The organism is Pedobacter sp. ISL-64 (assembly GCF_018613605.1).
GTDB lineage: Bacteria > Bacteroidota > Bacteroidia > Sphingobacteriales > Sphingobacteriaceae > Pedobacter.
On record NZ_JAGGPU010000006.1, the window covers coordinates 634,385 to 749,727 of the forward strand.

The 115,343-nt window shown below is 39.5% G+C and carries 86 protein-coding genes, 3 tRNA genes, 1 pseudogene and 1 riboswitch (2 of these 91 running past the window's edge); of the genes and pseudogenes, 44 read left to right on the forward strand and 46 right to left on the reverse strand.

The genetic code is table 11. The features are described 5' to 3' along the window. The 4 genes from J7E57_RS10680 to J7E57_RS10695 all read left to right on the forward strand — a co-directional run. Positions 1 to 1,141, forward strand: the 3' portion of a protein-coding gene (locus J7E57_RS10680) for a GH92 family glycosyl hydrolase (protein ID WP_215127825.1). 1,151 nt of this gene lie to the left of the window's left edge; 1,141 of the gene's 2,292 nt are visible here — the last part of the coding sequence; its start codon lies beyond the left edge, outside the window; the stop codon is at positions 1,139 to 1,141. Positions 1,142 to 1,708: 567 nt separating this feature from the next. Next, the gene (locus J7E57_RS10685; RefSeq protein WP_199564372.1) at positions 1,709 to 1,978 is read left to right on the forward strand and encodes a hypothetical protein; all 270 of its coding nucleotides are present in this window, start codon (positions 1,709 to 1,711) and stop codon (positions 1,976 to 1,978) included. A 227-nt stretch (positions 1,979 to 2,205) separates the two neighbouring features. Continuing rightward, entirely contained in the window at positions 2,206 to 2,826 is a 621-nt protein-coding gene (locus J7E57_RS10690) for a Crp/Fnr family transcriptional regulator (protein WP_215127827.1), read from the forward strand. A gap of 238 nt (positions 2,827 to 3,064) precedes the next feature. Further along, positions 3,065 to 3,424: a DUF1801 domain-containing protein gene (locus J7E57_RS10695; RefSeq protein WP_215127829.1), complete on the forward strand. Its 360-nt coding sequence runs from the start codon at positions 3,065 to 3,067 to the stop codon at positions 3,422 to 3,424. 237 nt (positions 3,425 to 3,661) lie between these two features. Here the strand turns inward: J7E57_RS10695 and J7E57_RS10700 are convergent, their stop codons facing one another. Next, complete coding sequence (locus J7E57_RS10700; protein WP_215127831.1) at positions 3,662 to 4,012, reverse strand: nuclear transport factor 2 family protein; 351 nt, start codon at positions 4,010 to 4,012, stop codon at positions 3,662 to 3,664. 102 nt (positions 4,013 to 4,114) lie between these two features. Then, the gene (locus J7E57_RS10705; RefSeq protein WP_215127833.1) at positions 4,115 to 7,654 is read right to left on the reverse strand and encodes a family 43 glycosylhydrolase; all 3,540 of its coding nucleotides are present in this window, start codon (positions 7,652 to 7,654) and stop codon (positions 4,115 to 4,117) included. A gap of 758 nt (positions 7,655 to 8,412) precedes the next feature. On the opposite strand from J7E57_RS10705, the gene J7E57_RS10710 reads away from it, so the two are divergent. From J7E57_RS10710 to J7E57_RS10720, 3 genes are all read left to right on the forward strand, one after another. Continuing rightward, the gene (locus tag J7E57_RS10710; protein ID WP_215127835.1) at positions 8,413 to 11,478 is read left to right on the forward strand and encodes a beta-L-arabinofuranosidase domain-containing protein; all 3,066 of its coding nucleotides are present in this window, start codon (positions 8,413 to 8,415) and stop codon (positions 11,476 to 11,478) included. Positions 11,479 to 11,665: 187 nt separating this feature from the next. Continuing rightward, on the forward strand, positions 11,666 to 12,463 hold the full coding sequence (locus tag J7E57_RS10715) for an alpha/beta fold hydrolase (protein WP_215127837.1): 798 nt from the start codon (positions 11,666 to 11,668) through the stop codon (positions 12,461 to 12,463). Further along, positions 12,453 to 13,601, forward strand: coding sequence for a PAS domain-containing sensor histidine kinase (locus J7E57_RS10720; protein ID WP_215127839.1), 1,149 nt, complete (start codon positions 12,453 to 12,455; stop codon positions 13,599 to 13,601). The genes J7E57_RS10715 and J7E57_RS10720 overlap by 11 nt, the downstream gene beginning before the upstream one ends. A gap of 298 nt (positions 13,602 to 13,899) precedes the next feature. On the opposite strand, the gene J7E57_RS10725 is transcribed toward J7E57_RS10720, so the two are convergent. From J7E57_RS10725 to J7E57_RS10740, 4 genes are read right to left on the reverse strand one after another with little or no spacing between them, the layout of a single operon-like run. Then, on the reverse strand, positions 13,900 to 14,454 hold the full coding sequence (locus J7E57_RS10725; RefSeq protein ID WP_215127841.1) for a peroxiredoxin family protein: 555 nt from the start codon (positions 14,452 to 14,454) through the stop codon (positions 13,900 to 13,902). A gap of 34 nt (positions 14,455 to 14,488) precedes the next feature. Continuing rightward, positions 14,489 to 16,021, reverse strand: coding sequence for a hypothetical protein (locus J7E57_RS10730; RefSeq protein WP_215127842.1), 1,533 nt, complete (start codon positions 16,019 to 16,021; stop codon positions 14,489 to 14,491). A gap of 10 nt (positions 16,022 to 16,031) precedes the next feature. Then, positions 16,032 to 19,043, reverse strand: coding sequence for a SusC/RagA family TonB-linked outer membrane protein (locus tag J7E57_RS10735; protein ID WP_215127844.1), 3,012 nt, complete (start codon positions 19,041 to 19,043; stop codon positions 16,032 to 16,034). A gap of 9 nt (positions 19,044 to 19,052) precedes the next feature. After that, the gene (locus J7E57_RS10740; RefSeq protein WP_215127846.1) at positions 19,053 to 21,281 is read right to left on the reverse strand and encodes a transferrin receptor-like dimerization domain-containing protein; all 2,229 of its coding nucleotides are present in this window, start codon (positions 21,279 to 21,281) and stop codon (positions 19,053 to 19,055) included. 79 nt (positions 21,282 to 21,360) lie between these two features. Then, a riboswitch (SAM riboswitch) is annotated at positions 21,361 to 21,465 on the reverse strand. 303 nt (positions 21,466 to 21,768) lie between these two features. On the opposite strand from J7E57_RS10740, the gene J7E57_RS10745 reads away from it, so the two are divergent. Next, positions 21,769 to 22,044 (forward strand): ArsR/SmtB family transcription factor, encoded by a 276-nt coding sequence (locus J7E57_RS10745; RefSeq protein ID WP_215127848.1) that lies wholly within the window; start codon positions 21,769 to 21,771, stop codon positions 22,042 to 22,044. A gap of 59 nt (positions 22,045 to 22,103) precedes the next feature. Then, positions 22,104 to 23,243 (forward strand): MFS transporter, encoded by a 1,140-nt coding sequence (locus J7E57_RS10750; protein WP_215127850.1) that lies wholly within the window; start codon positions 22,104 to 22,106, stop codon positions 23,241 to 23,243. Between the two features lie 917 nt (positions 23,244 to 24,160). Here J7E57_RS10750 and J7E57_RS10755 read toward each other — a convergent pair. The 3 genes from J7E57_RS10755 to J7E57_RS10765 form a co-directional block, all read right to left on the reverse strand. Next, positions 24,161 to 24,340 carry a hypothetical protein gene (locus J7E57_RS10755; RefSeq protein ID WP_215127853.1) on the reverse strand — a complete coding sequence of 60 codons (180 nt, stop codon included), beginning with the start codon at positions 24,338 to 24,340 and terminating at the stop codon, positions 24,161 to 24,163. A 52-nt stretch (positions 24,341 to 24,392) separates the two neighbouring features. Further along, positions 24,393 to 24,938 (reverse strand): putative glycolipid-binding domain-containing protein, encoded by a 546-nt coding sequence (locus J7E57_RS10760; protein ID WP_215127855.1) that lies wholly within the window; start codon positions 24,936 to 24,938, stop codon positions 24,393 to 24,395. A gap of 200 nt (positions 24,939 to 25,138) precedes the next feature. Then, positions 25,139 to 25,852, reverse strand: a complete 714-nt coding sequence (locus tag J7E57_RS10765) for a DUF92 domain-containing protein (RefSeq protein ID WP_215127858.1) — start codon at positions 25,850 to 25,852, stop codon at positions 25,139 to 25,141. 85 nt (positions 25,853 to 25,937) lie between these two features. On the opposite strand from J7E57_RS10765, the gene J7E57_RS10770 reads away from it, so the two are divergent. Further along, complete coding sequence (locus J7E57_RS10770) at positions 25,938 to 26,333, forward strand: hypothetical protein (RefSeq protein ID WP_215164973.1); 396 nt, start codon at positions 25,938 to 25,940, stop codon at positions 26,331 to 26,333. A 96-nt stretch (positions 26,334 to 26,429) separates the two neighbouring features. Here the strand turns inward: J7E57_RS10770 and J7E57_RS10775 are convergent, their stop codons facing one another. The 4 genes from J7E57_RS10775 to J7E57_RS10790 all read right to left on the reverse strand — a co-directional run bounded on the left by J7E57_RS10775 (position 26,430) and on the right by J7E57_RS10790 (position 31,693). Next, positions 26,430 to 27,509 (reverse strand): sensor histidine kinase, encoded by a 1,080-nt coding sequence (locus J7E57_RS10775; RefSeq protein ID WP_215127862.1) that lies wholly within the window; start codon positions 27,507 to 27,509, stop codon positions 26,430 to 26,432. 273 nt (positions 27,510 to 27,782) lie between these two features. Further along, positions 27,783 to 28,304, reverse strand: coding sequence for a ferritin-like domain-containing protein (locus J7E57_RS10780; protein WP_215127864.1), 522 nt, complete (start codon positions 28,302 to 28,304; stop codon positions 27,783 to 27,785). A 651-nt stretch (positions 28,305 to 28,955) separates the two neighbouring features. Continuing rightward, the gene (locus J7E57_RS10785; protein ID WP_215127867.1) at positions 28,956 to 30,734 is read right to left on the reverse strand and encodes a tetratricopeptide repeat protein; all 1,779 of its coding nucleotides are present in this window, start codon (positions 30,732 to 30,734) and stop codon (positions 28,956 to 28,958) included. A gap of 885 nt (positions 30,735 to 31,619) precedes the next feature. Then, positions 31,620 to 31,693, reverse strand: a tRNA-Pro gene (locus tag J7E57_RS10790). A gap of 317 nt (positions 31,694 to 32,010) precedes the next feature. On the opposite strand from J7E57_RS10790, the gene J7E57_RS10795 reads away from it, so the two are divergent. The 12 genes from J7E57_RS10795 to J7E57_RS10850 all read left to right on the forward strand — a co-directional run bounded on the left by J7E57_RS10795 (position 32,011) and on the right by J7E57_RS10850 (position 47,450). After that, positions 32,011 to 32,961 carry a toprim domain-containing protein gene (locus tag J7E57_RS10795; RefSeq protein WP_215127869.1) on the forward strand — a complete coding sequence of 317 codons (951 nt, stop codon included), beginning with the start codon at positions 32,011 to 32,013 and terminating at the stop codon, positions 32,959 to 32,961. Positions 32,962 to 33,083: 122 nt separating this feature from the next. Then, positions 33,084 to 33,464, forward strand: coding sequence for a plasmid mobilization protein (locus J7E57_RS10800; protein WP_215128134.1), 381 nt, complete (start codon positions 33,084 to 33,086; stop codon positions 33,462 to 33,464). Then, positions 33,461 to 34,465 (forward strand): relaxase/mobilization nuclease domain-containing protein, encoded by a 1,005-nt coding sequence (locus J7E57_RS10805; protein ID WP_215127872.1) that lies wholly within the window; start codon positions 33,461 to 33,463, stop codon positions 34,463 to 34,465. Before J7E57_RS10800 ends, J7E57_RS10805 begins: the two co-directional genes overlap by 4 nt. A 17-nt stretch (positions 34,466 to 34,482) precedes the next feature. After that, positions 34,483 to 35,037, forward strand: coding sequence for a hypothetical protein (locus J7E57_RS10810; RefSeq protein WP_215127875.1), 555 nt, complete (start codon positions 34,483 to 34,485; stop codon positions 35,035 to 35,037). 303 nt (positions 35,038 to 35,340) lie between these two features. Beyond that, a complete protein-coding gene (locus tag J7E57_RS10815; protein ID WP_215127877.1) occupies positions 35,341 to 38,817 on the forward strand; it encodes an RHS repeat domain-containing protein in 3,477 nt (1,158 codons plus the stop codon). Positions 38,818 to 38,865: 48 nt separating this feature from the next. After that, complete coding sequence (locus J7E57_RS10820; protein ID WP_215127879.1) at positions 38,866 to 43,326, forward strand: DUF6443 domain-containing protein; 4,461 nt, start codon at positions 38,866 to 38,868, stop codon at positions 43,324 to 43,326. Between the two features lies 1 nt (position 43,327). Beyond that, positions 43,328 to 43,894, forward strand: a complete 567-nt coding sequence (locus tag J7E57_RS10825) for a hypothetical protein (protein ID WP_215127881.1) — start codon at positions 43,328 to 43,330, stop codon at positions 43,892 to 43,894. Positions 43,895 to 44,259: 365 nt separating this feature from the next. Beyond that, complete coding sequence (locus tag J7E57_RS10830) at positions 44,260 to 44,700, forward strand: hypothetical protein (protein WP_215127883.1); 441 nt, start codon at positions 44,260 to 44,262, stop codon at positions 44,698 to 44,700. Between the two features lie 115 nt (positions 44,701 to 44,815). After that, positions 44,816 to 45,259, forward strand: coding sequence for a hypothetical protein (locus tag J7E57_RS10835; RefSeq protein ID WP_215127885.1), 444 nt, complete (start codon positions 44,816 to 44,818; stop codon positions 45,257 to 45,259). Positions 45,260 to 45,863: 604 nt separating this feature from the next. Further along, positions 45,864 to 46,388: a hypothetical protein gene (locus J7E57_RS10840; protein ID WP_215127887.1), complete on the forward strand. Its 525-nt coding sequence runs from the start codon at positions 45,864 to 45,866 to the stop codon at positions 46,386 to 46,388. A 256-nt stretch (positions 46,389 to 46,644) separates the two neighbouring features. After that, positions 46,645 to 47,118 (forward strand): MauE/DoxX family redox-associated membrane protein, encoded by a 474-nt coding sequence (locus tag J7E57_RS10845; RefSeq protein WP_215127889.1) that lies wholly within the window; start codon positions 46,645 to 46,647, stop codon positions 47,116 to 47,118. Then, positions 47,115 to 47,450: a hypothetical protein gene (locus tag J7E57_RS10850; protein WP_215127891.1), complete on the forward strand. Its 336-nt coding sequence runs from the start codon at positions 47,115 to 47,117 to the stop codon at positions 47,448 to 47,450. The genes J7E57_RS10845 and J7E57_RS10850 overlap by 4 nt, the downstream gene beginning before the upstream one ends. 85 nt (positions 47,451 to 47,535) lie before the next feature. Here J7E57_RS10850 and J7E57_RS10855 read toward each other — a convergent pair whose 3' ends face one another. The 7 genes from J7E57_RS10855 to J7E57_RS10885 all read right to left on the reverse strand — a co-directional run bounded on the left by J7E57_RS10855 (position 47,536) and on the right by J7E57_RS10885 (position 57,344). Further along, positions 47,536 to 49,107, reverse strand: a complete 1,572-nt coding sequence (locus J7E57_RS10855) for a TlpA family protein disulfide reductase (RefSeq protein ID WP_215127893.1) — start codon at positions 49,105 to 49,107, stop codon at positions 47,536 to 47,538. Further along, positions 49,091 to 49,639 (reverse strand): hypothetical protein, encoded by a 549-nt coding sequence (locus tag J7E57_RS10860; protein WP_215127895.1) that lies wholly within the window; start codon positions 49,637 to 49,639, stop codon positions 49,091 to 49,093. Before J7E57_RS10860 ends, J7E57_RS10855 begins: the two co-directional genes overlap by 17 nt. A gap of 21 nt (positions 49,640 to 49,660) precedes the next feature. Beyond that, a complete protein-coding gene (locus J7E57_RS10865) occupies positions 49,661 to 51,064 on the reverse strand; it encodes a RagB/SusD family nutrient uptake outer membrane protein (protein ID WP_215127897.1) in 1,404 nt (467 codons plus the stop codon). 10 nt (positions 51,065 to 51,074) lie between these two features. Then, positions 51,075 to 54,569, reverse strand: coding sequence for a SusC/RagA family TonB-linked outer membrane protein (locus tag J7E57_RS10870; protein WP_215127899.1), 3,495 nt, complete (start codon positions 54,567 to 54,569; stop codon positions 51,075 to 51,077). A gap of 167 nt (positions 54,570 to 54,736) precedes the next feature. Then, positions 54,737 to 55,873, reverse strand: a complete 1,137-nt coding sequence (locus J7E57_RS10875) for a FecR family protein (RefSeq protein WP_215127901.1) — start codon at positions 55,871 to 55,873, stop codon at positions 54,737 to 54,739. A 116-nt stretch (positions 55,874 to 55,989) separates the two neighbouring features. Then, on the reverse strand, positions 55,990 to 56,568 hold the full coding sequence (locus J7E57_RS10880; RefSeq protein ID WP_215128136.1) for an RNA polymerase sigma factor: 579 nt from the start codon (positions 56,566 to 56,568) through the stop codon (positions 55,990 to 55,992). A 65-nt stretch (positions 56,569 to 56,633) separates the two neighbouring features. Beyond that, positions 56,634 to 57,344, reverse strand: a complete 711-nt coding sequence (locus J7E57_RS10885; protein WP_215127903.1) for a hypothetical protein — start codon at positions 57,342 to 57,344, stop codon at positions 56,634 to 56,636. A gap of 248 nt (positions 57,345 to 57,592) precedes the next feature. Between J7E57_RS10885 and J7E57_RS10890 the strand changes: the two genes are divergently transcribed. The 3 genes and pseudogenes from J7E57_RS10890 to J7E57_RS27140 all read left to right on the forward strand — a co-directional run. Beyond that, positions 57,593 to 57,736, forward strand: a complete 144-nt coding sequence (locus tag J7E57_RS10890) for a hypothetical protein (RefSeq protein WP_215127905.1) — start codon at positions 57,593 to 57,595, stop codon at positions 57,734 to 57,736. A 61-nt stretch (positions 57,737 to 57,797) separates the two neighbouring features. Then, positions 57,798 to 58,184: a recombinase family protein gene (locus J7E57_RS10895; protein ID WP_215127908.1), complete on the forward strand. Its 387-nt coding sequence runs from the start codon at positions 57,798 to 57,800 to the stop codon at positions 58,182 to 58,184. 24 nt (positions 58,185 to 58,208) lie between these two features. Further along, positions 58,209 to 58,988, forward strand: a pseudogene (locus J7E57_RS27140) (recombinase family protein); the annotation flags it as partial. A 733-nt stretch (positions 58,989 to 59,721) separates the two neighbouring features. On the opposite strand, the gene J7E57_RS10905 reads toward J7E57_RS27140, so the two are convergent. From J7E57_RS10905 to J7E57_RS10915, 3 genes are all read right to left on the reverse strand, one after another. Continuing rightward, positions 59,722 to 59,795 (reverse strand) — tRNA-Pro (locus J7E57_RS10905). 100 nt (positions 59,796 to 59,895) lie between these two features. Further along, positions 59,896 to 59,982, reverse strand: a tRNA-Ser gene (locus J7E57_RS10910). Positions 59,983 to 60,064: 82 nt separating this feature from the next. Continuing rightward, a complete protein-coding gene (locus J7E57_RS10915; RefSeq protein ID WP_157280269.1) occupies positions 60,065 to 62,071 on the reverse strand; it encodes an HD family phosphohydrolase in 2,007 nt (668 codons plus the stop codon). 190 nt (positions 62,072 to 62,261) lie between these two features. On the opposite strand from J7E57_RS10915, the gene J7E57_RS10920 reads away from it, so the two are divergent. The 9 genes from J7E57_RS10920 to J7E57_RS10960 all read left to right on the forward strand — a co-directional run bounded on the left by J7E57_RS10920 (position 62,262) and on the right by J7E57_RS10960 (position 72,020). Next, positions 62,262 to 63,119, forward strand: a complete 858-nt coding sequence (locus J7E57_RS10920; protein ID WP_215127909.1) for an SPFH domain-containing protein — start codon at positions 62,262 to 62,264, stop codon at positions 63,117 to 63,119. A 5-nt stretch (positions 63,120 to 63,124) separates the two neighbouring features. After that, positions 63,125 to 63,646: a hypothetical protein gene (locus J7E57_RS10925; RefSeq protein ID WP_215127910.1), complete on the forward strand. Its 522-nt coding sequence runs from the start codon at positions 63,125 to 63,127 to the stop codon at positions 63,644 to 63,646. Between the two features lie 2 nt (positions 63,647 to 63,648). Beyond that, positions 63,649 to 63,816, forward strand: a complete 168-nt coding sequence (locus J7E57_RS10930; protein ID WP_167293965.1) for an Arc family DNA binding domain-containing protein — start codon at positions 63,649 to 63,651, stop codon at positions 63,814 to 63,816. Between the two features lie 405 nt (positions 63,817 to 64,221). After that, complete coding sequence (locus J7E57_RS10935) at positions 64,222 to 64,341, forward strand: Arc family DNA binding domain-containing protein (RefSeq protein ID WP_251029880.1); 120 nt, start codon at positions 64,222 to 64,224, stop codon at positions 64,339 to 64,341. A 688-nt stretch (positions 64,342 to 65,029) separates the two neighbouring features. Continuing rightward, entirely contained in the window at positions 65,030 to 66,205 is a 1,176-nt protein-coding gene (locus tag J7E57_RS10940) for an acetyl-CoA C-acyltransferase (RefSeq protein ID WP_215127913.1), read from the forward strand. A gap of 37 nt (positions 66,206 to 66,242) precedes the next feature. Next, positions 66,243 to 67,139 carry a hypothetical protein gene (locus tag J7E57_RS10945; protein WP_215127915.1) on the forward strand — a complete coding sequence of 299 codons (897 nt, stop codon included), beginning with the start codon at positions 66,243 to 66,245 and terminating at the stop codon, positions 67,137 to 67,139. Positions 67,140 to 67,286: 147 nt separating this feature from the next. Next, on the forward strand, positions 67,287 to 68,876 hold the full coding sequence (locus tag J7E57_RS10950; RefSeq protein WP_215127917.1) for a peptide MFS transporter: 1,590 nt from the start codon (positions 67,287 to 67,289) through the stop codon (positions 68,874 to 68,876). Between the two features lie 62 nt (positions 68,877 to 68,938). Next, positions 68,939 to 70,420, forward strand: a complete 1,482-nt coding sequence (locus J7E57_RS10955; RefSeq protein ID WP_215127919.1) for a peptide MFS transporter — start codon at positions 68,939 to 68,941, stop codon at positions 70,418 to 70,420. Between the two features lie 844 nt (positions 70,421 to 71,264). Next, positions 71,265 to 72,020, forward strand: a complete 756-nt coding sequence (locus J7E57_RS10960; RefSeq protein ID WP_215127921.1) for a polyprenol monophosphomannose synthase — start codon at positions 71,265 to 71,267, stop codon at positions 72,018 to 72,020. A gap of 365 nt (positions 72,021 to 72,385) precedes the next feature. Here J7E57_RS10960 and J7E57_RS10965 read toward each other — a convergent pair whose 3' ends face one another. The 4 genes from J7E57_RS10965 to dinB all read right to left on the reverse strand — a co-directional run bounded on the left by J7E57_RS10965 (position 72,386) and on the right by dinB (position 78,510). After that, on the reverse strand, positions 72,386 to 72,889 hold the full coding sequence (locus tag J7E57_RS10965) for a YdeI/OmpD-associated family protein (protein WP_215127924.1): 504 nt from the start codon (positions 72,887 to 72,889) through the stop codon (positions 72,386 to 72,388). A gap of 703 nt (positions 72,890 to 73,592) precedes the next feature. Further along, positions 73,593 to 74,168, reverse strand: a complete 576-nt coding sequence (locus J7E57_RS10970; RefSeq protein ID WP_215127926.1) for a 2'-5' RNA ligase family protein — start codon at positions 74,166 to 74,168, stop codon at positions 73,593 to 73,595. Between the two features lie 11 nt (positions 74,169 to 74,179). Further along, entirely contained in the window at positions 74,180 to 77,194 is a 3,015-nt protein-coding gene (locus J7E57_RS10975; RefSeq protein ID WP_215127929.1) for a DNA polymerase III subunit alpha, read from the reverse strand. A gap of 2 nt (positions 77,195 to 77,196) precedes the next feature. After that, entirely contained in the window at positions 77,197 to 78,510 is a 1,314-nt protein-coding gene (gene dinB, locus J7E57_RS10980) for a DNA polymerase IV (RefSeq protein ID WP_215127931.1), read from the reverse strand. Between the two features lie 529 nt (positions 78,511 to 79,039). Between dinB and J7E57_RS10985 the strand changes: the two genes are divergently transcribed. After that, complete coding sequence (locus tag J7E57_RS10985; RefSeq protein ID WP_215127933.1) at positions 79,040 to 79,225, forward strand: hypothetical protein; 186 nt, start codon at positions 79,040 to 79,042, stop codon at positions 79,223 to 79,225. Between the two features lie 28 nt (positions 79,226 to 79,253). Here the strand turns inward: J7E57_RS10985 and J7E57_RS10990 are convergent, their stop codons facing one another. The 5 genes from J7E57_RS10990 to proS form a co-directional block, all read right to left on the reverse strand. Beyond that, positions 79,254 to 79,901, reverse strand: coding sequence for a response regulator transcription factor (locus J7E57_RS10990; protein WP_057934807.1), 648 nt, complete (start codon positions 79,899 to 79,901; stop codon positions 79,254 to 79,256). A gap of 610 nt (positions 79,902 to 80,511) precedes the next feature. Then, entirely contained in the window at positions 80,512 to 81,126 is a 615-nt protein-coding gene (locus J7E57_RS10995; RefSeq protein ID WP_215127935.1) for a Crp/Fnr family transcriptional regulator, read from the reverse strand. A 120-nt stretch (positions 81,127 to 81,246) separates the two neighbouring features. Further along, a complete protein-coding gene (locus J7E57_RS11000) occupies positions 81,247 to 82,098 on the reverse strand; it encodes a TIGR02757 family protein (protein ID WP_215127938.1) in 852 nt (283 codons plus the stop codon). Positions 82,099 to 82,302: 204 nt separating this feature from the next. Then, positions 82,303 to 83,442 (reverse strand): cystathionine gamma-synthase, encoded by a 1,140-nt coding sequence (locus J7E57_RS11005; protein ID WP_215127940.1) that lies wholly within the window; start codon positions 83,440 to 83,442, stop codon positions 82,303 to 82,305. 191 nt (positions 83,443 to 83,633) lie between these two features. Further along, positions 83,634 to 85,106 (reverse strand): proline--tRNA ligase, encoded by a 1,473-nt coding sequence (gene proS, locus J7E57_RS11010; protein WP_215127943.1) that lies wholly within the window; start codon positions 85,104 to 85,106, stop codon positions 83,634 to 83,636. Positions 85,107 to 85,304: 198 nt separating this feature from the next. On the opposite strand from proS, the gene J7E57_RS11015 reads away from it, so the two are divergent. From J7E57_RS11015 to J7E57_RS11025, 3 genes are all read left to right on the forward strand, one after another. Then, the gene (locus J7E57_RS11015; RefSeq protein WP_215127945.1) at positions 85,305 to 86,324 is read left to right on the forward strand and encodes a hypothetical protein; all 1,020 of its coding nucleotides are present in this window, start codon (positions 85,305 to 85,307) and stop codon (positions 86,322 to 86,324) included. Between the two features lie 20 nt (positions 86,325 to 86,344). Next, positions 86,345 to 87,871: an OmpP1/FadL family transporter gene (locus J7E57_RS11020; RefSeq protein WP_215127947.1), complete on the forward strand. Its 1,527-nt coding sequence runs from the start codon at positions 86,345 to 86,347 to the stop codon at positions 87,869 to 87,871. Between the two features lie 219 nt (positions 87,872 to 88,090). Beyond that, positions 88,091 to 89,716 (forward strand): hypothetical protein, encoded by a 1,626-nt coding sequence (locus J7E57_RS11025; RefSeq protein WP_215127949.1) that lies wholly within the window; start codon positions 88,091 to 88,093, stop codon positions 89,714 to 89,716. A 916-nt stretch (positions 89,717 to 90,632) separates the two neighbouring features. Here J7E57_RS11025 and J7E57_RS11030 read toward each other — a convergent pair. The 6 genes from J7E57_RS11030 to J7E57_RS11055 all read right to left on the reverse strand — a co-directional run bounded on the left by J7E57_RS11030 (position 90,633) and on the right by J7E57_RS11055 (position 100,268). After that, on the reverse strand, positions 90,633 to 92,030 hold the full coding sequence (locus tag J7E57_RS11030) for a SusD/RagB family nutrient-binding outer membrane lipoprotein (protein ID WP_215127952.1): 1,398 nt from the start codon (positions 92,028 to 92,030) through the stop codon (positions 90,633 to 90,635). Between the two features lie 25 nt (positions 92,031 to 92,055). Beyond that, a complete protein-coding gene (locus J7E57_RS11035; protein WP_215127954.1) occupies positions 92,056 to 95,064 on the reverse strand; it encodes a SusC/RagA family TonB-linked outer membrane protein in 3,009 nt (1,002 codons plus the stop codon). Between the two features lie 313 nt (positions 95,065 to 95,377). After that, on the reverse strand, positions 95,378 to 97,291 hold the full coding sequence (locus J7E57_RS11040) for a hypothetical protein (protein ID WP_215127957.1): 1,914 nt from the start codon (positions 97,289 to 97,291) through the stop codon (positions 95,378 to 95,380). A 51-nt stretch (positions 97,292 to 97,342) separates the two neighbouring features. Beyond that, positions 97,343 to 97,804 (reverse strand): hypothetical protein, encoded by a 462-nt coding sequence (locus J7E57_RS11045; RefSeq protein WP_215127959.1) that lies wholly within the window; start codon positions 97,802 to 97,804, stop codon positions 97,343 to 97,345. Between the two features lie 41 nt (positions 97,805 to 97,845). Continuing rightward, positions 97,846 to 99,684 carry a UbiD family decarboxylase gene (locus J7E57_RS11050; RefSeq protein ID WP_215127961.1) on the reverse strand — a complete coding sequence of 613 codons (1,839 nt, stop codon included), beginning with the start codon at positions 99,682 to 99,684 and terminating at the stop codon, positions 97,846 to 97,848. Between the two features lie 104 nt (positions 99,685 to 99,788). After that, on the reverse strand, positions 99,789 to 100,268 hold the full coding sequence (locus tag J7E57_RS11055; protein WP_057934298.1) for a Dps family protein: 480 nt from the start codon (positions 100,266 to 100,268) through the stop codon (positions 99,789 to 99,791). A gap of 285 nt (positions 100,269 to 100,553) precedes the next feature. Between J7E57_RS11055 and J7E57_RS11060 the strand changes: the two genes are divergently transcribed. Then, on the forward strand, positions 100,554 to 102,098 hold the full coding sequence (locus tag J7E57_RS11060) for a LysM peptidoglycan-binding domain-containing protein (protein WP_215127963.1): 1,545 nt from the start codon (positions 100,554 to 100,556) through the stop codon (positions 102,096 to 102,098). After that, positions 102,095 to 102,745 (forward strand): uridine kinase, encoded by a 651-nt coding sequence (locus J7E57_RS11065; protein WP_215127965.1) that lies wholly within the window; start codon positions 102,095 to 102,097, stop codon positions 102,743 to 102,745. The genes J7E57_RS11060 and J7E57_RS11065 overlap by 4 nt, the downstream gene beginning before the upstream one ends. Before the next feature lie 205 nt (positions 102,746 to 102,950). On the opposite strand, the gene J7E57_RS11070 is transcribed toward J7E57_RS11065, so the two are convergent. The 5 genes from J7E57_RS11070 to J7E57_RS11090 form a co-directional block, all read right to left on the reverse strand. Further along, positions 102,951 to 103,610: a CoA transferase subunit B gene (locus tag J7E57_RS11070; protein ID WP_057934284.1), complete on the reverse strand. Its 660-nt coding sequence runs from the start codon at positions 103,608 to 103,610 to the stop codon at positions 102,951 to 102,953. Between the two features lie 58 nt (positions 103,611 to 103,668). Continuing rightward, a complete protein-coding gene (locus tag J7E57_RS11075; RefSeq protein ID WP_215127968.1) occupies positions 103,669 to 104,370 on the reverse strand; it encodes a CoA transferase subunit A in 702 nt (233 codons plus the stop codon). A 297-nt stretch (positions 104,371 to 104,667) separates the two neighbouring features. Continuing rightward, positions 104,668 to 105,756, reverse strand: coding sequence for a PQQ-dependent sugar dehydrogenase (locus tag J7E57_RS11080; RefSeq protein ID WP_215127970.1), 1,089 nt, complete (start codon positions 105,754 to 105,756; stop codon positions 104,668 to 104,670). A gap of 370 nt (positions 105,757 to 106,126) precedes the next feature. After that, a complete protein-coding gene (locus J7E57_RS11085; protein WP_215127972.1) occupies positions 106,127 to 108,505 on the reverse strand; it encodes an endonuclease MutS2 in 2,379 nt (792 codons plus the stop codon). Position 108,506: 1 nt separating this feature from the next. After that, positions 108,507 to 109,064 carry a DUF4296 domain-containing protein gene (locus J7E57_RS11090; protein ID WP_215164975.1) on the reverse strand — a complete coding sequence of 186 codons (558 nt, stop codon included), beginning with the start codon at positions 109,062 to 109,064 and terminating at the stop codon, positions 108,507 to 108,509. Positions 109,065 to 109,133: 69 nt separating this feature from the next. Between J7E57_RS11090 and J7E57_RS11095 the strand changes: the two genes are divergently transcribed. From J7E57_RS11095 to J7E57_RS11110, 4 genes are all read left to right on the forward strand, one after another. Continuing rightward, complete coding sequence (locus J7E57_RS11095; protein WP_215127976.1) at positions 109,134 to 109,835, forward strand: YggS family pyridoxal phosphate-dependent enzyme; 702 nt, start codon at positions 109,134 to 109,136, stop codon at positions 109,833 to 109,835. A gap of 1 nt (position 109,836) precedes the next feature. Next, complete coding sequence (locus J7E57_RS11100; protein WP_215127978.1) at positions 109,837 to 110,304, forward strand: GNAT family N-acetyltransferase; 468 nt, start codon at positions 109,837 to 109,839, stop codon at positions 110,302 to 110,304. A gap of 1 nt (position 110,305) precedes the next feature. After that, entirely contained in the window at positions 110,306 to 111,571 is a 1,266-nt protein-coding gene (locus J7E57_RS11105; RefSeq protein WP_215127981.1) for an aspartate kinase, read from the forward strand. Between the two features lie 149 nt (positions 111,572 to 111,720). Continuing rightward, positions 111,721 to 112,908 carry a class I SAM-dependent methyltransferase gene (locus tag J7E57_RS11110; protein WP_215127983.1) on the forward strand — a complete coding sequence of 396 codons (1,188 nt, stop codon included), beginning with the start codon at positions 111,721 to 111,723 and terminating at the stop codon, positions 112,906 to 112,908. 284 nt (positions 112,909 to 113,192) lie between these two features. On the opposite strand, the gene J7E57_RS11115 is transcribed toward J7E57_RS11110, so the two are convergent. The 3 genes from J7E57_RS11115 to J7E57_RS11125 form a co-directional block, all read right to left on the reverse strand. Beyond that, entirely contained in the window at positions 113,193 to 113,390 is a 198-nt protein-coding gene (locus J7E57_RS11115; protein ID WP_029276380.1) for a cold-shock protein, read from the reverse strand. 208 nt (positions 113,391 to 113,598) lie between these two features. Beyond that, complete coding sequence (locus tag J7E57_RS11120) at positions 113,599 to 114,234, reverse strand: peroxiredoxin (protein WP_215127985.1); 636 nt, start codon at positions 114,232 to 114,234, stop codon at positions 113,599 to 113,601. A 161-nt stretch (positions 114,235 to 114,395) separates the two neighbouring features. After that, a protein-coding gene (locus tag J7E57_RS11125; RefSeq protein ID WP_215127987.1) for a S1C family serine protease crosses the window boundary here: on the reverse strand, positions 114,396 to 115,343 show its 3' portion. The gene runs 147 nt beyond the window's last position; 948 of the gene's 1,095 nt are visible here — the last part of the coding sequence; its start codon lies beyond the right edge, outside the window; the stop codon is at positions 114,396 to 114,398.

Sequence of the window (115,343 nt, forward strand, 5' to 3'; positions counted from 1 at the left end):
GTGGGATATTTACCGTGCGCAATTACCTTTAGTTGAGCTATTGAATCCCAACTTAGCTAATAGCCTTGTTAATTCGATGATATTAAAAGGTCAGCAAGGTGGTTGGATGCCTATTTTTCCTTGCTGGAACAGTTATACTGCCGCCATGATCGGCGATCATGCTACTGCTTTCATCGCTTCGGCATATAATAAGGGGATCCGCAATTATGATATTAATGAAGCTTACCGATTGATGAGGCAAAATGCCTTTCAAATGCCCGATTCTGTCGATTATCTGAATGGAAAAGGCCGGCGTGGAATTAACAGTTATTTAAAATATGGCTATATTCCGTTAGAAGACAGTATCCCAAACGCTTTTCATAAAAAGGAACAGGTAAGTAGAACCTTAGAATATGCATACGATGATTATGCCCTCGCAAGTATCGCGAAAGATTTGGGTAAAGAAGCCGATTACCGGGAGCTTTCAAAACGATCGCTTAATTACCAACATATTTTTGATCCCAATGTTGGAATGGTTAGGGGCCGTTTTGCCAATGGCAATTGGTACAAGCCTTTTTATCCCGATCACCGCGAACCTTATATTACAGAAGGAACCCCAAGACAATATACTTTTTATGTTCCGCATGATATGCCCGGACTGATCAAGTTGATGGGTGGGCGTAAAAACCTCGAAAACGAACTGGATTCGCTCTTTAATAAAAAAGAATATTGGCATGGGAATGAACCTGGGCACCAGATTCCATTTTTATACAACTACACTTCTTCTCCATGGAAAACCCAGATGCAAGTATCACGCATTTTGGCTGAAGAGTATGGGGAAGGCGCTGGTGGTTTAAGTGGCAACGACGACGCGGGGCAAATGTCGGCATGGTATGTATTTGCAGCACTTGGCTTTTATCCGGTAGATCCTGTTTCAGGAAACTATCAACTCACCAGCCCTTTGTTTAAACAGGCTACAATAGCTTTTAAAAATGGCAAAAAATTAGTTATAACAGCCATTAAAAAGAACAAAAATTCTGTTTACATTTCAAAAATCATTTTAAATGGAAAGCCTTTTACTCAAAACCAAATTAAACACCAATTGCTGGTGCAAGGCGGAAAATTAATCTTTTATCTGCAAGATCAACCAGCCATGCTTTAAATGCCGAAAAACCAATCTACATATAAATAAAATTTAGATTAATAACCGTACTCAAAATGGCGTTGGCTAACAGAAAAACATTTCAACCCCAGTTAATCTTTAAATAAAACCAAGATCATTAGTATTGCACTTAACACAAGGATAAAAAGTATCATTCTTTTGGGAAAGACATTTTCACGCGCCTCATTACCGGTTTTATCTGATGTTTTTAAAGTTTTGTTTTCAACCTTCATAGTTAGATTGGTATAGATTGGATTTGACTGTTTTTGAGGCAAAAAGATTAAGAGGGAAAAAATATCTTTATTCATTGACCGTATCGCTCAAAACATCGATATTAAAACACCGCCCTACCCATCCCAAAAAATTGATTCTCGGCAAATGGGAAACCCTTATCTTAGGAAAAGTATACCAGGTATTTTTTCGTCAATACACAGCTCCACCAAACACTTAACAAACAAACAATAACCTGGTAACCTTGAGGAAACATTGATTGACTAACTTACAAATGCATTTGCCTACCCTAGGCAGAAAACAGGTAAACAAAAAAGTTTCGATAAATAGCAAGCTATGAAACAGCAGGCCAGAACGATCCCAGGAAAACTGGTAGATTTTGATTATAACAGATACAGGTTACCAACATTTGTAATGCAGTTTAAACCCTCCGTTTATCAAGACGGTGATTGTTATTATGCCGTATTATCCTTTGAGGAGGAACACGATGTTTCAGGTCTTGGAACCTCTCCTGAGGATGCACTGATAGACTGGAATGATAAAGTATGTGAAATGCTTGCCCTATCGGGCGCTTTACGCACATCGCTAAGTGCCAAAAACAAATAATTACCACAAAAACAGGCCATTTTAATCTTCGCCAAAATTTATATTGATGAGCCGTGATATAGCTTAACGGCCCGGTATTTGATGAGGACTATTATGATCAGCTGAATTTTCCCGACAACTGTTACTTGAGATCAAAAGACAATGCAATTAATCTGGAACAACGAAAATTTGAAAAGTTTGGTCTTCTAATTATTTTTATCTTATCTGAAAAGCTAAACTAAAGAATCATGGCAGGTGCGCAGGAAAACAACAAATGGGACTCCTATAACGGCGCTTCCCCAGTTATTGCCCTATACAATAGCTTTCACCCCCTAACCGTTGAAATGGAGGCGCTTATCGATAGCCACACCTTTCCTGTGAGTTTCCGCAAGAACAGATATATTATCTCTCCGATAGACCGTAATAGATATCTTTACCTGATTTTAAAGGGAGTAGTAAGGGGGTTCTATAAGGACTCTGGAACAGAGATCACTTCCTGGATCTGTCAGGAAAATGAAATTGTAGGGACCATTCGCAATCTATGGACTGAAGAAGAATCAGACGAATACCTCCAGGCAATAGAGGATGTAGAGCTGATTGCCATACCTCATGAACTCACGACTATGCTTTATAAAAATTTTGCAGAGGCAAACATTATTGGCAGAAAGATCATGGAGCTTCATTATAGAGGAGCGAATGACAGGGGCTTTATCTGCCAGATTCCCTCCGCTACGGGTCGCTATAAACACCTACTCCAGGCCTTCCCCTGGATGATTAACCGTGTGCCGCTCCGGTATGTTGCTTCGTTCCTTGGCCTAAGACTGGAAACGCTAAGCAGGATCCGATCAGTAGAAAACAAAAAAATATAAAAACATAGTCTGCGTTATTTTTAATCTTGCTGAAAGGCATGAAAATATTAAAGGCTGCTGATGCATTTGGCAAATCGGCAAAAATATACCAGGAAATAAATACGAGATTTATCTTATTCAAAAAAAGGGGAATTTCTGACCAATCAGTCTTAATTTACCCGTTAATTTGTCATTTATACACCTAATTCCCTCTATAAAAGATTTTGATATTTGTTATAATCATTAATATCAAACCATTATGAAACACACAAAGAAAGTAGATGAGTTTATCACTAAACTTGAACACCCACTTAAAGCAGAACTCGAAGCAGTAAGATCTATTATTGTCAATGCAAACCCCAAAATAGAAGAAGACATAAAGTGGGGAGGGCCTAGTTTTCTTTACAAAGAAGACCTGGCCACTTTCAATCCAAGAATTAAAAACTATGTAGCCCTTATCTTTCACAAAGGAGCACTCATCAATGTAAAATCAGACTTTCTTGAAGAGGCGAGTAAAGGAAAGGTTTATGCGAAATTTTATTCCATGGATCAGGTAATAGCAAACAAGGAACTTATTGAAAAAATGGTTAATGCCTGGATTGAACTGATGGACAAATAAATCTCATTGGGCTTGTTATTTCAGTACTGTTCTACCGTATTAAAAAGGCGATTTCTTAAAATCTATCTTAATAAAGATTTTTAGCAAAAAACAGCTTCTACCCGTTTGAATTCACTTGAACTGGTTAAAATTGTGTAAGCTTTTCTTATTGCTTTTCGCACTAGATTTAACGATAATACCGTTATTTCGAACCTGAAATGCTGTTTTTATTGATGCAATTAATAAAAAAGCGGAAATTCAACCTTTTGCAATAACAAAGCCACGTAGGTTTGCCATCTTGCCATCCCTGAACCGCCAGACATCGCAATAATCATATTTTACCCATTTCCCATCCCTTTCCTTTAATTCAATTTCCCCCACCGCAATAACGAACTCACCCTCGGCGATCAAATCCGTTACATTGAATTTCGGCGGCTCAATATAGGTTTCTGCCAGATACCTGCGGAGAGCCGCCTTACCGGTAATCGTCTGTTCGCCCACAAATTCCCATCTCTTATCCTCCGTACATAGTTCAAGGAATCCCTCATGATTACCCGAGCTTATAGCCTCATTGCCCCGGAGCAGTATTGATTTGTTTTTTTCCGACATTTTATTTCCCTTTATGTGTTCTGATCCGTTAATAACCGATACCCTGGGCAGATGGTTTGCAATAATTATTAAAGGGCTTACATCAACGTATCTGCGTTCGTGCTATTTCTTTTGGATAATCTTAAAACCACTAAATGATGCATCACCAGAAGCATCACCATAGGTAGCATGGTAAACACCAACCTGTAAGCCACTACTCCCCAAATCATCCCTTTTTACAGGGCTGCCAGGAAGATCTACCCAAGCCTTTCCATCAATGCTACCACGCATAAAAAATGTGTTTCCTACCCGTTGTATCTGCAGATGCCTATAAAAAGTCCACCCAGAGAGGTTGTTCGTCTGCTTTCTGCCACCATTCCCAAGGTCGGTAACAATATTCCCAACGCCCCAGCCTGGCATAATGCCGTTTTGTAAAAGCATTCTTCCATTTGTTGAAGCTTTAACCATTATACCTGCCTCATTTGCACCATAGGCTTTCTTCTCCTTGAGCCCCAGCATATCTGAAAGCATTACCTCGGCGATAAAATCACCCTCAACATTGTTGTACGCAAAAGGCCCTATTGCCTCCGATCCATCCCAAAATGTATTGTGCGAAACCATTTTTAGGATACCCGATTGTTGTATAACGGTATCTGCATTTCCCAATAAACCATCCCAGGAAGTTCCTGACAGGCCGTCTTTTGTTGCCGGAACTGACCGGGCCAATCCACCCTGTTTTCTCGTCACAAACTGTGAAGAATCTGTTCTAACAGCAAAGGGAAGAGATGTTTGGGTAACATTTCCAAAATTATCCCTGATTTTCACCGTATAATGATAACCGCTTTGCGGAAAGACTGAAAAATCAATATAAGCTGATGACCGCAACCATTTTGCATTCCCGTTGTCTTTATCATTTTTAAAAAGATATTCGAGATCATTGCCTGGCAGCCCAGGTTTATCCGCCGCCATATAAACCATACTTGGTGTAACTGCCGATGGTTTTGAGGCAAATGATGCTTTTAAGTTGCCTGTGCCTAAGGTTTGTTCCCAAAAATTAAATTCTTTTAAGCAACCACTATAATCAAGACCATAATTGTATATTGAAATTGATGATATTGCTGTTGTGGCACCTGGTCTTCCGCCAGTAGATTCAATCAAAATACGCTGGTCCCTTTGATTATTAGGTACCAGTGCATGGCTGGCCGGTTTACCGTTGATAAATACCTGGAACTTGCCCTGAGAAAAAGAACAGATTAACTGTTGCCATTTTCCATTATCCACTATCCTTACGGCTTTATTTCCTTTACCAAAAAACAGATCTGTTTTTGAACCAACAGCAGGTAAAAGAGAAAAAACAGCACTAAATGGTTTTGAAAAATCGACCTGTTTTTTAATGCGATCTCCCATGAGAACTTTACCGCCATTTGCCAATACAGCAGCTATTTTCCCATTAATATCGGCAACTTCCACATTTCCCTTGCAGGTTAGTTCCCCCAAAGCTGCCCCATTGTTGGGCCAGTTTGCTAAATTCCCATAATCAAGGTTTTTTGCAGCTGCATACAGAACCGTATGGTTAGGTATGCCTTTTGTATAAGCTGCTTTAATCGCTGTATCGGTTAATGGAACATCATAAATTTTCAAAGCGGCCAGCGCACCAGAAAATCCTGAAGTTCCATCATCATTTCCGCCTACAAGAAACCTGGTAAGATTATTTACGAAAAGCATCCTTCTTTCTGCCCTATCCAATTTTCCATCAACATATATACGCTCCATTGTCCCATCAAAAACCATGGTAATCATATGCCACTCATTTGCTTTGGGTAAATTCCTATATCCTAAATCTGCCCAGCCAAGATGGGTGGCAGCGCCTGCACCTTTACTATTCCCATAACCAAACGCAGCATTACTTAAATCAACACCACCCCTTCCTGTCCATGAAATGATGGTTTCTTCTTTATTAATCTCTGGGTTCAGCACCCACATACTCACGCTATAACTGCTATTCCCCAGCATAGATGAAGGCGCACGAACAGATGATGACAGGCGCTCGGTGCCAGAGAAAACCAACGCTTTTTTTCCACCTATCATTGAAGTAACTGGCTTGTTTGTTCCGTTAGCAGAAAACACACCGCCCAATTTTCCATTATTTTGAACATGAGCTGCTATTGATCCTATACGAAGGTGATCAAAGTTCAGATCCACCAACAGTCCTTTCGGTTCAAAATGTTGCAAAGATTCCCATTTTTTGATGCTGGTATTCATCACCGGATTATACGCGGCATTGTCGAAAACCTTAATGTTCCATATCGCCTTATTTAAGCCCGGATATTCTGTCCGTAAAATTGTTGTACGCAGATATCTGGCCTTAATGTTTCCAAAATCGATCATCGGACTTCCATGTTGGGTGTTTTTACTCTTATCAATGTATAGTCCCCACGTTTTGCCATCGAGCGAATATTCGATTTTGTATTGATAGTACCAGGTAGCATATTCAAATTGAGTATGTACACTTTTAACATCATAGACTCGGCCTAAATCAACTTGGATCCACGAGGGACCGATATTGTTTTTGGCTTTCCATAAAGTCCCGTTATTATCATCGAATGCAAATTCTGGTTTAAAATCCTGATCATAACTTGAAGAGGCCACAGCAGTTTTGCCCAGCGCTAGATTTGGATGCGGATTCGTATTTTTTGCCAAATAGCCGATTCCTGAATGTGTAGGTACCAGCTTCAGTATGTTTCCTTTCTCATCGAAGATCATTTTATCTGCCGCTACCTGCCTGTGATAGCCACCGTCGTTGTGTGGGTTATTATGCCGGTGATAAACCAGGTAAAAATCATCTCCCTGCTGCAGAACAGACTGATGCCCTGGTCCGTGCACCGTTCCATCGCCATTTGTGGCGAGGATAGGATTATCCGCCGCATACTTAAAAGGTCCCATCGGGTTGCTTGCAGTGGCATACTGTACCCTGTAAGTTCCATCTTCGCAATAACCGGATGAATAAGTAAGATAGTAGATTCCATTTCTTTTAAATACAAATGGAGCTTCAAAAAAATCTTTCGCATCGGTATTTGGAATCTGAGCAAGTTTTGAAAACGACTTCATGTCGTCATTCAATAAGCCAACACCGCAACCATGGCCCGGATAAATGCCCCAAGTGCCCCAATACATATAATACTTACCATCGTCATCTTTAAAAGTCTGCCCATCAAGTGTGATCACCTTGGGTACCATAAAATTTGAAACTATTGGTTTTCCAGGTGCCAAAAGGGATGTCCATGGGCCAACCGGTGTTGCTGAAGATGCACCGAATATTTCAACGGGCTGACAGTAATATAGATAATACTTTCCATCAGCACCCTGTGTTGCATCCGGTGCCCAGTAATGATGGGTTGTCGGCCAGTTCATATCCTGCATGGTCCAGTTCACAAAATCTTTTGAAGTCCATACCTGCGATGGGCCGAACCCACCCCCATTGCCATCGGTTGTTGCATAAATATAATAAGTATCTCCAAATTTTTTAACCGTTGGATCTGCAAAATAACCTGGTATAATAGGATTGCCCTGCCCCTTCGTCAAATGCTGAGATTGCGCCATTATAGGTTGGAAAGCGCTATATAGGAGAAAAAAAACGAAGAGGTTTAGATAAATGTTTTTCATAATTAATTGTTGATATCCCGACCTATAAAAACCAGACTTGACGGATCAGGATGTAAATATAAATGAAGCGTCATCTAGATTTCCGTTGTATATTGATGCATAACATTCGTATTTTAACCAACCAGTACAAGCTGTGCTTTTGATAGCGGATTAGAAAACTAGAACCTGATTTCGATTATTAAATCTCATTTTGCGACGTTCTAATCAAGTTTTCCGTTAAGGCGGTCGTCACCCTGAACCGAACCTTAGCGAGCTCACCGAAGATAATTTATTTCAGGGTCTTTCACGCTAAAAAGATGAGACTGTATCAAAACAGCAAATTCAGAAGTAGTAAAAGAATTAAATTAGGCGGTGTCGTCATGCTCAGCTTGACTGGGCATCTTAATGCTTTGGTAGGGACTTATTTTTTGCCTTTCTATCGTATTAAGATTCCCGTTTTCACGGGAATGACGACCTTTCAAAATATTATTTTGCCAAAAATCTCCAAAATAAATTCAGCAGGACGTTAAAATCAGTCCCAATCAGGGCATCACCTAATTTATTTGATGTATCGCAGGGTACTTGTTAAAATCTAGTAGCTATCAGATAAAAAAGAAGCATAAAAACACAGGGCTTCTTCATAGTTTTATCGATGAATTTTAAGGATTGTTTTTATTCAATATTCTTTAAATTCATTTGCACTTAGTAAAAGATCCGGGCATAAAATATCTTTGATATAAACAGATCTAAGAAAGGCTTATTGATAAAATGATTTAAACATGAAAATATACAAAGTATTCTTGCGTACCATCCTGTTCCCAACTATTTTAGCCATGGGTATCACTTCTGCCAATGCACAAAATGGAGATCAGATATTAGACGGGATCGGTGAAACCGGAATGAGTGCGCGTTATATCTTTAATGGAGATGTCAAAGACTGGTCCCGAAATAATTTTCATGCAAAATTTCAGGGCGACGGAGTCAAATTTATCAACGACAGCCGATTTGGAAAGGTTTTGTCGCTCTCTGGGGATAACAATTCCTTTGTCACAATTCCAGGAGAAGTATTAACAGATATAGAATCGCTCAGCATATCAGGATGGATATACCTCCGTTCTAAGCAGCCCGGCCAGCGGTTTTTTGATTTCGGGAAGGACGTAATCAAACATTTTTTTGTGGCCCCTGTTGGAACAAATGCTCAGGAAGGTTTCCAGACATTGATCACGGCAAAGGAAAACAATAAAAACACAGCGGTTTCTCCTGCTTTAGAACTGAATAAATGGATCTATATTACCATTGTGATAGATATTCCATCAAAATCTATGGTGACCTATGTGAATAGTAAGCCTGTGGCCGAAGCTAAGCACATCCCACTGGAATTAACAACGGTATTCGATCAGCAATCAGGGGCAAAAAACCTGTTGTATATCGGAAAATCGCTAGTACCGGGAGATCCTTATCTGAATGCCATGATACATGATTTCCGTATTTACCGGGTTCCGTTAAGTGCGGGGCAAATTGCCGGAATTTATCGCAATGCCCAAAGAGGTAATCAGGAAAGTGCGGTAAATGTAGGTAAGCATGAGGATGATCTCCCAAAGTTTTCTTCAGGCACTCCACAGCTTTACAATACTTATTTAGCCCATGTATCCGATATTCAGGTGGAAACAGAAGTAGGAAATTTACCACGGTTACCCAGTTATGTACCGGGCACCTACAAGAATAAGATGAAAGGTCCAAAAGTACGTGTGTTGTGGCCTTCTCCAACTGATAATAGCACGGTCTTGAAACCTGGAAGTTACACCATTACCGGGCGTGTTGCGGGAACGTCTTTTCAACCTAAAGCATTTGTAACAATAAAAGCGCTTAAAAAATCAGCCTCGCCAGCCTTAAAGCTAGAACCATTTGCTTTAAACAGGGTTTCTCTACAAACGGATGTTCATGGCCATGTAACCAAATTTATCGAAAACCGTGATAAATTTATCAAAACATTAGCTAAAACCGACCCTAACTCTTTCCTCTACATGTTCCGCCAAGCTTTTGGCCAGAAACAACCCGAAGGAGCAAAACCTTTGGGGGTATGGGACAGTGAAGATACCAAATTAAGGGGGCATGCCACCGGCCACTACCTTTCGGCAATTGCCCAGGCCTATGCCGGCACCGGATATGACAAGGCACTGCAGACGAATTTCTCAAAAAAAATGGAGTATATGATCAATACGCTCTATGAACTATCGCAATTATCAGGAAACCCTAAAAATTCAGATTCCACCTCAGTATCTGATCCGAGCGCTGTGCCGCATGGCCCCGGTAAATCAGATTATGATTCTGACCTTAGTGCATCGGGCATCCGCACAGATTATTGGAACTGGGGAAAAGGATTTATCAGCGCCTATCCTCCCGATCAGTTTATCATGTTGGAAAACGGAGCGAAATATGGAGGACAGAAAAACCAGGTTTGGGCCCCATATTATACCTTGCATAAAATTTTGGCTGGCTTAATAGACGTATATGAGGTAAGTGGCAATAAAAAATCACTTAAAATAGCTACTGACATGAGTGACTGGGTATATACCCGCTTAAGCCAGCTGCCTCAGGAAACGCTCATCAGGATGTGGAATACATACATTGCCGGCGAGTACGGGGGCATGAATGATGTAATGGCCCGTTTATACCAGATTACAAATGATCCGAAATACCTAAAAACAGCACAATTATTTGATAATATAAAGGTTTTCTTTGGTGATACAGTACATTCGCATGGGCTGGCCAAAAACGTGGATATTTTCCGTGGACTGCATGCCAATCAGCACATACCCCAAATTGTAGGGAGTATCGAAATGTACAGGGTATCCAATAAACCTGAATATTACAGTATAGCGGATAACTTCTGGCACAAAATGGTAGACGATTACATGTATAGTATCGGAGGTGTTGCAGGTGCCCGTAACCCTGCCAATGCGGAGTGTTTTATTGCGCAGCCAGCTACCTTGTACGAAAATGGCTTCTCTGAAGGAGGGCAGAATGAAACCTGTGCCACCTATAATATGCTAAAACTAACCGGAGACCTATTTCTATTCGATCAGCGGGCAGAGCTGATGGATTATTATGAGCGTGGCTTATACAATCATATTCTGGCATCTGTTGCCCAGAACAGTCCTGCCAATACTTATCATGTACCACTCAGACCAGGATCTGTTAAACAATTTGGCAACGCGGATATGACAGGTTTTACCTGCTGTAACGGCACTGCAATTGAGAGCAGCACGAAACTACAAAATTCAATCTACTTCAAAAGCAAAGATAACCAGGCGCTTTATGTGAACCTGTACATTCCCTCAATACTAACATGGACAGAACGCCAGATTAGGGTAGAACAGACAACAAATTTTCCAAAAGAAGACCACACCCGCCTCACAATTAAGGGCAGCGGAAAATTTGATCTCAATGTGCGTGTGCCAGGCTGGGCCACCAAAGGATTCTTTGTAAAGATCAACGGGAAAGAACAAAAGTTTCAGGCTGAGCCAGGCAGTTACCTAAAGATAAGCCGCAATTGGAAAAATGGCGATATTGTAGATTTAAAGATGCCATTCCAATTCCACCTGGATCCGGTTATGGATCAGCAGAACATTGCCAGTTTATTTTACGGACCAATATTGTTGGCTGCGCAGGAACCAGAAGCCAGAAAAGATTGGCGTAAAGTAACCTTGGATGCCAAAGATATTGGCAAATCAATCAAAGGTGATCCACAATCTTTACAGTTCACTATTGATGATGTGGTTTTCAAACCATTTTACGAAACATACGGGCGTCATTCTGTTTACTTGGATGTTACATTAAAATAGGCACTGCGCTAATTGTTGGAGATTATCTATTATTGAGGAGCATTGCACGGCTATTCAACTGTGCTGTCGATAGAATAAACCATTCACGCATGGTTTATCACCTTACACTGGTATTTTCTATCTAATATCCATCTACATACCATTGCATATTCGGTTTGAAAAAGTATTATCTTTACAGGCGATCGATATGAATGTAATTGAAAGGAATAATGTAATTGTTAAAGGATCTGGCGCGAACGTTATGATGTTCGCACATGGCTTTGGCTGTGACCAGAACATGTGGCGTTTTGTTTGTCCTGCTTTCGAGGCTGACTACAAAATCGTATTATTTGATCATGTTGGCGCTGGCAGCTCAGATCTTTCTGCTTATTCTTATAAGAAATACGCTAATCTTGATGGTTATGCCCATGATATTATAGAGATTGCAAGCGGGCTGGAAGTCAAAGATATTGTTTTTGTAGGGCATTCGGTTAGTGCAATCATGGGCCTTATTGCAGCAGATATCGCCCCTGAACTGTTCAAAAGCATTATTCTGGTTAGTCCTTCCCCATCTTATATCAATGATGAGGGATATATCGGTGGTTTCAACAGATCTGAGATTGACGAATTACTCGAATCATTAGAAAACAACCACCTTGGCTGGTCCATGGCCATGGCTCCGGTCATTATGGGCAATCCCGATAGAAAGGAGCTTGGAGATGAATTATCAAATAGCTTCTGTAAAACAGACCCCGAAATTGCCAAACATTTTGCCCGTACCACTTTTCTAACTGATAAGCGTGATATACTCCAGCATGTCCAGGTACCTTCACTGATTCTTCAATGCAGTAATGACATCATCGCACCTGTGGAAGTGGGCCATTATATGCATGAGTGTATGCCAGACAGCAAACTTGTGATCATGAATGCTACAGGTCATTGTCCAAACCTAAGTGCTCCCGAAGAAACCATTGCCGCCATCACTAGCTATCTCCATGAATTATAAGCTGCCCCCCGATTTGTCGCCATTGGCAAAAGATTTTGAAGATTTTTTTGAAACCTCGCTATGCGGTTTTGTGATCACCGACGGAGAAGGAAAAATTGTCAGTGTAAATAGGCGTACGGCAGAATGGCTAAGCAGCACTCCAGATCAATTTCCTGGCAAACGTTTTTCTGATCTCCTGGCCGTTGGTGGCAGGATTTATTTTGAGACACACCTTTGGCCTTTACTGCGTATGCAAGGGTATTTTGATGAAGTAGCTGTTGAACTTGCCAATTCAGGTAATGGAAAAATACCTATCTACATCAACGGTTATGAAAGAAAAGGAGACAATAACCAACCTCTTTTCATGCGCTTTACCTTATTTAAGGCATCAGACAGAAGGCTGTATGAGGAAAATCTCCAGATTGCTAAACAGCTCGCCGAAGCCAGGTTAAACATTGAACAGAAAAACGCCCAGATCAGGGAGCAGTTCATTGCGGTATTGGGACATGACCTGCGTAACCCGCTGGGAGGAATTATGAGCGCAGCTCAGCTGCTTGCAGGAACAGGGGTTAACGAGCGCGAAGAAAGGCTTATCAATATCATACAGTCAGGTTCTAAAAGGATGTATGAGATGATCAACAACATCATGGACTTTGCCCGCGGCCGTTTAGGTGGAGGCATTCCCATAAACCCTGTGGTAGTTGATCTTGAAAAACTGCTTCACCAGATAAGTGATGAATTAAAGGTGGTGTGGCCAGATAGACAGATTGAGTCCAATTTTGAAATCGGTGAAACTATAGCATGCGATCCCGCAAGAATCTCCCAGTTAATATCCAACCTGCTTGCTAATGCAATTACTCATGGATCAACCGAAACGCCTGTATTCCTCAAAGCGTTGGTAAACGAAACCTTTTGGGAGATTTCTGTTATCAATAATGGCAGTCCAATCTCTAAGGAGGCAATGGCTCGGGTTTTCCATCCATTCCATAGAGAAGGTGCACAATCAAGTAAGAATGGTCTTGGCCTGGGCCTGTATATTGCCGCTGAGATAGCAAAGGCACATAATGGAATATTGACAGTGACTTCAGACGACCAGCAAACCTGTTTTACATTCCGTGCCCCACTTGCAAATCCAGATCCTTCCCCAATAATCGCTTAGGTTGTTCTGGTTCCGCTGGAAACCACTGTTAATTCTTGATATCTCTGGATGGGCTTCCAACAATAAAGTTAAAAACACCGGATCCATTCCCCACTTAATAACGCTAAACATGCTAATTAGGGCTTTAGAAAAATGGACTTAAATATTTTTATAAAATAGATGCACTTGATCAAAACCAAATGGTTTTGATCATTTATCGCTACCCGATAATTACCTCATTTTCATATCTTTTGGATGGAAAAGAGAGGCGGCTGTGTTCTTTTTGAAGAAACAGCCGCTCACAAAACAAGCAAAATTCTTACTTACTTGCCCTTTCAGTTAATTCTTTAACGTTTTTAACCAGATGACTAAATTCTTCTTTATCATATAATCTGGTTAAAAATCTGATGTAACCATCCCGGTCGATCACTACGTTACGTGTTACACCGGCTTTTTTATCGGCAAATTTCTGGAAAATTTTAGCGCCGGGATCTAGGGCTAATGGATAAGTAATATTCATGTCTTTGTGAAATTTCTGTACCACATCTAATGGTTCATCCCGATCAACACCGATCAATACCACGTCTTTATTTTTATAGGCTTGCCAGATGTCCCTTTCTAGATAGGGCATTTCTTCTCTGCATACCTTACACCATGCAGCGGTGAACTGTAGGATGACGATTTTTCCTTTTAATTCTTTTAACGTAGTTTTCTTTCCGTCATGGAGAACAAGTTCAAAATCATCGGGGGCTTTATCCCCTACTTTTACCAGATAGCCTCTGCTATCGGCATTTGGGTTTTCGAATTTTGGCTGTTGTGCAAATCCACTAAGTGTAAGCAAAACTGCGACAAAGGTTAATAGTTTCATTTTCATAATGATAAGTTTAAAGAGTTAAATGTTGTCTAAATTATTTTTCAGCGGCTTTCCAGCCTTCATCAAGTGCGGTGGCTACTTCGCCATATTTTCCTTTTTCGCCGAAGTAGGCGTTGCCACCAAAAGTATAAACGGGTTGTTTTACCAGATCGAGCTGGAGTTGCGGCAAAGGATATTCAGTTGGCGTACCGCCTACGAGCAAATTGTTCCTGCGCATAAACGTAAATGGCAGAAATGCACCACCAGCGCCATCTATTTCAATGGCATATTCATAATGCAATTGTTTTCTCAAATCAGCCTGGGTTGCTGCAACATCAGGAAGCGTTCCTATGGCTTTTCTTGCAGCTGCCGGATCATTTAGTATGACAGCTGCGCCTGCGTAATCCTTCAGCCAAAATTTGGATTCAGCCTTTAATAACCTGATCTCTTCGGCCAGGAAATATGGATTAACTGCACCTGGTGAGTTTAGTGTGTTGGCTGTATTATACCATCTTTTTCGGTACCAATTGGTAAAAAGCCCACGTCCACGCGATTCTATAAATATTCCAAAACTTGTGGTGTATCCAAAATAATTATCGAAACGTTTATCGTTGCTGCTAATGTTGGGTAATATTCCGGTTAAAGGGTAAAATTTAGGGGTATTTCCGATTTTATCGGCCAAATAGGCAATTTTAAGATCTGGTGGCAACCAACCAGAACCATCTGAATTGCGCTGTAATAAATTGGTCAATAACTGATTGTAATAGCCTCCTGTTACCGTGGTGATTACAAAATCGGAGGTAAATCCTTTTTCGGCGTAGGCCAATACTTTATTCCATTGTGCATCGCCAATTTTTTCTGCTTCGGTCTTATCACGGGCCTCAGAAGATAAAATCCTTGCAGCCATAGAATTGGCCAGTTTAATAAAGTCGGCTTTACTGAATGTCTTTCCACTGAGGAAATCGAATTTAAATTGTGCATTCGCTTCTGCCAGCGTTATAGATTTATCAATCAGCTTAATTCCGTTGGCAATTAAGGCCTTGTAAGAATCAGGAAAATCTTTCGTGCTCAAGTTCACGTCATCTACGATAATACCACGGTCGAAAATAACACCAAGATAGCCCTGAGCTACTCCTTTGGCATAATATGCTGCAACAAGGCAATCCTGCGTTCTATCTGTACCCTGTGTATCGTAAATCTTTTTACCCTGCTTTTCAATAATATCCAATGCCAGCGTGGCATCTAAATTGGCCTGATAAAAGTTATTGTAAAAAGTATTCCAGGTAACTGCACCACGGTAAGAAGTATTGTTATTGAGTCTTAGACGCGGTTCGTTCGCAAAATCCCACCAGGAAGAATTTCCGTTGGTATTGGTAGTCTGATCGGCTAAAAGACTAAAATGCGTGCCAGATGCACTTGTTGAAGTGCTAAAAACAGTTTGAATGCTACTTGTTGTGAGCTTAAGCCCGAGATCTTTAATCTGATCAATGGCTTCCTGATTGGTCAGTGTTGTTGGATTATCGAAATCTGTTTTTTTGCAGGCGCTAAGGCTTAAGGCAATAAGTGATATGTAGAATATTTTTTTCATTTTCTGTTCGTTAAAAGTTTAGCGTAAGTTTTGCGCTGTAAATGCGGTAGGTTGGATAATCGTAAAAATCCTGATTGCCCTCTGGCGTTACTCCGGTAAAGGATGTCCAGGTGTATAGGTTACGGCCAACTAATGCAAGTCTGGCATTACTTAATACCTGGTTTATCCCAATAGCTTTTAGCGGCAGTTTGTAGCTTAACGAAACTTCTCTTAGCGACACGTAGCTGCTGTTCTGCAACCAGTAATCGGTGGTTTGCTGGGCATTAAAAACCGCTGTAGTAAAGGCGAGTGGCAAACCTGCCTGTGCTGCCTGATCAGAAAAGGGGGAACGGTATTGATAAGTAAGATATTGCTGGGTTTCATTATATTTCTGGCCACCTTTTTTCCAATCCAACACCGCATATAGCGATAAAGGGCCGATATTGAAAGTATTAGAAAAACCGACAATAAAATCGGGCTGTGCATCTCCAATAATTTTCGAATTACCAGTAGCTGCATTTTGGTACAACAAAGGTGTTTCAGCTGCTGTACCTTGCTGGCTTTTCAAAACCACAAACCCCAATTGATTAACAGCAAAATCGCTTAGCCTGTAAATTCCGCCTGCTGCATTGGTAACCAGTCCCTGTGCATTGGTTTCCAATTGATCGAGACCAGTGAGCACACTATAACCATAAAAGGCAAAAGGGCTTACTCCAGGTGCTTTTCTAAAATCGCCATCGGTAAACTCTGGTACATCACCCAATGAGGTAATTTTACTTCTAATTCTGCTAAAGGTAATTCCGGTATTCCAGGTAAAGGCATTTTTGGTAATCACATTGCCGTTAATTTCGAGCTCGAGCGAGTTCGATTTTACTGCACCCAAATTCCCATAAATTCTTGCCGAACCTGTAGTTGGTGGAAAAGCCGGCACCAGGATAAAATCGTTTATACTTTTCGAAAACGCATAATTGGCCTGAACATTAATACGTTTAAACAACTGTGCGTCAATACCAAATTCGAGTTCGGAGGTAATAGCCCTTTTCAGATCTGTATTTTCACGTTGATTATAGCTTACGCCGCCAGAACTGGATAAGGAAACCTGACTATCCTTAGCACCAAATGGAGGCAAACTTCCGGCCTTACCATAAGCTACCCTCAATTTTAATTCGTTAATGATACCCAACTTCACATCTTCTGTTAACCGATATGCAGTAGATACCCTTGGGAAAAACGCTGTTCCAACATCAGCACCAAATCTCGAGCTGTTATCCAAGCGGCCCAGTACATCAACAAAAATCTTTTCTTTCCAAGCGGCTTTTAGGTTTAAAAAGTAACCATAGTTAACTGTTTGTTCCCAGGTAGAGCCAATACTTCTACTATCAGCTGATGCCGCAGCTAAACTCTTAACAGGTGCACTCAGGTTATAGCCAGAGCCAGATAATGATGTAATCCTGTTCTCCTCGTATACGGCTTTTAGCGTTGCCCCGAAGTCGAAATCGTTAAATTTATTGTTATAGTTTAACTGGGCCTGACCGTTTTTGGAAGTGGTTTTTGATGTCTGTTCGCCATAATAACCATTGTTACGGGTAATGTCGGCAGAAATCGTCTGAAAGCCAATCGGGTAGTAATCCGTTTCATTGTAATTTTCGTTCTGTATAGAAGTATATACCTCCGCATTCAACTTATCGGTAAACTGGTATTTCACTTTTATACCAGCAAGTAAATTATCGCTGTTATTTTCATATTCACGGTAGCTCAGCTGGTAAAAAGGATTGTTCACATTGAAGTTCTGTATATCAAAACCATAGGGTTTAAAGGCATATTTCCCTGAGGCATCGCGTTCCTGAAGATTGATAAAAGGTTCGTATAATGAAGTAGCATATAACAAGGAGCCGCTACCACTTGATGATATGGAAGAAGAAGGCGTTTTGTTGTTAAAGTATTGCAGGCTTAGGTTAATCTCTAAGTTTTTATCCGGTTTATAGCCAAAATTAAACAAGGCTGTTTGTCTTTTATCGGCACCCACAGGTTCTGCAACTCCGCCTTTATATTGATTTTGAAAAGATGCATACAAAGTATATTTATCACCCGCAGTTGATGCCGAAACAAAATTTGTAAAATATGGATTGTTGTTTAACATGTTAGCCACATTATCGTATACATTTGGGTATGGGTGAAGGTTAAGGGAATAACCGTTAGCTTGTACATCGATGGTCCTGGCGTTGCCGTTAAGCACGAATAAACCACCGGAATTAACCTTAAAATGATGAAACTGAGAAGTTGGCGGCGTATTTTGCACATTGCTTAAGCCAAATTCATTATCGACAATGATATTCACCTTTCCGGCACCCTTTCCTTTTTTGGTGAGCACCTGGATAATTCCGCCTTCACCCCTGGTTCCATAAAGGGCCGAAGCCGCTGCGCCTTTAACCACTTCAATAGATTCTATATCCTGCGGATTTAAGTCAGACAGGTTTAATGCGGTTACAAATCCATCCACCACCAAAAGCGGCGCAATATTGCCCGATACCGATTTAGCGCCACGCAGATAAACTGTTGCCCCCGAATTACCAGAAGATTGGCTGATCTGGATCCCTGCAACCTTTCCTCTTAACGTTTGAGAGGCATCTGTTGCCGGAACGGTATTAATCTGATCGTTATTTACTTTTGTTAGCGCAAAGGTGAGTTTTTTCCGACTGGTACCTTCGGCAACGCCTGTAACCACCACATCAGCTAAAAAATGGACATCTTCTTTCAATGCCACATTAATTTCTGATCGGTTATTGATGGCTACAACCTGCTCTAAATAGCCCTGAAAATGGATGATGATACTATCAGCTTTTTGAGATAAGTTTAAATTAAATTCTCCTTTACCATTGGTACTGGTACCGATTTTGGTACCTTTTAATTTTACGGTAGCACCTATAAGTGCCTGCTTATCTTTACTGTCGGTAATCTTACCGCGAATGGTATTTTGAGCAAAAGCCTGCAAACTGCTAAGCAAAACAAAGCAGACTATTAAATGGGTAAAAAATAGTTTCATGTTTATGGATTATAATTGAGGATGATTGGTTTGGTTGAGAAATTGAGTGAGTTTTAAGATTGAAGTTGTTAACACGAGAATTTGTTCCTGTACTTCTTTTGCATGATACTGCTCAATGGCTTCTCTCACACCAGGAAGGGTTTTAACACCATAACCAGTATACAGACCAGGGGCATAAATGCCATGCCTATACCACGGGCGCCCAGGTAAACCTGCTTGTAGAAGCAATTGTTTTTCAGCCTGAAAAAGTAAGGTATTGAGTTGATCAGTTTTAGTATCCGAAGCGAGTGCAGCAGTTACGGTCTGATTAAGTTTTGATGATGCAGTTTTTAAACTATCTACTGCTAAGTTCAGTGCTTTAAAATCAAATTCAGGTAATTCAACCTGCACAGGAGGATTTTTCAAGTTTTCTTTAGGATCGTTGGCGAGCTGATAAGCACCACTTAAAACGAGCTTATTCTGGCTTTGAGCACCTTCCCTAAGCTGTTTTGCCAAAGCGCTTATTTCAGTAACATAAGTCGCTATTTTAGCCTGAAGATTAGAAAAATTAAATGGAAGTACATCTGCGTTGGCCAAGCGTAATACCGCCCGGCCAGCCGTTTGCGATAAGGCCAATCCGTATTCAAAACCTGGATCTTTAAACTTCACAAAGTTGTCGTAAGTATCGAAATTGGTATGGTACTCCCCTCCTTCATCTTCCCCGCCAAAACCAAGGCTTAAAGTAGGGATGCCGAGGTGCTGCAAAAACGCTGAATAATCTGATCCTGTGCCGAGCGCCCCCAGATCGAGTGTTTGGCTATCTTGTATTTTCTTACGTTCGGTAAGCGAGGCTGTAGAAATGGCTTTATTGGCTTTCCAGCGTTCAAAAATATTAGAACCAACCTGAGGGTCTTTTACATCTTTCGAAATTTCTGAAACAAGATTTTCTAAGGCATGAGAGCCGCCTGCTTCCAAAAAGCCACGGCCATTGCCATCCGAATTGATGTAGGCAACTGCTTTACTGTTTAACTCGTCTGCATGGTCTTCTACCCATTCTGTTGAACCTAAAAGCGATTGTTCTTCTCCATCCCAGGCAATATAAACAAGTGTTCGTTTAGGTTTTATACCTGCCTTTGCCAATTTTCCGATAGATTTTGCTTCTTCCAAAAGAGAGGCCAATCCACTTACCGGATCTGCAGCGCCATTTACCCAGGCATCGTGGTGATTACCGCGTATAATCCACTGATTTTTAAATTTACTTCCCTCAAGTTTTGCCACCACATTGTATGCTGGCACAATATCCCAGTTAAAAGCCAGGTTTAAACGGACCACAGTACTTCCATCGCCAATGTGATAGGTAACTGGCAAGCCACCGCTCCAATCGGTAGGTACCACCTGACCTTTAAGTGCAGCGAGCAATGGCAAAGCATCGTGATAACTAATGGGCTGAACCGGAATTTTAAGAATCGTTTTGGCATCTGCCCGCTCTAACCTTTTGGCATTCTTGGTAGAACCGATTCCGGGTGTTAACGGATCACCGGGATAAATTACCATATCCATTACCGATCCCCGTTGAACTGCAAATTCTGGCTTATAAGCGCCTTGTGGATATACATCTCCTTTCACAAAGCCGTCATCTTTTGGATCCGAATAAATGATACAGCCCACCGCACCATGTTCGTAAGCTATTTTAGGTTTAGTGCCCCGCCACGATCTGCCGTATTTCGCAATAACAATCTTGCCTTTTACGCTGATACCTAAACGCTCCAATTTTTCATAATCAGCTGGTAGACCGTAATTTACAAAAACAAGACCCGCACTAACATCACCATCGGCACTCCAGGCATTGTAAGGAGGCAATTGCCCTTGCTGTGCGGTTGCTAAATCTTCCTTAATAACCTTTTCTTCGAGCGAGGCAGTGTATTTGTTGCTCCTTAAAAGTTCTACCGAACGGGTTTTAGGCGTTGGAAATAAAACATAATAAGTCTCTATTTTTGCATCCCAGCCATAACTTCTAAACTTTTTCAATACAGACTCTGCTACTATTTTACTGCCATTAGCACCCAAGTGGTGGGGATCGGCAGAAAGTTCTTTTATGGTAGCCCCTATATTTTGTTCATTAAGCCCAGCATCAAATTGCTGCTCAATATCACGCTGTATCGGAATATTCTGGGTTTTAAATCCACTCAGCTTATTTTGCGCCAATAAAGGAAGCCAGAGCAACTGAATAGCCGTAAAAAGTGTAAAAGTTTTCTTCATTTTCTGATTTTTTTAGGAGTTCTTTTACCAGAAAAACTTTGAGCGGCCTCAAAATCAATTAGCATGCGGTTGCATAACCAACTTATCTTCTCCACCCTTGGGCAGAAAGGAATTAGCACCTTTTACAAGTGTATAGGTTGCTCAGACGTCATAGGGCCCTTCCCTCAGTCTTTCTGGATAAGTATTATATAATGATGCAAACCTAAAAATAATAATCTAGTATTCCTATAGGATTTATATTATTTATTTCAATGATGTGGTTGCCAGTCTTTTTAAAACTGAATGCTTTTTGGGTTTTTCGATCTTGCTAAAGGGATATATGCAAACCAGATCGCGGATTTTGCCACTTCTTACTGGGATCTCTCAGATGACTAAAAATCTTTATCCTAAAACAATCAATAAACATAGATACATTTCTATATATCAATATTAAAATTTACCTTTGCCAAGGCTTTACCCCTTGTTAATTTGGAGCAGAGCAAGAAAAATGGATAACAAAAAGATAGAAAAGATATCCCGGGCACTAAGTGATACCAACAGGATAGCTATTTTACAGGAATTTAAAAAAAAGAAAGATTGCCTCTATTGTGCAGAAGTAAATGATCTTTTAGACCTGACACAACCTTCCGTATCCCACCATTTAAAGCAACTGGTTGATGCAGACCTGTTGGTGCCTCAAAAAGAAGGACGTAATTTCAAATACCTGCTGAACGAGACAGTGCTCAATGAGTACATCGCCTGCCTAAATTCGTTAAAAGATTAAGGACGCTTACACATGAAATTAGCAACAAATTACCAATAAACATCGAAATATTTAAATATATGAATAAGTCTATATATATACTGGCATTAGGTGCCTTTGGCATTATCACTACCGAATTTGGCGTTATCGGCATCTTACCAACAATCAGCAGGGAGTTTGGCGTCTCTGTAGATACAGCCGGTTGGTTATTAAGTGCCTTTGCTATAACAGTTGCCGTATCGTCTCCATTTATAACTGCACTTACTTCTAAAATCAATCGCAAGTTCTTATTATGCCTTGTTTTGGGTATTTTTATACTCTCAAACCTGCTTTCAGCTTTTTCCCCTAGCTTTACCATTTTGATGATCGCGAGGATTTTGCCTGCCTTCTTCCACCCGCTGTTCTGGAATATTTCGCTAGCAGTAGCGTTCAAACAAGGCGGAGCCAAAGCAGTATCGGTCGTCATGACTGGACTCAGCATCGCTACGGTTTTGGGTGTACCCTTAACTACCTATGCTGCTGATTACTTTCATAACTGGCAGGCATCTTTTTTCTTAACCAGTATTATTAGTTTAATTGCCTTTTTAGGCCTGCTATTTGTTGTGCCATCTATGCCGGGCAACAGCGAAAAATCTGCTGAAAGCCAGTTGCATGTTTTAAAGGATACCAGGCTTTGGCTAAACCTGGTTTCCACCGTACTTACACTTGCAGCCATGTTTTCGAGTTATAGCTACCTTGCCGCGTACCTTGAAAACATTTCGAATATGAACGGCGCTCAAATTAGCATTATGCTGCTCCTATTTGGTGGAATGGGGATTCTTGGTAACTGGTTAATGGGTATTGCACTAGGTAAAAATGTAATCTTAACCAGCCGGTTCTTTTTTATTCTTTTAATAGCTGTGCAAATATTGGCTTATTATTTTGGAACAATTTTTATCCCTATGGTAATTATTGTTTCCTTATGGGGCATGATCCACACAGGCGGATTTTTAGTACCCAACATTCGAACCACCCAATCTGTTCCCCATAATGCATTGGAATTTGTAAACAGTCTTTTAACATCTTGCTATAATATCGGCATTTCACTGGGCGCATTCTTAGGCGGCATTGTAATCGCAAAGTTTGGTGTCCACGAAATAATCTGGATGGCGGTGCCTCTTCTGTTACTGGCTTACTTATTAAGTTTTGTAAAATCAAGAAAGAAAGCATTGGTTAATTAATAATTTGTCAATACTAATCCAGAATACACGCTTAGCAGATGTGGATTCTGGATTTCGATATGGACAAAACGAGTTCCTGCAACTTATCCGAGATACCAACCCTGATATGGATTTACTGCTCTTTTTGGGCAGGCCCTTTAGGTAATTTATGCTAGGCCAATTGCTGCCAATTATACTGCCTAATTGCCCGAAAATGCTCCATTTGTGCCTTTTGAATACGTTGCCATAATTTTTGTTTTTATTGAAAAAATGTTTGTTCAAAAAAGGATTTCTGTTTATACTGGTATGTTTTAAATCCATGCTCAAACCTAGCGGTTTAGCTGCATTGGCACGTCATTTTGAGCTTAAATGAGCTAAATTGAGCTAATTAGCACCGGTATTGAGCTAAAATGAGCTAAATTGAGCTAATTAGCACCGGTATTGAGCTAAAATGGACCGTACAGTTGTGGGGCGGAGGTGCAAGGGGGCGGGGCGCTTGTGGCGGCCCAATATCATTAAGTTAAACCATTCGGCACGAAAAATAATTTAACCACGACTTGTCCCGATTTTCGGGAGATAGAAAGGAGGTACACAGATACAAAAATCTGTGTTTATCTGTGCGCATTGTGGTTAAAAACGCTTAACTTAATGACATTGGCTGGCGGCCTGCTTAAGGGCAACATAACCATTAGCGGTGGTGCCATTCTGCGAAAGCAAGCTGTGGCTTTACCTTTTAGGTAGAGAAAAGGTAAAGCCGGGGTAACCCTGGGGTAATCCTGGGGTTAACCTGGTAGCAACAAAGGGTAAAGAACAGGTAAAGCAGGGGTAATTAAATACGGCCCTTTTGCTGGCTCTCCAGGTAGGGAGCCAGCAAATCTTTCACGCAAAAACGATCGCAACCAGGTAGTTTTATGGGCTTTAACGTGCCGTCTTTTACCTTACGTTTTGTAGGTGCTTTCCCTAATGTAATCTTTAACCTTTTGGCGGGTAAGTTGAGTATTAGGGTCGCCAAAGAGATCGATAAAAGTAACGGTTAGTTGTACTTCGGTTTGATAAGAAAACGTGCAGCCATTTTCCCTGAAATACCCAACTTTACCATTGATTATCCTTACAGACATTAAAATCAAGGACTGCCCGAAATGAATTTAAACGATCAGAAATAGATGGGTACTATTTTTCATGGAATAGTTTCGGGTATTCAATTACCAATCCATAGGGATCGGTTTTTAGCTCGGCCTTAAATGTCGATTTTTCGTTTTCATACAGGTATACCGAATTTGATATTTTAGTATAATACTGCCTTACAGGTATTATCAGATCAGCAATAATGTCTATGTATATCACCTCGATCCTATTGCTCAATTGCCCATTAAAAACCAACCTTCTTATCGGCAATGTATTGGTAAAAGGTGTTAATGAAATATCAATATCGACACAACCATCAAATCGATGATCGATCGTATTGTTGACCAGCCAGTAACTACCTTTCTTCTCTAGAAGAAGTGTTTTTTCATTTCTGCCTAATATGACATCTATTTCAACGAAATAGGTTGCCCACAATGTATCCGTGAGAATTTTATAGGAGACTTTAATTGCCTGGTTGTTAACCCGGCCTGTAATAATCGATGTGATCGCGACACCATTATCTGTTTCCGTTAAGGTACAATTTTCCAGGGACTTGTATTCCAAGCCTTCCCATCTTATTTTTCTTTCCATTATAATCTGAAATTAAACAATCTTAATGTCGACTTGTTTTTAAGCAGCCTAAATTCATGTGTCCGGCCATGGGCGTCATTCCAAAGGATAACCTTTCCAAGTATTTTTAACCTAGGCAAAATTAACCAGGTATGATTGGTGACATCTTAAAAAGCCAAAAGCCTCTCCTAATCTTTCAAACCCCTGAACAATATCCCGGCCTAAAGAAAAACCTCTAACAACACAATTACAATCACTGCTGTCAATGTATTCAAAAAATTGACCACATCATTCCCGATCAAGCCCTTCCGCTCCAGCACAGCCCCTAGTATGGAATCTGTAAGGTTACCCAGCGTACCTGCAAGAACAATAAAGAAAAAGCTGATGCTCCATCCCCAGCCCAGCGCATAAATACCAGCAATAATACAGCTACCTGCTATACCGATCAGCGTTCCTTCCAGACTGATCACCCCGTCCATTCCGCAGCGGTCGGGCTTAAAGGAAATAACATTAAAAAACCGTCTTCCATAAAGCATCCCCAGCTCGGAGGAAAGGGTATCCGCTGTAGCCGAGGCAAAGGCTGCCGCCATTGCTGGAAGCATCAAATAAGCCAGCCGGGGATGAAACAGGATCACTATAGCTGCAATGGCCGCAGCCCCGGCATTGGCCAGTACCTGCATTGCATTACGGCCTTTTTTTTCTTCGTCTTTAGTGGCAAAAGCCTGCTTTCTGTGCCGCTCCAAGGAGGTTGCAGCAGAACCGAGGATAAAAAACATGGTCATCATCGCAAGCCCGAAGTAACCTGCAGCGGTAAAAATAAGGCACGCCAGTACCCCGCCAGTAAAAGCGGCCAGAACCGTCAGTTTTTTTGCCAAGATACTGTAGGCCACACCGGAAATAATGATGATAGGCAAAAAAATGCCGCTGTTGAACATATCACAAATATATTTGAAATATATTCACGAAAAAGCACATGGAAATATTTGTGCTAACAAGCTACCAAAAACGTCAAAATCGGCCATGGTCACAAGTCTTGGGCCGCCAAAGAGATCGATAAATTTAAAAACAAGCGTTACCCTGGGATTGTTATATATAAAACAAGAAACCCTTATGGACAACTTTACCGTAACCCTTAGTCCCAATCATAAATGCCATTTCCAGGTTGAACAGCACCCGCATCACGTTACCGGTGGCTGTAAATACAAAATCTACCAGGACGGGAAATTTGTGGCCAGCCTGGAACCCGACAGCCGGGATTTTTTGCATGTATGCCAGAACCCGGCAGCTATTGAGCTGGATATCCTACATATGTTAGCAGAGCAGATCGAACTTGTGCACCCTGGCAAGGCTCATTTGGAAGAACTTCAAAATATTGAACTTGACAGCGATGATGAGCTGGAAGCACCACCGCAATAGCTGTCTTAATATTGTTCAAGAGGGATAAAGGTAGGCGGCCCAGTAAATGATTAGAATATGGCTAACACCCAAAGAATAACGGTGCTTTACAAAAAATTAGCCTTTAATTTTCAGATAAACAGTAAATATTGAACCTTCTCCCAATTTACTATCAACGGTAATCCTTCCACCAGAAGCACCTACAATTTCCTTAACCAGATAAAGCCCGATCCCTGAGCCGTCACCGGACTGGGAAATCCGTTGGTATTTCCCGAAAATGCCTGTTAAGTTATTTTCACCAATCCCAATTCCGTTGTCTTTTACGGCAATTACCATAAAATCCCCTTCCTGATGGGCTTTGATCAAAATTTCCGGAATCCTTTCGCTTGACCTATATTTTATGGCATTATTAACCAGGTTATAGATTATGCTACGTAGTTTACGGCGGATATATAAGATTTCTGAAAAACCGATATCAGTCTTTATCTTTGCAGACGATTCATTTATCTGCGGTGCAAGCGTGAGCCTGATATCTTCCAGGATATGCTCAAAATCCAACAGTTCCTCTACCGCTTTATAACGGTGCTCCTGTTCACGGGAATCTGTTAGCTCATGGATTATCTGTTGCATTTTGGTCAAGCTGTTCTCCACCTTTTCCAAAAGCACTGGAAACCGTTCCATATCTTTCTCTGGTAGTTTTCTAAGCATCTCGATCGTAAGTGCCAGACTGGTGAGCGGTGTTTTTATATCATGCGAAATAGTATCCAAAAGCAGCTCATGCTCAGCAATCAGTTTTTCCTGCTCTTTTAAATCGCGTATGCGCATGGTGATCTCCACAAAAGTGATGATCACGCCATTTGTTTTCTTGTCACGCTGAACGATATACGGAAGAATGTTCATCTGATACCAACGCAGGTCTGTGGTCTGAATTTCCCTTTCCAGAACATCCCCGCTGTCGATAACATGCTGAATATTCTCGATAATAGTCGGAAAACGAAAATTTTCTTTGATATCTGCGATAGGCCTGCCCACATCGGCGAGTTTTAGGCTGAACTGGCGCATGGCCGGTGGCGTGAACTTTCTCAGTATTAGATGTGCATCGACAAACAGCTGGGGAATGATCGTATTTCTGAAATAGTTTTCCAGCTCTTCGTTAAGTTCGATAAGCGTGCTGATCTGCTCGGCTTTGTTCTGCATGCGTATGGCCTACAGGGTGAGTCCGGATTGGCAGTGCAAGATAGACAATAAATACATATCTATCGCCACAACCATACACCAATCTGAACTAAACCTGGTCAGTTATTTTGGTAGATTTAAACCTAAATGTTCAGAGATACTTATACAAAGTTTTTTAATCCTTTTACAAACATTATCAACAGGATATAGTGTTTTTATTTGGTTCTAGCGGCAATTTAAAACCTGAAGAGGTTAAAAACGCCACACCGGATAGCATGGCGTTTTGCATGTGTTCTAGGCTGTAACACCTGTATTTACTTCAGTTAAAGCGATTTCTGTTAACAGGCTGTCGGTATCTTTTTCTTCTGCAAGTGTAGCTGCCAATAACTCTTCGGCCTCCGCATGCTCCATCAGCTTTGCAAAGGTTACAAGGGTTCCATAACTGGCTATCTCATAGTGCTCAACTTTTTGCGCCGCTGTGATTAATGCAGCATCAAGCACCTGTGGCTCAGCACTGAAGCTTTCGATAATTTCATCCGCCTCTTCAAGGAGACCTTCCATTGCCTTGCACTTTTTACCCCGTGCAGTAAGACCTATCGAGTTAAAAACCGCTTTCAGCCGGTCAATCTGTCCTTCGGTTTGGGCATAATGGGTTTCAAAAGCATTTTTCAGTTTTTCACTGCCTGCAGCTTCTGAAAGTTTTTTAAGGCCTTTAAGCAACTGCTTCTCTGCTCCGAGTATATCCCTTAATTCATCCACAAAAAGTTCATGAAGATGCGCATTTGGCATCTGTACATCATTTTTTTTATTTGCCATGTTTTTATAGTTTAACGTTCATCATAAGAACATGGTCCAGCAAAAAAAAGTTTAAAAAATTTAAAGACTTTGACCTCTTAATAATAAAGAAAACATCCACTCAGCCAACTTAAAGCGAAAGAATGAACTGCACAAAAAGGGGATCAAGCGGAAAAGTTGGGGGGATTTGGGTTAAAAACGGTTGGTATTCATTATCTCCTTCTAATCCCAATAAAAAACAAAACCCTCTAAATACTCGATTTAGAGAGTTTTTGATGGATTACACATCCTGTTTTCGTCGCCCCGCCTGTACAAATTTTGAACCTTTTTCTTCATGATTTGCGTTTATTAGCAGCTTTGATACTTCCTGAACATTAAGTAATTACCACCATTAATACTCAAAATATTTTTCATCAAGAATACTTTTGGAAATAGTTAACTCTATACCACAACAGCAGCCATATAAGAAGAGGTTAAAGAACTAACCAAATCTGTTTTTATTATGATACCGAAAGAATTTGTTAATAGCTTACTAACTAAAACAGACATAGCTGAACTTGTTGCAGAATTCGCCGAACTCAGCCTGAGCTAATTGCCTGTAACAAATTTTACTGCGACAATATAAGCTATTGTTTAAAATTACTATGTAAAATTTCTTCACAATCAAATCCATTATTTGAAAGGCAAATGCGACATGATAATTTTAACCTTTTGATCTGGATTTTCCAGAACCTCTTCAATTTTATAGTTAAATGCTGCCGCCCATTCATCTGCTCGCTCCACTTTTGGTCCCAAAGTGATCTTATGAATCACAGGAATTACCGATATAAGTTCAATATAAACCCTCGGAGGGCTGATAGTTGTAAGAATATTTTTTTTAAAACCGACACCTTGAACGACCAATCTTATTTCATTTTCATATTGATATTCCGAGCTTTTAAAAAGATAAGCAATGTCATTCAGTAACTTGACAACTGATATTTTCTGTTTTTCGTCAAACATCTTAAGCTTTCCGGTTAACTGTTTCATCAATTTATTCAAGTTTCCATTTTTTCTAGCAGAATTTCCGGGCACAATAAATGTATCTTTCGATCTGTAAGCTACCTGATAAAAGGTGAAATTTTTCTCTTTAGCTAATAAAGACTTAGTTAGCCCTTCGTCATCAAGTTTGTTTACTAAATTTTTAATAAAATCTTCTCTGTAAAAGGTAATCGCACAACCTTTTGCTTCGACTTGAGCCTCTTTTCCGTACATCCTCCAGAGAGCCAGGTCATCGTGTTTGGAATCCGAAACAAAACTTCCAATAAAGGGGCGGATGACAAACAACTCCGCCAAGGTATCATTTCCTATTTTTTGAATTAATGAAAAATCTAGATAATTAAATAATTCCCTACCTTCAGAAGTATCGTTAAGAAAATTACCTTCAGATAACCTAAATAAACTTTCATCGAGAACCATTGCCTTTGCACTTGATAAACTGGTAAAATGGGTAATACATGGACTGGTAAATTTAAGCAGATCTTTTATTTGAGTAACAAGATTGTCTATCTCTTCATACCAAACGTTTTCGAGTTTTACTTTTAGCTCCTTAATCCTTACTTTAGTTACTTGTAGATTGTAGTCATCGATATTAATCTGTAATTCGACAAACTTTTCAAAATCAGATATTGCTTTTTTGTATTGCCCAATCTGATCATAAGCATTTCCTCTGGTATAATAGGCTAAACTGTAATTGGCTTTTAGTTTTATAGCGGAATTTAACTCAACAATTGCATCTTTCGGTTTTCCTAGATTAAGTAGAGCGATAGCTTTATTTCGGTATGCGATATAAAGTTTAGGATTAATGCTGATGGCTCGATTATAATCCTTCAAAGCTTTTTTATATTCCTTGAGGTCATTGTAAACTGCCCCTCTAACATTATACACCTTATCCAATGCGCTATCAGGAAGCGCTATTGCTTTCGATAAATCTTTTAGCGCATTGGAATATAATTTCAATATTGCATAATCGGTCGCCCGATTTTTATAAGCACCTGAATATTTTGAATTAAGTGATATAGCAACTGAATAATCTTCAATAGCTTCCTTGTAATTTTTCAGTTTATCCTTTATTAAAGCTCTTTGAAAATACACCCTTGAAAATTTTGGCTCTAGCACTATAGCTTGATCAAATTCTTTTAACGCACTCTCGAGGTTATTTTTCTTTACGTGGATCAGACCTCGTATATAATAACCCAGGCTTGAAAAGGGATTCAGAGAAATAGAGAAATTTGCCAAATTGTAAGCTCCATCTAAATCGCCAGCCATATATGCCAAACCAGCACTATAAAAGTATAGCTTAGCACTTTTCAATTCGATCAAATCCTTATCAATCAACAAGTCTCTCAACTTATCGTAATTTTTACTTTGATAAGCTTCAGAGGTTAGCTTTTCTAATTCTTCTATATTCATTTCTAGTTCTTTGATTTTTCATGCGAAAGTTCTAATGTTTAATTTGATTAAATCCATTCACCTTTAAGATTAATATGTAATTAGCTTTACTGAAAGCCATCAACGCAAAATTGGTGACAAATATCTGTGTTAAATAAGAAGAATCAATATTTCCGAACTAAGTCCTTTAAATATTACTATTACAAGTTTCGAAGCTTATGAACACAAAGATTTGCATCGGCCAATGAAATGTCACGCTAAACACAAAATATTCGCGTCATATCCTTTTTGTAATTCCTACACAACCCAAAAGAAATGAGCTTGCGTGATTGAAGAGTTTTTGAGAATACTTTTGGGGACTACCTGTGATTTTGAGAGATTCAGACATTCGAGCATATAATTTAATTGTCAAGCATTGTAACAAATTGCGTTGAAAAAGCAATATAGGATTTTAGATGATAATGTGAAAGTTATGTATTTTTTTATTCAAAAAAATAATATTCTTCAAAAATAACAAACCTCCTGAACTTATTTCTCAGAACTATTAATGGAGAAAAGAATTGAGTCTGAAGATTTCAGGAATATGAAATCAAGGAATGCCATAAAATTAGATAAACTAAACAATAAGCTGACCAGATTAGATTCTGAAAAAATCGATATTGAGGAATTGTTGGAGATTAGTATCAAGAACCTATTAAAAACTTGACTATGCTTATGAGATTGCCAAGATGGATAAAAAAAGAGAAATTATCGCCGCAATTTCTCCTGATAAATTTCACGTCGAAAATGCGGCACTTCGAACTGTTAGGATTAACGAAGTAATTAGAGACATCTAGCAGAAAGACAATGAGTTATGAGCAAATAAAAAAGGACAAAATGAAAATAAACTCACTTTGTCCTCTGAAGTCGGGATGGCAGGATTCGAACCTACGACCTCCTGCTCCCAAAGCAGGCGCGATACCGGGCTACGCTACATCCCGAACTTGGTATCGATCTTTTAATCCTGTTTTAAAAGTGGATCAACTTTTTGTCGCCCTGCCTGTACAATTTTCGAACTTTTTCATCGAAGACTTGAAACGATTGGCAATGCTTAATTCGTTCGACGGTGCAAATGTATAATAATTATTTAAAAAAACTACGGTGTGCCTGATGATTTTCTATTGAATTTTTCAGGTACACTTATTATTTATTGAGTGTCAAATGCAACTAACTGTACGCCAATAAAGAACCCCCGATTATACCCTTGCGAAGGGTTGCATAAAATATTTGAGTTTTTATGTGAAAGAGAAAATGTGCGATGGAAAAACTGACTTATACCGAGGCAAAGCAACTCGACCTTGTGGATTACCTAAGCTCTTTAGGTTATCTGCCCGCAAAAATAAACCGTTCAGATTACTGGTATCTCTCCCCATTGCGGGAGGAGAAGACACCTTCCTTTAAGGTCAACCAGAATTTAAATGTATGGTACGATCATGGGTTGGGTAAAGGAGGTAATCTTATAGATTTCGGTGTGCAATATTTTAATTGTACTCCAGGTGAATTACTGCAACGATTATCAGGACAGACTATTCCTGTTTTTTCTTTTCACCCGCCCTTTCAGGCAGGCAATCCGCATACCGCTCAATTGTCCCCTGCTGGTGAAAAGAAAGAGAATCCTGAGCGTAAAATTATTGTTGTGGACAGCCGTCCGCTTGCAGATAAAAGCCTGTTGGAATATCTGCATAAGCGGAGCATACCGCCCGAGGTTGCCAGCCGTTTCTGCCGGGAGGTAGATTTCCTTTTGTACGGAAAAAAACAGACGGTCATCGGCTTTGCAAACAATGCCGGAGGATATGAACTCCGCAGTGAAGATTTTAAAGGCAGCAGCTCCCCGAAAGCGGTCACCTTACATGCAGGAAAACCATCGGATGACCTTGCTGTCTTCGAGGGATTTTTCAGCTTCTTATCGTTCCAGACAATCAATCGGAATAAGGGGACACCCCTGACAAATTGCCTGGTCTTAAACTCCCTCTCCTTCTTTGAAAAGAGCCGGGCAGTAATGGATGAATACAGGCAGGTGCATCTGCTGTTGGACAGGGATGCAGCGGGTATAAAGGCTACGCTGAAAGCCCTGAAATGGAACACAGGAAAAACAGACAAGTATATAGACCGGAGCGGTTTCTATAAAGACTATAAGGATTTGAACGACTGGCTTAAAAGCAAACAGCCACAGATAAAGCAAGGTCAGGGAATCAGGAGGTCTTTTTGAGGTTTGAGTGGTAGCCAGCTATGTATTGGTTAAACCAATACGCTGGCTCACCTCATGCTATCGCATTCGTTGAGGGATTTTTTTCATGCTATCGCATTCAAAAAATAAAAGAGAGAAAGATGATGGAAGGATTGAATGTAACTACAAAGCACAAAGGCGGCCGGCCAAAAAAGGCCGTCAAAAAAGACCAGCTAATGGCAATTAAATGTACGCTTTATGAACGTAAGGTGATTGAGGCCAGAGCTAAAAGCGCAGGGCTTACCGTATCAGAATACCTGCGGGAAATGGGACTTACCGGAAAGATTGACAGGCGGAATAAGGCATTGCCCAAAGAAGTTTTAGGCTTTACCGCCATGCTCAACCATCTGGCCGCGAACCTGAACCAGCTTGCCAAAAAGCGCAACGCAAACGATGAGCTAAGCCCATTGGAAAGGGCTGCGCTAAAGACGCAATCCGGTCAGTTGAAAGATATCGCCATACAGATTAAAAGCCATTTACAATGATAGGCCACGTATCCATCGGCAGCTCTTTTTATCACCTGATCCGCTATTGCCTGGAGGATAAAAAAGAGCTGTCCGAAGAGAAAAAACAGGAGCTTTCCATGCAGGATAATTTGCAGCATCAGCAGCGTGCCGAAGTACTGGAATACAACCAGTGCTTCGGCAACAAACAGGAGCTGACCGAGCAGTTTAAAGATGTCCGCAAACTCAGCAGGCGGGTTGAAAAACCAGTGCTGCATTTATCCCTGCGGCTGGCTCCGGGCGAGGTGCTGACAAAAGCCCAGTTGATGGAAATGGGCAGGGCTTGCGCCCTTGAATTTGGCGTGGCAGATAACCAGTATATCTGCGTGCTGCATAAGGATACCAAAGAACAGCATATCCATATCGCCGCCAACCGCGTTGGCTTTAATGGTAAGGTAGCCAGTGACAGCAACAGCTACAAGAGGATGGCTGCTCTTTGCAGGCGACTGGAAAAGCAGTACGGGTTGCAGGAGGTACTAAGCCCCCGTGCTTTCCTGCCACCAAAGGAAAGGCATCTGCCACGCCATGACAGCAGGAAGGAAAAGCTAAGGGATGATATCCGCAGTACGCTGGAGCGGGTAACTGACTATCCCTCATTTGAAAAAAAGATGCAGGCATTGGGATATACTGTACTTAAAGGACGCGGCATTTCTTTTATAGATGACAAAAAAGTAAAAATAAAAGGCAGCGAAGTCGGGTTTTCACTGGCGAAGATAGAACGGGTCTTCAGCGTTCAGCAGCAATTAGTAATGCACAGGTCGGGAAATCATCACAGGCTGTCCAACGCAAATGCCAAAGCATTTTTACAGAACCATACTAACCCATATGCAGGATTGCCAGTAGGTGAAATTGAAAAGCAGCTCACGGGTATATTATCCGAATTACTGAAGCCGGAATACGCACCCGATTACGTTGACCCTGCACTTATCAGGGAAGCGAAGAAGAAACATAAGAAGAAACCAAATCGAAAAATACGCAGGTAATATTAAATCGCACAGTTATGGACACTACAGCAAAAAATGAACAGATCGAAAAAGAAACACTCGGATTGGTCCTGGAAGAATTCACCCAGGAGCAGAAACTGGCCAATCAAAGCATCAATGACCTAATCAGCGCTGTCAATGCTATCGGCAGCAAGGTAGATGATTTAAAAAAAGAACAGGAAAAACCGCAGGCTCCTGTCATAAATGATAATAAGCCCTTGCAGCAGATCGTATTGAAGGAATTGGTGAATATCAGACAACTGATCGGCGAACAGCCCAAAGGTATTGTCAGAAAATTTCAGGTACTGCTGTTCCCTGAACAGGATGCCAAACTTTTTTATAAGATCGTTTTTAGCCGCTGGCTGTTATGGCTGGCCGTTATGCTCCTTATCACCAACATCTATAAATTCAGCATCAGTTACAATGACAACCAAAAGGAGATTAAAATTGAGCAGATTGAAAATGACCGGATCAGGAAGTCATGGAACTATATGTACAACCATAACGGTAAGGCGGTAAAATTGCTGATGGAGAAAGCATATGCCAGATCAGGGCAGCAGGCAGATCAATAGCCAGGTAATGCAGGTCTATTGATAGTAAACAAATACAGAAAAGGATGTAGTCTTATTATTAATAAAATTTTTTTAAAGAAATGGTTCTTCCGAAATCCGCACAGGCGCTCGGATTGCAATTTTATCACAAAATTTTTTTTCAAAATGAGGTTTTCCGTAAAAAAATTAACATAAAACTACCTTAGTTTAGCATCAAAAAACTAAAAATAATAGCATTTCGTGCGCTATAAAAAGCAGTTATAACATACTAAAAAGCCAATAAATCTTATAAAACCAATCTTATCAACCAATAAATTATTATTTATGAAAAGCCATATTCTCAACGGGAGTGCCTTGTTAAAACAAGGTGCCATCCTATTAATTTGCCTGCTATGCAATTTACTTGTTTCAGCGCAAGGGCAACCGAATCCGCCCTCGATTGTAGGCCAATTGCCTACCATTTCACCACCATCACCTACAGTGGCGGCATTAATGAAATTTGAAGAAGTATCCGTCAATCATTACACAGGCATACCCGATGTTTCTATCCCACTCTATAGTGTTGGAACTTTATCGCCTGATATAAATATGGACATATCTTTAAAATACCATCCCTCATCCATAGCTGTTGAAGAGGTTGCCGGCTATACCGGATTGGGCTGGAGTATTTTTAGCGGCGGAAGTGTCGCGCGAACTGTTAAGGGAGCGCCGGACGAAGAATCTGAACCTGGGGATACAGGACGTATCGGCATTTTGCAAGACAATCCGGATCCCAGCGGAAATTATGGAATTAATCGCTATAACGAAGTCCTGGCATTGCTCGGAACATCAGTAACGCCGGAACAGTCGACAATGATAGGCGAATACGGCTGGGGGGTCGCACAGAACGGTAAATTTGATACACAGCATGATTTATGGCAGTATAATTTTATGGGTCATACCGGCAGGTTCTTTATTAAAAGAGATTTTACTACCGGTCAATTGGTTCCTGTAAAATTGGATAACGACAATGCAATGACTATTACCCTGGACTATTCTCAATCTGCGTACGATTACTATAGGCATAGATATGAGATAGAATTCAACGGTTTCACCCTGCACGATGACAGGGGCTACAAATATGTTTTTACAGCTAAGGAAATGACGGAAGAAAGAAATGCTTATGCAACCTATGCCTACGCTGGACTGGGTAATGTCGGTCCGATAACCACGCCGCTGTTAAGCTATGCCAGTGCATTCAACCTGACAGAAATTTGGGACAATAATGATAAGCTTCTTGTCAGTATTTCTTATATCGATACTCAGGAAGTGGTTCAGCGCCACACAGAGTCTGTGAATTATATTACAGCCCCAACAAGCGCTCTCGCCTTAATCCAAGATCCGGCAGTGATCATATATGGATTGCCTGCAAGCCAAACGACATCAACTATCTCGACAGATGTTATGACTAAAAAAATTGCAACCATAGAGGTCATCAATAAAGCGAGGATTACTTTCGATACGGGGTTTGGCAGGGCCGATACCAATGTTAATGCCGTAAACGGAGATGCTCCCTATTTAAATTCCATGACAGTAAGGAATTGGTATGGTGAACTGATAAAACAGTATAATTTTACCTATGATTACGCTACTCTGGGGCCGGAGATTACCCGAATGATATTATCCAGCGTAATCAATAAGAATACTTTAAACAATGGGGAAGAACTGACTTATTCATTGTCCTATAAAAATCAGAATGCTCCAAAAGGAACTAAAGATTATTGGGGTTATTACAGCAGAAGGCAAGCGGGCGGCAGGGAACCTGACGAACTCGAATGTACCGCGAATATTCTGGAAAAGATGATATTGCCTACCGGCGGCAGTATCGTCTTTAATTATGGGCCAAATACCTATTCATTTATAGGAAGCGAACCAGTTACTGACTTTTCTATTGATAACCCGTATGAGGAGCCGCTAGTAGTACAGGTACCCGGAGAAGGGGAAGTGGGTATCTTTCCAGCCCCGCCCACCATGCCTACAGAAGTTTTCTTTGTAACTACATCGCCTGTACCGGGAGGTAAATTTTATGTCCGTGCAGACAATACCCAGGCCATGCATTCAATTGATGCACTGGGTGATAATGGTTTAAACGACGGTACAGGTGTGAGCGATAGCTTTACTATGGAGGCCAATGTTAAATATTATGTCGGTTATAAGGTCCCGGGTGGAATACCGGGCAGCTACACCGGCACAGTACAGGTGTATAAAAATCAGACCTTAACTACTTTTGGGGCGGGTGGAAATGCAGAAGACCACCAGTGGCTGATGGGTGGGGGCATCCGCATCAACAGTATAAGCTATAATACGGATGATGCTACTTCCCAGTCCCCGAAAGTTAAACTTTACAGCTATCAATCCTTTGCAAACCCAAACATAAGTAGCGGCTCGCTGGCTTTCGCCAAGCCTTTATTTAAGTTTTATACCGGAAAGACATGCTATTATGAAAACACTACTGCTGGTCCTAATCCCAGTCCCGGCGACCATTTCAACATTTCTTATACCACTACGACCAGCCACAATAACTTGGCTTATATCAGGACTAAAGGTTCTGATGTGGGCTATAAAAATATAACTGTTTCCGAAACAGGTAACGGAAAGTCAGAGTATACCTATACCACTCCAATCGACTACCCGGGCATTTACGAAGTAACTCCCCCTTTCAGGCCCTTGCCTAATGATGATTATAAGAGGGGGCTTCTGCTTAAGGTCAGGCATTATGCTGAAACAAAAGTCAATGACAGTGTCGTTAGCTATAAGCCTTTGCTTGAAGATACCTATGTCTATCCACCGGAAGGAGAAATGAACGATCAGGCAATAACTACAGGATACGCTATGGATCCAAGCTCTTCGTGGGCTGCTCCCCAATATGGCACCTACTCTGCTTTCAAAAATTGTGTCGACAACCATTGCCTTGAAACCTTTGGAGATGAAGAATGGCATTTTTTGAGTTTGGGACTGGAGGTTCAGGAACTTTTCGGATGGCCACAGCTTAAGGAAAAGATTTCCAAGGAATACTTCTATCCTGAAGGTGGAACAACGGCTAAAACCGTAACCACTACAGAAACGTATCAGTACAATTATAATAATAAAAAACTAAGTGAAAGCTCCAAAACGAACAGTTTAAATGAGGTTCTAAAAACAAAATATATTTATGATACGAATTCGAATGCAAGAAATCGTATAGGAATGATAAAAAGGATAGAATCCAAAAGAAATAATCAGATTACAGATACCAAAGATATCACGTATTCAAAAGCAGATTGGGGCAGTGCTAATAACTCCTTTCTTCCAAAAACTATTTTCGAAGCTAAGGGAGTAAACACCCTTCAATCAAGTATAAATATTAAAAAATATGATGTCTATAGCAATCCTGTTGAAGCGTCCCAGGAAAACGGAGCAACAATGTGCTATATATGGGGATATAATTCAAGCCAGCCTATTGCACTTATTGAAAATATAACTTATTCAACTTTGACATCAAATCCGACACTGCAAACGTATATCAACAATGCGGTAACAGCGTCGAATAATAATGACACCGTGACGCTGCTTGACAATCTCGAAGCGCTCAGGTCTGCCCTTCCTGCTTCGGCAACAATGACCGGCTATAGCTATAAGCCACTTGTAGGCGTAACCACTATTATAGATCCAAGAGGAAAGAGAGAAACATTTTACTATGATGGTTTTGGAAGGCTGAAGGAAGTACGAGATTCTCAGGGCAATCTTCTTTCCGAAAATGAATACTATTATAAGAACCAGTAAACGACAGCTGAGATTATGACTATTCGTATAACTTTAAAAAGAAGCACAATGAAAAATATATTATATATACTCCTTTTATGCCCTGTTGTGGCTTTGAGCCAAACGACTTCTCTTAACTATGTAAAAACACTTAAATATCGTGAGGCCACTACTACTTCCAATCCTTCCAAAGCCCAAATAAATATTACTTATTTTGACGGCCTGGGCAGGCCCGTGCAAGAAATCATCGGAAAAGCATCTCCTGATGGGAAAGATATTATCTCCCATAGTGAATATGACAGGTATAACCGACAGCCAAAACAGTATTTACCTTATGAGGCGTCTACAAATAATCTGAGCTATGATCCATCAGCAAAGGATAATACCAATGCCTTTTACCTAACCCCAAAATATGGGAATACCCAGAACCCGTACTCACAGCAATTTTATGAGGCCTCGCCCCTTAACAGGGTGCTTAAGCAAAGTGCACCGGGAGAATTATGGAAAGGACAGGAAAATACCTATGATAATAATGACCATACTATAAAATTCGACTACCAGACTAACGTGGCGAATGAGGTACGGAAATTTGGCGTCATCTTCAATAACAATGATACTGAGAATCCTGAACTGGTCTGTAACGGGAATCATTTACCAAACCAGCTGTATAAAAAAATTACAAAGGACGAGAACTGGACAGCGGCAGACGGTAAAGGGAAAACTACTGAAGAGTTTTTAGATAAAGAAGGCAGGCTGCTGCTAAAACGAAAATTTACCAGGGAACCTAATGAAAGCAATCCTTCTGTATATAATGATACCCCGCATGACACATATTATGTATATGATGATTTTTCCTCTCTTAGCTATGTTATACCGCCCTTGGCCGCGGACAAAATAGTGACAGTAACTTCCGCTATCAGTTCCTCATCGTCAAATTTCCCGTGGACAAAACTGGCTCAGATAGACAGCAAACTTGCAGAGAGCTATGCCAGGAAGATGGAAGCCTATGATAATCAGGACATACTTAATGTTGACCTAATCTCTGAATATGGCGGTATGGGTGGATTTACCTTTATTGCGGACGAACAAGGCAATGTTACTTTAAACCTGAATATTACAACAACAAAAACAATGCCCTACCGCACCGGTGTTATAGCACAACTGGACCATCTGGGCGATTTTGAAGACAGGGAACTTGGCAGGTTGCAGGGCGATGGCTATGAATATTATTTTATGATAAAAAACAATGCCTTGGAAGTCGATGGTTACGGCTATGTGCCATCAGTAATACAGAGTTTTACCGGAGCGCATAAGCTAGAGTACAATCAAAACTATTCATGGGCCGAGATGATCGATGGCGATCCGGCAGAGATGAGCAGGTATCTTGGAGAACTTAAAAATTTAGATAACAGCCAAATACTTGCAGCCGATATAGCAAACAGCTACGGAGCCATTGGAGGAGGAGCGATAAGCTTTGCTGAAGATGACACATTTACCTTGTCGGTCAATATAAATACCACCACACCTGTCTCGTTCATAAACGGATCATTATTTACTCTCGATGTAAAAAGGCCCATACCCGACGGCATTATTGGTGAGGTTGCAGCAGATGGGTACAACTACAAGTTTGAGGTAAAAAATAACATATTGACAGTTACAGGTTTTGGAACATTTACCCATTTTGTTTTTTGGGGAAATAAAAGGCCGGTAGTGAAATATCTGATCAATTCTGAGGCGGAAAGACTTTGTTACATCTATCACTATGACAAACGCACCCGTTTAATCAGGAAGCACATTCCTGACAATGGCTGGACTTATATGGTTTATGATAAGCGTGATATGCCTGTGCTTACACAGGATGAGGGACTACGTGCGAAACAAATTAGCGACGATGATAACCATAACTGGCTGTTTACCAAATATGATGGACTGGGACGAGTGGCCATTAAAGGAAGTTTAAGGAGCGAAAGTTCAAGGGAATCCCTGCAAGCACAGTTTGATGCTGTTAGTGAACCGCTATTCGAGGTAAGAAGCGCTACACCCACGGTCAATGATGGCATGAATGTGTATTACGCCAATACGACCAATTATAACAATGGCAGAGTCCTTACGGTTAATTATTATGATGATTACAATTTTGATACCGCTCTGGGCAATGCAGGCATCACGGAAATGCCTGCCGGCAATAGCTATGATACATTTACGACCAACGCACAAGGATTGCCCACCGGAGTGCTAATAAGAACTTTGGGCAGCAACACCTGGACCACAAGCTTCACGAAATACGATGAAAGGGCAAGGCCAATCTGGATGTGGAGCTATAACAGCTACCTCAATACCTGGAATGGGACAGAAACCAAATTAGATTTTGCAGGCAAAGCGATAGAAACCAAATCCCAGCATAAGGCAGGCGCTAACCCAAAAGTAGTCCTTTACGATTATTATACTTATGACAATGCTGAAAGGCTGTTAAAGCATACACAGAAAATCGGGGAAACGGGCCTGATCAACCTGATTGTTTGGAATCATTATGACAGGCTTGGGCAGCTTGAACAAAAAAAAGTAGGAGGTTCCTATGCATCGGGCACAATTATACCACCATACGCCTCTTATGATGCCTGGCAAACTGTAGATTACACCAAGAACATTCGCGGCTGGCTGACGGGGATAAACAATGATCCTAATGATGCCACAAGCGCTACCGATCTGTTTTCATTCGGAATAAGCTATGATGGCCTTTTTAACGGGAACATCTCAGGTACATCATGGAGAATGCAAGGAAATGCTATAGCAAAGACTTATGACTATCAGTACGATGACATGAACAGGCTTTTGAGCGCTCACTACAAAAATTTTGCAAATCCCGATGAGAAATACCATGAAAGCGATATAAAGTATGATAAGAACGGCAATATCTTGCATATGGAACGTTGGGGGTATGCCGGCTTTAACCATTATGACAAGATTGATGACCTTACCTACACTTACAAGCCGTTTAGTAACCAGCTGATGGATGTGAAAGATACTGCACTTCAGCAGGGCTTCAAAGATGGCACCAATACAGGCAGTGATTATGATTATTACGATAACGGGAATCTGAAATATGATCTCAACAAAGACTTTGGAAGTCCTGCGGCCGGTGACTGGATTACCTATAACCATCTGTACCTTCCTGTATCACTGGTCAGGGACGCGGACCATAGGATCGATTATCTTTATGATGCCTCAGGCACAAAACTTGAAAAAAGGGTTAAGGACGGAAGCACGACCACAATTACGCATTACGCCTATGGCTTTGTTTATGTGGATAATGCGCTGGAATATTTCCCGCATTCTGAAGGGTATGTTGAGCATACAGGCAGTCAAAATTTTACGTACATTTATCAATATAAAGACCATCTTAGCAATGTACGGTTAAGTTACACTAAAAACAGCAACAATGCGCTTGTCATAAAAGACAATAATGACTACTACGCATTTGGCCTTAAGCATGAAGGCAGTGTAGTGCTTCCCGGCGGGGCAGCCCAAAAGATCAAATATGGCAGTATGGAATTGCAGGATGAACTGGGCCTGGGCTGGTATGACTACCATGCGCGTAATTATGACCCGGCGCTGGGGCGCTGGTTCAATGTTGATCCATTGGCTGAAAAGTCCAGAAGGTATTCGCCGTATGCTTTTGCGCTTGACAACCCTGTATTTTTTATGGACCCGGACGGAATGGAAGCTGAAGAATCTGAAATCGATATGAACAATGTAAACATCTCCTCTGCGATGGCGACCAATGCCAAAAAAGACCCTGAGGTTAAGGTAGATATCGGCTACGGCAGGATGGTGAGTGGTAGTAAATTATCGATAGCAGGAAATTATTCGATTGATTTCGGTGCCGGAAGTTCTTATAATGGTATTGCCAGGGAAGCCGCTGAAAATGCAGCAATTGGTGAGTTAGACAAACAAGTTGATAAAGCTTATCCTAAAAGTGCTACTAATCCTGAAGGAGCAGATACCCCAATCAGAATCATTAATAACGAAGAAGGAAATAAACAAGTAAATGCGGTTATTAAAACTCTGATAGGAAATGTTTCAATTTTGAAACACATAATGAAATCATTTGGACCAGATGCTGTTACAATTGAGACAAGTGCTGATTATTACGCACCCGGTACTGATGTCACAGAGGCTACTACCTCTCAAGGTGTAGGTGAAAATTATAAACCGTTATCAAAACCAGTTGTCACGATTTATAGAGCAACTTTAGCCAGTTACAGGAATTTAGCCCAAACCCTTCTACATGAATTTGGCCATGTAGACAGTATGTTGTCTGGAAATTTCTTTAGAAATTATCAGGCAACGGGGTTAAACTGGGAGCTAACAGTCGCTCGTGATGAGCTTAAAGCATTTCAATTCGCAATTGATCATGGAGGCTGGCACTTTTCTCACGAAAAAAATTGGTCTCATTATTTCAGCTCTTGGAATACCGTCACCAAAGGGAACATAGAACTGGAGTATAATAAATATAGAAAATTATATTAATATGAAAAAGAGAACTATGGCTCTTTTCACTTGTCTGCTGTTGGTATCTTGCGGTTTAAGAAATAAAAAAGAGTTACCGGAAAACGGAGAGATAGCAGATAAGGAAGAAGTACTAGCAAAGCAAGATACCTTATACCAAAAAGCTGAAATAAATTTCTACCATTTGGGTTATCATGACATGAATTCTGAAACCATTGATATAGAAACTATTTCTGATGGAAAGAAAGTGTCATATATATATGATTATCAACATTTAAAATCCACTAATGATACATTGATCATTTATAAAGACTCTGTACTCTTTAACCGGATAAAGCTATTTCTTATTAAAAAAAAGAAGTTTGATTCAGGGGGCAGAACAACGGAAATTGGAAAATATTTATATGAAGGTTTCCAGTTTGCAGTACATCTTTATATTGATAAATCAAAAGGTCTTGTTCTATTTCGAGATTGCTTTAAAGATGGAATAATTGAATATCATCTAGATAAGGAACCAAAAGATATTAGTGTCCAGATCTTGCGTGACAACACGTTTTTTTATAAGGACCCTTATAATTTAGGAAAGTAATAGCACCAAGATAAATGAAAGGTGGAATTGTCTCCCCTTTCATTTTCTTATTGAATAAGAGTTTATTGCTAAACGAGGGATTTAGATTTTATGATTGATATTTGCTTTTGCAAAGAAACCGTTGGAACAATATAATAGTTGAATTCCATTTAGACAAGGAAACCAAAGGCATTCATAATCAGATAATGAGAGATAGTGTTTTTTTAGAAAAATCTACTAGTATAGTAATTTGTATACAGGAGGTGTAAAATCTCCTGTATGCAATTATGTTATTTGAAGTGCCTTGTCAAGGCGCAATTGAATAACTCTACTGTCAGGATTTCATGACCTGTAATTGTCGCCTATAACAGTTAAATTTTATTAGTATGAAAAAATATATAAGCGTTTTAGTTTTGATCGGTTTCTTTGTATGTGACAGTACAAAAAAATTAAATGCAAGCAAACCTGAAAATACCATAGAGGTTATAAAGTTTATGTATATAAATGAATATCCAATAGCCATGTATGAACAACCATTTTGGGAGTATACCGAAGAACACGCAAAAATGCGAATTCCCTCAAAGAACCCAGATAATTTCACAAAAAGAATAAAAAGCTTAACCAAAAATGACGGTTCGACATTTACTTTTTTAAACTACGCTTTTATTGTAAAAAGCGGCGGGAAGTCTGATACAATTTATTCCGATATTGATTTAGCAACCTGGAAGATTGTAAAGAATGGTAAAAGTGAATATTATTATGACAAGGATAGTACCTATGTACAAGACCTCAGAAGAAGGTATCGCTTTTTCAAATCTTGCTGGTAGATAACTTCATAATAAGGGCGTATAACAAGAAAGCGTTATCAAATACTGATTTCGCCTTTTTAATTCAATCCTGACGTGCTTGCACTTAAATCCTTTTTTGATAAAAACAATAGTTATGAAAAAAATTATAGTTTGCACAGCAAGCATTGTTCTTTTAAGCGTTAGCTATACTAAGCCAAACGGCGCAGATAAGGTTAAAAACGAAATCAATGTTATAAAGTTTATGAATTCGATAGGCACTTATTCCGTTGAAACTAATGAAATATCATTTTGGAAATTTCCGGAGGAACATGCCAAACTTGATATTTCAATTGACGACAATGGTAACTTTCTGGAAGAAGTTAAGAAGTTACCAAAAAACGACGGCAGAACGTTCAACTTTTTTAATTATGCATTCATTATTAAAACAAAAGGAGTATCAGATACAATATATGCGGACACTGATTTAAAAACATATCTGTTCAAGGAAAAGGGTAAATTTCAGGCCCGTTATGATGAGAAAGGTTTTTGGGCTGAGCAATTAAGGCACAAATACTCTTTTTTTAAAGCTTGCTGGTAATCGGAAAGTAATGATATTTAGAATTTGCTACAAAAAAGAGGGTGTCCGAAAAGGAAAATTGACCGCCTGAGAATCGGCTGTACGAAAATTTTCTCCACCAGGTACCCTTATAAATTAGAGGCTGTCCGAAAAGGTCGGACAGCCTCTTTTGCTATTGAAATTAATTACGGGGTTATTTCTTTTTAAAGACCACCTGCTGCTGTATTTTTCGGAGACCAATATCAAATCTTAGGTTTAAACATCCGGTACAGGTAGCTTTCAACCATTTGAAGATTATTTCCATCCTTTTATCGACTTTTTCAACTTTTTTAATGTGCGTACAATCTGTTTTAATACTTTTATTGTGAGACAATTACAGCGTTCTGATAAAAGAGAACCTGATCAACGCACCTTACTTACCTATCTGCTGTTACAGCTAAGTAATGACAGATAAGCGGACAAAGATTATTTATACTATCGCTATTAAAATAGGTAAAAATGCCTATTGACGCGTATGTTTTACTACCCCTATCTTTACCAATGAACCTTTACAGCGTTTCACACAGCTGAACCTGACCGCCGCCCCCTCTATTTGCAACTTAGTAATGATTTAGAAAATTAAGCTATGCGACGGCAACAGGCAGTTTATTTGGCAATATTAATATTGATCAGCGGAGGGTGTTGTTTTGATCTCCTGTGTAAGTGCCTTCCTGGACTTAATGACCCATCCCTTATAATCGATGTGCCTTGTAATGCGCCGGAATTTTGGGTAATTGCTGTGGGCTTGCTAATGTGTTGTATTATCTGTATTGAAATCCTGGCAATATATTATTTTATTGAAGAAGCAGTACGGGGGATAGATAGATTTGGAATGGGACCATTTCAATACGCATTTATTACTTATGGCTTGCATATTATAGTAGTATTGCTGATAGGTTTGAAGAACGCTGCTCTAAAGCCCTTTCTCATTATGGAAATCTTGGGGACCGGAATTAGCTGGCCGTACCACCTGCTGTTCAACATCCTGATGTTTGGCATTGCTTATTTAGGTTGGGGCCTCCGTGTTGACCTGGCTTGGGAAAAGCTTTGTGATGCTGTTTGCGGATCAAAAAATTACCAGCCTCTATTTAAACGAAAGGAACAAAATTAATAATTGCAATTAATAAATAGGCGTTGACGGTGTACACCTTGTGCAGCCGTGGTACAAATACGATGAAGAAAAAGACGATGATTACAACTGTACCGCTTCACCGATTGATGTCCAGAAAAGTACGTAGACCTGTGAGATCTGGCCATCTTGCAGAGAATTTTTGAGAAGGATCATCTGTGGCCGGATGAATCTTCTTCGGTGGCTACTGGCATGGACAAGACCGCAATCCATTGTATTAATTAAAAACTTTGCAACGATGGAAGCCCTACCCTTCAAACGGAACCGTTTTCAGTTGAACAAAAAAACTAAGGAAGTCATTGTATTTATCATTTGCCTTGCCTGCATATTCTTATTCCTTTCTTCTGCTTATTCTAAGCTGTTGAATCATGAACAGTTTGTGCAGGGATTGAAAGCAGTTTCCTTTCTTAGACCAGTTGCGTCTGAGCTTAGCTGGCTCGTTCCTGTTATCGAAACCAGCATTGCAGCCCTGCTAATCATGCCGCGTACTACTTGGTACGGCCTGATTGGTTTTGCAGTGGTTATGGTGGCTTTCACGATTTATATAGCAGGAATGATGATCTGGGCAGATAAACTTCCTTGTAGTTGCAATTTATTTATCGAAAAACTTAGTTGGAGCCAACATTTAATATTCAATATAGGATTTGTATTCCTATCAATTATAGCGCTCTGGCTTGGCAGAATATCTAACTATAAAATTTTAGTAAAATGAAAAATTTACACAAACTTGCCTTAGGCCTTTTAGTAGGCGCTTCGGCTATTGGATTCAGTGCGTTTACAAGTACTTCAGAGGTTGCAGTAGGTGACCGCTATGGAAATAACGGCGCTGCCGGAACAACTGGCCAATATAATATATTGGCAAACCCATATGTGTCCAGCAATTGTATATCGGGAAGTGACAGGTGTGCTTATGTCGTTACAGCAGCGGGAGCTTCTACCGTTACCGGTTCATCGTATTCCGAGGCACAGTTGGAGACTTGGGCAAGCCAGGGAACACCTTTTGTAACGCGCTCTACAGAAATAGGAACTTACACTGGCTTTTAAGCAATTATATAAGATATATATAAAAGTGTGTTCTTATAATGCAAAAGTGACAGCATGGTTTGTAAGGCCATGCTGTTTTTATAATTTAATTTAATAATTTGTCTATTAAATCATTGAATTCCTTTGTCGTTCCTTTGGTCGTATCAGCCCCACTGGGGTACGGAATATTTCCCGTTATTTTTCCACCTTTGAGCAGATACATTTTGGGGTAACTAGTTATCTTCAGCGCTTTTATCATGGGATGACTTTTCCCAAGACCGCCCGTATGAAGATTAATTGCCTCAGGTTCGGTATATTCCCTTGTAAGGATGCTTTTCTTCCATTGCGTTTTGTCCTTATCAATCGCAATAGAAACAAAACTAACTTTTGGATTGTCTTTGTAAGTATTCCAAACCCCTTCCATATTTTTTTTAAGCGCAATACATCCGGAACAACCTGTAAACCAAAAGTCAACTATAACTACCTTATTCATTAAGTCGTCCAGCGTAACTATTTTTCCGTTAGCATCTTCTAACCTAAAGGGGTAAAAAGCTCTATGCTCTGATTGCTTCGCCTTAATTTTCAATACGATCTTTTTATAAACATCACCCTGCGTTACTTTTAGCCCTTCCTCTACAAAATCGTAAATTGATGGCTGGTCCATCCATTGTGAAAAAAACAAGCCAATCAGGCTGCTTCTGATTATTCCGGCGGGCCGGCTCTTTATCACCTCAAATACGCTTTTCATATGCCTTTCGGAGAAGTTTTGTTCTATAATGCCATCAACAGTTATACGCGTCTGCGTCATTATCTTTTCGAAAAGAATATTGGTATATATCGGGGCTGCTGCCAAAAGATCGTCAGCGATGGCAATATAACTGTCCTGTTCAAAATTCGTGTAGGACTTACTGTCTAGATATCCTTGATAGCGCTGTGGCTCACTTGCCATCGTTCTCGCCTGCCGCATGGTTTCGAAGTATTTCAGCCCAATATTATTTGCCAGCATAATCCTCGTCATGTCTTCACCCATTTGCTGCGAATAGTTACTTATTATTTTTTTGCGTACCTGGAATACTGAATCCAAGAGGCGATTTAGGACTTCATATTTTTTGTGCCAGTCGTTACCCTGGAGGATTTTTACGGCCGCTTCATCTTCACGCATCTTAACCTTATACATTTCAGTCTGGCAGTTTAATTTTGCCGCTCCTTTTCCTGAAAATTTAAATGTCTTATCGGACAATGTACACTTGATCCTGTCTCCTTTTTCCAGGATGTATACATAATCAAACCTTTGTTGAAATTCATAATCCCCCATTTTTTCGGAGGTATATTTCAGTGAGAAGTAAAGCCTGCCGGCTAAAGCAGGCACCACAAATTTGAAGGATTGCCCACTTGTTACTTTTAAGGTGTCCGTCCAGTTTTCGGTCCTTTCCATAAGTATCGTACAAAAGGGATATTTAGATACCATAATAGACACTTCTGTCTGTCCACCCGGCATCGCCGCAATGTTTGAATCCAAAACCACACCTTCTATCACCACATCTGTAGGATTGACCTGCTGCCGCTTTTTTTGAGCTGAAGTTGACAGGATCATCAGCAGCATGAAAGCCAGCATTAAGACGTGGCATTTACTATCCGGTAGTAGTTTGGGGGCTGTTAATCTATTTATCTTTTTCATAAACACAAATTGTAGACCAGTTTAATTTTTCTTTATTCATCTTCATATCGCGCACGATAGTCAATTTGCCATCGCCGTTACGCGTCCATGTTTCTACATAACCCGTCTGGTAATCTTCTGCCGGTAGTTGATCATAGTTGAAAGTGGCCGTTTCAATCATGGCTAGCCCGTCATTTGACAAGGCAATAGCAGAAACTTTGGTGCGTTTCATAATATCGCTACGATACTTTGATTGGCTTCCATTTAACGGAAGGGTCTGGACTGTCGCGGTTAATCCGCTTTCAACGATTTCTTCGCTGCTTCTGATTATAGTAACGGAATCTTTAACCTGTTTTATTTCTATCCGGTCAAAAGCATTTCTTAGGGGCATTAGTCCCAGTTTACTCGTTTTTGTATCGAGCGCCCATTTGCCAATGAAGGAAAAAATACCTTCTTTCTTTATGTTTTTGCTTTGAGCATTTACATCTGTTATTGTAAAATTCAGGCAAAGCAATAGCCCTACCAGTAAGATAGCTGTGTGTTTAAAATTCATAGTTTTATTTTTATAATTGTTTTATCTTGGATTTTGCTGGATTCCGCTTAAACTAATTTCATCATCAGGGATCGGGAATACATATCTTAGGTCGTTTGGAGGCAGTGTATAGGTAACGCCGTTAAGCTCTCTTGTAAGGGTAATATTCGCGCCTTCCTTATTTAATCTCTTGAGATCACTCCATCGTAGCCCCCGCCAGATCAGTTCCTTTCTTCGTTCTGACAGTACCTTATCCAAAGCATCGCTTTGGCCGGTCGCTACCAGTGGGCTAAACGTATTTGTCTTATATCTATTAATTAATAAGTCATTCAGGTACCGCATTGAGGTCTCCAAATCATTTCTTCTTGCGGCGCATTCTGCTTTGACCAAATAAACTTCGTCGGTAGCAAGCCCGGTAAACGAGGCCACGGATGCAGCGGCCCCATTGTACATCATTTTCATAATAGTCCCACCAGTACCTAATTTTGCAAAATAAACCCCGGGGCGCAGGTCGTTTTCTTTGTAAGAACTAATTATGGCAGGGTTAATAGTGATGAATTTATTTAGTGCTACCCTTGTTAATGCGGTTAAGTAGGTATTAGTGAGCCCTGCCTTATAAAAAATCAGCTCATCATTGTTCATGTTAAAAGGCTGAATATTCGTAGGACTTACAGAGTTGTAATCAATCAGTTTCTTGTACAATTCTAATGAGCTATCCGCGTGCTCCTCTGCCTGTTGATAATTTCGCATGCTTAAGTATATACGTGCCAGGAGTGCATGTCCTGCAACTTGTGATGGCCGGTTCCGATTTGCAATCGGAAGGTCGGGATCAAGTAAAGGGATGGCATTTTTTAAATCTGTTAATATCTGCTCATAGGTTTGCTGAACCGTTGCCCGTGGTTGCAATTCATCGACAGATGGGCTTAATTTTATCGGCACTCCAAGTTCCGTGGTTGCTGTAGCTGCATCATAAGCAGGAGAAAAATTACTAACCAGTTCATAATAAGCAAATGCCCTTGCATATAAGGCCCATCCTTTTATAGAATTATACCTTTTCTCATCATTCTTATCTTTGTCAATCTTATCCAATCCCGCTAATACACTGTTCGCATAAAACACACTTGAATAAGGAACCCGCCAGTTTCCGCCTGTCACCTCCCCTCCAAACAGGTCTTTAGCCCATATGTAGGAGTTTCTCTCGGTTACCGTTGGTGTGCTCTGGAATAATTCATAGCTGATAAAATAATATTCATCTGCTGCCATAGTCGCTAATACCGGGCTTAAGGTAGGATTAACGTTTTCCAATAATCCTTGAAAATCATCCAGTGTTTGGGGCTGTAAGATGGACGTACTGGGCTTTGCATCAAGAAAATCTTTCTTACAAGAGATAAACAGGGTAAGCACCAGAAGTGGTATTGTTGAATATATTCTATATGTCTTTTTCATTTTTAAATGATTAAAAATTTGTTTTTAAACCAAATGCGATTGTTCTTGGAACCGGATAGCTACCAAAGCCACCCAAATCGGGATCCAAGCCTTTCTTATTAGCCTTCCATAGTATCCCGATATTTGAAGCATAACAGTAGATATTCAGCCTTGAAAACGGAAGCGATCGGATCGCTGATCTGGTGAGTGTATAGTTCAATTGAATATCCTGTAACCTGATGTGGTCACCTTTTTCAACCAAATCGGAAGAATATTCGTAAAAACTTGACCTCGCGCCGTCCACCGGATAAACCATGGCCGGAACGTCTGTGACCAGTTCGTCGCCGGGTTTTTGCCATCTTTTGGTGTAATCCGAATGGTTACTATAGTAAGTGCTAAATGAACTGGTCCTGAAATAGTAGTTTAACATGAAAGCTATGTTAAAAGACAGTTCTACATTTTTATAAGAAAGAGTATTGCGAAGGCTTCCAAATGTGGTTGGTACGGCAGATCCGTGAAAATCGAGCTGAGCGTAATCGGTCAGGTTTTGAATCGCAGCATAATCCCTACTGTTAACCCCATTTAATTCACCTTGAGGTTCGCCATTTGAATCCAGGCCTTTCCATCTGTAAGCAAAAATGGAATTCACAGGATAGCCCACAACCGGGTTAAGACTACTCTGGCTTGTAACGATTTCATTTGAGCCGGTTTGAACTTTGTAAGCCGTTACTTTATCTTTAACGAAATTAAGGATTGCGGTACTTAGCCATTTAAATTCTCCGTTTATGTTAACAGAGTTTAGTTGAATGTCCACGCCGCGGGTATTCGTGTTGGCTGAATTTCCAGTATAAATGAATACGCCTGTCTGAGGAGCAATCGGGCTGGAGCCAATCAGGTCGATACCATTTTTAATAAAGTATTCTATACTCCCAGATATCCGGTTACTGTTGCTTGAAAAGTCTAGGCCAATGTTGAAATTCTTTACCCTTTCCCAACGGAGATTATCATTTGGCGGATTAATGATAGCGTTTTGGTTGGCACGGTACGGGTTTTGATAATCCAGCGGGGAGGCTGTTAAATATGCTGAAATTGATTGATTAACATTTCCATTATAACCGTAGGTTGCTCTTAATTGCAGCAGTGAAAGCCAATTAAGGTTGAAAAAACTTTCTTTATGAACATTCCAGGACAATCCTGCGGACCACAACGGAACACCTTTCTGATTTGCTTTTACACCAAACAGATTGGATTCATCTTTCCTGTAGCTGCCTGATATGATGTACTTGCCATCATAAGAATATGATGCGTTTCCATAATAGGATATATACCTGTTTACAGTACCGCTTTGAATTGCCGTATTTCCTAACCTTCTTGTATTGTAACCATAATAAAATGGGAAAGTTGTTACCACGTCAACCAAACTTGATGTTCCCGTTTCCGGAAAATAACCATAAAGGGTATACGAATTGTATGTATAACGGTCATCTCTTACTTCATAGCCTCCAATGGCATTTACTTGATGTTTGCCACCGAATGTTTCATTGAAATTCAGCTGGATACGACCGTAATCTCCGCGATTGCTGGCGAATGCCGGGGTATAAATATCACCAATAGAGACAGGCCGGGTTACTGCTCCGCTGCTGCTGATCTGCGAAATGGAATTGATAAAATCCCTTGTATAAAAAGAATCCTGATTGTAAGACTGATCAAATTTCTGACTGGAATTAAAGTATTGGTAATTGGCTGAAATACTTAACGCCCTAATGATCTTGTACGAAAGGCCGAGTAAAACGCGATAGTCGGTAAGCCCATTATTAACTATAGAACTTTTATTCCTTAGTTCTTCAAGGGGCCTGTATTTCCAGTCCAATAACCGACCGTTTCCTGCTGTATCTGTATAGGCAGACCGCAATCCTCCGGACCGTAATGTTTCAAGTGGATTGCCGTTTACATCGGCTGCCTGCTCATAGGGATGGTTAGGGATATAGCTGTATGTATTGGAGTTTTGGAAGGTAGATTTTGAAAAATTAACATCCGTGGTCAATTTCAATCTGTTGTTCAGTAATTCGTAACTATTGTTCGCCTTCAACGTTACCCTTGAATCGGAAAGATTTACAGCATTTGGTAAATTTTTGTCGTAGCCTGCGGAAAAAAAATAAGTCTGTGTTTCTCCGCCGCCTTTAATGTTTACGTTATACTGCTGTCTTGTGCTTCTCCTGTAGAAGTATTTACCCAACTGATCCCTTATATCAAGGTTCCGTAACTTATCAATATTTGCATTCGCCCGGGCGGCATAGGCCGGATCAAGCTTTGCCTTTTGCAATTCAATGATTACCGGTGAAATGGCATCATAGTCGTTTGACAGTTGCACCGCGTAATCATCATGTTCAAACCTGAACTTCTCAATATCGATATAATCACTTGGTGACAGGGCTGGTTTATAGTAAAGGTCTGGTTTGGCACCAATAGTCAGGTTTATATTGAGTTCTACTGTTGTTTTCTGATTTTGCTTTCCCTTTTTTGTAGTGATCACAATTACACCATTACTTGCTCTTACGCCCCATATTGATGCAGCAGCAGCATCCTTGAGGACTGTCACATTTTCAATGTCATTTGGATTGATTGTATTTATATCTCCTTCAAAGGGGAAATTGTCGATGACTATAAGTGGTATGCGATTGGAAAAAATTGTACTTCTTCCCCTGACAGTTAAATCACCATTGGGGTTCACATAAAGACCATTGGTTACGCTTCTCAGGCGGCTTACCAGATCAGGAGATACTGCCCGGTTTAACAATTTGTTATCCACAACTGTAAATGAACCTGTGGCGCGCTCTTTCGGGATGTCCTGATAACCTGTTGATACCACACTAACTGCTAAAAGTTCTGTTACATCGGGTTTTAGTACGATCACTATATTATCAAGGTTGACATTCGTAAGAGAAATTTCGGCAGTGACAAAGCCAATGTAGGAAACAACAAGGATAGCTTTGTCTTCTATTCCCCTGATCTCGAACCGCCCGTCATTATCAGCGGCACCGGCAATGCCTGTTCCTTTTACTTTGATGACTGCTCCGGGCAATGCCCGGCCCGTGGTATCAGTTACCTTACCTTTAATATTTGTGGGCTGCTTTAGATAATCTCTTACTTTCGGAAAGAGGCTTTTCTCTTTTTTGGATATAACCACCATTTTGTCCTGAATCTCGAAATCCAATGGCTGTGTCCTGAAAATATTGTAAAGCACCTCTTTCAAATCCTCGTTCTTAACGTCAATGGTAACTTTTTTGGCTTCTTTCAGTATTTCCGTAGAGATCAGGAAATCATATCCGCACTGCTCACTGATGCGGTTAAATACATCCATCATGGCCGCGTCCTTTTCTGAGAGCGTGATCTTTTGCGCATACGTGCTGGCACTTACTTGCAGGATAGCTGTGATAATCATCAATGTCGTGAGTTTCATTACCAACAGGAATTTAGCGGTACGGCCTGGTGGCTGTACCGAATTAACAGAGTAAAATTTGTACATTCGTTTCGTCTGGGTTGTGCGTTGCGTCCCTGTTCATTATCAGGTGAGGGGGGCCGTTCCGCGGTCAATTAATAGCTTAATTATTTGGGCGATCCAGTACTGAAGCCTTTCCGGTTGGCGCCGGACTGGCTTCTTTATTGCCGGATAACCATATCAATATCTTGTTTTTATGGCATCACCGTAACCCCCCCTCCCTCAATTTTGAAGTGTACCGTTTTTGTTGCTTCGAGAGCTTTCAAGACCTGGCTGATATTTTTAAAGCGGGATACCTTGCCATTCAGCCCTCCTGTAGGAGGCGTACCTTCGTAACTGACCTTGATGCTGTACCAGCGGGACAGCTTGCGCATAATGCTCTCGATCTTCTCGTCATTAAAACGGAAATAGCCGTTCTTCCATGCGACTGCTTCTTCAGTATCAGCAGGGCTAACAATAAGTTTTCCACTTTTAAGCATTGCCTGCTGACCGGGAACAAGAAGTTTGCTTTCACTTCCGTTACTGACCCTGACCGATCCTTCCAGTAGCGTGGTCACGCTCACGGGTTCGTCAGCATAGGTGTTGATATTAAAGTGCGTACCCAATACCCTGACCTCTGACTGATCGGGTAAGCGGACTATAAAAGGCCTTGTTTTATTTTTGGTTACTTGAAAATAGGCTTCTCCGGTAATGCTTACCTTCCTTTCCTTACCCGAAAAAACTACAGGATAGGTGATACTGGAGGCGGCATTCAGCCACACATGGCTGCCGTCGGGAAGTATCAATTGGTATTGGCCGCCTTGTGGCGTGGATAGCGTGTTTTGCAGGTCTGCAACCTTTCCGCCTCGCGCGGATGGTGCAGCACTATTAACTAAACTATAAATTAACTGTCCGTTGCCAGTTTTAGTTATGGTGGCATCGGATTGTTTAACCAATTCCCCTTTGCGGGCATCATCCAAAGAAATTTTAGAGCCGTCGGCCAACGTCAGCACGGCTTTATTGCCACCGGGGGCAATATCATGCTGAAGGGTTGCTATGTTCTGTTTTGGGGTAGCTTGCTGATGAAAAAGAAAATAACCGCCAACGGACAGGAACAGCAAGACCGAGGCGGCGGCAATATGAGGCCATAGTCTTTTACCCTGACGGGACAGTGATTCGTTTGCTAAACGCTGCCATACTTTATTGACGGAGTGTTCAATGAGCTGGTGCGGTATTTCCTTGTTTTCGGGATTCCATTGCAGGTACAAGTCTTCGAGGATTGCTCTTTCCTGTTCGGTGCAGGTTCCTGCCTCATATTTTTGTAATAATTCTTTTAGCTGCTGTTCGTCCATAACAAGGGCATAAATCCATTTTGCTACTATAGACCCCTGACGTCGGCCTAACAGGTAGATGAAAAAGAAAAAAATGATGATGCCGCCTTTTTGTCGGTCTCTGGAGTGGATTGCCGCTAAAATTTTATCAGGAAATACAAATAGGCAATAAAGCCGAGCCGCATACGCAGTATTTTCAGCGCGTTTGTGATTTGCTTTGAAACCGTTTGCTCTGAAAGCCCTAATTTTTCGGAAATTTCTTTGTGATTAAGGTTTTTCTGCCTGCTCAGGATAAATACTTCACGCATTTTTGGAGGAAGTGCATTAATTTCCGCTTCAATAAGTACGGCAAGCTGATTGGTGCGTACAAGGTGGTCAGTAACGGTATATCCCTTTTCTTTCGCTGTTTGTGACAGGGATACGTAAGCAGCGGTTATCTTTTTATGGGAAATAAGTTTGAATATCCGGTTACGGACAGCGGTATAGAGATAGGCTGATAAACTGGTTTCAATAGATAATTCCGTTCTCCTGTTCCATAAGACAGCAAACAGGTCATGGAGTACATCTTCAGCCTCTTCCTGGTTATTCAGCCTTTTATAAGCATGTACGAACAGCAGGCCTTTAAAGCGGTCATAAATTTCGGCAAAAGCCTGTTCGTCCCCCTGTTGTAACAGGATGGCCAATTCTTCGTCGCTGTAATCGGCGTATGCTGGCATTTGTATGAACCTCAAAGCCAAAATACTGATTTTAAAGGGAATTTTAAAATAGTATGAAGTTTATGTTACTGTTCTCTGGCAAAAGCCAGCCACTTTTCCACCCGTTCTTTTATTTCGCCAGCATCATTTGTGGGGTAATACTTTTTCAGGTACTCTGTAAATGAGGTTTGCGTATTACCTGTTTCCCATTCCTTAATGGTAAGGCTAAGCATAGGCCATTTTTTAGTTTCCTGCATAAAACCATATAGCGGCAGGTATGGTGGCGCATAGTAGAGCGAATTTTCAACCAATTCGTCATATAGGGGCTTTGTAAACGCCCGCTTCATATCCCGCACCACATCATAGGCTATACGGTACCTGCTGCCTTCCCTTACCGTTACCGCAAAAGCGGGCATGCCTTTATCCTGAAAGAAGGTATACATATAGTCAATAAAGCCGTCTTCTGTTGTATCACACAAATCCTTACTGTAAAAGGCATATTCCTTTTTGAACAGGTCTAACGAAAAATCGTCGGGATACTTGTTGATGATAAAATCAATAACCTCGTTCTCCTTGTCCGTTATTTCCTCAATCGATGGGCCACGGCTTAATCCGGCAGCAGACAGAAAATACCTCTGCTTTGAAAACAGCTCAAAATAATAGCTCTTGAAAAAAATGGTCTTGCGCTCATAAGTGAGCTGCACATACAGGGGATAGGTTTGCTTCCCGTGAAAGAAAACCTGCTTCAGTCTGTCATTCAAATAGGTCTTGTAACTTATTTTATATGCTTTGTTCATATTGCACTTATTCGTTATTTTAAGCCTGCATTTTAGCCACTCCGCTTAATTTATCCCAATTCACACATACCGCAAATTTAAGTAAATCACAACAGCGGTTAGATGGTGTGTTTCTTAAACTTTCACCAAAGTAATAAAAAAGTTTTGGTAAAACCAAAATAATCAAAACAAATTGTTATATTTGTATTGAGAAAAGTATCCTTCTGCACGGAGGGGATGATGTGTGAACGATTAATGTGTAAGTGCAAATGGAAAAATTAAAACCTGAGCAGGTCGTGGAGATGCTGCGTAAAAAAGGCATGGAGCTGTCTTTGGAACAAGCCGTAATGGTACTTGAATTTCTTCAACTGCTGGCCAAAGTGATGGTCGCGCAGTATTTAAAGAAAAACTGAATTTTGTATCTTTAGGATACTATGATAAACATGATTAATAACCATTTAATTTATTTGAACCATGAATGTAGCTGATTTATACATTAGGTCAAAAGCTGACCACAGTGAAGAGGAACTGCTTGCCTGCCGGAAACAGGAAATTCAATTACGCCAGTATTGCCGGATAAACGGAATTGCAGTTAGGAGGGTGATTGTTGATAACGGACAATCCGGAAAGTTTGACCGTCCGGTATGGCGCGAGTATTTACAGGAACTGCAATTGACCCCTTTACAGGGTAAGCTCCTGTTTGTGAACTGGGACAGGTTTAGCCGGAACTTTGGGGCAGCCATGCAAATGAAACAAACCCTGATTGATTTAGGGATAGTACCTGAAGCGATAAACGAATCGGAATCAAGGAAATCCTTGAAGGAATTTCTTGCTGATAATGATCTTGCCAAAAGGAGATAAAATATAGAAACTAAAACTAGAGCAATGAAAATAGCTGATTTATATTGCAGGGTAAGCAGTGATGAACAGGCCAAAGGCTATTCCCTGCGCAGCCAGGAGGAACTGCTTCTCAAGTATTGCGAGATCAACAAGATTGAAATCCGAAAAGTGATGTTCGAGGATCACTCCGCCAAAAGCTTTGTACGTCCGCAATGGAGGGATTACCTTTCAGAGCTAAAGAAGTCGAAGGGTAAGGCAGATTTGGTTTTGTTCCTTAAGTGGGACAGGTTCAGCCGTAATGCGGGTGATGCCTACCAGATGATAAATACGCTCAGGAAACTGGGGGTAGAGCCGCAGGCCATCGAACAGCCTTTAGACCTTTCTGTACCTGAGAACAAGATGATGCTGGCCTTCTATCTTGCCGCTCCCGAAGTGGAAAATGACAGGCGCGCATTGAATGTTATCCACGGAATGCGCAGGGCGAGGAAAGAAGGGCGTTATATGGGGCTTGCGCCCGTAGGTTACGTGAATAAAATGGATGCCGATGGAAAGAAGTACATCGCTCCTTCCGAGCCGCAGGCAGGCATCATCCGCTGGTCATTTGAGGAAATAGCCAAAGGCGTGTACAATACCGAACAGGTCTACAAGCAGGCGCGCAAGAAGGGATTTGCCAAAACAAGGTCATTGTTCTGGTTTGCCGTTCGCAACCCGGTGTATTGCGGGAAGATATTTATCCCCAAATACAAGGATGATGAAAGCCGTTTTGTAAAGGCGCAGCATGAACCCCTTGTTACCGAGGAACTGTATTATCAGGTGCAGGAAATACTGGACGGCAGGAAAAGGCAGCCGTACAGGCTTAAAGTAGCCTCCAATGCCCTTTTACCCCTGCGGGGTTTCCTGACCTGCCCGACGTGTGGTAAACTGCTTACAGGAAGTACCTCAAAGGGACACACGAAGTACTATTCCTATTACCATTGTTTTGACGGCTGTAACTTCCGTTTCCGTGCAGATGATGCCAACGGGCAGTTGCTTATGGAACTCAGGCGGTACATACCGCGTCCAGAGTTGGCCGATGTTTATAAGATTACGTTGGAACAGGCATGGCACAGCCAGACAGGTCATTTGCAGGAAGACCGCAAACAGCTTTTAAAGGAAATCAAAGTATTGGAAGATAAACTTGCATACATCCGCGAACTATTGACCTCAAGGCAGATTGAGCCGGAAGACTTCCGCGAAATGAAATCAGATTACAGTGAGAAACTGGAAAGACTGGAAGCAAAGCTTGGTGGGATGAACGAAAGCAAAACGGACATCAGAGCCTTATTGCAACAAGGTATAGATAATCTGATGAAGCTGGATTGTGTTTATGAAGCCGCCGAGACTGAGCTAAAACGGAGTATCATTAGTTCGATGTTCCCTGAAAAAATGCGTTTTGAAAATAATTCACTTCGAACTGGCAGAGTAAACGAGGCTGTAAAGTATATCTATATGATAAACAGCAACTTAGGCGGAAATAAAAAAGGACAAAATGGTAACAAAACCATCTTGTCCAGTAAAGTCGGGATGGCAGGATTCGAACCTACGACCTCCTGCTCCCAAAGCAGGCGCGATACCGGGCTACGCTACATCCCGAACTTGGTATCTTCTTTTTTATTTCCCTTTTCCGAAGGGATTGCAAAGAAACGGTTTTAAATTGATAATTCCATTTATTTTTGCAAATTTTTATTTTCTGCGGAGAGGGCGGGATTCGAACCCGCGGTACCGTTACCAGTACGACAGTTTAGCAAACTGTTCCTTTCGGCCACTCAGGCACCTCTCCTTTTCGACCTCTATTTTCCGCCCTACCGGCGTTGTTTTGAGGTCTGCAAATATAGTAAAACAAGTTATCCAACAAAAAAAAATTACAAAATTTGTTGATAATCTATACGCACGTGGTAGATGCTCATCAGCATCGTCTTGAATATCAATTTGATAGTCTCAATATCTTTTAACGTTAAATCGCAGTCATCTAACTGATTTTGCTCTAATTTGTAGTTAATTATCCGTTCAACGATGTCATTTATGTTCTGAGCATCGGGATTTTTCAGACTTCTAGAGGCAGCTTCTACCGAATCTGCGAGCATTAACACACCAGTTTCTTTGCTAAAAGGTATTGGTCCGGGGTAGCGGAAAATGTTTTCGTCGACAAATTTTTCAGGTGTATTTTTCAAAAAAGACTGATAAAAATAATCAACCCGGGTATTGCCGTGGTGTGTTCTGATAAAATCGATAATCGCTTCAGGAATCTGGTTCTTCCTTAAAATCTCAATTCCTTTATGCACATGCTGAATAATAATCTGCGCACTTTGCTCATATGGCAGTTTATCGTGAGGACTAACAGCGGTATTCTGGTTCTCGATAAAATATTGTGGATTGTCTACTTTACCAATATCATGATATAAAGCACCTGCCCTTACCAGCACCGAATTGCCCCCTATTTTAAATATCGCGGCCTCTGCAAGGTTTGCCACCTGTAAAGAGTGTTGAAACGTTCCAGGCGCTTTAAAGGCAAGTTCCCTTAAGAGTTTATTATTGGTATTGGTGAGCTCAATTAAGGCTACATCAGATGTAATACCAAAAATACGTTCGAACAGATAAATTAAGGGGTAAGCTAAAAGAGATAAAAGTACACTAAAAACAAAAGGAATAAAATTCATCCATTCTATTTCGCGGAAAGATCCTTCACGAAGCAGGGCAATACCTATAAAAGAAACAAAATAAGCCAAAAGAATAAATAAGGCCGAAACCAGGAATCTCTCGCGCTTAACAAAGTTTTTTATACTAAATATGGCAACCATGCCCGCAGTAACCTGATAAAACACGAACTCGAAACTATTGGCCACAAAAAAACCAGCAATTAAAATTACCAGCATATGGAGGTAAAGCGCCAAACGGGTATCGAACAGGATCCTAATGATAATGGGCACCACGCAGAACGGAATGTAGTACAAACTTGGGATTTCCATTTTAATGGCCCAGGTTAATGCCAGCAACATTCCCGTGGTAACAATCAGGATTAAGGAAAGCTGGCGGTTATCGGCAAAAATATCCTTCCGGAAAAGAAAAAGGAACGACATTAAAATGGCAAGTATAAAGCCAACCAATATTACCTGCCCCAAATAAACCAATGCCCTGCTCCCTATTGTTTTGCTTTGTGCATCGTAAGTTGCTTTATAAGATTCCAGTTTCTGATAAATTTCTTCATCAATAACATCATTCTTCGCTACAATAAGCTCTCCCTTTTGCACCATACCCTTGGTAGTAGAGATATTGTTAACCGTATTGTCCTGTATGGTTTGGGTTAGCCGCTCATCAAATACAATGTTCGGGGTAATATGATCAATGGCGAGGTTTGCAACCAGATCGCCCATAACCTGATTGGGGGCTTTAAAATTATCTTTAAAAAACTTCAAGGCCGATTCTGCAGTAAAAACATCCTGTGTATTCTTTTCCTGGGCAACATTGTTTTCAAGTAAAGAAAAGTCATAGTTCTTCCCTCCTGCCTGATGTTTAACATTTAAACCAATAATTCCTTTCTCGTAAATGTTCTGCAGCAATTTATAGGAAGCGCTTTTATATACGTCCTTGTCTTTTTCGTTAAGTTGCTTAGATTTCCATTTCACATCAAACTCATTGGCAAACTCTTCCAAAGCATTTGCCGTAATGCCCCTATCGAATTGATAAACAGGCAAAATATCTTTTAGTGCATTCTTTTTATCGGCACTAACCTGTGGGTTGGTTTTTAAAATAGCAAAACTGAAGGGAGAAATCAGGTCCTTGTTTTTCCATACTGCATTTTTTTCAAACTCATACCTAAACCGGGGCTGTTTGGGCAGGAATAACGTAATAATGAAAACGGTAAATATCATCATCACATATTTTAGGTTTGATGAATACTTCCGGTAAAGGATTTTGTGTGAATTTCTCTTGATTTTAGCCAAAACGATGTAATTATTGTATTGTCAAAAATAGCATTTTTATCTAATATACATTTTACAGGTTTTGTTTGCAATTACCAGATTTTATATTTTACTTTATGATATCAAATTAATATCAATTATGTATCAAGAAAAAATTATTAACCCGCCATCGGGCTACCTAACATTCGCACTATGCATCGCAATGCTGGGCGCTTCTATTTTCTGTTTCGTTTCAGAAATTTTTCTCTGGGGAGGGATTTTACTGGCAATAGATATATTTTTAATATTCCCGGGCTTTTTAATCATTAACCCCAATCAATCAATGGTGCTCACCCTTTTTGGAAAATATATCGGGACAGTAAAAGCCGATGGATTTTTCTGGGTAAATCCCCTAACTGCTAAAAGACGTTTATCGTTAAAAGCAAACAATTTAAACGGACAGCAGTTAAAGGTTAACGATAAACTGGGCAACCCGATCGAAATTGCTGCTGTGGTGGTTTGGAAAGTAAACGAAACGGCCAAAGCCGTTTTCTCTGTAGAAAACTACATGCAATATGTAAACATCCAAAGTGAAGCTGCTGTAAGGCATTTGGCCAACATTTTTCCTTATGATCATGCTGAGGGCGAAGAAACCAGCATCACGTTAAAAGATGGCGCTGATAAAGTAAGTGAACTTTTAGAAAACGAACTGAACGAGCGTTTATCGAGAGCAGGTATTGAAGTTTTAGAGGCTAGAATTTCGCATTTGGCTTATGCGCCAGAAATTGCCAGCGCCATGTTGCAGCGTCAACAGGCCACTGCAGTTATTGCTGCCCGTAAATTAATTGTTGAAGGCGCTGTGGGCATGGTAGAAATGGCTTTAGAGAAATTATCTCAAAAAGGAATTGTTGAGCTGGATGAAGAGCGTAAAGCAGCTATGGTAAGCAATTTACTGGTTGTGCTTTGCGGCGATCGCCATGTACAGCCCGTGGTAAACACCGGAACATTATATAATTAGGCACAATGGAATTTGAGGAAAAACAAAGCTTAAAACTTTGGTGGCTTTATATTTTACTGGCTATTGATGCCGTTATGGTCGTCAGTATCGTACTTTTTGATAAAGGCGGAATGAGCTTTGAAACTTTAAAAGCTACTTATTTCGCCCCATTTTGGGCAGTATTCCTTCCTTTTGCGATTATTTACCTGCTTCAAAAAAATAAAATGACTTTGCAGGTCGGCACTGAAGGCATTTCTTACAAGTATTTTCCATTTCAAACCAAATTGAAGCTATTGAGTTGGGGCAACATCGAGAAAGTTTATATTAATAAGTACAATGCTTTAGGAGATTATGGCGGATTTGGTGTTCGCAGCAGGCTTTGGTTTAAATTTAACGACAAGGCCTATATCCTAAACGATAAAGATAAAGGTTTACAGATTGAATTTAAAAACGGCAAAAAGCTATTGTTTAGCAGTAATAAAATAGATGAACTGCAAATGTTCCTTATTAATTTAAAAACGAGATATAATATACAAGCAATACAATAAGAATGGCGGAGAAAGATAAAAAAGCTTTTGTATTAAGAATTAGTCCTGCTTTATTAAAAGAAGTAGAAACCTGGGCTGCCGATGAGTTTAGAAGTACGAACGGGCAGATAGAATTTTTGCTTACCCAAGCCATAAAATCAAGAAAAAAGGGTAAAACAAAAGAAGAATAGAAGCAAGACTTCCGAAGTTTTCAAGGCCAGGGCATCAGCAAACTTCGGAAGTCTGTTAATATTTGGGCGTTCCCCAATCCCGTGAAATACGGGAAAGGGTCGGGCTTTTCAGGGCTGCGCTGCGCTCCGGTGCCGATGAAGATCGACACTGAACCCTTACAATCCCTAACGCTAACCACCCCGCCCTGCGGGCACCCCTCCTTAAAACAAGGAGGGGAGTAATTCGACGCTGGAAAGGAAAACCAGACCTAGCAGCACCAGCCCAAGTAATTTAAACCTGATGGTAGCGGCAGCCCCGAAGCATGAGAGCTACAGCAAACAACAGGACTGAACAGTCCTAAGCCTCACAGGTTTTGCTTTCCAAAACCTACTTAAAAACTTATTATTATCAGAATTAGTCCTGCTTTGTTAAAAGAAGTAGAAATCTGGGCTGCTGATGAGTTTAGAAGTACGAACGGGCAGATAGAATTTTTGCTTACCCAGGCCATAAAATCAAGAAAAAAGGGAAAAGCAAAAGAAGAATAGAAGCAAGACTTCCGAAGTTTTCAAGGCCAGGGCATCAGCAAACTTCGGAAGTCTGTTAATATTTGGGCGTCCCCCAATCCCGTGAAATACGGGAAAGGGTCGGGCTTTTCAGGGCTGCGCTTCGCTCCGGTACCGATAAAGACCTGCGAAACAAGCAAGCATACCGTAATTAAATAAAAACAGATGCTTAATCGGCACTGAACCCTTACAATCCCTAACGCTAACCAACCGAAGTGATAAAACCTCGCAGGTTTTTAAGAACTGCGAGGTTTCTTTGATAAACAAAATTCTATGCTCTTAGCAACCTACCCCAAGCACTACCAGCCTCGATATTTAAACCTGATAGAACGGAAAGCCCGGAGCGAAGCATGAGCGAGGACTTGGAGGGATAGCAGGACTACCTCAGCCATTAACACGGAACCACTCATTTTCAAAGATATTGACCACCTAAGCCACCTTAGCACATTTAAGTTTCATCGCCATTTAACAAAACCTAATAAAAACCTGTTATCAATGTGCTAAATGCATTTCTTATACGTTATTTTAAATATTATAGTTTTGGAAATACTTACTGCTCCATGAGCCTGATGAAGACATCAGAAACCCCGAATTAAACTTGCGAGGTTTGTTTAATATTTAAAATGTATAACTTAGCGGCCTAACCAAAAATTCATAAAATTTAGTTTACATGAAAGAAGTTGTAATTGTATCAGCTGTGCGAACGCCTATTGGCAGTTTTGGAGGCTCATTAGCTCAATTTTCTGCTACTCAACTTGGCGGCTTTGCCATTAAGGCTGCAATTGAAAAAGCTGGCTTAAAACCAGAACAGATCCAAGAAATATATATGGGTAATGTTTTATCTGCAAACCTAGGGCAAGCTCCAGCTACGCAAGCTGCAAAATTTGCAGGTTTACCAGATTTACCTGCCACTACCATAAATAAAGTATGCGCTTCGGGTACAAAAGCAATTATGCTTGCAGCGCAAAGTATTGCAAATGGCGATAATGAAATTATTGTAGCAGGTGGCATGGAAAGCATGAGCAATGTCCCATATTACCTCGATAAGGCAAGAAATGGCTATCGCTTAGGCCATGGACAAATTACAGATGGCTTGGTAAAAGATGGACTATGGGATGTTTATAACGATTACCATATGGGCGCTGCCGCCGAACTTTGCGCAACAGCATGTAACATCAGCCGCGAAGCGCAGGATGATTTTGCAATAGAATCGTACAAAAGAGCACAGGCAGCACAAACTTCGGGCAAATTTGCCGGCGAAATTGTAGCTGTAGAAGTAAAAGACCGCAAAGGCGAAATTACCCTGGTTGATACCGATGATGAGCCAACGGCCGTTAAATTTGATAAGATAGCTTCATTAAAACCTGTTTTCAAAAAAGATGGAACAGTAACTGCAGCAAATGCATCTACCTTAAATGATGGCGCAGCGGCATTGGTTTTAATGAGTGCCGATAAGGCAAAAGAACTGGGCTTAACACCTTTGGCCAAAATATTAGGCTATGCTGATGCACAACAAGCACCGGAGTGGTTTACAACTGCACCTTCAAAAGCAATTCCATTGGCTTTACAAAAGGCACATATCGACATTAAGCATGTTGACTTTTTCGAAATTAACGAAGCTTTTTCTGTCGTTTCCATTGCGAACAATCAACTTTTAGAACTAAACGACAGCCAGGTTAACGTTAATGGTGGCGCTGTTTCATTGGGCCACCCACTTGGTGCATCGGGCGCAAGGATTGTAGTTACCTTACTTTCGGTATTGGCACAGAACGACGGAAAAATCGGCGTTGCCGGAATCTGTAATGGTGGTGGTGGCGCAAGTGCCCTTGTTATCGAGAAATTATAATTTTTTGGTTTTGCAGCATCTTCGTGTATTTGATCGTATGAAACTTATCAGATTTTATATCCTTTTAATCTTTGGAACGCTAAGCTTTAACTTAAAAGCGCAGCAAGTGCCAAATAATTTAGCGTTTTTTCAGGATACACTGGTTAAAATATCGGCAAAGGTTATTGCTGCTCAAAGCGATGCACAAAAATTAGAAATAAACGGCAATTTTGTAAAAACTTTGGTAGAAGCTTTAAAAGCCCCCAATTCTTTTTCTTATCCATTCGATTCGCTTAAAAACGTATCGGTAATTAAATCATCCGATCAGGCTTTTAGGATTTTGAGTTGGTATGTACTACTCGAAAACGGTACATACCGTTATTATGGCGCCATCCAAATGAATACCAAAAGTGGCCCTTTAAAACTTTATCCCCTAATCGATCAGACCGAAAATTTAGCCGACCCAAATAGCATTACCAATAACCAAAAATGGTTTGGTGCCAGGTATTATGAAATTGTTCCGGTAAGCAGTGGAAACCGCTTGCCCTATTATGTACTTTTAGGCTGGAAAGGAAATACACCGTTTACCACTAAAAAGGTAATCGACATCCTTTCTTTCGATAAAGATAATCTCACTTTTGGTGCCCCGGTTTTCGATGGAAAAGAACTAAAAGGGAAGAACAGGGTAATATTTGAGTACGCCAAATCGAATGCGATGACTTTAAAAACGGATCTGAAAGCAGGGATGATTGTTTTCGACCATCTTGCTTCATTTGATACTGAAATAAAAGGAAAATTTGAATATTATGGATCGGACGGTACTTTTGATGGCTTTAAAATCATCGGCGGAAGGCTAAAACTGCAGGAAGATATCACGCTTAAAAACGATCCGAATGAGAGTGACGAACTTTATGCCGACCCAAAGAAAAATGTAAAACCCATCAGAAAGTTCTAATCTTTAACAAACCTTAACAAACCATTTACCTAACACATCATTTAAAAATTTGTGAGTTTGGCATTCGCTGACTATATTGCGCCCTGCTTAACTAGCTTAAACAACACACAAATTCTGAATTCATAAACTAAAACCAACAAATGTTTTATGCAAACATCTAATGAAACCATTAGTATTGACCATAGCAAGGAACTGGACCTCCACTTAGACAGTAACCATGTATCCAAAGAAAAATTATTTAGCCACCCAGTAGGCCTATTTGTGCTATTTTTCACAGAAATGTGGGAAAGATTTAGTTACTATGGAATGAGATCTTTGCTTGTTTTATTCTTAGTAAGCGAAATAAGTAAAGGTGGCTGGCACTGGACAAGGCCAGAGGCTTTACAACTCTACGCTTGGTACACAGGTTTAGTATATTTAACTCCTATAATTGGTGGCTTAATTGCGGATCGATTGACCGGATATAGAAAAGCGGTTATCATAGGCGCTTTGATTATGACCATTGGCCATATATCAATGGCGTTAGAAGGTGCAAGTACCAATTTCTTCTATCTCGGATTATTTTTATTAATTACTGGAAACGGACTATTCAAACCAAATATTTCTTCTATCGTAGGAAAACTTTATCCATCTACAAGTGATAAAAAAGACGCTGCTTACACTATTTTTTACATGGGCATTAACTCTGGAGCCTTTTTAGGCATGTTAATGTGCGGTTATATCGGCGAAAAAGTGGGCTGGCATTGGGGTTTTGGATTAGCGGGGGTATTTATGTTTTTTGGAATGCTTCAGTTTTACTTCGGACAAAAAATATTTGGTGTTTTAGGTGCAGCTGTAAATAAAACAGAAAAAGTAATTGATCCAACTGATGAAGTTTTACCAAAAAAAGTAAGCAATCAACGTTTAGCTGTAGTTGCTGTATTCTCAATTTTTACCATTTTCTTTTGGATGGTATTTGAACAGGCGGGCGGCTCAATGACTATTTTTGCTAAGGATTATACACTGAGAAATTTGACAGGAAATGCCAGTACAATTTTTAAATGGGTTGATGCGATACTTACTATTTTCCCACTCATTGCGGTAACTGTTGTTTTATTAAGCCTGGCGGCAAAAATCGCAAAAAAATATCCCGCCACAATAATTTTTACTGCAATAAGCTTCATAATTATCTGGGGATTAGCGATTTGGAAGGTAGAAAAAGAATTTACCGCTTTAAACACAGAAGTTCCTGCTTCATGGTTTGGGATTCTAAATTCATTCTTTATTGTTTCCCTTGCACCATTTGTATCTAAAATATGGGAAACTAAATTTAACCCAAGTGGGCCTGTAAAATTTGGACTCGGTTTAATTTTTGTAGGTGTAGGTTTCGCAGGATTGGCTTATGGAGGTATGGACATTGCAAAAGGTGCTACATCTGCACAGGTAAGTATGTTTTGGTTAATTTTCGCTTACTTCTTCCATACCGTTGGGGAATTATGTGTTTCGCCTGTTGGATTATCTTACGTTAGTAAATTAGCTCCGGCCAAAGTGGTAGGTTTAATGTTCGGTGTATGGTTTACCTGTACAGCGATTGGTAACTGGTTAGCGGGTATTACCGGTGGCTTAATCGACAAAATAAGTTCAGAATACTCCATTTCGATTTTCTTCTTAATATTTACTATTATCCCTATTGTTGCAGGCTTAATTATGTTTGCTATAAGTCCGATATTGCGTAAATGGATGCACGGCGTTCACTAATCAAAAAATAATTTTAACATAAAGCCCGATCTCCATCGGGCTTTTAATTTTAAACCTATTTAATGGAAAAAACAGTTTCAATAGAAGATATTCAAAATTTTGAGGGAAAATATCCGAAACAGCTCTGGCATTTATCGTTGGTAGAAATGTGGGAGCGTTTCTGTTTTTACGGAATGCGCGGGGTATTGGCTTTCTTTATGGTTGAGCAACTGGGTTTAAGCGACCAAAAATCGAACTTACAGTATGGTGCGATACAAGCCTTTGTTTATGCCTTTACTTTTATAGGTGGTATTTTTGCCGATAAGATTTTAGGCTTCAGAAAATCGCTTTTTTGGGGCGGATCATTGATGATTATCGGGAATTTAATTCTAGCCTTCTCTCCTCACGATCTGTTTTATGTTGGAATTACCTTATCAATCATTGGAACAGGTTTCTTTAAACCCAATGTTTCATCAATGGTTGGCGAATTATACCATGAGAAAGACAACCGCAGAGATGCGGGTTATGGGCTTTTTTATGCCGGCATTAATGTTGGCGGATTATTGGGCGGCGCCATGTGTATTTATCTCGGCAAATATTATAACTGGCATTTATGTTTCTTGTCTGCTGCATTGGTAATGATGTTCGGTTTGGGCACATTCATTTTCACAAAAAAGCACTTAGGTCCGATCGGGAATTCGCCTTTGCTGCATCTTAAAAAATCAAAACAGCAGCTATGGGAAATAGCCGTTTACGTAGGGTCGATACTTTGTATTCCACTGATTTATATCATGGTAAAAAACACGGCCTTTACCGATTATTTCATGTACACTATAGGTATTATTGCCCTGGTTTATTTCTTGTACGAAACGTTTAAAATAAAAGATAAGAAAGTACAATATAAACTACTCGCTGCTTTCGTTTTTATCTTCTGTTATTTCATTTTCATGGCCATTTCTGAGCAGAGTGGCGGTTCACTGTCATTATTTGCAAAGGACAATCTTGATCATAAAATACTCTTTTTCAATATCGATCCGAATGTGGTAAACAATAGCGTTAACTCGTTCTTTGTTATTGTTTTTAGTCCGATTGTTGGTATTTTGTGGTTAGGTTTATACAAACGTAAAATAGAACCGAACACGGTTGTAAAATTCGGAATCGGTTTCCTTTTACTGGCTCTGAGTTTTTATGTTTTTTACGCCACCAGGTTCTTCGCCAATGTACAGGGCATTAGCTCGTTAAATATATTTACGTTAGCCTATTTATTATTAACCCTTGGCGAACTTTGTTTGGGTCCGATAGGTATGTCGATCATTACCAAACTTTCGCCAAAGAAAATGTTCGGGATGATGATGGGCCTTTGGTTTTTATCAAGTGCTTTCGGACAATTGGCTGCAGGAAAATTAGGCGCAGAAATGTCGAGTATCGATAATGCATCGTTGCCAACTAAATTAATGGCTTATACCGAAGGTTATAAAGCATTGGCTTTATATTCATTAATTGCAGGTTTGGTGCTGATTATTTTCTCGCAATTGGTTAAAAAGTTAATGCAAGAGGTGAGGTAAGAAAGGAATCGTCATTTCGATCCCGGATGTTCAGAAAGAAATCTATAAAGCGATTATTTATTGATATACTGTAAGATTTGGAAATGAAAGGATAGTGGTTCTTGGCTGCTTTAGTCCCGCCATTCGCTATAGGCCCTCTTTTCAATCGGGCGCTGCCGCTGCTGTCGGGTTTAGGGACAACGTTTGTCCCTTGCATTTAATCTACGGTGAACTGCGAAATCAGCGGGAAATATTAAATAGGGTCTTCGACTATGCTACTATTGAGAGATTCCAATAGAATAGTCGTCATCTCGACTATAGCGTAGTCCCGAACTTTCGGGAGAGAGATCTTTATACTAAGTGATTGAAATCAAATTTAAAAGATTTCTCCACTGCGGTCGAAATGACGATACTTCGAAACCATTCAATCTGTCAATTATATTGATTTTTACACAATGAATTATCCTTCAGACTGACATTGAAGGAGAATGGTAAATTCAATAATATTTGGAAAGGAATGGTCTGCAGTCCTTGGCTGCTTTAGTCCCGCCATTCGCTATAGGCCCTCTTTTCAATCGGGCGCTGCCGCTGCTGTCGGGTTTAGGAACAACGTTTATCCCTTGTATTTAATCTGCGGTGGTCTGCGAAATCATCGGGAAAAAACTCGACAGGAGTTCCCAAAAAGAATAAAAAAGATCCTGAAACAAATTCGGGGATGATGAATCATCTAGAATTAATGAAAATTCATAAAGGTTTCATATTAAATATTTACTTTCGCACATTAAAAGCAATTGCTCAGCACAAATAAGCACAGCATACTACATACAAAGGCCAAAAGCTTATATTATTAAAAACCACAACAAACGTGTCAGATAGTTTAGTCATCATTCCCACCTACAACGAGAAGGAAAATATCGAAAAAATCATTAGAAAGGTTTTTTCTTTAACACAGCCTTTTCATGTTTTAATTATTGATGATGGTTCGCCTGATGGAACTGCTGAAATTGTAAAATCGTTACAAGACGAATACGAAGGACATTTATTTATTGAGGAGCGCGCAGGAAAGCAAGGATTGGGTACAGCCTATATTTATGGTTTCAATTGGGCATTACAACACGATTATGCTTACATTTTTGAAATGGATGCCGATTTCTCGCACAACCCCGATGATCTCTCACGCTTACGCGAAGCCTGTATAAACGGTGCTGATGTAGCCATCGGCTCTAGGTATGTTAAGGGTGTAAATGTGGTAAATTGGCCAATGGGCAGGGTTTTAATGTCGTATTTTGCTTCAATGTATGTACGTATGATTACCCGTATAAACATTCAGGATGCTACTGCCGGATTTAAATGTTACCGCAAAATTGTCTTAGAAACCATTCCATTAAATAAAATTAAGTTTGTTGGTTATGCGTTTCAGATCGAAATGAAATTCACCGCCATTAAATTTGGCTTTAAAGTGGTCGAAGTTCCAATCATTTTCACCGACCGTACCGAAGGAACATCAAAAATGAGCACCCGTATCTTTAGGGAGGCTTTTTTAGGTGTAATCCAGATGAAAGTTTGGAGTTGGTTTAGAAATTATAGTCGGGAGTCGGGAATCGGGAGCCCGAAGTCTTAGTTCATGGTTGGTTATATTCAAAGAGCTTGTTGCCTCATAATTTGGAAATGAGCGTGCATTGGTTCTTCTGAAACAACAGTCCCGTTATCACTTATAGTCCTCGCTGCGCTGTGGGCTATTCCGCTCTACCGGGTTTAATACCGAAGGGTTGTACAGCGACATCAACCGATCGTTTATGCTCAATTTACGATGAAGGTATGGAGTTGGTTTAGGAATTATAGTCGGAAGTTTGGAGTTGGGGGCTTGGAGTTGAGAGTTGCTAACTGCCGAGCCGTTCTAATTGCTTAAAAGTTTGGAGCCAAACTGCAAGTTCATTTGATAAATCTTCCTGCTCTTTGTAAAACTCCAAACTAAAAACTCCGAACTCACAACTTACTTTCCCTGATCATTGCGCCAAAATCTTGCCCTTTATCCATGGCTTTAACGGTCATTACGATTCTTTTGGTACGTGTAGGCTCGGTTTTAGCCTGATTAATCCAGTTGATGTAATAGTTTTGGTGCGATTTAGGCTGCTTTAAAAAATTCCGAATTAAATGTTCTTCTTCTGATAAGCAGATTTCGAGGTCTTCGGGCATTTCAATTTTAAAATCTTTATCTTCTTCTAAATAGAGTTCGACACTTGCTCCGGCTTCTTTTCTTAATTTTTTACGGACTTCGCCTTTTAAGGCAATAATAAAATCGCCCTCTCCCATCGGGATAGTTGCCATACCGCTAATCTCTAACTGATCTATCTTTCCTTTTACCCTGAAACTCTTTTTACAACCTGGTTTGATTTCATTGGCCAGTGCTGCCGGAATAAACACATAACTCCAGCCGGTTTTTTCGCCCATGGTTTCGAAACGCTCTATTTCTGCTTTAAAGTGGATCATGGCTTAAATATAAAAATTATGTTTAAACAAGTAAACGATTAAATCGTTAGCTATTCATGCACTTGTTAGAAACAAGCGTAAACTTTAATAGAAATTTCGTCATCTCCTTTGAAGCGCCGCGATCTCTACCTTATATTCAGTGGAGCAGATTTCTCGGCTGCGCTCGAAATGACGATCCGTCGTCCTTAAATCTCTACTAGGTTATTCTCTGCGCTACCGTTAACAGATTCAAAAGAAAGGTCGCCATTGCAGGGGGAACGACGAAGCAATCTTACAGCTATGGGTTATAGCGAGTGCATTAATATTGCTTCATCTAATGAAGAATTGGTTTCGCAATGACGGTTCCTCGCAGCTACCATTTCCCCGATTATCTATTGTCATTTATATTGATTTTATAAAACAAATTAACACTTGTATAGCTTGGGAATATATCCCTCGCACAAACCTTTCATTATAAACCCGATAGCAGTGGATGCCGATTTTTCATCGGCTGGAATGGATAGCGGGGCTGCCAAACCCTATGGAATACTGACATTCGTTTCCAAAGCTTAAAAGCGCTACAAAAGTTATTTATATTGATTTTTACACATAATTAACCCTTAAAATGACGATCTCGCGAAAGAAAACATTAATCGGCTCAAAAACAAGCCAAATCATGAGCCGATTAACAAGATTAATCGGCTCATGACTTAAAATAAACTAGTTATAATAAAGAATATTGATGATAATTTACAGGGCTCCCCAATAATTTAAATTCATCAATTACTACAAATTGTTTTTTAACTTCATCAAGCTTACGAATGGCAATCGTATCACAATTAAATGCCATGTTGATATTGCCATACAAATGTTCTGCCTGATCAATTTGAGCTGAACTCAGTTTACGTCCAATTGAAATGTGGGCATTATCCCCCTTTACAGTATGTTTGGTTTTAATTCCCTTACGAAAATTCTTCAAAAGATCATTCAAGTATGGTTTGGATGAATCATTAGGCAGCAGAACAACTGCGTGACTAAATTTCGATAAACTTAAATAATCAAAAGTTACTTCTTGCGCTCTTTGCAAGCGACAAATTCGCTCAATGCATTTTTTGTAAAAACCCAACTCGTATTGGTCTGCCAAAAACATAATGATAGTGATATGTGCCTTTGAATTTCTACTATTATACCAGCCAATTTTAGACCAGAGTATATCTTTCAAGACTTTAACTTCATCAATCGTTTCATTTTGAGGGTAAACAACTATTGAATACGTATCCCTTATTTTTGAATTAACCATATCATTTTATTTTAATCAATCGCCACCGGATTCATCTGAATATCCAATTTGGCAAACTTTAAAACCTCGATGCTCTGAAAGCCGAAATCTTCTACCACTTTACCTAAAATAAGGTAACAGCCCTTTCCTTTAAAAGGATACATGGGTGTGCTATTGGGGAAATGGGTCGTATCAAAAAAATCGCCGTTGGCATCTAAAAAAGTACCGAACCACATTTTGGTATTTTTAATGGTATGTACCGTTTTTTCGCAAACATAGCTCCCTACCATTCTTACCGTTTTACCCAAATGTTTGTGCAGATCTACCGCCATAACATCACCACGATAAGGTGTTTTTAAAAAATCGAACATTTTATAATTAAGCGGATATCCCAATAACTCTAATTCTGTGTAAGCATTTTCGAGTTCGGAATCGGCCAAGGCGGGGAGCTGATAGGTTTTGTAACTCAGCTTAAAAAGCTCGGCATGATTTACTTTTTTTTGTTTAAACCCAAGGTAGTTATGCACATCCCAAAGCAGGGTTTTCCGATCTTTCCCGGTAAAACGCAAGGCGCCCAAACGGATTAAAATAATCCCTTGCTCCAGCGAAATACAGCTCCGTTTTATAAAATCTTCAAGATCGAGATACGGGCCGTTCGCCCTGCGTTCGCGTGGGATGATTTTGATATTTTTTTCTTCCAGTCCCTGAATGCCGGTAAACCCTAAATAAGCGTCTTCGCCGTTTATATTCACTACTTCATCGCTACGGTTAACACAGGGCAAATGCACCCTTGCTCCTGTTTTTTGCAGTTCGTGCACGTAAACCCAGCGACTGTAAAAACCACCATAATTATTCAATACCGCTACCATAAATTCCATGGGGTAATACGTTTTCAAAAATAAACTCTGGTAACTTTCTACTGCAAAAGAGGCTGAATGTGCTTTTGAAAAACTGTAACCGGCAAAAGAAGAAATCTGTCGCCAAACTTCGGTAATGAGTTCTTCTGAGTGCCCTTCTTTTCTGGCTGAAACAAAAAACTTATTCACCAGTTCATCGAAAGCCAGTTTAGACCGGTATTTACCACTCATCGCTTTGCGCAAAATATCGGCATCGGCCAGATCTAGACCTGCAAAATAATGGCAAACTTTGATTACATCTTCCTGATAAACCATTACCCCATAGGTTTCGCTAAGCCGCTCTTTCATCACTTCGCAGAGGTATACTACTTTATCGGGTGCGTGATACCGTTCGATATAGGATTTCATCATGCCTGAACTGGCCACGCCCGGACGGATAATGGAACTGGCTGCCACGAGCGTAAGATAATTATCGCATTTCAGTTTTTTGAGCAGTTGCCGCATAGCCGGCGATTCGATATAAAAACACCCGATGGGCTGTCCTTCTTTAAGAATACCGTTCAATTTCTGGTCTTCTTTAAAAGTTTTAAAATCGTGGATGTCGATATCCTTTCCCTTATTTTTTTTAATGAGCTGCACGGCTTCGCGGATATGCCCGATACCCCGCTGACTTAAAATATCGAATTTCTCATAACCTATAGCTTCGGCTTCGTACATATCCCATTGCACGGTTGGAAAACCTTTTGGCGGCATATCCAGGGCTGTATAATAGGTAATCGGTTCTTCGGAAATTAAAATTCCTCCGGCATGAATCGAACGCTGGTTGGGCATTCCTTTCATGTATTGGTACACGGCCAATAACTTCTGGTAAGTAACATTCAGTAAATTTTCAGGTTCTTTGGTGGGATCTGTAAAACTATCTATTTCGCCTTTGGGCAAACCTAAAACTTTACCAATCTCCCGGATAATTGCCCGGTCTTTAAAAGTGCTCATGGTACCCAGAAAAGCAACATGCCATTTGGGATAGCGTTCAAAGATATAATGTTGTATCACCTCCCTTTCGTCCCAGGAGAAATCGATGTCAAAATCTGGTGGACTCGTCCGTTTTTCGTGCAGGAAACGTTCGAAATACAGATCAAGATCGATCGGATCTACATCGGTAATGCGCAAACAATAAGCTACAATGCTGTTGGCGCCCGAACCACGGCCAACATGGTAAAAACCGCATTCAGTCATGGCATAGCGCACAATATCATAGGTAATAAGGAAATAAGCACAGAAGTTTTTAAGTTCGATGATGCGCAGTTCTTTCTCCAAACGCTCAATGGCTTCTGTATTATTTTCACCATAACGGTATCTAAGCCCTTCTTCGGCCAACTCCCGAAGCATTTTTTTATCTCCTTCGAAATCTCCAGTATAAAAAAACTTGTTTTTAGAAGTAGGTGTAGGACCATCCTCAAAATAAACACTTAAATCGCAGCTGTTTATCAGTTTCTGTGTATTTTGAACAATGAAGGGATACTGTTCAAATTGCCGGGTTAGCTCTACTTCTGGAATCAGGAACTCATCCGGATCACATTTTTGCTCATCGTTTACTTTACTTAAAAGTGTATTGAGCTCGATCGCCCTAAAATACTCGTGCAGGCGGTAGATAATCTTATCGCTAACGGTAACAGGATGCCATACCAACAACTTTTCTTTCTGTTTTAAAAGCGGATGTTTGTACAAAAGATTGAGCTGTTTGGCACGGATGCCTACAAATTCATTTGCTTTTAGTAATGGGTTAAAAGATTTTTGAAAGGGATAAATGATATACACATTTTCCATTTCGGGTGGAACATTGGGTAACGGAATGTGGTTGATGTTGTGGTGGCTTAAAAATTCATTCAGTTCACGCATGCCCTCTTTATTCTTCGCAATGCCCACATACAACAACCTGTTATCGATCCGGAATTCGATTCCAGCTACCGGTTTAATCTGATATGGAATATTGCCTTTGTGTATTTCGTCGGCTTCTTTGGCAATGCCTTGTTTATAACACTCGCGAATAAACTCTACCGCACCAGTTGAATTATTGATATCAGTAAGTACCATTTGGTGAATGCCCAAACTCCGGGCAGTAGCAATTAACTGGTCAATGCGCTGCGTACCATACTTTAGGCTATAAGAAGAATGGACATTTAAAAACATTGCTAATCATAAGATTTAGTACCTATTGTTCCTTTTTCACTCATAAAACTTCTAATTTTCGATCGTTTTCTTACTTCCTGCTGTTCATCCTCTGTTTGGTTTTCGATCAATATTTTCTTTTTGCGGGGATTGTACTTGATTATTTTCCCCGTTTCATCGCGGGGTGGCTGGGTAACAATACAGGCTTTTACCACTGCTTCGGCACCATAGTGGTTACGTACTTTATCCATGGCCTGGTAAAGACTATATTCTTCTTCGGCAATATTATATAAGCCAATCTGCTCGTAACCGCTCACCAGATGCGAAAGCTTTACGCCTACCAACCGTAACAGCATCCGTTTTGCATACACCTTTTCGAACAGGCTATGTGCTTTACTGATTAAAAAAGAATCGAGCGAGGTATACGGAATACGCTCTTGCTGGGTAACAGTTTCGAAATTGGTATAACGCACAGTTACGGTAATGCAGGCGGTTAATTTTTTCTGGTTACGCAGCTGAAAGGTTAAGCCGGTAACCATTCCGGTTATAACGGCCTTTAGTTTGGCCATATCCATGGTATCGCTTTCGAAGGTAGCCTGTGTACCAATAGATTTCCTTTCGCGGTAAGGCACCACGGGAGAAAGATCGACCCCATTTGCTTTTTGCCATAAACTTAAGCCATGCTGCCCCAGTATTTTAAACATGAGCTGTTGTGGGATCTGGGTAAGCGTAAGGATTTCGCGGACACCCATTTCGCTTAATTTTTTATAGGTAGCATGGCCAATACCCGGAATTTTGTGGATAGCCAAAGGATCGAGAAAGGGCCGCAATTCAGGAAAAGTAACCTGCCGTTCGCCATCAGGCTTAGATTCGCTCGTGGCAATTTTGGCTACGGTTTTATTGATCGACAGGCCAAAGGAAATCGGTAAGCCCATTTCTTTGATAATGTTTTGTCTGAGCTCTGACGCGAATTTCATGCAACCAAAAAAGCGGTCCATGCCCGTCATATCGATATAATGCTCGTCAATACTGGCTTTCTCAAAAAGGGGAACTTTATCAGCAATAATTTCGGTAATATCGTGTGAAGCTTTGGAATATTCTTCCATATCGCCTTTTAAAAATATAGCCTGGGGGCAGAGCAATTTTGCCGTTCTGCCGGGCATTGCAGAATGTATGCCGTACTGGCGTGCTTCGTAGCTGCAAGAGGCTACCACCCCCCTATCGCCGCCGCCGCCGATAATTACGGGTTTACCCAATAACTTGGGGTTTTTTCTGATTTCTACCGATACAAAAAATGCATCCTGATCCATATGAATAATCTGCCTTTCTTTATCCATTCTCGTATTATAAGGATGATTGAGATCAAAAATACTAATATTTTTAGTTTTAAAGAAAATTTAGCAGGATTAATTTCAAACAAAATACTAATAAATTTAGCTTTCATATACTGCACTTTATTATGCTGAGTTTGCTCGAAGGATTTGCTACGGAAAAGCATGGAATTAGGCTCCCAATTCCTTAGGTTGATCCATAGGAACTTATTTGATAGGAATGACGCAGCCGATTGATGGTTGGTGAGGACACCAACCATAGGGCGAGTTGCATGTACCGTAACAGAGACATTTTTAACCATATAAGGCATTGAAGAAAATATAAGCTCATATGGCCATATATTTATATGGCAAAGAAGGTCTTCGACTACGCTCAGACTGACAAACTGATTGGCAGCTATGGGATATTAGTACAAGTGTCAGTGGAAATAATCCGCAGATCACCGGCCATGAAACAAAAATGCCCCCGATTTTCATCAGAATATTAAAACTTTGACTGTTTTTAAATGTTGAGATAGTAATAAACATTTATCTTATGAAAGCTAAAGACAATAAAAACGCAGTGGAAAAAGAGCGTAAAAATAAAGGAAGCTCAAAGGGAAAGGCCTCCTTCGATCAAAACGGAAAGGGTTCTTCAGATAAATTTGGTCAGGCTGGCTCCACACCTAACGAATCAGGAGAGAGTGGGCTCGGTACTGTCGATAAAAACAAAAAGACTTAGAAAAGATAAAAAGAGTAAAATACTCTTTTTATCTTTCATAGATACTCATCTTTTCAGCAAGTTCTATAATGCTTTTTATTTTCAGCTTTTGAAAAAGTCTCAACTTATAAGTACTTACTGTACCCATCTGAAGATTTAGCTGATTAGAAATTTCTAATACCCCAATCCCCTTTGTTAGTAATTCTGCTACTTCTAATTCTCTACCCGAAAGTTTGGTAAAAGGATTGTCGGCGTCGTTACCTAATATGCTGTTGAACATGTTTTCCTTAACATTTCTACTCGAATAGCGACTGCCTGCTAAAATCGTAGTAATAGCGGTTACAATTTCTGATTCTTCTGCATTTTTGGTTAAGTAACCCGATGCACCCGATTTTAAATACGGAACAGCATAAATATTCTCATTCAAAGATGAAAATACCAAGATTTTTGCGTTTGGCTGAACCAATTTAATCTGATCGATTACCTTGAGGTTGTTACCTCCTGGCAAGTTTACATCAATGATGATTAAACTCGGCGATTTTTCTGTTTCAACAAGCGCCTGCTCTAGGGTAGATGCATGAATGATTTCGACACCAGGCCAAAAGTCTGATATTAAACCTTTTAATCCACGGCGGATGATCTCATGATCATCAGCGATGAGCACAGTAAAAGTACTTACGGCATTTTTTGTTTTCATTATTTTAAGAATATTGTGCAAGTTAATAAAAAGTTATTTTTTTGTACGCAATTGTAGTTAATTTTTCGTTTAAATGTGTAAATATTATAATACACAACTTTAAAGTTTTGTTTAAAACATCTTAAGGTTCCCAATCTCACATTTTGCTTAATGAACAAATACGACTCGAAAATCTCATTTGTAGCGCTGCTATATGCCTGTAGCGGACCGAGTGAGAAATCGCAACCATAGCCGGCCCCGAGTTTATCAGATGGAAAAACCTCTATTGCTGCTACGTCCGAGTTGCTAGGTGTAAGATGATGCTACAAATAGCTTTTATCATACAGCTTTACTCCTGTGCGGCACGAACCGCCTACCCAGATAAAATTTTTGATCATCAAAATGCATTCAGATCCAAACTTGTGGGGCCTCCGCGGTGATCTTTTAACAGGAATGAAGGTTTAACCTGAAAATCTTCCAAAAGCGGAAACAAGGCCGGCGATAAGGTAATAATGCGGTTTTAGCTGTATAAAGTTATTTGCTCAACGGTACTATTTCCTTTTCACTAAAGGACTTAAGACTTGTTAAAATGTCAAATCCATTACTTTAAAAACAAGAAAATAATATAGAATTAAATTTTAGCCCTAATTCTACTCAATGTTTCGAGCCTGATGGCTAAAAAAGAAGCAATGTATTTTAAAGAAACCCGGTTAATTAAATCAGGGAATGAGAGCAAAAACCGTTTGTATCTTTTTTCGGCTGACGAAATCCGGCACAGGTAAGCACGTTCCTCTGCCGAACGGTAATATAATTCCATCATCTTTCTGCCAACAATATTGGCTTCGGAAAAATTTTCGTAAAGATATTCTGACAATGCATGTGGGATAGCGACTAAATCTACATCTTCCAATGCCTGTAAATACTCCTCCGAATCGCCATCTATCCACAAATTACGTATGGTACCTACAATTTCATTCTCTTTGGCAATCCATGTGGTAATCTCGTTATCCCCATCCTTAATAAAACCCCTAACTACGCCTTTAATAATTAAAAAAAGGAATTTGTTACGGTCTACAGGGGAAACAAGGTATTTATTTTTTTTGTAGCTGATCGGAAAGGTATGCTGGTTAATCCGCTTTTCTATTTCATCATTAAGCGGATGGAATTTCTTAAAAATTGAGACTAGAGGAGAAAAATTATTATATTTCTTCCACCTATCTTCATCAGATAAATTAACTGCGATCATAGCGAAACATTGGGATAGACATAATCCTGCTAACCGCAGCAGGATCACTACGTAAGTATAAGTATAGGAAGATTGAATTGAAAAAAGAACTTTTTTTTGACTTTTCTCAATTCTCAAACTTTAAAGCAATTTTTCTACACCTAGTCCAAATAATGCAAAATCATACTTCACCGGATCTGAGGGATCGAACTGCTTCAAATTGTCGGTTAATTCAATTGCAGTTAACCAATCGGTCTGCTTTCTATTAATCAGTCCAAGCGAGCGTCCTACCCGATCAACATGCACATCACAGGGACAGATTAGATCTTTTGGCTGAAGTATATTCCAGATGCCAAAATCAACACCTTTTTGATCTATCCTAACCATCCACCGCAAAAACATATTTAAACGTTTACAGGTAGATTTTTGCTTTGGCGAGGAGATATGTTTCTTCGTGCGGTGAGGAAAATCTTCTAAGGAGAAAAAATACTGCCTGAAATGGTTCAATGCCTGCTCTATCGAGAAGTTAAGCTCAGCAGCACAGCACACTTCCGAGGCATATGTTATCTCAGGTTTTATAGATGAAACTTCTAAATAATCAGTCCGAAAAACATCTTGCCTAGGTACAAACGCCTGCTCTAAACTATCGAAGTTTTGATAATGCTGCTTAAAAAACGAAATAAAATAAAGTAAGTCGGTATCGTTAAACGTGCGGTGTTTAAAGTTCAGCAGGCGTTTTAAATCGTTATCGGTATGATTGACAACAAAATCATGGGGCGCATTATCCATACGGGCCAGCAGTTCCTTACATTTATTAATAATAGTTTTCCGCTGCCCCCAGGCTAAAACCGCAGCAAAAAAACCCGCAATTTCTATATCCTGTTTTTTATCGAAAAGATGCGGAATACAAACTGGATCGTTTGCTATAAAATTTGGCTGATTGTATTGTTCTACTTTACTATCCAGAAAATTCTTTAACTCAAGAAATTGCATCGTTAGCTTTTTTTAAGACGTAAATAGCAGCACAATTGTTGCCTTTTAAACCGGATTGAAACGGTATCCTTTTTTGTTTTCACTAATTTAATAAAGCAGATACCTAAGCAAAAAAGATTTAGTGCAAAGCCGGGCTTCCATTAATTTTAGAATAGGATTTGCTTTACAAAAAACGGGCAAATATTTTATCTGCCCGCTCGAATATTATGCTAATGCATTTGCTAGATCCTCTAAAAGATCGTCGATATCCTCTACCCCAACGCTTAAACGGAGTAAGTTATCGGTAACACCTACTTTCTCTCTTTCTTCTTTCGGGATAGAGCCATGTGTCATCGTTGCTGGATGGTTAATTAGTGATTCTACCCCGCCCAATGATTCAGCCAATGTGAATACTTTAAAATTAGAAGAGATTCTAAAAGTTTCTTCCAGATCAGCACCTTTTAAGGTAATCGAAATCATACCGCCAAATCCACGCATTTGTTTTTTAGCTACATCATGATTAGGGTGATCTTCAAAACCCGGCCAATAAATTTTATCAACCTTTGGATGTGTTTTTAGGTAATGTGCAATACGCGCTCCATTTTCGCAATGTGCTTTCATCCGAAGGTGAAGCGTTTTTATACCCCTCAATACTAAAAAAGCATCTTGCGGACCCGGTGTTGCACCACAGGCATTGTAAATGAACCAAAGGTCTTTATACAATTGTTCATCATTTGTTACCAAAGCACCCATTACCACATCAGAGTGGCCACCAATGTATTTGGTTACCGAATGCATCACAATATCAGCGCCCAGATCAATCGGGTTTTGTAAATAAGGTGATGCGAATGTATTATCAACGGTAAGGATTAAATTTTTCTCTTTTGTAATTTTTGCCACCCCTTCAATATCGATAATCTGCATGGTTGGGTTGGTAGGTGTTTCAATCCAAACCAGTTTCGTTTTATCATTGATGTATGGCAACATATTCTCTGGCTTAGAAAGATCCAGAAAATGGAATTTAATCCCATACTTGGCGAATATTTTAGTGAAGATGCGGTATGAGCCACCGTACAAATCATTTCCGGTAATCACTTCATCGCCAGGCTGCAATAATTTCAATACGGCATCTGTTGCCCCCATTCCACTCGAAAAAGCCAGACCATATTTGGCATTTTCTAAAGCAGCTAAACAATCTTCCAAAGCTTTACGTGTTGGGTTTGTTCCTCTCGAATACTCGTAGCCTTTATTGTCTCCAGGAGATTTCTGCCAATAGGTAGAGGTTTGATATATCGGTGTCATTACAGCACCTGTGGTTGGATCAGGCTCTTGACCTGCATGTATAGCTTTAGTTGCGAATTTCATTTTTAAAGTATCAAGATTGATGATTACCAAGTATCGAGATAAGATTTCAAAACACCTATATCTCCGATACTATTTTACATTAATATTTAAATCGTTCATCAGAAGATTCAATCCTTCTAAAACGGTTTTAAATTTATTTTTAAGGCGATAGCAAGGAGACTCTCGACTCCGAACTCCCGACTCAAGACTGTTTAATACGCTCTTGCAAACAGTACCCTTTGGATAGATGGTTTTCCTGAATAAATACAAACGCCATCTTCTAATTTATTATCTAAAGGAATACAACGAATGGTTGCTTTTGTTTCTTCTTTTATCTTTTGCTCAGTTTCTGGTGTTCCATCCCAATGCGCTGAAATAAAACCAGCTTTGGTATCTAACAATTCCTGAAACTCCTCGTAACTATTGGCTGCTGTAATATGCTCATCGCGATAAGCCAAAGCTTTGTTGAACATGCTTTGCTGAATATCTTCCAATAGTTTGATGATGTAAATATCCAATCCTTCCTGAGGTACAGTTTGTTTCACCTTGGTATCTCTACGGGCAATTTCTACTGTTTTATTTTCTAAATCGCGACCACCAATAGCAATACGGATTGGCACACCTTTCAACTCATAATCAGCGAACTTAAATCCAGGGCGTTGTGTATCCCTGTCATCATATTTCACCGAAACGCCTAAACCTTTTAAACGCATGGTTAGTTCATTAACGTATGAAGAAATTCTCGCCAGATCCTCATCACCTTTATAAATCGGAACAATTACCACTTGTATTGGTGCTAATTTTGGTGGAATAATCAATCCAGAATCATCACTGTGTGCCATAATCAAAGCACCCATTAAACGTGTAGAAACACCCCATGAAGTAGCCCATACATAATCTAATTTTCCATCTTTACCAGTAAACTTAACATCAAAAGCTTTAGCAAAATTCTGGCCTAAAAAGTGAGATGTACCTGCTTGTAAAGCTTTACCATCCTGCATTAAGGCCTCAATACAATAAGTATCTAAAGCACCCGCAAAGCGTTCATTCGGCGATTTACGGCCTCTGATTACCGGAACTGCCAACCAATTTTCGGCAAAATCGGCGTAGATATGCAACATACGTTCTGTTTCCTCAATCGCCTCTTCTGCAGTAGCATGTGCGGTATGTCCTTCCTGCCACAAAAATTCGGCTGTACGCAGAAATAACCTGGTACGCATTTCCCATCTTACCACATTCGCCCATTGATTGATTAATATTGGTAAATCACGGTACGATTGGATCCATCCTTTATAAGTATTCCAAATAATGGTTTCGGATGTAGGGCGAACAATTAATTCCTCCTCTAACTTAGCTGTTTCATCTACAACAATATTTCCGTTACCGTCATTCTTTAACCGATAATGCGTTACAACCGCACATTCTGTCGCAAAGCCCTCAACGTGAGAAGCTTCCTTAGAGAAAAATGACTTTGGAATGAATAATGGAAAATAGGCATTTTGATGGCCTGTATCCTTAAACATTTTATCTAAAACAGCCTGCATTTTTTCCCATATAGCATAGCCATTTGGCTTTATAACCATACAACCACGCACGGCAGAATGCTCTGCTAAATCTGCTTTTAATACTATATCATTATACCACTGGGAATAATCTGCTTCTCTACTTGTAATTTCTTTGCTCATCTTATGTATTTGGAACGTAATTTGTATGTTAAAAAGTGTAAAATCCAACGGCAAATTTATAAATTTATGCCTACAAACGATTAACAAAATAATATCAATTATTTTATACCATTTTTTGACTAAATAAATAGTTAATATTTTTTACTTTTGAAACTTGTTTATTAAATTCGTGAACACACACAACTAAGTATAAACACAATGAAACCAATTAAATTTTTACCCATTGTTATGATTGCCGCCGCAGGGTTGGTGGCATCATGCGCTACATCAAAACTGGCTCAAACTAAGCCAGCTGATGATGTTTATAATTCTGTGGCGAAAGCCAGGGAGGTTGAAACAGCACCTCAACCCCAGAACCGACAAGGCCAGCAATATCAGGCTCAGGGACAGGAAGAATATGATGAATATTACGGAACAAGTAATCCTTATTACGATATGGATTACTCATCTAGAATAAACCGTTTTTATAATGGTTACAGCTTTCAAGGTTACTACGACCCATATTTTGATAATTATTATTACGGAAGCAGCTACGGAAACTCTAATTATTTAGGTTATGGCTTAGGTGGCTGGAGTAACGGCTATGGCTTAGGTGCATGGGGCGGTAATTTTGGCTATGGCTACGGCAGTATCTGGAGCAACCCATTTTATTATGGCAACTTTGGTTACGGTTACAACAATCCTTATGGTTGGAATTCTTGGGGACCTAACTCCTATTACGATCGTTACGGTTGGGGCGGCGGTGGATACTACGGCGGAGGCTGGGGTATTGGCGGCGGATATTATGGTGGCGGTGTATATACCAATAGAGGTTATAACAGACCAAGACCTGGAAGTGATGATAGAGGAACGCCAAGATATGGAAACGGAAACGCTGGAAATGTGGGCAGACCGAGCAGATCTGGTGTTACAAATCCAAATGGTGTAGGTTATGCTCCAAATATTAATGCTGGAAGACCAAGCAGAAACCAAGGTAATGGCAGCTATGCACAACCTCAGGGCTCGCAAGCTGGCAGACCTACAAGGAATGATAATTATAGTCCTCAAGGTACACAAAGTAGCAGGCCTACCAGAAACGAAACCTATACTCCACCTACCAGAACCGAAAGCAGACCTAGTTATTCACCACCACCATCAAATGGCGGCGGAAATAGTGGCGGTGGTTCAACCGGCGGCGGTGGTGGCGGTTCAAGACCATCAAGAGCAGGAAGAGGTTAATTTAAATTTAAACACACAACATGAAAAAATATATTTTAGCTTCACTAGTAGCTACAGTAGCTGCTATGGGAACAACGTACGCCCAAAGTTACGCCCCTGATGCATTCCGCTTTTCTCAAACCAATTATGGTGGTTCTGCCCGCTTTAAGGGAATGGGCGGTGCACAAATCGGAGTTGGAGGTGATATTGGTTCAATTAACGCAAACCCTGCCGGATTGGGTTTATTTACCAAATCTGAGTTTAGTTTAACCCCTGAATTTAATTCTGTATCAAACAATAGCGCATACCTGGGCAATAATACCAAAGCTGATAAAAACCAGATTAATCTGAATAACATTGGCGTTGTATTTTACAGTCCGGCGGCAAGAATAAAGGGAGCTGATGTAAATAAAGGATTGGTAAGTACGGTATTCGGCTTAAGCTATACGAGAAATAACGATTTTTTAAATAACATTAACTATGGTGGTATTAACAAAAACAATTCAATCAGGAACTCCTATGCTGAACAAGCCAATAATTATGGGACTTCTAATAGTATAGCTGGTGATGCTTATAATAGCTATTTAATTAATAAAAATACACCAGCGTTTCCTAATCAATATTCTGCAGAACCATCAGGCACTAACTTTAATCAAAATTGGGATGAAGCACGTTTAGGCTCTACCTCCGAATTTAATGTGGCTGGCGCGCTAAATTTTGGCAACAAGGTATATATTGGTGCAACAGCGAGTTTTGTAAATGTTAAATATACCAGCGATGCCACATTTACCGAATCTGGCATTGTTAACTCATATAATGATGGTGACGCCATACCGACATATAACGGAAACGAAAATTACAACCTTACCCACTTTAGAAATCAGGAGACTAAAGGCGGTGGTTTTAATTTAAAACTAGGTGCTATTTTCAGGCCGGTAAACGAATTAAGAATCGGTTTGAATTTTCAAACACCAACCTGGATGAATATTGAAGATAATACCAGCGAAACTTTACAGGCAACTACTGCGGGTAATGCTTCAACAGCGCCAAACAAATCAAATAACCCCACCCAATACTATTCTTTCAGTTACAACTTACGTACACCGTTAAAAGCATCTGCAGGTATCAGCTATGTAATTGCTGGTACGGCATTAATCTCAGCTGATGTTGATTATGTAGATTATGCCTCTATGCGTTTTTCTGATTCTAACGGTTCTGATCTTTCAACAATCAATAGCAACAATGCTTTTATTAAAGAATCTTATAAAGAAGCAGTTAACTATAGGGTTGGTGCGGAAGTAAAAGTGACGAACGAGTTTAGCTTAAGAGCTGGTTACGGGGTAAATGGAAATGGTGTTAAAGGCGGCGACAATAAATTTTACCAGGGTCAGTATTATACTGGTGGAATTGGATACCGCATAGATAACTATTATTTCGATTTAGCGTATCAGAACTACAAAACAAACTTTAGCTCTAGCCCCTACCTGTTAGATGATTATACTGAACCTGTTGCAGATGTTAAAAGCAATAGAAACAATGTATTCTTAACTTTTGGGGTAAGATTTTAAATTTAGTTTCAACAAAAAAAGGCCACAAAATTTAAAAATTTTGTGGCCTTTTTTTTGCCATAAATATCATAATCTTTTTTTTATGAATTACAGAAGACATACAACTATTAATATAATAAATTATACAAAATAATATGTTAAAAAATCATTAAATAAATAATTAAACATACATATTAGATTTTTTTAACTATCATTGTAGTTTAAAAACAAAAACCTAATATGAAACACAAAATCTATTATTTAGCGATTCTCGCGCTCCTATTCTCATGCAAGAAAGAAATTAAACAGGATTTTTTACTTCCATCATCTACCATAGTAGAAAGACAAGATTCAAAAACCATCTTTTCCAAAACTCTAGCAATTGCTTTAGAAAAAGAGCCAGCCTTAAGAACGTTTATCAAAAAAGAAGCACTAAAACAATTTGACATGGACAATGATGTTCTTTTTCAAATGGTGAAGGATAACGAAATAGCTTCTGGAAAAACATTTTATCAAGTATTATCACAGTACGCTAGCTCCAAGACTGAATTAGATAACGCTATTAAAAACCTTCCGACACTAACCATAATGGTACCTGAAGTAATCAATTTTTCTATCGGTTCCTGGAATCCTGTTACAGAAATACCTAAAGTTGCAGTATCTCCTGAGAATAAAAATTTTAAACAAATTAGTATTTATGATGAGAAAGGAGAAATAATCAATATACCTTCAGGATATCTCCCTGGATTTCCTGTCGTTGTAGTCAAAGAAAATGAACGGGTAGCTGTTTCAGCCAGTGGAAATGCAAGAATGCTGGAAGATGGCCCAAAAACACTGGAATTCTTTTCTAAAGGTGAGTTAAAATATAACTTTGTAGATCAAGCCTTTGATGGAACAAATAATAATCTAACTCCACCCTCATCAATTAGCAGCAGTGGGTTGCCTTTAAACCTTAATTCAAAAATTAGCAGATCTGTATCTACCCAAGCAATCGGTTCACCACTTACAAACGTGTTTAATATCGACCAAAAAGTAGTTGATGCATATAATGTAAATTTAGATTGGCATAGAGATTATATTTATTATGGATTAAATCCAAACGCAGGTATTGTGAAAGGTAAATTTAACAATCGGGTATCAGAATATATTGTATCAATTCGTATGGCAGATGGTAATCTAGCTAAAATATCAGATGAGCCTAAAGATCCTAAAGACTTAAATAAATTTGTAACACCAAGGCCTCCAAGAAACGGAGATCCAGTAATCAAAGATTGGACCGACGGTTTTTTTGAATTTAGGATAGCCATTTTAATAAATGCTAAAAATGGAGCAGGAACTCAATTGAATAAAAATATTTCAGCTGTTGGATCAGACCTTTATAACTTAATTACCAAACAAACGGGCAATCCCCGTAATCCAGTTTATGAAATTATTGGACTTGAACCTAAAGATTATTTCATAAATGAAAAATTGATTCCTTGGGATCTTGAGAATTACGGCGCAGCCTGGAAATTTATTGTAAGTGAATTTGATGATTCTGCGACCTCAAAAAAGACTTACAATGAAACTGCTAAATTTATAACAAACTTTAATTATGAAGCTACTTTTGGTGAAGTAGTTAAAGTGGGGCTTAAAGCTGGTGCAACTCAAGAAACATCCTCTTCCAATACATTTGAGTATGTAACAACAACTGGCTCTGATGAATTAGGTGAAGGGATACTAGAATTTGGGTCACCTGTTATATTAAGAAAGGACACGAAGACTTACATTGGAAGAAATGGAAACACCGTCACCACAGAAGAATATGTAACTAATGAGGTGAGCTGTGGACAAATATTTTTATCGATAGAACCAAGGCAATTTTAATATTATAAATTAAAGCTGAAGTTCAATTATTTAACAAATTAGATAATTGAACTTCTTATATACCCATAAGAATCAAGATTAAAAAGTTAGTATATATTTCATAACACACAAATAATAATTTTTATTTATTCCTAACCATAATCTCCTTCTCCCGATAAACCACTCCCCTATCCGTTACGCCTGTATAATAATTTTAAACGGCTCTGTTAAATCGTCGGCATTAAAACTAAGGGTGTTTCACCGTTAACCAACACCTGACAATTCCAATAAACAGTCGCGAAATTGATGAGTTCATTTTTATTGGTAATATCCAATACATAAAATTCTTTGAGAAGATTAACACCTTTTAAAAGGATGATATTGGGTTTGGATCCCTGATCAGTACATCCCTGATAAACAGTGGTGCCGCCTATACCATTCGCATAAGTTTTACCAGGGACAATACTATACTGGTGGAATTGGATACCGCATAGATAACTATTATTTCGATTTAGCGTATCAGAACTACAAAACAAACTTCAGTTCAAGTCCGTATTTATTAGATGATTACAGCGAGCCTGTTGCAGATGTTAAAAGCAATAGAAACAACGTATTCTTAACCTTTGGCGTAAGATTTTAAGCGCTAAACATGAGCATATTTCAGAAAAGAGGGTGTATCATAAATATAAATTGTCATCCTGAGCTTGTCGAAGGACTTAGTTAAATACACTTTTATGTGTTTCGACGGGCTCAACATGACAAAATCTGCCGAGAAATTGTCTTTATGATACACCCTCTTTTTTGGTCATTAATATTAATAACTTGTCTTACATAATTAAGAAGCGCCAGTTTTCAACTAGAGAACTGGCGCTTTTTTTTACAACAAAAAGGATACCCAATCGGATATCCTCAACATGATCAACTAACCAGCACCTATTTAATTAACATCCCACCATAACCTATCGGTAATTTTAGCCTTTTGTTGCGATTGTGGGTTTGCTGTAATTTCGGTATTTGGGTAAAGTACCCTTCTCGGAATTTCAGAGAGTGCATTTTTAACTTTAGTCAAAGCTGGGAATCCCGTACGGCGCCAATCTGTATAATTTTCAGCATTAAGAAAGTTTGCAACCGACTTTTCTTCCATAATTAAACGTAGTGCATTTGTACTGCTGAGTGTTCCCCGCAAAGCAATGTAGGTATCCATATCAGTTGTGCTCACCCCCACCTTAGTCATGTGCTGTTTGATACCATCCTGATAAATAGGTTGCGCAGCTGCAAAACCAGATATCACCAACGTGGCTTCGGCTTTTATAAATAATGCCTCGGTATAATTTACCAGATAATTATTGGCATTGGCACCCGCGTAAAAATCGGCAGGGATTGAGTAAGCCTCCAGACTTCCAATTTCGTCTAAACCGATCTGCCGGCCAGTATATAAACCGGTTTGTTTGGCAGGTTTAACCATTTTGCTTAATCTTGGATCGTTTCTGGTAGTAAAAGCATCAACAAAGGTGTTGGCAAGCACAAATGTGGTACCTGGTAGAAAATTTTGCTGCCATGGATTTTCTGCCCCTGCTGCACCACTGAAAGCAATTTTAGCATCATCATCATTGCTCTGCATACCATTAGTTAGTGCAGTCAAAGCCAGCTGTGCCTGTCCAGAAGCTGTATTTCCAGGTGCTTTACTCAGGTGCATGTAATAACGTGCTTTTAAAGTATAAGCCAATTTTCTCCACTTTGCCATATCGCCCGCATAAATGTAATCGTCGCTTCCGGGTTTAAGGCCGGCATTTTTTGCAATATCAGCTATTCCATCATCCAGTAAAGCTTGAATCTGAACATAAATCTGCTGCTGACTATCATACGCTGGAGTTGGCTGTGTTACCCCTAAAAAAGCCTGACTGTAAGGAAGATCACCCCAGGCATCTGTAGCATAACCCAAAGTATAAGCTGTAAGAATTTTAGAAATGGCACCGTAATTAAAATTGCCGTTGGCAACAGCTTTAACCTTTAATAAATTGAGGTTGTTTAATGTTCTTACGTACACATTGTTCCAGTCGCCATCCATATCGACATTATACATCAGATAAGTACCGAAATTTGGTGCCACCTGGTTGAGTGCCATTACCTGCAAATATTGTTGCAACACCACACTTAAATTCCCGTCGCCCGATGCATTGATATTTTGCGAAATCAGCATTTGTATAGGTGGTAACATGAGCGATTCTTTAACATCAATCGGTCTGTTTGGATCTTCATTTACATCCAGGTATTTTTTGCATCCGGCTACTGCGACCATAAGGGCAAAGCCTAAAATAAAATATATCTTTTTCATGTTATTTCTTTCTAATTGTTAAGGGTTATAAGGTAAGTTTCAAACTAAAATCAACAGATCTTGATGTTGGCGTTGAGAACGAATAAATCCCTTGCGAACCATTTGATGAACCAAATGAACTTACTTCCGGATCTCCACCAGTAAAGTGTGGCGCGTAAATCCAAAGGTTTCGTCCGGTTACCTGAAATCCGATGGTTTTGAAAGGTGTTTTTTGTAACCAGCCCGGTTTAACGTTATAACCCAAACTTACATTTCGCAATTTAACATAGGTTCCATCCTGAATTACTGATTCGAGAACACTGTTAGCACGTTGATAATAAGCTTGTCCTGTAGCTGAAACCGTATTTGGCAAGCCTGTTGTGGCATTTACACCCTCAACTATACGTGGTCCACGATCTTCGGTAACTTTAGGTGTACCATAAAAATAGCCATAACCATCTACGTTATTCTGAATATCTCCACCCTTTTTCATATCAAAAGAGAAACTAAGCGTAAACTGCTTATACTTGAAATTATTAACAATACCGCCCATCCAATCCGGATTAATATCTCCAACTATACCTTGCTCATCGGCGGCAAAAGGAAGGCCTCCATCATCAGTAAGCAACTGGCCAGCCGCATTTCTGGCATACCGGGTACCATAAATTACACCGTAAGGCTGGTTAACAAAAATAAAGGTGAAACCATTGCCAACCTGTTTCAGGTCTTTGTAAATAGAAAGCACTTTGTTTCTGATTCTGCTGTAGTTTATCGTTAAATCCCAGCTAAAATCCGGGGTCGAAACTGGTTTCGCATTTAACAGAACCTCTATGCCGCGGTTGCGCATAGCTGCAGAATTTACACTGGTTGCGTTAAAACCTGTAGATGGCGCCAAAGCCACCGACGGAATAATGCCATTTTTAGTCCGCTTATCGAAATAGGTAAGCTCAATGCCTAATCGGTTTTTAAAGAAACCGGTTTCTAATCCAACTTCAAACTCGTTAATACGTTCATTTTTCAGGTTTGGATCGCTAAGTACCTGGCTGATTAAGAAACCCGATTGTCCCTGATAAGGAAAGGTAGTATTTCTAATCGTTTGCGATTCGTAGGGAGTAAGCAAACTATATGGACCTATGCTTGCATTACCTACCGTACTGTAAGAAAGCCTTAACTTACCAAAGTTCATCACTTCAGAAAGGCCGTTAGAAAAGAAATTAGAGAAAATAAAACTTGTTGCAGCCGAACCGTATGGATAAAATCTGTTGTCTTTAGCCAAAACCGAAGTACCATCGTATCTGCCTGTTAAAGACAAGATAATGAACTTTTTATAATCGATATTAGATTGCAGATAAAAGCCTATTTTCCGTGTAAGGTAACTGGTTTCTGTAAATTTAACAGTCGAGGCAGAACCGATATTATTAAAACCTGGAATCGTGATTCCTAAGCCATTGGCATAGCCATTTTGCGAATATGTTGAAATGAGGTTGTTACCCAGTAAGGCTTCGACATTAAAATCACCAAAACTTTTGTTGGCGTTCAGTATCAGATCATTATTATACTGTCTGAAATTGGTATTGTTATTTACAATTCTTCCGTTAGGATTAGAGACCGACAGTAAAGACTCGGTGTATTTACCTTGTTCTACGTAAACATCGGCTCCAAAACGCTCAGTAATGGTTAACCAGTTTAAGGGTTTATAATCGGCTGTAAATGTTGGCAGAAAACGGTTCACAACTGATGTATTGCTAATATTATCTAACACCCAGTAAGGATTATTGCGCGAGAAACGATATAAACGCTGACTTCCATCAGGGTTTACCGAAGGTTGCAGGTCGTAAGAAACTGGGGCAGAAAAAATGGTCCACACCGGACTTTCCAAGGCATAACCTTCAGGTAGCCGACGGTTTTTGGTATTGGCATAATTTAAGGAGAAAGTAACATTCAGATCCTTAACAATTTGTGTGGTGAATTTACCAAAAACGGTATTCCGGTCGAACGAAGTGCTAGGTACCGTTCCATCCTGCGCAAAATTGGTATACGATATAAAATAAGAGTTGTAAGCTCCACCTCCATTTATGGCTACTGTGTTAGTATATGTTTTTCCGGTTTTAAAGAATAAATCAGACTGATCATATACCTGTGCAGGCTGGCCGTTAATTTTTAAGGTATCCATTCTTGCTCCCCACGATGTACTTGTTTTTTGGTTCACACCATCAAAATATACGCCATTTGAGCCAAGAGAATATTTATTCTGAATTTCTGGCAACAGCGGTTTCTCCATTGAAAAAGAAGAAGAAAAGCTAATACCAGGCTTTTTATTCAGGCTACCTGCTTTTGTTGTGATAATAATTACTCCTTTTGCACCATCAGATCCATATAACGCTGTTGCAGCACCACCTTTTAACACGTTAATGCTTTCAATAATATTAGGATCAAGATCGGCAATACGGTTTGTACCTGGACCCGAGTTGAGGTTACCAGTTTCATCATTATTAACCGGAATACCATCAATTACCATCAAAGCCTCATTGTTACCATAAAGGGAGTTTGCACCCCTGATTACAATACGCGATGAACTACCCGGTGTACCCGACGAACTTGTAATTTGCACACCAGAAACTTTACCTGCCAATGCGTTTACCAGGTTAGGCTCTTTCGACTGGGTAATCTGATCGCCTTTTACCTCCTGCGAGCTGTAGGTTAAATTTCGCTTATCACGTTTCACCCCTAAGGCAGTTACTACAATCTCATTCAGGCTTTGCTGGTCTTCACTTAATGTTATGGTTATGTTGCTTTGCCCGCTATAAGCAAATTCTTTGGTTGTATAACCAATTCCACTAAAAACCAGTGTAGCTGGATTTGCACTTTTAATTGAAAAGATCCCTTTCGCATCGGAAGAGGTGCCAATAGCCGTTCCTTTAACTTTTACCGATATGCCTGGGATTGGCAGCCCCGACGCATCTGTAATTTTGCCGCTAATTAGCGACGTTTGACCATAAATCTGCATGCAACAGAGCATAGTCAAAATGAACAAAGTAATCTTTAATCTGGTCATTGTATTCAGTTTAGTTAGTAATATGACCAAAATTAGGTTTATAAGAAGCCAGATAGAACGATGATTTTAACACGTATTAACCAGAAATTAACGCAAATGTTACAATCGTCGTAAATACGTTAATAAATTGTGATTTGTTTAACCGAATCAAACAAAATTTCGAACTATGGAGCCGATATTGAAGTAATTTGTTGGGTGTTTAGGCTTTCCGCCCCTCAACTGATTGTTTGTCCGCACTAACCAGATTTTCAGCACCGGTTTCGGCTGGTTAAGCGATAGCATAAAGAGTGTTGTCTTACACTATTTTCCTTGCCTACTGCCTTTTTACCGTTATTTCCTGCTCGCCATAAACCACACCATTATCAGTTACACCCTGTACAATAATTTTAAACTTTCCGGTAATATCACCAGTATTGAAATTCAAAGGGGTTTCGCCATTTACAAGCACCTGGTAGTTCCAATAAACCGTATCAAAGTTAATGGGTTCATTTTTGTTCAACACATCCGACACGTAAAACTCTTTAGGCAGGTTAATCCCTTTTAATATCACCAGATTCGATTTGAGCTCATCATCTGTGCAGCCATGGTAAACAACTGAACCACCTGCCCTGCCATCTCTATAAGTTTTACCTTTAACAGGCTCATGGCTGTCAAAATCACCAAAATGATTCGGGCAATTTAAAATATTGTACTTGCAAACATAATCGCCACACCTGTTATATCCTCTCCTAACCAAACTGTTACTGCTATCCTTGGTTTTATTAATTACCACATCTTTCAGTTTAATGCCTGCAACAGCGGTCATACTTTGGGTATTTTCGTCAGCTACGGCAGTTTTATTTACCTGCTGCACAAAATCCTGCAGACCTAGGTAAGTTTTAATATCATTTTGTGGCTCGTTAATCTTTAGCTCGTAGTTTTCATGTTTGACGGTAACTATACTTAACCACACATTGGGCTTGGCTTCTTTGGTAAGCAGACTAGCAAAAGGGATACTAAACTTACCGCTGCTATCGGTACTTAAAAAATTTATGTTAGTGCCAGCAATGGTACTTAAACTCATAGGGCCTGTTAAAGACTTCTTTTTCCGGGTTATATTTCCGTTATACTCCAGACTTGAAAGTACGTTAACAATTTCGCGCTTATCCAATTCTACTTCGGGCCATTTATACTTCCGCCATCCCTTTACCAAAAGCACATCGTTTAAATAGTTTTTATCTGCATATTTCAGTCCAAAACTATTGTTTGGGAAATCGGTCAGGTTATTGTTTAAGTAATAGGCATCAACAATGGTGTTATTATTAGACGGCAACAGCCGGTTTGCCCGCACGCAGGCAATCGAAACCAACCCGCTTAGAGGTGTATTCACCTTGTCAGTTATTTTCAGTTTTAGGTTTACTTGTCCGCGTGTTTGATATTCGCTTTTATCAGGCTCAACCATAACCTGGTTAATCCTGTCATAATGCGCAAAAAAGATTCTTTCCGCAAGGGGCTTGTAGTTACTATCTAAAACAGTTATAGTGTGCAATCCAACGGGCACCGAATCTAAATTAAACCTGATGTTTTGCATTTTACCAGCTTTTAAAGCTAAAGTGGTCTGTAAAAAAATATCCGAAAAATTATGTACCAGCACATGCACGTTAGCATTAACATTAGCTTCGAGCTGAGTTTTAAATTCATCATTACCAATGGCCGATGGCGTACTCAAAGCCACACCTTTATTTAGGGCAAGCGGTAAATGGTAAGACATAGCCTGCTGGCCATTTACCAGTAACTTTACGATATAGTGTTTTAATGATTTTGGCATGAGATAAAAAGCGCCAATGCCCATCGAACTGGTAGCAATGGTATCAACTGCGGCATTATCTTCATATAATACCCCTCGCGCCTTTATACCAGCCCCAGTTCCATCTTTTATCTCAAACCCCACTTTGCTCATTAAATCAGTAATCAGGTAGCCACCTTCCGGATAGAAACCTACTTGGTATTTTGGGCTATTCCTTATTGGAAGCTCAAATTTAACGTAGCGATTATGATTTCCCTTCTTAATGCTTATGGTTAACAGGTTGTTTGCCGCTGTAACTTTATCTGCAGGATAGTCGATCATCAATTCTCCAATGACACTGCTTTTGCCTGCCGCCGACTTTAAAACCTGTTTATCGCGTCCAATCTGATATTTGATTTGAGCATCTTCTACAAACCGGTTTTCACTTGTTAAAATTTTCAATAAAACGGTACCATTGCCCGTACGTTCATCATAAGGCTTAATTATAGATACCTAATCTACCAAAGGGCTTAATGTAGTCGATTTAATAGTAATGGTCTGAATAAATTCGGCATCGCACTTACCGTTTAAGGTGATGTTGGTATTGACTACAAAACGGTAAGCGCCTTCCGGCAACGAATCGGGGAGATTCAATGCACCATAACAAAACCCCTTATCCATTAAAAACTTTCCCTGGTATACCACGCTGCTATCTCTGTTGTGCACCAGCGATAAGTATAGGGTATGGTATTGTTTTATATCGGTTACCGTTTTAAGCAGGTAAGCGGTAAACCAAACCTGATCGTTATTGGTGTATACATTCTTATCAAAATGTACAAAGAGGTTCGAATGGGCAGTACTTAAACCATAATTGTTCAGGTTTGTAGCTACACTATCGAGTTTATGGTCTTGTGCCTTTGTAGATACACAAAGCAGCACCAATAAAAAAGTAATTAACCGGGACGTTGAAAGCATAGCGCATGTATGCTTAAAAATCAGCTTTTTATTTTAATTATTCAACTAATTATTCCATATAGGCTTCCACCCTTTTGAGCCAAAACATCCAGCTTTTTTTCCACAGCCTCATCTTTGATCAATTCAGGTGCGTGGTGGGGCTTTTTCCTTGCGTCAATAATCAACGAACCTTTACAGCCCCAGTGTTTATTAATGGTAAAATCGTTGATACCATATATATCAGCCGCCGGGTTGCTCCTTGTAAAAGCTACCCAAACCAGGTTATCAATATTGGCAGCCGTAAATTCTGCATCATCAGCCAATATAATTAAAGGTAAGCCAGATAAATCCTGATCAATCAAAGCCATATTCAATAAAGCAATTTCCGCGGCTGTTTTCTCCGGATTTAAATATTTGTCACTTTCTAAAACCAAAACCCCTGGAATGGCTATTTTCGGCTGATAAAATCCATCGCTCAATTTCAGTCCTTCAGGAGTCTTATTCCAAAGTTCACGCTGCTTATCTCCTGCTGCAGCAATTACTACCTTCGATCCGCTGTTTAATCCATCGCCGCTATAATCAAGTGTATCAATTGTAGTATTGGTATAAAAATGAACATCCCTCGTTAAATCGATCCGTTCCAAAATATGGGTAAGAAATGCTTCAATATGGTGTGTGCTTAAATGCTGATTATCTTCTTTGGCTGCAATAAACAGGTATTTAGCCAGACTCAATTGGTTTTTTCCCAGTATATGGTTCGCTATGGTTAATATTTCCTGAGGTCTGCGCGCTTTTAAATATGGGGTATAACGCTCACTACCGATGGCAAAGAGCAAAGGGTGAACGCCAGCCGCATCAACCGCATGAACTTCTTTTAAACCATGTATTTCCTGTGGTATGGCCGAGCCTGTAATTTCATGGATCAAAGCCCCAAAACTGGTATCCTCCTGTGGCGGACGGCCAACAACCGTGAAGGACCAAATGGCATCCTTTTTATGATATACGTTGTGCACTTTCATCAAAGGAAAAGGATGCGTTAAACTGTAATACCCCAAATGATCGCCAAAAGGCCCTTCTGGCTTATTTTCATTTGGGTAAACCGTTCCGGTAATAATAAAATCGGCATCTGCAGAAATGCAAAAACCTTCATCATCATAAAAATAACGGAAACGCCTATCGCCCAATGCACCTGCAAATGTCATTTCCGATAATCCTTCCGGTAAAGGCATCACTGCTGCTAAAGGATGTGATGGAGGTCCGCCAACAAAAATGCTTACTTTTAAGGGTTGGCCTAGTGCATTGGCTTTAGATTGGTGTACGCCAATCCCCCTATGGATCTGATAGTGCAACCCGATCTCCTGATCCTGGATATAATCGTTCCCCCCCAATTGGATGCGATACATGCCTAAATTTGCATTTAAAACGCCTGGTTTATCTATATCTTCAGTATAAACCTGCGGCATGGTAACAAAAGGGCCACCATCCATAGGCCAGTTTACAATTTGTGGTAACTGACTGATACTTGTTTTTAAAAATTTGCTTTTTGCAGAAGGTGTTTTAAGTGGCAAGGCCGATAAAGCCGACATTACTGAACCCGCATATTTAAATGGATTTTTTAATGCTTTTATCGGATCATTCCTTAATGATACCAGCTGTTGTACTTTTGGTAAAGTATCTCTAAAAATAAATTTCGATCGCTCTAATGTCCCAAACAGGTTTGAAACAGCAGGAAAAAGACTTCCCTTAACTTTTTCGAATAGTATTGCTGGTCCTTTATTTTCGTAAACCCTTAAATGGATGGCTGCCATTTCTAAATAGGGATCTACTTCTTCTTTTATTCTGATTAAATGACCGTACTTTTCGAGATCGGATACACATTCTGCTAAACTTTTGTATGCCATGCCCAAAGATAAATAATTAGATTTTCTCCGAAACAAAAAAGCCTCATATAAGCAGATTTTACAATAAAGCTACTTACATGAGGCTTTTAACCACCTAAATTATATTATTTCTTTCCTGCGAAAGAGCGCAACATCCAGGTATTTTTCTCTTTAAACTGCATAAAACGGTTAACCATATCGTTAGAACCATCATCTCCTGCCGCATCTGTAGCTTCTAAAAGTTCTCTTTCCAATTCGATCAATGCAGCCATATCATCTAAAATGGCATCAACCATATCAAGATCTTTAAGGCCAATGGTATCAATTTCTTTAATTTTAGATTCTTTAATATAATCGGCAAAACGGCTATGCGGTGCTTTACCCAAGGTTAATACACGCTCGGCTATCTCATCAATAGTTAATTGTGCATTGGTATATAATTCTTCAAACTTAACATGTAAAGTAAAAAAGTTCTGTCCTTTAATATTCCAGTGGCAACCTCTTAGTTTTTGATAATGAATGTGATAATTGGCCAAATAATCGTTTAAAAGATCTACAACTGGTTTAACTTCTTTTTCGTTTAAGCTTATTTCTTTAGCGTCCATTTTTTTATTATTTATATTGTTTTTTTGATGTCAACGTAACAAACCAAATTTATAAAAGTTTTGCGCAATTTTGTCTTTTGAACAATACGTTATTTATTAAATCGTTTAATATTCAACATTAAACGAAACAACCATTTTATAAACATTTGTTAATGAATAGCATATCGAATTTACAAAGTTAAGGTCATCTTATTTTTACTTGAAAACGAACAGCTCAACTTAAGATGGTTAACAATATTATTCGTATAATTGCTCCCTTTGACTTAAAAATTTACATAAAAATAAATGCATAAAATATATTTATCTGCTGTAGTGTTATTTGCCTTAAACATTGCAAATGCCAAAGCCAACACAGCAAGAGACTCTATCGGTGTAGAAAATAATAAAGGCAAAAAACTGATCGTTCACCAAACCGTAGCAAAAGACACTTATTATTCGATCGGGAGAAGGTATAATGTTTCGCCTAAAGATATCATGACCTTTAATGATAATAAATTCCTTCAGGTTGGGGTTATTATTAAGGTACCTACTAATGTTCCCTTTACAGCTACTGGCTCATCGAATACTGCAACACCTGGCTCTTCAACTGCTAATGTTATAGAACATACTATAAAGCCAAAAGAAAACTTAAATATGTTGGCCGAAAAATATGGCACAACCATCAATGAGATTAAAGCTTTAAATAACCTTAGCAGCAGTAATTTAAGCATCGGTCAGGTTTTAAAAATCCCTGCTAAAAATGGTGAACAAACTGCAACAGCTCTTCCGGTAACGCCACCAGCGAAAAACAATACAGAAACGCCTCAAGCCAATACATCATCTGCTGATCAAACCATGATCGAGCATACTGTTGCGCCTAAGGAGTTTTTAGGCAAAATAGCCGAGAAATACGGCACTACTGTTGAAGAAGTAAAAAAAGCCAATAACCTTTCGGGAAACAACCTGCGTATTGGCCAGAAACTTAAAATTCCGGCAACGAAAAATATCGACGAGAATAAAGTAGTAGCTGCTGCCGAAGAAAAACCGATACAGGATAACAAATCTACAGACGCAGCAGGAACACATACTGTTTTAAGAAACGAAACTATCTTCACCATCGCTAAACAATACGGCATTACCGCTTACCAGATTAGAAAACTGAACGATTTGCCTGATAACGCCATTACCATTGGACAGGTTTTAAAAGTACCGGGAGGGATTATTACAGATGTTCAGGTTCCGAAAGAAAAGCAGACAGAAGCCAAAGTAAAAGAGGTAGAAGCTAAAGTTAAAGAAGCACCAGCAGCAACAAGAGAAGAGAGTTTTATCCATACTGTAGCTACCGGTGAAAACATTTTTACCATTGCTAAAAAATATAATTTAACCGCTTATCAGATCAGAACAGCAAACAAACTGGAGGATAATGCGATTAAAGTTGATCAGAAGCTGATTATCCCTAAACCACCACAACCAAAATCGGTAAATGATTTATCTAAAGAAGAACAGGAAAATGAACCAGACAGTACTATGGTTAAAGACCCTAAACTTCGTCGCGATCCAAGTGTATATGGTTTAAGCCAGATCGAAGAAAAAGGAACCGCTGTTTGGATTGCAGACCAAGATCTGGACGGGACAAAAATGTTGGTTTTACACCGTACGGCACCAGTGGGCAGGGTAATTAAGATTACCAACCCAATGACTAACCGCACTACCTTTGCCAAAGTTGTTGGTAAATTTACAGAGAACGAATCCACAAAAGATGTTATAATTGTAATGACTAAAGCCGTAGCCGATTCACTGGGCGCTTTAGACAAACGTTTTTTTTGCAATTTAACATATAGTGCTCAATGAGTTTAAACAAAAAGCCATTTATAATTGGTATTGCCGGTGGTAGCGGATCGGGTAAAACATTTTTCTTAAACTGTTTTCTTCATCATTTTAAACAGGACGAAGTAACACTTGTATCGCAAGATGATTATTATATCCCTGCGGGCGAGATGACACAGGAAGAGAACAAGTTATACAATTTCGACCTCCCATCTACCATTGATAGTGCGCAGTTTTTGAGAGACATTAAGCAATTAATGAGTGGTGAAGTTGTTTACAAAAAAGAATATAACTTCAATAACCCATTAGCCGTAGTTAAAATTTTAGAAATTAAATCGGCACCAATCATTATTGTAGAAGGCCTTTTTATCCTCCACTTCAAAGAAATTGCCGCGCTGTTGGATCATGCCATTTTTGTTGATGCAGATGAACAGGTAGCTTTAGATCGCCGTATAAAACGCGATGGCTTGGAACGTGGTTACCCTGAAGATGATGTATTGTACAAATGGCACAACCATGTAGTGCCAGCCTATAAAGAATATTTATTGCCATATCGCGAACAATGCAATAAGGTGGTGATGAATAACACCAACGAACCTGAAGAAATTATCGGTATCACAGAAGATATCTCCAACGATTTAAGAAATAGTATTTTAGTAGATATAGCTTAACTTTTTTGAATAACATTAAAGCAGCAATGACGACCGCGATAGATCGTCATTTCGACCACAGTGTTCCAAAGGAACTCCTTCGGAGGAGAAATCTTAAATCTCATTTAAATAAATTTGATTCATAGATCTCTCCATTTCGCTGTGCTCCAGTCGAGATGACGACAAATGACGAGCTACCCGTGGCTAATGCCTCCAAAACGCCAATTTAATCCAATCTCATTTCAGGAATCTCTCCTTCTACTACCAGTCTTCCAGCTGTAGATTGTTGTATAAATTCGATACTTACGCCTGGTGCACGCTCCAAAAGTTTAAAACCACCTTCAGGTAAAATATCCAAAACGGCCAATTCAGTTACAATTTTTTTAATGCATTTTACACCGGTTAAAGGCAAAGTACATTTAGGTAATAATTTACTTTCTCCGGCTTTATTGATGTGCTGCATCGCCACAATGATATTTTTGGCTGATGCTACCAAATCCATAGCTCCGCCCATTCCCTTAACCATTTTACCGGGGATTTTCCAGTTGGCAATATCTCCATTTTCTGACACCTCCATGGCTCCCAGAATAGTCAGATCTACTTTTTGCGCACGGATCATCCCAAAACTCATGGCCGAATCAAAAATAGACGATCCTGGCAAGGTAGTAATGGTCTGTTTACCTGCGTTTATTAAATCGGCATCTTCCTCTCCTTCGAAGGGAAATGGCCCCATACCCAATAAGCCGTTTTCAGATTGTAACACTACGTTAATTCCCTTTGGAATATAATTGGCGACCAAAGTAGGTATGCCAATACCAAGGTTAACATAGTATCCGTCTTTTATTTCTTTAGCGATGCGCTGTGCGATTTCTTCTTTTGAAAACATATTTTTTTTTAATGATTGATTGAAAGAATTTCGAATGAGTGAATGAACCACCAATGAACTATTGAACCTTCCTCACCGTTCGTTGCTCGATTCTTTTCTCATAATCTTTCCCTTGAAAAATCCGATGAACATAAATACCAGGCGTATGGATATAATCTGGATCTAATTCACCAGCTTCTACCAATTCTTCTACCTCGGCAATGGTTACTTTACCTGCCATAGCCATTATAGGATTAAAGTTGCGGCTGGTAGACCTGAAGATCAAATTTCCAGCGGTATCACCTTTCCAGGCTTTAACAATAGCGAAATCTGCATCAAAGGCATATTCCATTAAATAATCCTTGCCATCAAAATTGCGCACTTCTTTGCCTTCTGCCACTTCGGTACCCACGCCCGCAGGCGTAAAAATTGCAGGCATACCATATCCAGCAGCCAGGCAACGCGTCGCTAAGGTACCTTGCGGAATAAGGTCTACTTCAAGTTCGCCACTCAGCAATTGCCTTTCAAATTCGGCATTTTCACCTACATACGAAGAAATCATTTTTTTAACCTGGCGTTGTTTCAGCATTAAACCAATACCAAAATCATCAACACCAGCATTATTAGAGATACAGGTTAAATTTTTCACCTGCTTGTTTACCAAAGCATTAATGCAATTTTCTGGAATACCACAAAGCCCGAAACCACCAAGCATGAGGGTAGCACCGTCTGATATATCTTTGATAGCCTCTTCAGCTCCAGATACCACTTTATTTATCATCTTATGAATTTTTTGGTTAGTTCGCTAAATTACAAATTGCCGTCAAAAATGTAGCATTTATAATTTTTAAATCTTCCAGGAATATTAATTAATTGGAATTAATCTAAATAACTATTACCTTTGTGCTGCAATGATTTACGAGAGAGAAGAAAGTCTATTCATATTACCCACCGATCCTGAATTTCAAAAAGGCATGGGTTTTATTTTCAGCTGTACGGCTGAGCATAAAAAATGTTGTGAGAAATTCAAAAAAGGTAAACGCTGTAAAAAGTGCCCCGGACGGAAAAAATAATTAATCTACTTCGCAATTTCTACAATTTTATCATCGCTTCCATTACTGGTACAGATATAAATTTTCCCTTCTGGCGATTGGCAAACAGCCCTTATCCTACCATAAGTGTTTACATAAAAATCTTTCGTTGCTGTAATTTTTGTTTGAGCATCATCTAATTTAAGCTGCATCAATTTAGTCCCTTTTAATACTGCCAATAGTAACGAATTTTTAAACTGCGGAATATAATCTGAATTGTAATAAGCTAAACCACTAGGCGCAATAGTTGGTGTCCAATTGATTAATGGCTCTACCACATTGTTCGAACTGCAAAACGATTGTTCTCCACTTTCATTACAAAAACCTTTAATATTTGGCCATCCGTAGTTTCTTCCCTTTTCGATAATATTAATCTCATCATCAGAATCCGGGCCATGCTCTGAAGAGAAAATTTTATTGCCTACCTGGGTCAATCCTTGTGCATTTCGATGTCCTAAAGACCAAACTGGGTTATTTGGATAAGGGTTATCACCGGGGATCGAGCCATCTAAATTTATCCTTAAAATTTTCCCCGCTAAGGAATTAACATTTTGAGGATTGCCAGTATCAGCAGCATCGCCAGTACTGATAAATAGTTTACCGCCACTGATCAGCAAACGCGAACCATTGTGGATTGAAGCAGCAGGAATCTGATCCAATAATACCTGCGGACTCGTTAAATTTCCTCCGCCGTAAGTATAACGTACAACTTTAGCTTTATAGGTACTACCATAGCCATAAATTACATAAACGTATGGGTTACTGGTAAAATCGGGATGGAGTGTCATTCCAAGCAAGCCACCTTCTCCATTGGTGCGTACTTCGGTTATGGTAAGTAAAGGCGTTACTTGCCCATTGGCAGGATTTAAACGACTAATTTTACCTGCTTTTTCGGTAAACCAAATGAAATTATCAGGTCCATACACTATTTCCCAAGGAAGGCTCAATCCGGATACAACTACTTTTGATTTTAATTCTACATCAGGTAAAGTACCTGGATTGTCGTTATCATCACCATTCTTTTTGCAATTTGTAACGAATAGCATTACAAATAAACAGAGTAGTATTGCCCTCATAACCGTAACGTTTTAGAAATAACAACGTTACGGTTATAAAGTTTTATTTTTATTGGGATAGGTCGTCATTTCGAGCATAGTGCAACGAAGCCGAGAAATCTTTTAAACTAAGTTTACAAAACCTCAAAGATCACTCCAATACGGTCGAGATGACGATGATCGGGTGGATTTTCTGTGTTTTTGTTCGATTCTAATGAGCGCATAATAGTTCTGCGATTTTATCGCGAAATATAATTAGAATGTCAGATGGTAACATCCGACATCACTATTATCTAATTAATAATATAGATCTCTCCATTACGTTGCACTCCAGTCGAGATGACGCTTGGATAACTCAAATCTCATGTCTCAAATCTCTCATCTCACAACATCAATTCAAATACACATAAGTAATCCCATCCCCACCTCTATCAGCATGTTCATCTTCCATCCTATTTACCTGACTATATTTACGCAGGTATTCTCTGATCATTTTCCGCAAAATGCCATCACCTTTACCGTGAATCAGTTTAATGGACGGAAAGCCGAGCATAATGGCTTTATCTAAATATTTCTCTACTTCAAAGAGGGCGTCTTCAGTTCGTTTTCCACGAAGATCAAGTTCGGCCCTGAAACCAGATACGGCATCATTCATGCGCCCTGCAAAAGAATTTGCACTGCTTTGAACTACTTTTTTAGCTTCGCGGTTACTCACCTTTTGAACGCGGTTCTTTTTAACAGTCGATCGTAAATCGCCAATAGCCAAAACCAATTCATTGCGGTTAATTTCTAAAACCTGACCAATGGTTTCACTATCTGTAAATTTCACTAAATCACCAATTTCAATTTCACCGCCAACAATTACCTGTACTGGTTTAGGGCGCTCTTTCGGAATAGTATTTTTAACCAGCTCTTTTTGCAAATTCTGGCGGAGCTCTTTAGTTACTTCTTTATCAGCTTGCTTTTCCTTAATCTCAGCGATGGTATTTTCAACCAGTTTATTGGCATTTTTAATAATATTCTGCGCCTCTTGTTTCGCCTCTTTAATCAGTACCTTTCTATTCTCCTCTAAAAAGCTTTTCAACTTTTCATTTTCGGCAACCAGGTTTTTAGCTTTATTCTGCTGATTGGCTAAACTTACTTTGGCATCGTACACATTTTTCTTTTCGCGCTCCAGATCAACAAGCATGGTATCTACGCGGTTCTGGTTAGATCCTGTTTTTTCTTTAGCCAGCTCGATTACCTCTTTTGGCAAACCAATATTCTGAGCGATTTCGAATGCATAAGAACTACCAGGTTTACCCATTTCCAAAATATAAAGTGGTTTCATTTTGGCATTATCAAAAAGCATTGATGCATTTTCCAAACCAGGTGTATTACCTGCAAAAAGCTTTAAATTAGAATAATGGGTAGTAATTACCCCCCTCACCTTTTTATTGTTCAACACCTCTAAAACAGCTTCAGCCATTGGTCCCCCAAACTGCGGATCGGTTCCGGTACCAAACTCATCAATCAGCACCATCGTTTTTGGCGAAGCATGTTCTACAAAATAGCGCATCTTCTTTAGGTGTGCACTGTAAGTACTTAAATCACTTTCTATAGATTGGTCATCGCCGATATCGGCAAAAATATTTTCAAAAATACCCACTTCACTATTCGCATCAACCGGAATTAACAAACCTGTTTGCAACATAATCTGCAAAAGGCCAACGGTTTTCATACAAACCGATTTACCGCCTGCATTTGGTCCTGATACCAATACCACCCGGGTTTCGGCATCTATATGGATATTTAAAGGTGTGACCGTTTTCTTTTCGGCGGCAAATGAAATCGATAATAAAGGGTGCCTTGCATTAATCAGCTTGGTTTTAGGCTCTTTTAACAAACCTGGCATCTCAGCTTCAATATCCATCGCAAATAAAGCCTTTGCACGAACAAAATCCAGTTTGGTAAGGAAACCATGGTAAGAAAGCAATAGTGGCGAATATGGCCGCAAATCGTCCGTTAGCGCAATTAAAATCTTAATAATTTCCCGGCGTTTGTCAAACTCTAAGTCGCGCAGCTTATTATTTAGGGTAAATACTTCTTCAGGCTCAATGTAAACCGTCTGCCCTGTTGCCGATTCATCGTGTACAAAGCCCTTGAGTTTACGCTTGTTCTCGGCCAAAACCGGAATACACATTCTACCATCACGAATGGTTAAACTACCATCGGCAACCCAGTTATTGGCAATCGCCTGCTTGTAGATCGAATCCATTCGCTTACGCACATCTTGTTCAGCTTTCGAAATGGCAGAGGTAATCTCCTGCAATTCTTTTGATGCATTGGGTTTGATCTTTCCTTTGGCATCTATAACGCTTTCTATTTTACGAAGGATCGTTTTTTCGATCGGCAGATGCTCAAATAAAGCTTCTAATGTAGGGTATACTTCTGCACGTTCTTCGAAAAAACGGAGTACCGAGAAAACCGTATGCAACGAAGTATATACCTGAAACCACTCATCTTCCAATAGATAAGTGCCTTCAACCCTGATTTTTTCAACCAGCGACTTAATATCAAAAAAGGTATTAATCTGTAGTGGTTCCTGATTTTGCAGGATACTTTTAAACTCGTTTGTTTGTCGTAGAAACTTATCAATCTGATCAAAACGGTTCATCACCTGCATCTTCTCTACCATTGTTTGCCCCATCGGACTTAAACAATGTTTGCTAATCAGTTGCCTGATCTCAACAAAACCTAAACGTTCTAAACAGTTTTCGGGATATAACATATTATTGTACAATAGCTGGACTTCGAACTACTTCCGATACGCCAGCTTTTTTTATATTAATTAATGAATCGGCCTGTTTTTTCTTCTTTGCAATTTCAGCAACTGCTTTAACCTTCGATAAAGAATCTGGTTTCATTTTTTTTCTGATCGCAAGAGAATCGGCCTTAAATTTCTTTGCTATCACTAAAGAGTCGGCTTTAAATGCTTTTTTCTTTATTATCAGATCAGCTAATGCCGTTCCCTTTTTTTGCTTGGCTAACAATTTTTGTATGTTTTTATACATCGCCTCTAATGCTACAGGGTTGGTATTATACCATATTAAACTCTTGTTATATTCGGCAGAATCTGTACCAAATTTTTTATAAATCCCTTTATAATAAGCTGATGCCACCTTCTTTGCTGAATCTACTACATAAATGCTTGAAAGGTAGCCATCAACAATGTGCATATCGTATAAAATCTTTTCCATTTTATCAGGTTTAATAATGCCATCAGGTATACCAGGTTTGCAACCAAACCATAATATAGCTGTCATTAAAACCCATATTAATCTCTTCATGCTTAATTTAAATATTATTTTTTGCCCAAATTGCGGCAAGGTTATTAATTTTACCAAAAATAGTTATAAATGAGCATAGCTGATAATCTTAAACAATATAAAAGCGAAGTTGAATCAGGCGGGGTAAAACTAATTGCCGTTTCAAAAACACAACCAGTAGAATCAATTTTAGAAGCCTACAACGCCGGACAGCGCATTTTTGGAGAAAACCATGTACAAGAAATGGTAGATAAACAGGCACAACTTCCAAACGATATCGAATGGCACCTTATTGGCCATTTACAAAGTAATAAGGTAAAATACATTGCCCCTTTTGTAAAACTTATTCATGGGGTAGACAGTTTGAAACTGCTACAGGAAATCAATAAACAAGCGGCAAAAAACAAACGCGTAATTGATTGCTTATTACAGGTTTACATTGCAGATGAAGACACTAAATTCGGACTTGGTTTTGATGAAGTAATCGAATTGCTACGTGCCGAAGACTTAGCCGAATTGAAAAATATCCGTATTGTGGGCTTAATGGGCATCGCCACCAATACCAAGAACGAAAAACAGATTACGACCGAATTTCACGAACTAAAAGTATTTTTTGATGGCATTAAAGTGAGTTTTTTCCGTAAAGACGATGCTTTTAAAGAAATATCGACCGGAATGAGTGCAGATTATAAAATTGCAATTGAAGAAGGCAGTACAATGGTACGCATTGGTAGCAGTATTTTCGGAAAAAGGGTAATCAAACATTTCAAAAACGATATTACGACCAACTAATATGGATTTTAACATCAGATTTGCGACTGCAGAAGATTGTCCAAGAATATTGGAATTAATTAATGAGCTCGCCATTTATGAGCGTGCCCCTGAAGAAGTAACGGTTACTTTAGATCACTTTATCGATGCTGGTTTTGGCAAAGCCCCAGTATGGAAAGCTTACGTAGCCGAAGTAAATAATATAATTGTGGGCTTCGCATTATACTATACACGTTACTCTACATGGAAAGGATGCAGGTTATATCTCGAAGATTTTATCGTAACAGAAGAATTTAGAGGAAAAGGTCTGGGTAAAGTATTATTCGAAAAAGTGATAGAAGAGGCTAAAAACGGTAATTATAGCGGCATGGTTTGGCAAGTATTAGACTGGAACGAGCCGGCAATAAACTTCTACAATAAATATAAGGCACATTTAGAAAGTGGCTGGTTAAACGCAGCTTTCTCTAAAGAACAAATCAAGGCATTTTAATATGGATATTTTTAAGTTTGGTGGTGCCTCGGTAAAAGATGCAGATGGAGTGAAAAATCTGGCCAATATTGTCCGCGATTACAAAAAAGGAAATTTACTGATTGTGATTTCGGCGATGGGTAAGATTACTGATAAACTGGAAAAGTTAACGCAGGCATTCTTATCACAAAGTGACGAAGCGCATGCAATTTTTGATGAGATTAAACATTTCCATTTCAGTATTATAGATGAGCTGTTTCAAGGCAAAGCCAATCCTGTTTATGATGATGTGGCTAACACATTTGTTGAAATTGACTGGCTGATTGAAGATGAACCGGATAACAACGCTGATTACATTTACGACCAGATTGTATCTATCGGCGAAGTGGTTTCTACAAAAATTGTGGCAGCCTGGTTAAACGAAACAGGTAATAAAGCCCTTTGGGCTGATGCACGGAATTATATCCAGACTGACAATACCTACCGCGAAGGAAAAGTAGATTGGGCAAAAACCAATCAGATTATACAAAAAGACTTATTACCACTCTTAACCGACAACATTATTGTCACACAAGGATTTATTGGCGGCACCAGCGAAAACTACACCACAACTTTAGGCAGGGAAGGTTCTGATTATTCGGCAGCCATATTTGCTTCCTGCTTAGATGCTGCTGCACTAACCATCTGGAAGGATGTTCCCGGGGTATTAAATGCAGATCCGAAATGGTTTGACGAAACAGAAAAAATTGCCCAGCTTTCTTATCACGATGCGATAGAGCTTACTTATTATGGCGCAACGGTAATCCATCCAAAAACAATAAAACCACTTCAAAATAAAGGGATTCCGCTTTTTGTAAGGTCATTTATCCAACCAGAAGGCTCAGGAACAGCAATTACCAAAGAAAATAACCCATTGCCTATCCCCTCTTTTATCTTTAAGGTTAACCAGGCGTTGATTTCTATTTTCCCAAAAGATTATTCTTTTATTATCGAAGAAAACCTGAGCAATATTTTTGAGCTTTTCCATACACACCGGATCAAAATCAATACCATGCTCAATTCTGCTATCAGCTTTTCGGTAAGCGTTGATGATCATCCTACTCAAATTGAAAAACTGATCAAAGACCTTTCTCAAGAATTTACAGTAAAATACAACAAGGGCCTGGAACTGGTAACCATCCGCTATTATAACCAGCAAACAATAGACCGTGTAACAGTTGATAAAGATATTTTATTGGAAGTGAAGAGCCGTCATACCTGCCAGATGGTGATGAAGAATAGGGTCTAAAACTTATAATATCATTAACTTAAAAAACATTGTCATCCTGAGCTTGTCGAAGGACAAGTATCTTATTTATTTGAGATTACCTGCAGGTCTTCGACAGGCTCAGACTGACAATAGCGCCTACCCTTATAACAAGTACCTGAATTTAAACAATGAACAATAAACTTTTAGCCAAAGCCGTACAAGACTATATCAGCACAAATTTAAATGCAGATGTAAATCAGATTGCTTTAGCAAAAAGTCCGTTCGAGGGTATTACTGCAGCCGAACTGGCCACACAAATTACCGCAAAAAAAAAATCAGAAAAAAAATTACCCACCTGGTTTAACACTCAAGGTATTTACTACCCTCCTGTATTATCCATCGAACAAACTTCTTCTGAAATTACTGCTAAATACAAATCTAAACTAGCTAAAGGCAATACTTTAATTGATATTACCGGAGGTTTCGGGATAGACAGCTATTACTTTTCTAAAAAGGTAAAAGCGGTTACACATTGCGAAATTAACCCTGAACTATCTGCAATAGCTAAACATAATGCGCAGGCTTTACATATAGCAAATATCGAATTTAAAGCAGAAGACGGAATTGCTTACCTCCAGACTAGTGATGCATCATTTGATACGATTTATGTAGATCCTGCCCGAAGGGCCGAAAAGGGCAAAGTTTTTATGCTAAAAGACTGTACACCCGACATTGCAAGTAATCTGGATGCCTTATTAGAAAAATCTTCGAGGATAATCGTCAAAACTGCTCCTTTACTCGATATTTCAGCAGGATTATCAGAATTGAAACAAGTTAGCGAGATTCATATTGTGAGTTTAAAAAATGAGTGCAAAGAACTCTTATGGATTATCGATAAAGATTACAATGGTGATACGAAAATTATAGCTGTAACCCTAAATAACGGGATTGAGAAAGATTTTTCCTTTTACAGATCAGCTTCAAATGGTTCAATTCAGTTTATTGACGATTTAAACACTGGTGATTACTTGTACGAACCAGATGCTGCTTTACTAAAATCGGGCGCTTTTAATTTAATTGGCACAACTTACAATCTTTTAAAACTACATCCTCAAACACAGCTGTTTAGTTCGGCTATTGTAAATGAAGATTTCCCAGGCAGGATATTTAAAATTGAAGTTGTACTTACTACCGCGGCACTTAAGAAACAAGAAAATTTAAGGGGAAATGTGATTGTACGGAACTATCCGGCAAAGCCTGAAGATTTAGTTAAGAAATATAAAATAAAAGCAGATCAAAATCAGTTTTTAATTTTCACCAAGGTGGGCAATGGAGAAAACATCGTTGTTAAAGCATCAATTATACAGTATTATTAGGTTGTCATTCTGAGCGTAGCGAAGAATTTGCAACCTATGAATTACTACTTTTACTTACACGATATACTCCTCATCGTGAGATCGTCATTTCGACTGCAGTGTTCTAAAGGAACTCCTTTGGAGGAGAAATCTATAATAGAGTAACGACTTAATAGATCTCTCCGTTCCGCTATGCTTCAGTCGAGATGACGATTTCGTTCAAAATGACAAAGCTATATAGCACAAAAAGCCACTCAATAGAAAGGCTTTTTGTGGTGATGAAGAAGTAATCTTTATATTATTGCTTAAACTTTCTTAACATTTACTGCCTGTAAACCTTTTCTGCCTTCAGCTACTTCAAATTCTACTGTATCGTTTTCTTTCAAGCTTTCGATTCCACCTAAAACATCTTTAAAATGTACAAATAAGTCCTTATTGTCTTCTTGTACAATAAATCCAAAGCCTTTTTGAGTGTTAAACCATTTAACTTTTCCGGTTGCCATAAAAAAATAAAAAATTGTATAAAATAATTAAACCTTTTACGCCTTGATCAGCATTTCATTTAACCAATTGAGTATTAATACGAATAAAACAACCAGCTTAAGCGTTAATATTGAAACAAAACTACCAAATATAATAAATTATGAATGTAATGCAAGCCATTTCTGACCATTCAACAAGAATGTTGCGTTATTAAATAAAATTTTTGGATTATTTATTTGGTTGAGGTGTAGTACGTAAATATGGTTTAATTACTTGGTGTCCTTTAGGAAATTTAGCTGGAATATCTTCCGTTTTAATGCTGTTTACCACAATTACATCTTCTCCATCTTTCCAATCGGCAGGCGTAGCCACACTATAATTGGCCGTAAGCTGTAAAGAATCAATCACACGTAACACTTCATTAAAATTTCTTCCTGTTGATGCTGGATAAGTAATGATTAATTTCACCTTTTTATCAGGACTGATTACGAACAACGAGCGAACCGTTAAAGTTTCTGAAGCATTCGGGTGGATCATATCATAGAGATTTGCCACTGTTTTGTCCGGATCTGCAATAATCGGAAATTCGACAGAAGTATTTTGAGTTTCGTTAATATCATTAATCCATCCTTTATGCGACTCGGCAGAATCAACGCTTAAGGCCAAAACCTTAACGTTTCTTTTTTCAAATTCACCTTTTAAAGCTGCAGTTCTACCCAGTTCTGTGGTACAAACAGGGGTATAATCGGCAGGGTGAGAAAACAATACTCCCCAGCTGTCGCCTAAATAATCGTAAAAATCTATTTCGCCAATGGATGTGTTGGCTTTGAAATTCGGTGCGGTATCGCCTAATCTTATACTCATGATATTATTAATTTAATTTTGACTAAAACAAATCTAAACAATACTATACTAAATACATAGATTTAATATTATTTTAAGACCTCCAAATTACAATTCCAATAAAAAACCCTGAAGAATCAATCTTCAGGGTTTAAGAATATTAATTTGTTTGGGGTATTGCGTTAGTATGCTTTTATCATAAATACATAATCCTGTATTTTTTCGATTTGTTTGGTGCGTTTTAAACCAGACAGCAAGCTCTTCTTGTTGGCAGAAAGTTTATTTACACCTAGTGAATCCTGAGGAATGGCCCTCATTGCCTCTAAAATATATTTTGATTTAATGGCAAAAGCTGCACCTTCAGTCTGATCAGGCTTACCACTAATAATACCTACCAAATTTCCGTTATTATCTAGAACAGGACCACCGCTATTACCCGGATTAACTGAAATGGCCACCTGATACTGAGTGGTATCACCAATAAAACCATTTTTAGAACTCACGTAACCTTCTCCAAGCACAGCATCATCTTTTGGATAACCTAAGGTATATACAATTTCACCAATGTTGCTTGTATTCCTTTTAATGGTGTATGGAATAGATGACAAGTTACTGAAGTGTTTATCGTTTATTTTAAGAATTGCAATATCGTTTTGAGGATCTGTGTAAACTGACTTTACCTTGAACGATTCTCCTCTACTGTTTTGCACATATAAAGAATCAGCGCCATTAATAATATGCAGGTTGGTTAAAATGTAACCATTTGTAGAAATGGCAAAACCAGTACCACCAAAACTATTCTGAGCATTTGGCTTACCAGAAGTTGTATTATTATGCTTAATATTTCTGATTAAGCTATTTTGTGTTTTAATAGCATTATTTACCTGGTTGCTTAACTGCCTGTAACGTTCTGCCTGTTGAGTATTATGCTGAATAGAGTAAATAGAAACCAGAGAGAGTACAACGAAAGATGCTGCAACTGCAATTGCAGATTTATGTTTGCGCCACAATTGAACCACACGTGACGGATGAGGCCTAAGTGTAGAAGCCAAACCCTCCACATCAATTTCTGAATGAATATGATTTAACTGTTCTTTTAAGCGCAACTGCTCAGCAAATGTTCCCATAGA

Coding starts and splice junctions, on each gene's coding strand:
- J7E57_RS10720 (WP_215127839.1), top strand. CDS start 12,453: ATGAATTATAAGCTGCCCCCCGATTTGTCGCCATTGGCAAAAGATTTT.
- J7E57_RS10755 (WP_215127853.1), bottom strand. CDS start 24,340: ATGTCTGTAAGGATAATCAATGGTAAAGTTGGGTATTTCAGGGAAAAT.
- J7E57_RS11005 (WP_215127940.1), bottom strand. CDS start 83,442: ATGAAATTCGCAACTAAAGCTATACATGCAGGTCAAGAGCCTGATCCA.
- J7E57_RS10965 (WP_215127924.1), bottom strand. CDS start 72,889: ATGATCCACTTTAAAGCAGAAATAGAGCGTTTCGAAACCATGGGCGAA.
- J7E57_RS11030 (WP_215127952.1), bottom strand. CDS start 92,030: ATGAAAAAGATATATTTTATTTTAGGCTTTGCCCTTATGGTCGCAGTA.
- J7E57_RS10880 (WP_215128136.1), bottom strand. CDS start 56,568: ATGCCAGCATACGCCGATTACAGCGACGAAGAATTGGCCATCCTGTTA.
- J7E57_RS10690 (WP_215127827.1), top strand. CDS start 2,206: ATGGCAGGTGCGCAGGAAAACAACAAATGGGACTCCTATAACGGCGCT.
- J7E57_RS10855 (WP_215127893.1), bottom strand. CDS start 49,107: ATGAAAAAGATAAATAGATTAACAGCCCCCAAACTACTACCGGATAGT.
- J7E57_RS10795 (WP_215127869.1), top strand. CDS start 32,011: ATGGAAAAACTGACTTATACCGAGGCAAAGCAACTCGACCTTGTGGAT.
- J7E57_RS10750 (WP_215127850.1), top strand. CDS start 22,104: ATGAATAAGTCTATATATATACTGGCATTAGGTGCCTTTGGCATTATC.
- J7E57_RS11070 (WP_057934284.1), bottom strand. CDS start 103,610: ATGTTTTCAAAAGAAGAAATCGCACAGCGCATCGCTAAAGAAATAAAA.
- J7E57_RS10945 (WP_215127915.1), top strand. CDS start 66,243: ATGAAACTTATCAGATTTTATATCCTTTTAATCTTTGGAACGCTAAGC.
- J7E57_RS10995 (WP_215127935.1), bottom strand. CDS start 81,126: ATGATCGCAGTTAATTTATCTGATGAAGATAGGTGGAAGAAATATAAT.
- J7E57_RS11085 (WP_215127972.1), bottom strand. CDS start 108,505: ATGTTATATCCCGAAAACTGTTTAGAACGTTTAGGTTTTGTTGAGATC.
- J7E57_RS10830 (WP_215127883.1), top strand. CDS start 44,260: ATGAAAAAATATATAAGCGTTTTAGTTTTGATCGGTTTCTTTGTATGT.
- J7E57_RS10815 (WP_215127877.1), top strand. CDS start 35,341: ATGAAAAGCCATATTCTCAACGGGAGTGCCTTGTTAAAACAAGGTGCC.
- J7E57_RS11045 (WP_215127959.1), bottom strand. CDS start 97,804: ATGCTTTCAACGTCCCGGTTAATTACTTTTTTATTGGTGCTGCTTTGT.
- J7E57_RS11065 (WP_215127965.1), top strand. CDS start 102,095: ATGAGTTTAAACAAAAAGCCATTTATAATTGGTATTGCCGGTGGTAGC.
- J7E57_RS11110 (WP_215127983.1), top strand. CDS start 111,721: ATGAACAATAAACTTTTAGCCAAAGCCGTACAAGACTATATCAGCACA.
- J7E57_RS11100 (WP_215127978.1), top strand. CDS start 109,837: ATGGATTTTAACATCAGATTTGCGACTGCAGAAGATTGTCCAAGAATA.
- J7E57_RS11120 (WP_215127985.1), bottom strand. CDS start 114,234: ATGAGTATAAGATTAGGCGATACCGCACCGAATTTCAAAGCCAACACA.
- J7E57_RS11105 (WP_215127981.1), top strand. CDS start 110,306: ATGGATATTTTTAAGTTTGGTGGTGCCTCGGTAAAAGATGCAGATGGA.
- J7E57_RS11095 (WP_215127976.1), top strand. CDS start 109,134: ATGAGCATAGCTGATAATCTTAAACAATATAAAAGCGAAGTTGAATCA.
- J7E57_RS10810 (WP_215127875.1), top strand. CDS start 34,483: ATGGACACTACAGCAAAAAATGAACAGATCGAAAAAGAAACACTCGGA.
- J7E57_RS10785 (WP_215127867.1), bottom strand. CDS start 30,734: ATGAATATAGAAGAATTAGAAAAGCTAACCTCTGAAGCTTATCAAAGT.
- J7E57_RS10840 (WP_215127887.1), top strand. CDS start 45,864: ATGCGACGGCAACAGGCAGTTTATTTGGCAATATTAATATTGATCAGC.
- J7E57_RS10920 (WP_215127909.1), top strand. CDS start 62,262: ATGTATCAAGAAAAAATTATTAACCCGCCATCGGGCTACCTAACATTC.
- J7E57_RS10925 (WP_215127910.1), top strand. CDS start 63,125: ATGGAATTTGAGGAAAAACAAAGCTTAAAACTTTGGTGGCTTTATATT.
- J7E57_RS10805 (WP_215127872.1), top strand. CDS start 33,461: ATGATAGGCCACGTATCCATCGGCAGCTCTTTTTATCACCTGATCCGC.
- J7E57_RS10780 (WP_215127864.1), bottom strand. CDS start 28,304: ATGGCAAATAAAAAAAATGATGTACAGATGCCAAATGCGCATCTTCAT.
- J7E57_RS10890 (WP_215127905.1), top strand. CDS start 57,593: ATGGAAAAATTAAAACCTGAGCAGGTCGTGGAGATGCTGCGTAAAAAA.
- J7E57_RS10885 (WP_215127903.1), bottom strand. CDS start 57,344: ATGAACAAAGCATATAAAATAAGTTACAAGACCTATTTGAATGACAGA.
- J7E57_RS11025 (WP_215127949.1), top strand. CDS start 88,091: ATGAAACACAAAATCTATTATTTAGCGATTCTCGCGCTCCTATTCTCA.
- J7E57_RS10870 (WP_215127899.1), bottom strand. CDS start 54,569: ATGTACAAATTTTACTCTGTTAATTCGGTACAGCCACCAGGCCGTACC.
- J7E57_RS11075 (WP_215127968.1), bottom strand. CDS start 104,370: ATGATAAATAAAGTGGTATCTGGAGCTGAAGAGGCTATCAAAGATATA.
- J7E57_RS10820 (WP_215127879.1), top strand. CDS start 38,866: ATGAAAAATATATTATATATACTCCTTTTATGCCCTGTTGTGGCTTTG.
- J7E57_RS10845 (WP_215127889.1), top strand. CDS start 46,645: ATGGAAGCCCTACCCTTCAAACGGAACCGTTTTCAGTTGAACAAAAAA.
- J7E57_RS10915 (WP_157280269.1), bottom strand. CDS start 62,071: ATGATATTTACCGTTTTCATTATTACGTTATTCCTGCCCAAACAGCCC.
- J7E57_RS10940 (WP_215127913.1), top strand. CDS start 65,030: ATGAAAGAAGTTGTAATTGTATCAGCTGTGCGAACGCCTATTGGCAGT.
- J7E57_RS11090 (WP_215164975.1), bottom strand. CDS start 109,064: ATGAAGAGATTAATATGGGTTTTAATGACAGCTATATTATGGTTTGGT.
- J7E57_RS10735 (WP_215127844.1), bottom strand. CDS start 19,043: ATGAAACTATTTTTTACCCATTTAATAGTCTGCTTTGTTTTGCTTAGC.
- J7E57_RS10970 (WP_215127926.1), bottom strand. CDS start 74,168: ATGGTTAATTCAAAAATAAGGGATACGTATTCAATAGTTGTTTACCCT.
- J7E57_RS10850 (WP_215127891.1), top strand. CDS start 47,115: ATGAAAAATTTACACAAACTTGCCTTAGGCCTTTTAGTAGGCGCTTCG.
- J7E57_RS10835 (WP_215127885.1), top strand. CDS start 44,816: ATGAAAAAAATTATAGTTTGCACAGCAAGCATTGTTCTTTTAAGCGTT.
- J7E57_RS10705 (WP_215127833.1), bottom strand. CDS start 7,654: ATGAAAAACATTTATCTAAACCTCTTCGTTTTTTTTCTCCTATATAGC.
- J7E57_RS10800 (WP_215128134.1), top strand. CDS start 33,084: ATGGAAGGATTGAATGTAACTACAAAGCACAAAGGCGGCCGGCCAAAA.
- J7E57_RS10930 (WP_167293965.1), top strand. CDS start 63,649: ATGGCGGAGAAAGATAAAAAAGCTTTTGTATTAAGAATTAGTCCTGCT.
- J7E57_RS10990 (WP_057934807.1), bottom strand. CDS start 79,901: ATGAAAACAAAAAATGCCGTAAGTACTTTTACTGTGCTCATCGCTGAT.
- J7E57_RS11115 (WP_029276380.1), bottom strand. CDS start 113,390: ATGGCAACCGGAAAAGTTAAATGGTTTAACACTCAAAAAGGCTTTGGA.
- J7E57_RS11055 (WP_057934298.1), bottom strand. CDS start 100,268: ATGGACGCTAAAGAAATAAGCTTAAACGAAAAAGAAGTTAAACCAGTT.
- J7E57_RS11050 (WP_215127961.1), bottom strand. CDS start 99,684: ATGGCATACAAAAGTTTAGCAGAATGTGTATCCGATCTCGAAAAGTAC.
- J7E57_RS10730 (WP_215127842.1), bottom strand. CDS start 16,021: ATGAAAAAAATATTCTACATATCACTTATTGCCTTAAGCCTTAGCGCC.
- J7E57_RS11035 (WP_215127954.1), bottom strand. CDS start 95,064: ATGACCAGATTAAAGATTACTTTGTTCATTTTGACTATGCTCTGTTGC.
- proS (WP_215127943.1), bottom strand. CDS start 85,106: ATGAGCAAAGAAATTACAAGTAGAGAAGCAGATTATTCCCAGTGGTAT.
- J7E57_RS10725 (WP_215127841.1), bottom strand. CDS start 14,454: ATGAAAATGAAACTATTAACCTTTGTCGCAGTTTTGCTTACACTTAGT.
- J7E57_RS10765 (WP_215127858.1), bottom strand. CDS start 25,852: ATGTTCAACAGCGGCATTTTTTTGCCTATCATCATTATTTCCGGTGTG.
- J7E57_RS10760 (WP_215127855.1), bottom strand. CDS start 24,938: ATGGAAAGAAAAATAAGATGGGAAGGCTTGGAATACAAGTCCCTGGAA.
- dinB (WP_215127931.1), bottom strand. CDS start 78,510: ATGGATAAAGAAAGGCAGATTATTCATATGGATCAGGATGCATTTTTT.
- J7E57_RS10695 (WP_215127829.1), top strand. CDS start 3,065: ATGAAACACACAAAGAAAGTAGATGAGTTTATCACTAAACTTGAACAC.
- J7E57_RS10715 (WP_215127837.1), top strand. CDS start 11,666: ATGAATGTAATTGAAAGGAATAATGTAATTGTTAAAGGATCTGGCGCG.
- J7E57_RS11080 (WP_215127970.1), bottom strand. CDS start 105,756: ATGAGGGCAATACTACTCTGTTTATTTGTAATGCTATTCGTTACAAAT.
- J7E57_RS10975 (WP_215127929.1), bottom strand. CDS start 77,194: ATGTTTTTAAATGTCCATTCTTCTTATAGCCTAAAGTATGGTACGCAG.
- J7E57_RS10875 (WP_215127901.1), bottom strand. CDS start 55,873: ATGGACGAACAGCAGCTAAAAGAATTATTACAAAAATATGAGGCAGGA.
- J7E57_RS10700 (WP_215127831.1), bottom strand. CDS start 4,012: ATGTCGGAAAAAAACAAATCAATACTGCTCCGGGGCAATGAGGCTATA.
- J7E57_RS11020 (WP_215127947.1), top strand. CDS start 86,345: ATGAAAAAATATATTTTAGCTTCACTAGTAGCTACAGTAGCTGCTATG.
- J7E57_RS10685 (WP_199564372.1), top strand. CDS start 1,709: ATGAAACAGCAGGCCAGAACGATCCCAGGAAAACTGGTAGATTTTGAT.
- J7E57_RS10710 (WP_215127835.1), top strand. CDS start 8,413: ATGAAAATATACAAAGTATTCTTGCGTACCATCCTGTTCCCAACTATT.
- J7E57_RS11060 (WP_215127963.1), top strand. CDS start 100,554: ATGCATAAAATATATTTATCTGCTGTAGTGTTATTTGCCTTAAACATT.
- J7E57_RS10775 (WP_215127862.1), bottom strand. CDS start 27,509: ATGCAGAACAAAGCCGAGCAGATCAGCACGCTTATCGAACTTAACGAA.
- J7E57_RS10865 (WP_215127897.1), bottom strand. CDS start 51,064: ATGAAAAAGACATATAGAATATATTCAACAATACCACTTCTGGTGCTT.
- J7E57_RS10950 (WP_215127917.1), top strand. CDS start 67,287: ATGCAAACATCTAATGAAACCATTAGTATTGACCATAGCAAGGAACTG.
- J7E57_RS10955 (WP_215127919.1), top strand. CDS start 68,939: ATGGAAAAAACAGTTTCAATAGAAGATATTCAAAATTTTGAGGGAAAA.
- J7E57_RS10895 (WP_215127908.1), top strand. CDS start 57,798: ATGAATGTAGCTGATTTATACATTAGGTCAAAAGCTGACCACAGTGAA.
- J7E57_RS10825 (WP_215127881.1), top strand. CDS start 43,328: ATGAAAAAGAGAACTATGGCTCTTTTCACTTGTCTGCTGTTGGTATCT.
- J7E57_RS10985 (WP_215127933.1), top strand. CDS start 79,040: ATGAAAGCTAAAGACAATAAAAACGCAGTGGAAAAAGAGCGTAAAAAT.
- J7E57_RS11015 (WP_215127945.1), top strand. CDS start 85,305: ATGAAACCAATTAAATTTTTACCCATTGTTATGATTGCCGCCGCAGGG.
- J7E57_RS11000 (WP_215127938.1), bottom strand. CDS start 82,098: ATGCAATTTCTTGAGTTAAAGAATTTTCTGGATAGTAAAGTAGAACAA.
- J7E57_RS10740 (WP_215127846.1), bottom strand. CDS start 21,281: ATGAAGAAAACTTTTACACTTTTTACGGCTATTCAGTTGCTCTGGCTT.
- J7E57_RS10745 (WP_215127848.1), top strand. CDS start 21,769: ATGGATAACAAAAAGATAGAAAAGATATCCCGGGCACTAAGTGATACC.
- J7E57_RS10860 (WP_215127895.1), bottom strand. CDS start 49,639: ATGAATTTTAAACACACAGCTATCTTACTGGTAGGGCTATTGCTTTGC.
- J7E57_RS10770 (WP_215164973.1), top strand. CDS start 25,938: ATGGTCACAAGTCTTGGGCCGCCAAAGAGATCGATAAATTTAAAAACA.